Annotated in this window: 103 protein-coding genes and 2 pseudogenes (1 of these 105 cut by a window edge); 63 read left to right on the top strand and 42 right to left on the bottom strand. The window is 63.4% G+C overall.

Going from position 1 to position 108,211, the window contains the following annotated elements; translation table 11 throughout:
- The 3 genes from OIU93_RS08445 to OIU93_RS08435 form a co-directional block, all read left to right on the top strand.
- The coding region (locus OIU93_RS08445; protein ID WP_372342868.1) for an IS3 family transposase at window positions 1–80 on the top strand (80 nt) is incomplete at its 5' end.
- A 133-nt stretch (window positions 81–213) separates the two neighbouring features.
- Entirely contained in the window at window positions 214–1,410 is a 1,197-nt protein-coding gene (locus tag OIU93_RS08440; RefSeq protein ID WP_264269652.1) for a pyridoxal phosphate-dependent aminotransferase, read from the top strand.
- A 144-nt stretch (window positions 1,411–1,554) separates the two neighbouring features.
- Complete coding sequence (locus OIU93_RS08435) at window positions 1,555–1,965, top strand: DUF2695 domain-containing protein (protein WP_264269645.1); 411 nt, start codon at window positions 1,555–1,557, stop codon at window positions 1,963–1,965.
- Between the two features lie 74 nt (window positions 1,966–2,039).
- Here OIU93_RS08435 and OIU93_RS08430 read toward each other — a convergent pair whose 3' ends face one another.
- Window positions 2,040–2,477 carry an acyl-CoA thioesterase gene (locus OIU93_RS08430; protein WP_264269644.1) on the bottom strand — a complete coding sequence of 146 codons (438 nt, stop codon included), beginning with the start codon at window positions 2,475–2,477 and terminating at the stop codon, window positions 2,040–2,042.
- A gap of 98 nt (window positions 2,478–2,575) precedes the next feature.
- Window positions 2,576–3,091, bottom strand: coding sequence for a MarR family winged helix-turn-helix transcriptional regulator (locus tag OIU93_RS08425; RefSeq protein ID WP_264269643.1), 516 nt, complete (start codon window positions 3,089–3,091; stop codon window positions 2,576–2,578).
- A gap of 91 nt (window positions 3,092–3,182) precedes the next feature.
- Here OIU93_RS08425 and OIU93_RS08420 point away from each other — a divergent pair, with 91 nt between their 5' ends.
- The 3 genes from OIU93_RS08420 to OIU93_RS08410 are packed head-to-tail and all read left to right on the top strand — an operon-like array spanning window position 3,183 to window position 4,936.
- Window positions 3,183–3,854, top strand: a complete 672-nt coding sequence (locus tag OIU93_RS08420) for an NADPH-dependent F420 reductase (protein WP_264269642.1) — start codon at window positions 3,183–3,185, stop codon at window positions 3,852–3,854.
- Window positions 3,855–3,891: 37 nt separating this feature from the next.
- A complete protein-coding gene (locus OIU93_RS08415) occupies window positions 3,892–4,686 on the top strand; it encodes an LLM class flavin-dependent oxidoreductase (protein WP_264269641.1) in 795 nt (264 codons plus the stop codon).
- Complete coding sequence (locus OIU93_RS08410; RefSeq protein WP_264269640.1) at window positions 4,673–4,936, top strand: hypothetical protein; 264 nt, start codon at window positions 4,673–4,675, stop codon at window positions 4,934–4,936. Before OIU93_RS08415 ends, OIU93_RS08410 begins: the two co-directional genes overlap by 14 nt.
- 453 nt (window positions 4,937–5,389) lie before the next feature.
- Here the strand turns inward: OIU93_RS08410 and OIU93_RS08405 are convergent, their stop codons facing one another.
- Together OIU93_RS08405 and OIU93_RS08400 are read right to left on the bottom strand one after the other, a co-directional pair.
- Window positions 5,390–6,286: a hypothetical protein gene (locus tag OIU93_RS08405; RefSeq protein WP_264269639.1), complete on the bottom strand. Its 897-nt coding sequence runs from the start codon at window positions 6,284–6,286 to the stop codon at window positions 5,390–5,392.
- A gap of 215 nt (window positions 6,287–6,501) precedes the next feature.
- Entirely contained in the window at window positions 6,502–7,047 is a 546-nt protein-coding gene (locus tag OIU93_RS08400; protein WP_264269638.1) for a YceI family protein, read from the bottom strand.
- A gap of 490 nt (window positions 7,048–7,537) precedes the next feature.
- Here OIU93_RS08400 and OIU93_RS08395 point away from each other — a divergent pair, with 490 nt between their 5' ends.
- Together OIU93_RS08395 and OIU93_RS08390 are read left to right on the top strand one after the other, a co-directional pair.
- Window positions 7,538–7,813: a hypothetical protein gene (locus OIU93_RS08395; protein WP_264269637.1), complete on the top strand. Its 276-nt coding sequence runs from the start codon at window positions 7,538–7,540 to the stop codon at window positions 7,811–7,813.
- Between the two features lie 165 nt (window positions 7,814–7,978).
- Window positions 7,979–9,076 carry an alanine--glyoxylate aminotransferase family protein gene (locus tag OIU93_RS08390; protein WP_264269636.1) on the top strand — a complete coding sequence of 366 codons (1,098 nt, stop codon included), beginning with the start codon at window positions 7,979–7,981 and terminating at the stop codon, window positions 9,074–9,076.
- A 428-nt stretch (window positions 9,077–9,504) separates the two neighbouring features.
- On the opposite strand, the gene OIU93_RS08385 is transcribed toward OIU93_RS08390, so the two are convergent.
- The 6 genes from OIU93_RS08385 to OIU93_RS08360 all read right to left on the bottom strand — a co-directional run bounded on the left by OIU93_RS08385 (window position 9,505) and on the right by OIU93_RS08360 (window position 15,211).
- Window positions 9,505–9,666, bottom strand: a complete 162-nt coding sequence (locus OIU93_RS08385; RefSeq protein WP_264269635.1) for a winged helix-turn-helix transcriptional regulator — start codon at window positions 9,664–9,666, stop codon at window positions 9,505–9,507.
- Between the two features lie 516 nt (window positions 9,667–10,182).
- Window positions 10,183–10,476 (bottom strand): MoaD/ThiS family protein, encoded by a 294-nt coding sequence (locus OIU93_RS08380; protein ID WP_264269634.1) that lies wholly within the window; start codon window positions 10,474–10,476, stop codon window positions 10,183–10,185.
- Window positions 10,477–11,535: a GTP 3',8-cyclase MoaA gene (moaA, locus tag OIU93_RS08375; protein ID WP_264269651.1), complete on the bottom strand. Its 1,059-nt coding sequence runs from the start codon at window positions 11,533–11,535 to the stop codon at window positions 10,477–10,479.
- A 202-nt stretch (window positions 11,536–11,737) separates the two neighbouring features.
- Window positions 11,738–12,880, bottom strand: a complete 1,143-nt coding sequence (locus tag OIU93_RS08370; RefSeq protein WP_264269633.1) for an alcohol dehydrogenase catalytic domain-containing protein — start codon at window positions 12,878–12,880, stop codon at window positions 11,738–11,740.
- 35 nt (window positions 12,881–12,915) lie between these two features.
- Window positions 12,916–14,448, bottom strand: a complete 1,533-nt coding sequence (locus tag OIU93_RS08365) for a class I adenylate-forming enzyme family protein (RefSeq protein WP_264269650.1) — start codon at window positions 14,446–14,448, stop codon at window positions 12,916–12,918.
- Window positions 14,449–14,590: 142 nt separating this feature from the next.
- Window positions 14,591–15,211 (bottom strand): TetR/AcrR family transcriptional regulator, encoded by a 621-nt coding sequence (locus OIU93_RS08360; RefSeq protein WP_264269632.1) that lies wholly within the window; start codon window positions 15,209–15,211, stop codon window positions 14,591–14,593.
- A 153-nt stretch (window positions 15,212–15,364) separates the two neighbouring features.
- Between OIU93_RS08360 and OIU93_RS08355 the strand changes: the two genes are divergently transcribed.
- From OIU93_RS08355 to OIU93_RS08345, 3 genes are read left to right on the top strand one after another with little or no spacing between them, the layout of a single operon-like run.
- Window positions 15,365–15,724: a DUF485 domain-containing protein gene (locus tag OIU93_RS08355; RefSeq protein WP_264269631.1), complete on the top strand. Its 360-nt coding sequence runs from the start codon at window positions 15,365–15,367 to the stop codon at window positions 15,722–15,724.
- The gene (locus tag OIU93_RS08350) at window positions 15,721–17,283 is read left to right on the top strand and encodes a cation acetate symporter (protein WP_264269630.1); all 1,563 of its coding nucleotides are present in this window, start codon (window positions 15,721–15,723) and stop codon (window positions 17,281–17,283) included. Before OIU93_RS08355 ends, OIU93_RS08350 begins: the two co-directional genes overlap by 4 nt.
- 42 nt (window positions 17,284–17,325) lie before the next feature.
- On the top strand, window positions 17,326–17,958 hold the full coding sequence (locus OIU93_RS08345; RefSeq protein WP_264269629.1) for an NTP transferase domain-containing protein: 633 nt from the start codon (window positions 17,326–17,328) through the stop codon (window positions 17,956–17,958).
- Window positions 17,959–18,131: 173 nt separating this feature from the next.
- Here OIU93_RS08345 and OIU93_RS08340 read toward each other — a convergent pair whose 3' ends face one another.
- Window positions 18,132–18,575, bottom strand: coding sequence for a thioesterase family protein (locus tag OIU93_RS08340; protein ID WP_264269628.1), 444 nt, complete (start codon window positions 18,573–18,575; stop codon window positions 18,132–18,134).
- A gap of 123 nt (window positions 18,576–18,698) precedes the next feature.
- Between OIU93_RS08340 and OIU93_RS08335 the strand changes: the two genes are divergently transcribed.
- Genes OIU93_RS08335 through OIU93_RS08300 form a run of 8 tightly spaced genes read left to right on the top strand, consistent with a single transcriptional unit; the run spans window position 18,699 to window position 26,602 of the window.
- On the top strand, window positions 18,699–19,466 hold the full coding sequence (locus OIU93_RS08335) for an SRPBCC family protein (RefSeq protein ID WP_264269627.1): 768 nt from the start codon (window positions 18,699–18,701) through the stop codon (window positions 19,464–19,466).
- Complete coding sequence (locus OIU93_RS08330) at window positions 19,463–20,269, top strand: MBL fold metallo-hydrolase (protein ID WP_264269626.1); 807 nt, start codon at window positions 19,463–19,465, stop codon at window positions 20,267–20,269. Before OIU93_RS08335 ends, OIU93_RS08330 begins: the two co-directional genes overlap by 4 nt.
- A gap of 15 nt (window positions 20,270–20,284) precedes the next feature.
- Window positions 20,285–21,052: an SDR family NAD(P)-dependent oxidoreductase gene (locus OIU93_RS08325; protein WP_264269625.1), complete on the top strand. Its 768-nt coding sequence runs from the start codon at window positions 20,285–20,287 to the stop codon at window positions 21,050–21,052.
- Window positions 21,049–23,385: a xanthine dehydrogenase family protein molybdopterin-binding subunit gene (locus tag OIU93_RS08320; RefSeq protein WP_264269624.1), complete on the top strand. Its 2,337-nt coding sequence runs from the start codon at window positions 21,049–21,051 to the stop codon at window positions 23,383–23,385. The genes OIU93_RS08325 and OIU93_RS08320 overlap by 4 nt, the downstream gene beginning before the upstream one ends.
- Window positions 23,378–24,106 carry an enoyl-CoA hydratase gene (locus OIU93_RS08315; RefSeq protein WP_264269623.1) on the top strand — a complete coding sequence of 243 codons (729 nt, stop codon included), beginning with the start codon at window positions 23,378–23,380 and terminating at the stop codon, window positions 24,104–24,106. Before OIU93_RS08320 ends, OIU93_RS08315 begins: the two co-directional genes overlap by 8 nt.
- Window positions 24,107–24,116: 10 nt before the next feature.
- Window positions 24,117–24,959, top strand: coding sequence for a xanthine dehydrogenase family protein subunit M (locus OIU93_RS08310; protein ID WP_264269622.1), 843 nt, complete (start codon window positions 24,117–24,119; stop codon window positions 24,957–24,959).
- On the top strand, window positions 24,956–25,477 hold the full coding sequence (locus OIU93_RS08305) for a (2Fe-2S)-binding protein (protein ID WP_264269621.1): 522 nt from the start codon (window positions 24,956–24,958) through the stop codon (window positions 25,475–25,477). Before OIU93_RS08310 ends, OIU93_RS08305 begins: the two co-directional genes overlap by 4 nt.
- A 3-nt stretch (window positions 25,478–25,480) precedes the next feature.
- Window positions 25,481–26,602: an XdhC family protein gene (locus OIU93_RS08300; protein WP_264269620.1), complete on the top strand. Its 1,122-nt coding sequence runs from the start codon at window positions 25,481–25,483 to the stop codon at window positions 26,600–26,602.
- A gap of 468 nt (window positions 26,603–27,070) precedes the next feature.
- Here OIU93_RS08300 and OIU93_RS08295 read toward each other — a convergent pair whose 3' ends face one another.
- Window positions 27,071–28,366: a benzoate/H(+) symporter BenE family transporter gene (locus tag OIU93_RS08295; protein ID WP_264269619.1), complete on the bottom strand. Its 1,296-nt coding sequence runs from the start codon at window positions 28,364–28,366 to the stop codon at window positions 27,071–27,073.
- 165 nt (window positions 28,367–28,531) lie between these two features.
- On the opposite strand from OIU93_RS08295, the gene OIU93_RS08290 reads away from it, so the two are divergent.
- The 16 genes from OIU93_RS08290 (at window position 28,532) to OIU93_RS08215 (ending at window position 41,602) form a co-directional block, all read left to right on the top strand.
- Window positions 28,532–29,302 (top strand): SDR family oxidoreductase, encoded by a 771-nt coding sequence (locus OIU93_RS08290; RefSeq protein ID WP_264269618.1) that lies wholly within the window; start codon window positions 28,532–28,534, stop codon window positions 29,300–29,302.
- 53 nt (window positions 29,303–29,355) lie between these two features.
- Window positions 29,356–30,273: a helix-turn-helix transcriptional regulator gene (locus OIU93_RS08285; RefSeq protein ID WP_264269617.1), complete on the top strand. Its 918-nt coding sequence runs from the start codon at window positions 29,356–29,358 to the stop codon at window positions 30,271–30,273.
- Between the two features lie 190 nt (window positions 30,274–30,463).
- A complete protein-coding gene (locus OIU93_RS08280) occupies window positions 30,464–30,814 on the top strand; it encodes a helix-turn-helix transcriptional regulator (RefSeq protein ID WP_264269616.1) in 351 nt (116 codons plus the stop codon).
- Entirely contained in the window at window positions 30,811–31,308 is a 498-nt protein-coding gene (locus tag OIU93_RS08275) for an SRPBCC domain-containing protein (protein WP_264269615.1), read from the top strand. The genes OIU93_RS08280 and OIU93_RS08275 overlap by 4 nt, the downstream gene beginning before the upstream one ends.
- Before the next feature lie 159 nt (window positions 31,309–31,467).
- Entirely contained in the window at window positions 31,468–31,944 is a 477-nt protein-coding gene (locus OIU93_RS08270) for a DUF2975 domain-containing protein (RefSeq protein ID WP_264269614.1), read from the top strand.
- Window positions 31,944–32,180, top strand: a complete 237-nt coding sequence (locus OIU93_RS08265; protein ID WP_264269613.1) for a helix-turn-helix transcriptional regulator — start codon at window positions 31,944–31,946, stop codon at window positions 32,178–32,180. The genes OIU93_RS08270 and OIU93_RS08265 overlap by 1 nt, the downstream gene beginning before the upstream one ends.
- Window positions 32,181–32,276: 96 nt before the next feature.
- Window positions 32,277–33,464, top strand: coding sequence for a hypothetical protein (locus OIU93_RS08260; RefSeq protein WP_264269612.1), 1,188 nt, complete (start codon window positions 32,277–32,279; stop codon window positions 33,462–33,464).
- Window positions 33,461–34,432 carry an ATP-binding cassette domain-containing protein gene (locus OIU93_RS08255; RefSeq protein WP_372342887.1) on the top strand — a complete coding sequence of 324 codons (972 nt, stop codon included), beginning with the start codon at window positions 33,461–33,463 and terminating at the stop codon, window positions 34,430–34,432. Before OIU93_RS08260 ends, OIU93_RS08255 begins: the two co-directional genes overlap by 4 nt.
- Window positions 34,422–35,237 carry an ABC transporter permease gene (locus tag OIU93_RS08250; RefSeq protein ID WP_264269610.1) on the top strand — a complete coding sequence of 272 codons (816 nt, stop codon included), beginning with the start codon at window positions 34,422–34,424 and terminating at the stop codon, window positions 35,235–35,237. Before OIU93_RS08255 ends, OIU93_RS08250 begins: the two co-directional genes overlap by 11 nt.
- Window positions 35,238–35,275: 38 nt before the next feature.
- On the top strand, window positions 35,276–36,211 hold the full coding sequence (locus OIU93_RS08245; protein WP_264269609.1) for a hypothetical protein: 936 nt from the start codon (window positions 35,276–35,278) through the stop codon (window positions 36,209–36,211).
- 336 nt (window positions 36,212–36,547) lie between these two features.
- Window positions 36,548–37,273, top strand: a complete 726-nt coding sequence (locus OIU93_RS08240) for an excalibur calcium-binding domain-containing protein (RefSeq protein ID WP_264269608.1) — start codon at window positions 36,548–36,550, stop codon at window positions 37,271–37,273.
- 88 nt (window positions 37,274–37,361) lie between these two features.
- Entirely contained in the window at window positions 37,362–38,213 is an 852-nt protein-coding gene (locus OIU93_RS08235; RefSeq protein ID WP_264269607.1) for an HNH endonuclease family protein, read from the top strand.
- A gap of 373 nt (window positions 38,214–38,586) precedes the next feature.
- Window positions 38,587–39,618, top strand: coding sequence for an iron-containing redox enzyme family protein (locus OIU93_RS08230; protein WP_264269606.1), 1,032 nt, complete (start codon window positions 38,587–38,589; stop codon window positions 39,616–39,618).
- Window positions 39,615–40,058, top strand: coding sequence for a CDGSH iron-sulfur domain-containing protein (locus tag OIU93_RS08225; RefSeq protein WP_264269605.1), 444 nt, complete (start codon window positions 39,615–39,617; stop codon window positions 40,056–40,058). Before OIU93_RS08230 ends, OIU93_RS08225 begins: the two co-directional genes overlap by 4 nt.
- Window positions 40,059–40,262: 204 nt before the next feature.
- Entirely contained in the window at window positions 40,263–41,345 is a 1,083-nt protein-coding gene (locus OIU93_RS08220) for a glutamate--cysteine ligase (protein WP_264269604.1), read from the top strand.
- Window positions 41,346–41,434: 89 nt separating this feature from the next.
- Window positions 41,435–41,602 (top strand): hypothetical protein, encoded by a 168-nt coding sequence (locus OIU93_RS08215; protein WP_264269603.1) that lies wholly within the window; start codon window positions 41,435–41,437, stop codon window positions 41,600–41,602.
- A gap of 233 nt (window positions 41,603–41,835) precedes the next feature.
- Here OIU93_RS08215 and OIU93_RS08210 read toward each other — a convergent pair whose 3' ends face one another.
- The 4 genes from OIU93_RS08210 to OIU93_RS08195 all read right to left on the bottom strand — a co-directional run bounded on the left by OIU93_RS08210 (window position 41,836) and on the right by OIU93_RS08195 (window position 47,107).
- Window positions 41,836–43,389, bottom strand: a complete 1,554-nt coding sequence (locus OIU93_RS08210; protein ID WP_264269602.1) for a GMC family oxidoreductase — start codon at window positions 43,387–43,389, stop codon at window positions 41,836–41,838.
- Between the two features lie 18 nt (window positions 43,390–43,407).
- Window positions 43,408–44,835 carry an aldehyde dehydrogenase family protein gene (locus OIU93_RS08205; protein WP_264269601.1) on the bottom strand — a complete coding sequence of 476 codons (1,428 nt, stop codon included), beginning with the start codon at window positions 44,833–44,835 and terminating at the stop codon, window positions 43,408–43,410.
- 94 nt (window positions 44,836–44,929) lie between these two features.
- Window positions 44,930–45,871, bottom strand: coding sequence for a helix-turn-helix domain-containing protein (locus OIU93_RS08200; RefSeq protein ID WP_264269649.1), 942 nt, complete (start codon window positions 45,869–45,871; stop codon window positions 44,930–44,932).
- 93 nt (window positions 45,872–45,964) lie between these two features.
- Window positions 45,965–47,107, bottom strand: a complete 1,143-nt coding sequence (locus OIU93_RS08195; protein ID WP_264269600.1) for an ROK family transcriptional regulator — start codon at window positions 47,105–47,107, stop codon at window positions 45,965–45,967.
- Between the two features lie 207 nt (window positions 47,108–47,314).
- Between OIU93_RS08195 and OIU93_RS08190 the strand changes: the two genes are divergently transcribed.
- Complete coding sequence (locus tag OIU93_RS08190; protein ID WP_264269599.1) at window positions 47,315–48,745, top strand: sugar porter family MFS transporter; 1,431 nt, start codon at window positions 47,315–47,317, stop codon at window positions 48,743–48,745.
- 123 nt (window positions 48,746–48,868) lie between these two features.
- On the opposite strand, the gene OIU93_RS08185 is transcribed toward OIU93_RS08190, so the two are convergent.
- The 3 genes from OIU93_RS08185 to OIU93_RS08175 are packed head-to-tail and all read right to left on the bottom strand — an operon-like array spanning window position 48,869 to window position 51,968.
- Window positions 48,869–49,882, bottom strand: coding sequence for a TAXI family TRAP transporter solute-binding subunit (locus OIU93_RS08185; RefSeq protein WP_264269598.1), 1,014 nt, complete (start codon window positions 49,880–49,882; stop codon window positions 48,869–48,871).
- The gene (locus OIU93_RS08180) at window positions 49,879–51,303 is read right to left on the bottom strand and encodes a HAMP domain-containing sensor histidine kinase (RefSeq protein WP_264269597.1); all 1,425 of its coding nucleotides are present in this window, start codon (window positions 51,301–51,303) and stop codon (window positions 49,879–49,881) included. The genes OIU93_RS08185 and OIU93_RS08180 overlap by 4 nt, the downstream gene beginning before the upstream one ends.
- The gene (locus OIU93_RS08175; protein ID WP_264269596.1) at window positions 51,300–51,968 is read right to left on the bottom strand and encodes a response regulator transcription factor; all 669 of its coding nucleotides are present in this window, start codon (window positions 51,966–51,968) and stop codon (window positions 51,300–51,302) included. The genes OIU93_RS08180 and OIU93_RS08175 overlap by 4 nt, the downstream gene beginning before the upstream one ends.
- 262 nt (window positions 51,969–52,230) lie before the next feature.
- On the opposite strand from OIU93_RS08175, the pseudogene OIU93_RS08170 reads away from it, so the two are divergent.
- A pseudogene (locus tag OIU93_RS08170) lies at window positions 52,231–53,700 on the top strand (MFS transporter).
- Between the two features lie 96 nt (window positions 53,701–53,796).
- Here OIU93_RS08170 and OIU93_RS08165 read toward each other — a convergent pair.
- The 3 genes from OIU93_RS08165 to OIU93_RS08155 all read right to left on the bottom strand — a co-directional run bounded on the left by OIU93_RS08165 (window position 53,797) and on the right by OIU93_RS08155 (window position 56,275).
- Complete coding sequence (locus OIU93_RS08165) at window positions 53,797–54,102, bottom strand: hypothetical protein (protein WP_264269595.1); 306 nt, start codon at window positions 54,100–54,102, stop codon at window positions 53,797–53,799.
- Window positions 54,103–54,184: 82 nt separating this feature from the next.
- Entirely contained in the window at window positions 54,185–55,024 is an 840-nt protein-coding gene (locus OIU93_RS08160) for an aldo/keto reductase (RefSeq protein ID WP_264269594.1), read from the bottom strand.
- A 57-nt stretch (window positions 55,025–55,081) separates the two neighbouring features.
- A complete protein-coding gene (locus OIU93_RS08155) occupies window positions 55,082–56,275 on the bottom strand; it encodes an MFS transporter (protein WP_264269593.1) in 1,194 nt (397 codons plus the stop codon).
- Between the two features lie 158 nt (window positions 56,276–56,433).
- On the opposite strand from OIU93_RS08155, the gene OIU93_RS08150 reads away from it, so the two are divergent.
- Entirely contained in the window at window positions 56,434–56,880 is a 447-nt protein-coding gene (locus tag OIU93_RS08150) for a MarR family winged helix-turn-helix transcriptional regulator (RefSeq protein ID WP_264269648.1), read from the top strand.
- A gap of 97 nt (window positions 56,881–56,977) precedes the next feature.
- Here the strand turns inward: OIU93_RS08150 and OIU93_RS08145 are convergent, their stop codons facing one another.
- Window positions 56,978–58,234, bottom strand: coding sequence for a hypothetical protein (locus OIU93_RS08145; RefSeq protein ID WP_264269592.1), 1,257 nt, complete (start codon window positions 58,232–58,234; stop codon window positions 56,978–56,980).
- 154 nt (window positions 58,235–58,388) lie between these two features.
- Here OIU93_RS08145 and OIU93_RS08140 point away from each other — a divergent pair, with 154 nt between their 5' ends.
- The 3 genes from OIU93_RS08140 to OIU93_RS08130 all read left to right on the top strand — a co-directional run bounded on the left by OIU93_RS08140 (window position 58,389) and on the right by OIU93_RS08130 (window position 61,884).
- Window positions 58,389–59,300 (top strand): VOC family protein, encoded by a 912-nt coding sequence (locus OIU93_RS08140; protein WP_264269591.1) that lies wholly within the window; start codon window positions 58,389–58,391, stop codon window positions 59,298–59,300.
- A gap of 85 nt (window positions 59,301–59,385) precedes the next feature.
- The gene (locus OIU93_RS08135) at window positions 59,386–60,237 is read left to right on the top strand and encodes a fumarylacetoacetate hydrolase family protein (RefSeq protein WP_264269590.1); all 852 of its coding nucleotides are present in this window, start codon (window positions 59,386–59,388) and stop codon (window positions 60,235–60,237) included.
- Window positions 60,238–60,270: 33 nt separating this feature from the next.
- Window positions 60,271–61,884: an FAD-dependent monooxygenase gene (locus OIU93_RS08130; RefSeq protein WP_264269589.1), complete on the top strand. Its 1,614-nt coding sequence runs from the start codon at window positions 60,271–60,273 to the stop codon at window positions 61,882–61,884.
- A gap of 295 nt (window positions 61,885–62,179) precedes the next feature.
- Here OIU93_RS08130 and OIU93_RS08125 read toward each other — a convergent pair whose 3' ends face one another.
- Window positions 62,180–63,688, bottom strand: coding sequence for an aldehyde dehydrogenase (locus tag OIU93_RS08125; protein ID WP_264269588.1), 1,509 nt, complete (start codon window positions 63,686–63,688; stop codon window positions 62,180–62,182).
- Window positions 63,689–63,906: 218 nt separating this feature from the next.
- On the opposite strand from OIU93_RS08125, the gene OIU93_RS08120 reads away from it, so the two are divergent.
- From OIU93_RS08120 to OIU93_RS08100, 5 genes are all read left to right on the top strand, one after another.
- On the top strand, window positions 63,907–64,932 hold the full coding sequence (locus OIU93_RS08120; protein ID WP_264269587.1) for an ABC transporter substrate-binding protein: 1,026 nt from the start codon (window positions 63,907–63,909) through the stop codon (window positions 64,930–64,932).
- Between the two features lie 79 nt (window positions 64,933–65,011).
- A complete protein-coding gene (locus OIU93_RS08115; protein WP_264269586.1) occupies window positions 65,012–65,788 on the top strand; it encodes an ABC transporter permease in 777 nt (258 codons plus the stop codon).
- Window positions 65,781–66,602 (top strand): ABC transporter permease, encoded by an 822-nt coding sequence (locus OIU93_RS08110; protein ID WP_264269585.1) that lies wholly within the window; start codon window positions 65,781–65,783, stop codon window positions 66,600–66,602. Before OIU93_RS08115 ends, OIU93_RS08110 begins: the two co-directional genes overlap by 8 nt.
- A gap of 47 nt (window positions 66,603–66,649) precedes the next feature.
- A complete protein-coding gene (locus OIU93_RS08105) occupies window positions 66,650–67,456 on the top strand; it encodes an ABC transporter ATP-binding protein (RefSeq protein ID WP_264269584.1) in 807 nt (268 codons plus the stop codon).
- Between the two features lie 3 nt (window positions 67,457–67,459).
- The gene (locus OIU93_RS08100) at window positions 67,460–68,572 is read left to right on the top strand and encodes a zinc-binding dehydrogenase (protein ID WP_264269583.1); all 1,113 of its coding nucleotides are present in this window, start codon (window positions 67,460–67,462) and stop codon (window positions 68,570–68,572) included.
- A gap of 399 nt (window positions 68,573–68,971) precedes the next feature.
- Here the strand turns inward: OIU93_RS08100 and OIU93_RS08095 are convergent, their stop codons facing one another.
- The 3 genes from OIU93_RS08095 to OIU93_RS08085 form a co-directional block, all read right to left on the bottom strand.
- Window positions 68,972–69,793, bottom strand: a complete 822-nt coding sequence (locus OIU93_RS08095) for a PIN-like domain-containing protein (protein WP_264269582.1) — start codon at window positions 69,791–69,793, stop codon at window positions 68,972–68,974.
- Entirely contained in the window at window positions 69,786–71,381 is a 1,596-nt protein-coding gene (locus OIU93_RS08090) for a DUF262 domain-containing protein (RefSeq protein ID WP_264269581.1), read from the bottom strand. The genes OIU93_RS08095 and OIU93_RS08090 overlap by 8 nt, the downstream gene beginning before the upstream one ends.
- A gap of 326 nt (window positions 71,382–71,707) precedes the next feature.
- Complete coding sequence (locus OIU93_RS08085; RefSeq protein WP_264269580.1) at window positions 71,708–72,799, bottom strand: Zn-dependent alcohol dehydrogenase; 1,092 nt, start codon at window positions 72,797–72,799, stop codon at window positions 71,708–71,710.
- A gap of 111 nt (window positions 72,800–72,910) precedes the next feature.
- Here OIU93_RS08085 and OIU93_RS08080 point away from each other — a divergent pair, with 111 nt between their 5' ends.
- Window positions 72,911–73,993, top strand: coding sequence for a Zn-dependent alcohol dehydrogenase (locus tag OIU93_RS08080; RefSeq protein ID WP_264269579.1), 1,083 nt, complete (start codon window positions 72,911–72,913; stop codon window positions 73,991–73,993).
- A gap of 208 nt (window positions 73,994–74,201) precedes the next feature.
- Here OIU93_RS08080 and OIU93_RS08075 read toward each other — a convergent pair whose 3' ends face one another.
- Genes OIU93_RS08075 through OIU93_RS08065 form a run of 3 tightly spaced genes read right to left on the bottom strand, consistent with a single transcriptional unit; the run spans window position 74,202 to window position 78,291 of the window.
- The gene (locus OIU93_RS08075) at window positions 74,202–75,350 is read right to left on the bottom strand and encodes a flavin reductase (RefSeq protein WP_264269578.1); all 1,149 of its coding nucleotides are present in this window, start codon (window positions 75,348–75,350) and stop codon (window positions 74,202–74,204) included.
- Window positions 75,351–75,361: 11 nt separating this feature from the next.
- A complete protein-coding gene (locus OIU93_RS08070; RefSeq protein WP_264269577.1) occupies window positions 75,362–76,777 on the bottom strand; it encodes an MmgE/PrpD family protein in 1,416 nt (471 codons plus the stop codon).
- Window positions 76,778–76,788: 11 nt separating this feature from the next.
- Window positions 76,789–78,291: a 4-hydroxyphenylacetate 3-hydroxylase N-terminal domain-containing protein gene (locus OIU93_RS08065; RefSeq protein ID WP_264269576.1), complete on the bottom strand. Its 1,503-nt coding sequence runs from the start codon at window positions 78,289–78,291 to the stop codon at window positions 76,789–76,791.
- Window positions 78,292–78,616: 325 nt separating this feature from the next.
- On the opposite strand from OIU93_RS08065, the gene OIU93_RS08060 reads away from it, so the two are divergent.
- Both OIU93_RS08060 and OIU93_RS08055 read left to right on the top strand, forming a co-directional pair.
- On the top strand, window positions 78,617–79,906 hold the full coding sequence (locus OIU93_RS08060) for an MFS transporter (protein WP_264269575.1): 1,290 nt from the start codon (window positions 78,617–78,619) through the stop codon (window positions 79,904–79,906).
- Between the two features lie 215 nt (window positions 79,907–80,121).
- On the top strand, window positions 80,122–81,456 hold the full coding sequence (locus tag OIU93_RS08055) for an LLM class flavin-dependent oxidoreductase (protein ID WP_264269574.1): 1,335 nt from the start codon (window positions 80,122–80,124) through the stop codon (window positions 81,454–81,456).
- Here OIU93_RS08055 and OIU93_RS08050 read toward each other — a convergent pair.
- Complete coding sequence (locus OIU93_RS08050) at window positions 81,453–82,394, bottom strand: LysR family transcriptional regulator (protein ID WP_264269573.1); 942 nt, start codon at window positions 82,392–82,394, stop codon at window positions 81,453–81,455. The genes OIU93_RS08055 and OIU93_RS08050 overlap by 4 nt on opposite strands.
- 98 nt (window positions 82,395–82,492) lie before the next feature.
- On the opposite strand from OIU93_RS08050, the gene OIU93_RS08045 reads away from it, so the two are divergent.
- The gene (locus tag OIU93_RS08045) at window positions 82,493–84,073 is read left to right on the top strand and encodes an FAD-binding oxidoreductase (protein WP_264269572.1); all 1,581 of its coding nucleotides are present in this window, start codon (window positions 82,493–82,495) and stop codon (window positions 84,071–84,073) included.
- Window positions 84,074–84,205: 132 nt separating this feature from the next.
- Here the strand turns inward: OIU93_RS08045 and OIU93_RS08040 are convergent, their stop codons facing one another.
- Window positions 84,206–84,910 (bottom strand): GntR family transcriptional regulator, encoded by a 705-nt coding sequence (locus OIU93_RS08040; RefSeq protein ID WP_264269571.1) that lies wholly within the window; start codon window positions 84,908–84,910, stop codon window positions 84,206–84,208.
- Between the two features lie 133 nt (window positions 84,911–85,043).
- Here OIU93_RS08040 and OIU93_RS08035 point away from each other — a divergent pair, with 133 nt between their 5' ends.
- From OIU93_RS08035 to OIU93_RS08015, 5 genes are all read left to right on the top strand, one after another.
- Window positions 85,044–87,023 (top strand): NAD(P)/FAD-dependent oxidoreductase, encoded by a 1,980-nt coding sequence (locus tag OIU93_RS08035; protein WP_264269570.1) that lies wholly within the window; start codon window positions 85,044–85,046, stop codon window positions 87,021–87,023.
- Window positions 87,020–88,429, top strand: a complete 1,410-nt coding sequence (locus OIU93_RS08030; RefSeq protein ID WP_264269569.1) for a carboxylesterase family protein — start codon at window positions 87,020–87,022, stop codon at window positions 88,427–88,429. Before OIU93_RS08035 ends, OIU93_RS08030 begins: the two co-directional genes overlap by 4 nt.
- Window positions 88,335–88,817 carry a nuclear transport factor 2 family protein gene (locus OIU93_RS08025; RefSeq protein ID WP_372342886.1) on the top strand — a complete coding sequence of 161 codons (483 nt, stop codon included), beginning with the start codon at window positions 88,335–88,337 and terminating at the stop codon, window positions 88,815–88,817. Before OIU93_RS08030 ends, OIU93_RS08025 begins: the two co-directional genes overlap by 95 nt.
- 244 nt (window positions 88,818–89,061) lie before the next feature.
- The gene (locus OIU93_RS08020) at window positions 89,062–90,108 is read left to right on the top strand and encodes an MBL fold metallo-hydrolase (protein WP_264269567.1); all 1,047 of its coding nucleotides are present in this window, start codon (window positions 89,062–89,064) and stop codon (window positions 90,106–90,108) included.
- Window positions 90,105–91,445: an MFS transporter gene (locus OIU93_RS08015; protein WP_264269566.1), complete on the top strand. Its 1,341-nt coding sequence runs from the start codon at window positions 90,105–90,107 to the stop codon at window positions 91,443–91,445. The genes OIU93_RS08020 and OIU93_RS08015 overlap by 4 nt, the downstream gene beginning before the upstream one ends.
- A gap of 40 nt (window positions 91,446–91,485) precedes the next feature.
- On the opposite strand, the gene OIU93_RS08010 is transcribed toward OIU93_RS08015, so the two are convergent.
- The gene (locus tag OIU93_RS08010) at window positions 91,486–92,409 is read right to left on the bottom strand and encodes a LysR substrate-binding domain-containing protein (protein ID WP_264269565.1); all 924 of its coding nucleotides are present in this window, start codon (window positions 92,407–92,409) and stop codon (window positions 91,486–91,488) included.
- 82 nt (window positions 92,410–92,491) lie between these two features.
- On the opposite strand from OIU93_RS08010, the gene OIU93_RS08005 reads away from it, so the two are divergent.
- The gene (locus OIU93_RS08005) at window positions 92,492–93,250 is read left to right on the top strand and encodes an IclR family transcriptional regulator (protein ID WP_264269564.1); all 759 of its coding nucleotides are present in this window, start codon (window positions 92,492–92,494) and stop codon (window positions 93,248–93,250) included.
- A 78-nt stretch (window positions 93,251–93,328) separates the two neighbouring features.
- Here the strand turns inward: OIU93_RS08005 and OIU93_RS08000 are convergent, their stop codons facing one another.
- The 3 genes from OIU93_RS08000 to OIU93_RS07990 all read right to left on the bottom strand — a co-directional run bounded on the left by OIU93_RS08000 (window position 93,329) and on the right by OIU93_RS07990 (window position 97,654).
- Window positions 93,329–95,323: an acetoacetate--CoA ligase gene (locus OIU93_RS08000; protein ID WP_264269563.1), complete on the bottom strand. Its 1,995-nt coding sequence runs from the start codon at window positions 95,321–95,323 to the stop codon at window positions 93,329–93,331.
- A 62-nt stretch (window positions 95,324–95,385) separates the two neighbouring features.
- Window positions 95,386–96,276: an amidohydrolase family protein gene (locus OIU93_RS07995; RefSeq protein WP_264269562.1), complete on the bottom strand. Its 891-nt coding sequence runs from the start codon at window positions 96,274–96,276 to the stop codon at window positions 95,386–95,388.
- Window positions 96,277–96,349: 73 nt separating this feature from the next.
- Window positions 96,350–97,654: an MFS transporter gene (locus tag OIU93_RS07990; RefSeq protein WP_264269561.1), complete on the bottom strand. Its 1,305-nt coding sequence runs from the start codon at window positions 97,652–97,654 to the stop codon at window positions 96,350–96,352.
- Between OIU93_RS07990 and OIU93_RS07985 the strand changes: the two genes are divergently transcribed.
- From OIU93_RS07985 to OIU93_RS07965, 5 genes are all read left to right on the top strand, one after another.
- Window positions 97,653–97,853 (top strand): hypothetical protein, encoded by a 201-nt coding sequence (locus OIU93_RS07985; protein ID WP_264269560.1) that lies wholly within the window; start codon window positions 97,653–97,655, stop codon window positions 97,851–97,853. The two genes, OIU93_RS07990 and OIU93_RS07985, sit on opposite strands and share 2 nt — an antisense overlap.
- Window positions 97,854–98,025: 172 nt before the next feature.
- Window positions 98,026–98,862 (top strand): IclR family transcriptional regulator, encoded by an 837-nt coding sequence (locus OIU93_RS07980; RefSeq protein ID WP_264269559.1) that lies wholly within the window; start codon window positions 98,026–98,028, stop codon window positions 98,860–98,862.
- 403 nt (window positions 98,863–99,265) lie between these two features.
- On the top strand, window positions 99,266–100,024 hold the full coding sequence (locus tag OIU93_RS07975) for an SDR family oxidoreductase (protein WP_264269558.1): 759 nt from the start codon (window positions 99,266–99,268) through the stop codon (window positions 100,022–100,024).
- 36 nt (window positions 100,025–100,060) lie between these two features.
- Window positions 100,061–101,356: an MFS transporter gene (locus OIU93_RS07970; RefSeq protein ID WP_264269557.1), complete on the top strand. Its 1,296-nt coding sequence runs from the start codon at window positions 100,061–100,063 to the stop codon at window positions 101,354–101,356.
- Between the two features lie 222 nt (window positions 101,357–101,578).
- Window positions 101,579–102,253, top strand: a complete 675-nt coding sequence (locus OIU93_RS07965; protein ID WP_264269556.1) for a metal-dependent transcriptional regulator — start codon at window positions 101,579–101,581, stop codon at window positions 102,251–102,253.
- Window positions 102,254–102,712: 459 nt separating this feature from the next.
- On the opposite strand, the gene OIU93_RS07960 is transcribed toward OIU93_RS07965, so the two are convergent.
- The 3 genes and pseudogenes from OIU93_RS07960 to OIU93_RS07950 all read right to left on the bottom strand — a co-directional run bounded on the left by OIU93_RS07960 (window position 102,713) and on the right by OIU93_RS07950 (window position 104,473).
- On the bottom strand, window positions 102,713–103,021 hold the full coding sequence (locus OIU93_RS07960; RefSeq protein ID WP_372342890.1) for a glycosyltransferase: 309 nt from the start codon (window positions 103,019–103,021) through the stop codon (window positions 102,713–102,715).
- Between the two features lie 575 nt (window positions 103,022–103,596).
- Window positions 103,597–103,977: pseudogene (locus OIU93_RS07955) on the bottom strand (glycosyltransferase); the annotation flags it as partial.
- Window positions 103,978–104,164: 187 nt separating this feature from the next.
- Window positions 104,165–104,473: a hypothetical protein gene (locus tag OIU93_RS07950; protein WP_264269554.1), complete on the bottom strand. Its 309-nt coding sequence runs from the start codon at window positions 104,471–104,473 to the stop codon at window positions 104,165–104,167.
- 133 nt (window positions 104,474–104,606) lie between these two features.
- Between OIU93_RS07950 and OIU93_RS07945 the strand changes: the two genes are divergently transcribed.
- Both OIU93_RS07945 and OIU93_RS07940 read left to right on the top strand, forming a co-directional pair.
- Entirely contained in the window at window positions 104,607–104,804 is a 198-nt protein-coding gene (locus OIU93_RS07945; RefSeq protein WP_264269553.1) for a hypothetical protein, read from the top strand.
- Between the two features lie 155 nt (window positions 104,805–104,959).
- On the top strand, window positions 104,960–106,243 hold the full coding sequence (locus tag OIU93_RS07940; RefSeq protein ID WP_264269552.1) for a dicarboxylate/amino acid:cation symporter: 1,284 nt from the start codon (window positions 104,960–104,962) through the stop codon (window positions 106,241–106,243).
- A gap of 145 nt (window positions 106,244–106,388) precedes the next feature.
- Here OIU93_RS07940 and OIU93_RS07935 read toward each other — a convergent pair whose 3' ends face one another.
- The 3 genes in view from OIU93_RS07935 to OIU93_RS07925 are tightly spaced (each overlapping or abutting the next) and all read right to left on the bottom strand, a layout consistent with a single transcriptional unit that may run on beyond the window.
- A complete protein-coding gene (locus OIU93_RS07935) occupies window positions 106,389–107,258 on the bottom strand; it encodes a metal ABC transporter permease (protein WP_264269551.1) in 870 nt (289 codons plus the stop codon).
- Window positions 107,255–107,998 carry a metal ABC transporter ATP-binding protein gene (locus tag OIU93_RS07930; RefSeq protein WP_264269550.1) on the bottom strand — a complete coding sequence of 248 codons (744 nt, stop codon included), beginning with the start codon at window positions 107,996–107,998 and terminating at the stop codon, window positions 107,255–107,257. The genes OIU93_RS07935 and OIU93_RS07930 overlap by 4 nt, the downstream gene beginning before the upstream one ends.
- On the bottom strand, window positions 107,995–108,211 hold the final stretch of the coding sequence (locus OIU93_RS07925) for a metal ABC transporter substrate-binding protein (protein WP_264269549.1). It continues 743 nt past the right edge of the window; the window shows 217 of its 960 coding nt (coding positions 744–960); its start codon lies off the right edge, out of view; its stop codon occupies window positions 107,995–107,997. Before OIU93_RS07925 ends, OIU93_RS07930 begins: the two co-directional genes overlap by 4 nt.

Raw genomic sequence — 108,211 nt, 5'->3', positions numbered from 1 at the left:
GGTACAACTATGACCGCATCTCGTTAACGCTCGAGTGCCTGAGCCCGATGAAATACCGGGCCCAGGCACTGGCTGCGTAGACTTTTACTTACCGAGTCCAACTTTCGGGGACCAGTTCAACCGGTGGGGCCTTCGCGCGTCTGCCCACCGGCATGTGACAGGCTTGGTGAAGTCGTCAATGCGGCACAAGGTACCGGAGGAAAAGTGCAGAGCATGTTAAAGGTCGCGGACCGGGCGAAGGTTCCGGCGTTTGAGGTCATGAACATCCTGGATCGGGTCGCCCAGTTGCGTGCCACGGGCCGGAATGTCATTTCCCTGTGCGCGGGCGAGCCCAGCGACGGTGCCCCCTCCGAGGTTTCACGGCGGGCGGCCGAGATCCATGCCGCGGGCACGCCGTTTACCTACACGCCCGCGCTGGGCATCCGGGAACTGCGGGAAGCCATCGCTGGACACTACAAGCGTTGGTACAACATGGAGGTTTCGGCGGACAACGTCGCTGTAACCACCGGGAGTTCCGGCGCGTTCATGCTGACCTTCCTAACCGCCTTCAATGCCGGAGACAAGGTGGCATTGGCGCGGCCCGGATATCCGGCCTACGCCAATATCCTGCGCACTCTGGGAATCGATGTTATTGAGCTGGATGCCGGACAGGAATCCCGCTACCAGCCCACCGTGCAGCTGCTGGAAGCAGCCTGGCGGGAACACGGACGGCTCGACGGACTGATGCTGGCCTCCCCGGCAAACCCCACCGGCACCATGGTCTCCGGCAGTGAGCTCGAGGAGCTCGCAGGGTGGTGCAAGGAACGCGGCGTCAGGCTGATCAGCGACGAGATCTACCACGGCATCGACTACCCGGAACCGGGGTCGGAAGTCCGCCGTTCGGTCAGTGCCTGGGAATTGGACACCGACACCGTGGTGATCTCCAGCTTCTCCAAATACTGGGGCATGACCGGCTGGCGCTTGGGTTGGGCACTGGTTCCCGACGACATGCTGTCCACCGTGGACGCGCTGGCCGGCAACGTGGCGCTGTGCCCGCCGGCCCCAGCGCAATATGCCGCGCTGGCCGCATTCACCGAGGACTCCTACGCCGAGGCCGAAGCGCGGGTTGCCGAATTCGCGCGGACCCGCGCCGCGGTGCTGGGCTCCATGGGTCGCCTTGGCTGGGGCGAGAGCGCGCCTGCCGACGGCGCCTTCTACTTGTATGCGGATCTGGGCGACCAGCTCGGCCCCCATGTAAATGCCGCCGCCTACTGTGCCGCACTACTCGAAGCTGAGGGCGTGGCCATTGTTCCCGGCAACGACTTCGACCACGTCAACGGACAGCACCATGTTCGCCTCAGTTTTGCCGCCGGATTCGATGCGGTGACCGAGGCCATCGAACGGATCGTGCGGTTCCAGGGCAACATCTGATTTCCCGCACGGGAAGAAAGCCTCCCCACACAGCTACGAGCGCCGGGCGGTTAACTTTACCTGCCCACAGTCCCGACGCCTTGAAGGGCCGGACGTCGGGTATTGATCGCATGCTGAAGACTCCACCGATTCAAGGAGTTCGCCATGGACCAATACACCGTCTCGGAACTTGAGGATGCGCTCAAGGTCGTTAAGTTGCTGCTGCCGCCACGCTACGAATGCTTGGCTTGTTACGTCAACCGGATGCTCGAGCATGGGTGTAGCGGGTTGAAGTGGTGCACCACCTACCGTGATCTGCGTGCACCGCGGGCAACCTCGTTGGAGCGGAAATTCCCCGAACTCGGAGGCTATTGCGATTGCGAGGTCATGGCCAACGTGTTCAGGATCAACGACGAGCTCTGGACTCGCGGCGAAGACGGAGAACTCGACGAAAGCTATGTTCCGCCATGCCACAAGGTCCGGCTGGGAACCATTCGGCCATGTGAATTGTGGCTGATGCGCAGCGGTGTCCAGTGGGGCGGGGGAGTCTTTCGCCCCGTGAAGGATGCGTCGTAACCGGGAATTCAGGTGGGTTCCGCAAAACCCGCCGGAGCACGCCCGATTTCGGGGCAATCAACCGGACGCTGCGGCTACAGCTCCTCGGGCTGTTTGATCTTCAGGTGCTCGCCGGGAATGCGGTCGCGGTCGTAGGTGATCTCCGAGTAGCCGTGCGGGGCTGGGATACCGTCCGGGCCCATGTTCACGAACACGATCTTCTCTATGGTCAAGATGGACTGCCGGGTGATCATGTTGCGGACCTCGGCGCGCATGGTCAGTGAGGTGCGGCCGAAGTGGGTGGCGGTCAGGCCCATCTCGATGAGGTCGCCCTGTTGCGCCGAGGAAACGAAATTGATCTCCGACATGTACTTCGTAACGGCGAATCCGTTTCCGAGCTGGACGATCGCGTAGATCGCGGCTTCCTCGTCGATCCAGCGCAGCAGGCTTCCTCCAAAGAGCGTGCCATTGGCGTTGAGGTCTTCGGGGCGGACCCATTTGCGGGTGTGGAAGGTGATGTCGCCAGTATTCATGTCACGAGTCTATGGTGTTGGCGACTGTTGGATCACAGTTGGTGACCGGAACCGTTCGCCCGGGGCAGGTCGGAGGTCCGTGCCCGCCGGCTCGGTGGCTAGCCCAGGTGGTCCATGGCCTCGCAGGGATTGGCGCCGGGCTGCGCTCGATGGATCGCCATGGAGAGCTTGGAAACCAGGTGCGCGAGCTGCTCGCTTTCACCGGCGTCAAGTTCGGTGAGCAGGGTCTGTTCGGCAGCGGCTACGCGTGCCTCCATCCTTTTCAGCAATGCCTCGCCCTGGTTCGTGGCAACGATCTTCCGCGCTCGTCGATCCGTGGGAGCAGGCACGCGTTCAACCAGGCCGGCAGTCACGAGGTCGTCGATGAGGTAGGTCAACACCGTGCGGTCGATGCCCAGGTGAGCACCCAAAGCCTGCTGGTTTGCGGGGTCATGGTGAACCACGGTGGAAAGCATCTGGAAGCCGCGCACCGAACATGGCATCTCCGCGACAGCCTCTGCGAAGTGCGTTTGGTGTCCGCGCAGGATCATTCCCAGGTGCCAAGCGAGATCGCCGGGAAGGAATCCCGGCAACGACTTGTCGAAGACGAGGGGCGGGTGCGAAGTGGAAGCCATGACATCCATCATACCGGAGATTGCGGTGTTGCGCAGATGATCTGTTCGGAATATAGTCTGTATTACAACATAAATTTTCGGAAGGCAGGACATGGATATCGGCGCACAAGAAAACGTGGCTTCCCGGGGGACGATCGGCATCCTGGGTGCCGGGCGCGTAGGTACGGCTATTGCCCGGTTGGCGGTTGCCGCCGGTTACCGCGTCAAGGTCGCGACTTCGAAGCCAGCAGCCGACAACGCGCTGATCATCGAAATCGTCACCCCTGGCGCGGTGGCCGTCGACGCGGCCGAGGCCGCGGCCTCGGACCTCGTGGTGGTCGCCATCCCGCTACACAAGTACAAGTCCCTGAATGCGGAAGCCCTTGGCGGCAGGATCGTCATCGATGCCATGAACTACTGGGCTGCCACCGACGGCGACATTGCCGATTTCGAGAACACACACCTGTCCTCCAGCGAGGTCGTGTCCGCATACCTGGCCGGGTCTCGGGTAGTGAAGACCTTCAACCACATCGGTTACCACGAGATGGAACCGGATGCCGCCGCGCCGGGGACGCAGAACCGCCGCGCACTGGTGGTCGCCGGGGACGACGAGAGCGCCAAGGCACTGGTGTCCACGTTCGTCGACACCCTGGGCTTCGACTCCCTTGATGCCGGCGAACTCTCGGCGGGCAGATCCTTTGAACCCGGCACCGAGATCTTCAACGGCCGCTTCAACGCCGCCGAACTGGCGCAGGAGCTGCAGCGTAGCCTTGCCGCCGCCTGAACCGCCACACGCTTACCAACAAATGAGGATTGACCACATGGAAATCGGTGCCTACAGCTTCGGTGACACCCAGCGCAATGCCGACGGATCACTGCGATCAACCGGAGAATCCATCCAAAACCTGTTCGCGGCGATCAAGCACGCGGATGAGGCAGGCCTGGACTACTTCGGCGTGGGTGAACACCACACCACCAGCATGCCTGCGTCCTCGCCCGGCACCCTGATCGCCGCCGCGGCGGCCACCACGGACCGGATCAAACTGGGAAGTGCAGCGAGCATCATCAGCACCGACGACCCTGTGCGCGTCTTCCAGCAATTCGCCACGGCCGATGCCATCTCCGGGGGAGGGCGCATCGAAATCACCGCCGGACGCGGCTCCTCCGTGGAGACGTTCCCGCTCTTTGGCTACGACCTGGGCGAGTATGACGAGCTCTACGCCGAAAAACTGGACCTGCTCATGGCAATCAACAACGCCGACACCCAGAACGTCACCTGGTCCGGCACGAAGCGACCGGCGATTGCGGACCTGGCAGTGGTGCCTCGTCCGCTCGGTGGCAGGCTCCCGGTATGGGTGGCCACCGGCGGCAATGCAAGTTCCTCCGCCAGGGCCGGGCAAATGGGCCTGCCGGTGTCCTACGGCATCATTGGCGGGGAGCCACACCGCTTCGCCCCGCTGGCCGAGCTTGTACCGGCGCGCCGGGGCCCAGGCCGGGCATTCGGAGGACTCGCTCAAGGTCTCGGTGGCGGCGCTGGGTCTGGTGGCCCCGACCAAGAAGGAAGCGCTCGAGCGCTTCTACCCGGGTTGGTACAACCTCAACGTGGAAATGGGTGAACTGCGTGGCTGGCCGGCGCCGGACAAGCGCGCCTACGACGCGCAGGCCGAGGCCCCGGGCGCCTACTACGTTGGTTCGCCTGACGAGGTGGCCGAGCGCATCGTCCATCTGCATGGCTACATGGGACATATGCGCCACTTCCTCCAAATGGATATCGGAGGCCTCCCGCAGGAACACCTGCTGGAGTCGATCACGTTGCTGGCCACCGAGGTTAAGCCGCGCGTGCAGCGACTGCTGGCCCAAAAGTAGCTTCACAGCAACCTGTCCAGGCGTGGTTTCACGGTTGGGACCCAGCTGGGTGGACCCAGTCAGGTCGACCCAAGTGAGGGTAGAGCCGGGGAACCACTCTTTGTTTGGATAAGTCCTGTGGTTGTGAACCAAACGGGTATATCGGCTTTGAAAGCGTGGGGTGAAATTTGGGGGAAAGCCGAACTGCTGATGGTGAAGCGGTTCTTCCCGACGCCTTCAAGCGTTTGCATACTTGTTGGGTTCCGTACCACCTGCGTTTTTGGCGGGGGGATCGGGGCGCATCGAACACTTCGGCACCAGTACTCTGGGCCGGACCTTTCAGGGTAGGACCTGGGCGGATGTCGATGCGGACCGTTGCCGATAACGACCAATGTCGCAGCTGGAGTGGGGGCGCCGGGCTGCTTGGGGCAGCCGGCCTCCGCTCCTAAATCTCCCGGTCGGGCAAATCCGAACCTACGGCTTTCGCCTCTGGCCCATGGCGGTCTCCGCTGCTTGTTCGATGGTAAGCCCATCGCCGGGATCGACCAATGCCAGAAAGAGCGAAAGTGCTGCGGTTCCCAGCAGCGAAGTCCGCTTCTCATGATCGAGCAGTCGTTCTCCCACCCCGGAAATCAAGCGCAGCCCAAGACCCTCCGCCATGGCCTGCAGCAAGATGTTGAAGTCTTCCATGGTCACGCCTGGCCTGAACGTGAGCCCATAGTGTTCAAATACATTGGTGTAGAGCGTGATCCACACCTGTGAAAGATTCGTATACATGCGAGCCAGGGCTTGCGCGGATGCGGTATCCGCCTGTGCCGTGGCCACTGCCAAAAGTTGGAACCGGAAGGCCGGCAGCTCCAGCACGAGCTTGAGGTCTTCATAGGCGACTCGATGGACCGCACTCGGGAAATTATCATCCGAGGTCAGAAGGTCCTTGGCGTGTTGCGAGAGCGCGACCTGAAGGCTCCAGTGCTTGTCGGCCAGGGCATAGGAAACGAAGTCGGCCAGAAAATCTCCGTGCGTGCTCCAGCGGTGGCGCATCATGTTCTCACTGAGGGGGTAGTCGTCGCCGCAATTCTGCCTGGCCTTGGCCAGGACTTTGCGGCGGGACAGATACGACATGACCGGACGAGCGTCCTCCTCGTCGGTATCAAGTAGCTGTTCGGAGAGCGCTGGGCTGAACAGTTCGGTGGTGAGGTCCAGCGCAGCATCAAGAAAGGCTCGGGTCTCGCGGCCGTTGGCCAGGCGTTTGCGGGTCATCGCGGTGCGGCCGGAAATGTTCGTGACGATCTTGGATTCGTAGAGATCCTGATCGGAACCCGGGTGTACCTCGGCGAGTGGATGCAGCTCGTCCTTCTTTGGTGTCACCATTAGTTGCGTCCCCTATGCGAGTTTAGTGAAATGCAGATCCCCCGTTTCCAAGGTACCGTACTGCTCCCGTGTAGAGGAGGGCTGGTGAGGTGCGCATTCAGCGCGGGCGGGCTTAATGCGCAGGCGAATCGCAGGCAAGACCCGGATGCCGTTATTAACGGGCTCGGGGTGCCCTCCACCACGGTGGACGGCACCCCGACTGGGGCCGAAAGGGCCTAGTTCTGTCCCGCGAGCACGAATGCGGAGTCGATGTTGATGGTGACCTTGTCGCCAACCAGTACGCCGCCGGCTTCGAGGGCAGCATTCCAGGTAATGCCAAACTCCTTGCGGGAGATCTGGGTGGTGGCCGAGAATCCGGCGCGGGTGGCACCGAACGGATCAACCGCAACGCCGCCAAATTCAACCTTGAAGGTCACCGGCTTGGTGGTGTCCTTGATCGTCAATTCACCCAGGAGTTCGAACTCTTCCGGGGAGCCTGCAACGCCGGTGGACACGAAGGTCATTTCCGGGAACTGCTCAACGTTGAAGAAATCCGCGCCCTTGACGTGGGCATCGCGGTTGTTGTCGTTCGAGTCGAAGGACTCGGTCTTGACGATGGCCTCGACCTTCGAGGAGGAAACCGATTCGCCTACGGTCAGGGTGCCGGTGACATCGGTGAATGCGCCGCGGACCTTGGAGATACCCGCGTGGCGGACGGTGAAGCCAACTTCGCTGTGCGAGGTGTCGAGGGTCCAGGTGCCGGGGGTGATTTCAATGCTCATGGGAGAACTCCTTCGTGTTGGAAGCCGGTCGGGTCAACCGGTTTGCATGCTTATGCATATAAATATGCCACAACTATGTTGACGTGTCAACCACTTTTATTTGAGCTGCAACACTTCTTAACCTGCCATCGTTTTCCCCCGGCTTTGCGGAGTTGCCATTAATGCCGGATGAACGTTTGGCGGGGGCAATGACTGCGGGCGGCCAGTGCGTGACGGCGGAAGGCAGGTCGGCGGGCCGGGGCCATCCGCCGGGACCCCGTGAAGCGACGCCCGAATAGCGCGGGATTTTCCTCGGTGGCCACGGCCGATTCGACCTCCCGCCCCGGACTTTCGTATCGCGGACATGGCGCTCGCCCATGTTGCGCGGGGTTTCGCGCCTGAGTTTCGCGATTCTGCTTCGCCCTCATATGGAGGCTAGGCTGGCCATGAGAAGAAAGTGGTGATACGCGTCACGAAGATGTGGGGGCGGAGACCAAATGGAAGGCAGGATATGAACGACGTTATCGCAGAGGCACTGAACGTACTCAGTATTACGGATCCCGAAGACGCGAGCCCAGAGGCCCGCGGACGCCGGGCACATGCCCGGGTCCTGGCCATGATCGAGGTGGCACGTGAGAGCAGCAAGAGCCGCAGGGAACAGCGGATCGCGAACTTGTTGCTATTGGCGCAGCTGGACAAGAAGGACGCATCCGAGGCATTGCGGGAAGCCCGTCGGTTGATGTCGCTTGACGACGTTTCGACAGACAGGGCACTAAAGGCAGCGTAATTGCGGGGACTTGGGTGCGTTTTCCCTGCGGCACTGGTGCCCGAGCAGAAGCGGAGCATCGTGAACTCGCCTCCGTGCCGGGTACCGGACATGACTTCATGAAACTGCGCGAGGAATAGGCTGGCTCTGCGCACGCCAGAGTTTGCCATGAGAAAGAGAGACCACATGACACATATCGTTCCGGTTCGCCACCTCTTCGGCCCCGGCCCATGCAACCCGTACCCCGAAGCCACCGCCGCACTTGGACTGCCGCTGTTGGGTCATCTTGATCCGTTGTTCATTGCCCGGATGGATCGCACGGCCGAGGGGCTGCGCACCCTGTGGGGAACCAAGAACACGCGCACGCTGCCATTGAGCGCGACCGGTTCGGCGGGCATGGAAGCCGCCTTCGTCAATACGGTGAAAGCCGGGGACGTGGCGGTCGTCGCGGTCAACGGCCTCTTTGGCGAACGCATGTGCGAGGTCGCCTCGCGCGCCGGGGCCGAAGTGGTGCGCGTGGACCACGAATACGGAACCCCGGTCGACGCCCAGCGCGTGGCCGACGCGCACCCGAACCCCACGGTCATTGCCGCAGTGCACGCCGAAACCAGCACCGGCGTCGTTTCCGACATCGCGGCACTCGGGGCCATCAAGAAGGACGCGTTGCTGATCGTTGATGCCGTCACCTCGATCGGCGGCATGCCGGTGCTCGCCGATGAATGGGGGATCGATGTCGGTTACGCCGGAACGCAAAAGTGCATCGGTGTGGCCCCAGGTCTCGCACCGTTCACGATCTCTGACCGTGCCTTCGATCGCCGCGTTGAAAAGCCGCAATCCTGGTACCTGGATCTTGGTCTGCTTGGCGGATACACCACCGGGGGCTCCGGTGGCGGACGCACCTACCACCACACCGCGCCGGTGGGAATGGTGGCATCGCTGGAGGCGGGCATCGACCGCATCCTGGCCGAAGGGCTGGACGCTGTCACCGTGCGCCACCAGGCTGCCGGAAAGGCGCTGCAGGACGGTCTGGAGGAGATGGGCCTGAAGCTGTTCGCCGCAGAAGGACACCGCCTGCCCCAGCTGACCACGGTGTACGTTCCCGAGGGAGTGGATTCGGCCAAGGTCCGCGCTTACCTGCTGGAACGCTTCAACATCGAGATCGGCGGGGGCGTGGGCAAGTACGCCAGCACCGTGTGGCGCATTGGCCTGATGGGCCCGAACGCCAATCCGAGCTCGGTGGCGCTGATCTTGTCGGCGCTGAAGGAAACGATCGCGCAGGCGTAGTGACCCACCTGATTGCCAACGGCCCGTCCCAAGGATGGAACGGGCCGTTGGCTAGGGTTAATACTGTCGGTGCCGCAACCGACGGCAACGATCGACCACCTTGTTCGCGTCGGACGAGTGTAGCGAATCCAGCGAAGAAATTTCGTGCCCGAGAATCAGACCGATTCTGTGCAGTGATTCGGCCGTGTCGTTGCTTCCCATGATCCGAAGCTCACGCAACATCGAAAATTTCTCCGTCCCCGTTGCCAGGTGCGTCGGTCTCCGCGACGGTCTGCACTCATCAATGATTTCGTATTGGTCAAACATTCCCCGTCGCCTTTCCCGCCCCGAGGCGGTAGTGCTGCGGCCGAGCGGCCTTCGTGATAGTAGAGCACGGAGCACCGACACTTTGACGATGTGTTACCTGGCCTTGTGCGGGAGGGTTCGCTTCACTGTTTGGTTTCTTGCTTGTTGTCCAACCTTGAGCGGGCTTCACTGATAGCTGGCTGTTGTTCGGACGCCCAGCTGGCAAGGTTCGTGGCGGATCCAATCAGAGTGCGACCCACCTCTGTCAACTCATAGTCGACCCGCGGCGGGACCTCGGTGAACATTGCGCAGGCCCCGGCTCTCGATCTCCACGGCGCGCAGCGGCGCTGGGACGCTAGGCTGTGCTGCGTCAGAGTCAACATGCGCTGGGACAATCCCAGAAGCCGTGTTGCCTGCCATATAACAAGCAGGTTCCGGATTCATCTTGCTCACCGTGGGCAGCGGATCAATCAACCCGACTCCTTCGTTTGGAGCCCTCGATACCACCAATGCTGCAACTCGCACTGGACCCTCATGGAAAACTGGCCTGGACGGGCGCCCATGTCGCACATATCGCGATCGGTGAGGGCCTTGGGGATAAACGCCCCTGCGCCGGGCTACCCGTTCAAGACCCCTGCGGAAACTACGGAGAACGACTGACAGCTGTACACCAAGCGCTCCACCGCAGAGCTTGTCACTTCCCGGCCACCAAGTGCTCTCCCACAGAGAAGGGTGTCATCTCGATTTACGTCGAGTGGTGGACCATTTTCGGCGAGAGTAGGCTGCACATCAATGCCGACATTCGCAGGTCCATTACCCTGTTAGCCGCCGGCGAAGGGCGGCAGCACGTCCAGTTCGTCGCCGGGGCGCAGTACGCGGGAGTGGTCCTGTTCGCTCACGCCGTTGACCAGGAAGCTGCAGCGGTCCAGCACCGTGGCCAGCGAGGTGGTGCGGCGCAGCAGCGGCCTATCGGGGACCGGGGCAGCTGCCGGGGCGTTGGCTACCAGGTGTTCGAGCACCGTGCCCAGGGTCGCTCCGGGCAGTTGGAGCAGGTCGAGGCGTTCCTCGGTCTTGCCCGCGGCGTGGGCCGCGGCGGCGAAGTATCGAATGCGCAATTATCCTCCGATGGCGCTCATGGAGCGGTCCGATTGTACAAAGTCCTTGGATCCCAGCCCGGTGTGGTCCATGCCGTGGGCCCGGGGCTTGCCCCACATGGCCGCCCGCCAGCGTTCGGCAATGGCCCGATCGTCCGCGCCGTCTCGCAGCAGCGCGGACAGGTCGGTTTCCTCCCGGGAGAACAGGCAGCTCATGGCCTTGCCCTCGGCGGTGATGCGGGTGCGCTTGCAGTCGGCGCAGAACGGCTCGGAGACCGAGGCGATGATGCCCACCGCGCCCAGGATGGTGTCGGGGTCCTGCGGGGTGGAGACCAGGAAGCGTTCGGCCGGTGCGCCGTCGCGCGGACGTGTGTCGGGGGAGAGGCTGAAGCGGGTCTCCAGGTAGGCGCGTAAATCCGCGGCGGTGACCATGTTGTCCTTGCGCCACACATGGTCGGCATCCAGTGGCATCTGCTCGATGAAGCGCAGTTCCAGGCCGCGCTCCAGCGCCCAGGCCAGCAGCTCGGGTGCCTGCTCGTCGTTGATTCCGCGCATCAACACCGCGTTGATCTTCACCGGCGCCAGGTTGGCAGCCAGGGCAGCGTCGATCCCGGCAAACACCGAGTCGATGTGGTCGCGCCGGGTGAGCTTGGCGAAGGTCTCGGCATGCAGCGTGTCGAGGGAGACGTTGATGCGGGTCAGCCCGGCCTCCTTGAGCGCCGCTGCCTTCTTGGCCAGTCCCACCCCGTTGGTGGTCAGGGAGATGGGAAGGTCCGGGTGTTCGGTCCGCACCGCGGCGATGATCTGGGGCAGGTCCACGCGCACCAGGGGTTCGCCGCCGGTGAGGCGCAGTTCGCGCACTCCCAGGTCGCGCACGCCGATGCGAACGATCCGGGATATTTCCTCCAGAGTCAGCAGCTTGGACTTGGGCAGCCAGGCCAGCCCGTCGGCGGGCATGCAGTAGGTGCAGCGCAGGTTGCATTTGTCGATCAGGGAGATGCGCAGGTCGGTGGCCTGTCGGCCGAACTTGTCGCTGAGTCCGGGGGCGTCCGCGGGTGCCGGTGTCAGGATAGTGGGCATGGGCAGGCTGACGGTGCTGCGCGGTGTTTCTGTGTTCGTCGCCATATATCGAGGGTCATCCACCGCCTGTGACATTGCCTCGAGTGGCACGCTGTCGTTCGCGGACAGCGTGCCACCGGATGTCTGCCAGCGTGAAGAGGGCTGCCGGTCGGAGCTTGCACCAGCCTGCCGGGGCAGGCTGGTGTGCGAGCTGCGGGTCACTTTACTGTGTCCGACTCTGCCCCAGGCCCGGCTCGGCGTCGGGGAAGACCACGACCTGCCGTACTGCCTGTCCGTTAGCGAGGTTGTCCATGGCTTCGTTGATCTCCTCTACGTCAATCAATGCCGAGATCAGGCGTTCAACCGGGAGCTTTCCGTCGCGCCAAAGCTTGACGAATATGGGGATGTCCCGGCTTGGGACGGCCGAACCGAGGTAACTTCCAATGATTGTGCGTGCCTCGGCAACCAAGCCCAGCGGAGAGATTTCCGATTTGGACGTTGGCGCGGGAAGTCCCACGGTCACGGTCTTGCCACCTGGTGCCGTTAGCTGCACCGCGGTTTCGAAGGCGCGGGCGTTCCCTGCGCACTCAATGACGGAGTGGGCTTTGAGTCCTGCCTCAATGGCTTGCGCGGGAGTCATGACCGAGGAAGCCCCCAGTCCGAGTGCCAACTCGAGTTTATCCGGGACGGTGTCGACTCCAATGACCTCAACGCCAGGGCAGGACAGGGCAGTGAGCAGGGCTGCCATGCCGACCCCGCCCAGACCAACCACGATCAGTCGTTGGCCCGGAAGAGGCCGGGCCGTGTTAATGACGGCTCCGCCGCCGGTCAGTACCGCGCAGCCCAGAACAGCGGCAACTTCGGGCGGGACATCGTCATCGACAGGGACCAAGGACCTTCTGTCGACCACCGCATGCGTTGCAAATGCGGAGACACCCAAATGGTGGTGGACCTGCTGGTCGTCACGTTGCAACCTGGAACCGCCAGAAAGTAGCGTGCCAGCGTTGTTGGATACGGTTCCCGGCACGCATGGCATCAGGCCATCCGTCTTGCACCCGTCGCAGTCGCCGCAACGTGGCAGGAAAGCCAGAACAACGCGCTGGCCGACATGTAGGTCGTCCACGCCATCGCCCAGTTCCACAACCTGACCGGCGGCTTCATGGCCAAGCAACATCGGAACGGGGCGGACTCTGTTGCCGTCGACGACGGATAGGTCCGAATGGCACACGCCGGCTGCCTCGATGCGAATCAGGACTTCTCCACTCAGTGGTGGAGCAAGCTCAAGGTCCGAAATGGAGATGGGACGTGAATCGGCGTAGGGGCGTAGGGCCCCGATTTCTTCAAGTACCGCGCCGCGGATTTTCATGGGTTCCCTTTCAAAGAGATCGGAAGGCGTTGTTCTCAAGCCGAGAGTGGTGTGGGCTTGGACAGCTTGTAACGCTGGATCTTGCCTGACCCGGTGCGGGGGATCCCGCTGACTTGAATGATCTCGGAGGGAACCTTGTAGGCCGAAAGTCGTTCCCGGCATGCTGCGATGATCTGCTCTGAGTCCAAGGGGCCGGATTCGGAGGCGACGATGAAGGCAACGGGCACCTCACCGAGTGCCTCATGGGCTACCCCGACGACGGCAGCATCGGCCACGCCTTCGCATTCAAAGAGAACCGCTTCGATTTCGGCGGGGTAGATGTTCTCCCCGCCTCTAATAATCATTTCCTTGATGCGCCCGGTGATGTAGACAAACCCCTCCGAATCGCGTCGGGCCAGATCCCCAGTCCTGTACCAGCCATCTCGCAGGACCTGGGCATCTGCCTCTGGACGATTGTGGTAGCCAAGCATGACATTCGGTCCGCGGACCCAGAGTTCGCCTGAGCCGCCCTCGGGGCTGTCTTCTTCAGTGGCCGGATCAACAATGCGGAGCTCAACCCCGTTGATGGGTGTTCCACACGAACCCGGCATCCGCTTGGTGTGGGGTGAATTCAGGGTCACCATGGTGGAGGTCTCCGTGATCCCGTAGCCATCCAACAGCGGAACGCCAGCGAATGTCTCGAATTCCTGGTTGAGGGCGGGAATCATGGATGCCCCCGCCGAAACGCACAGTCGCAGGTTCGGTGCTTTGAGCCGAGGAGTCTCGGCACCCTTCAACAGGTAGTGGAACATCGTTGGCACGCCCGGGAAGAATGTGACCACCCCGTCGCCAAGCAGATCGCTGACCTCAGCGCGGGAGAACTTCGGACGGATAATGCAATTGGCGCCTGAGGCTATGGTCGAGATGACACACAAAACCAATGCATATGAATGGAAAAGGGGCAGTGCGCAAAGCATGGAATCTGCGGGGCCAAGCTCGGTCACCGGGATCCAACAGGATGCGGCAACCCACAGGCAACCTCGTTGGGTGAGCCGCACTCCCTTGGGTTTGCCTGTGGTCCCGGAGGTATAGAGCATCCAGCACCAGTCGTCCGGGGCGGCCGGCGTGAGCTCGCGTTCCGCCGGTTCCTGCTCCATCCAGGCGTCGTATGAAACGAATCGCACGCCGGGAACATCGGGCATTGCGGCCTCGATCTGGGCCCCTGCAAGGATCACCAGGGAGATCGTTGGCGTTTGTCCGAGAATCGGGAGCAACTGGGGAAGGTGGTTGGTATCGGTCAATATGACCCGGGGGGAGCAGTCTTTTACGATGTAGGCGATTTCCGGATCGGAGGACTGCGGGTTGGCGCAGACCGTCACGAACCCGCCGATGGGCGCCGCGAGGTAGGCCTCAACCACTTCCACAGCGTTGTCCAAGAACATGAGTATGCGGTCTTGGCGATCGAGCCCGGATGCGGCCAGATGGCCGGCTAGTCGACGTGTCCTGGTTTCCACTTCACGATAGGTAGTGGACCGTCGGGTGTCACTGAAGGCTGGGCTCTCCCCGCGCGCCGAGGTTTGTCGAGCCAAAAGGTCGGCAATGAGGGTGTCTGCATTGTTTTCCAGCAACTTCGCTCCTGAACATCAAAGGTAACTAACGATTGATAGTTAGTGTATTGGTGAAGGGACGGTTTGGCGAGACTTTTTGGGAAATGGTTTGGATTTCCGCCGATCATCGGAGGTCGCTGGACGCTCCGACAAGGTTCAAGGCGAGAATTCCGTATTCGGTCGCCACTTGATCCGCGCTCAGTTCGCCCTCGTCGTTGAACCAGCGTGCAATGCTGACGCACATTTCAAGGATGGCAAAGGACGCGAGTCTGGGGTGTTCGACGTGGAACTCGCCGCTTTTCTTGCCGTCTTCGATGATCTGCCGAAAGGTACGCTCGTGTCGCCTCTGAAGCTCTTGCGCCCTGGCGAGGTCGGCGCCGTCCAGATTGGCGGTGTCCTGATTGACGACCAATGCCTCCCTGCGGTGGACCGCATGGCGATGGGCGTATGCCTCGACGCAGTTGCGGAGCCGGACCCTTGGGGTTGCGGCAAGGTCGTTGGAAGCCGCGAGGTCGATGTCTATTTGATCGAGCGTGCCAAAGACAATCCGCTGTAACAGCGACGCCTTGGAGTCCATGTGGTTATAGAGGCTCGGCGTTCGGATGTGCAGGCGGTCGGCGACCTGCTTGAGCGAAGTTCCGTGGTAGCCCCGTTCGGCAAAGAGGGTGAGTGCGGCATCCAGCACATCGGAGCTGCTGACCGACGGCCCTGGTGCAGACCTTCTGTCTATATGTACTTCAGCCACTGTGGCATGGCTCCAATCGGTTGCTTGGTGGAAATTGTCATGGCATTACTACCCTAAGCCCTTGACCTGAAACGTTACGTGCATCACACTAATGAGTATTAGTTAGTCAACTGGGGTTGTATTCGGCAACGGATGGCCCGGAACGGGAACGACATGACTCAACCATTCAACCATTCATACCAGCGAAGTCTCGATACCGAGATAATTGCCTCATCGAAGGCATTCGCAGAACTGATCCGCAGAAGGAAGATATTGGTTTCCACGCTGCTGTTCCTTGCCGCGTCGTGGTTCGTGGCCTTCATCCTGCTTTCGGCGTTTGCCCATGACCTCATGGCGACCATGCTGTGGCCGGGAATGAGCTTGGCATACGTCCTCGGACTGTCGCAGTTCATATCGGTTTGGATTGTCACCGCCATTTATCTTCGCGCTTCAACGCGAACCTTTGTCCCGTTGCAAGATGAAGCTCTTTCCCACATCTTGCCGACAACAAGTTCCTCGGGAGCAGCTTTATGAACTTCACACGCTTGTTTTTCTTCGCGGCCATCATCGCAGTCACCGTAGGCGTTACCTACTGGGCGTCTCGTCGAACCAGTACGCAGACGGAGTTCTTTGCGGCAGGGCGAAGCATTACAGCCAGGCAGAATGGCATTGCCATCGCTGGCGATCTCATGTCGGCCGCGACATTCCTGGGGTTTACGGGCCTGATCTTCCTCAGCGGATTTGATGGCTGGATACTGGCCACGGCCGCCTGCTTTTCGTTCCTCTTGATTCTCATGCTGTTCGCAGAACGCATGCGCAATGCGGGTCAATACACGATCGCTGACGTGCTTTCGTTCCGATTCAACAAACGACCCGTGCGTGCGGCGGCTGCGTCCGCGACGCTCATCATCTGCGTGTTCTATTTGATCGCGCAGCTTGTGGGCGCAGGGGTCCTCATTCGTGCGCTTACCGGTATGCGGTTCGAGGTAGCTGTTGTGTTGACCGGCATTGCGATGCTTTTCTATGTTGTTTTCGGCGGGATGCTGGCAACCACTTGGGTCCAGATCGTCAAGGCAGTGTTGTTGACGATCATTGGAGGCGTGCTGACGGTGATGGTTCTGTGGAAATTCAATTTCAACCCTGCTGAGCTCTTCTCGGCCGCGGCGGCGAAACACCCCATGGGTGAGCGCTACCTCGGTCCGGGCGGATCGGGGAACCATCCGCTGAATACGCTGTCGTCTGGATTGGCCTATGCGGTCGGCACCGCTGCACTGCCACACGTCTTGATTCGCTTCTTCACCGTGCCCGACGCCAAGGCCGCCCGCAATTCGGTGGGTTGGGCAGTTGGCATTGTCGGAGCCTTCTTCGTCATGACCTCTGTCATCGGCTACGGGGCCAGGGCGTTGCTGCCCGCAGGCATGGAGAGCAAGACCGCCGGAGGTAACCTAGCGGCGCCGCTGTTGGCCGAACATCTGGGTGGAGGTGCAGGTACCTTCGGCGGCGATATGTTCATTGCCCTGGTCAGTGCCGTTGCCTTTGCAACGATCCTTGCAGTGGTGGCGGGCCTGCTCCTATCCGCCTCGGGAGCCATGTCGCATGACCTTTGGTTCAACGTGGTCAAGCAGCGTGAACCGCGCACCGAGCGTGAGGGGACTATTGTCGCCAGGATTTCGGCGGCCAGTGTCGGAACTGTGGCGATTGTCTTGACGATTGCCATTGGGGACGGAATCAACGTAGCTCTGCTGGTGGGTCTGGCGCTATCCATTGCCGCCAGTGCTAATTTCCCTGCCTTGGCACTGTCCTTGAGCTGGTCGAAGTTGAACACCGTTGGCACGATAACTGGCATCTATACGGGACTGGCGGTGTCAGTGGTTCTTATTGCACTGGGCCCCTATGGCTGGCCCGGTGGGCCTGCCGAAGCACCCTTCCCGTTGACATTCCCTGTGCTGGTGTCGATCCCGGCAGGGTTCCTCGGATGCTTCATCGGAAATCTCTTCGGTCGTGGCAGGAAAGATGACGGGAGCGCCTTCAAGGAACTACACGTTCGTGCGAACGTCGGTTTCGGCGCCGAGTCGGGCGGGTCCTCGCACTAGGGGAGCCCGAATTCCAATTATCGAAGGATCTAGGAAGAGCGTATGTCGACACAACGATCACCGCAGGATGAGGCCGTCACAGGCCTCATCCTGGCGGCGGGCGCCGGAACGAGGCTGGGGTGCGGTCCCAAGGCCCTGCTGCCATTCATGGGGCGGACCCTGGTGGAAACCTTGGCGGACGAATTGCTCGCTGGTGGCTGTTCTGAAGTAATCATCGTGCTGGGTGCCCAAGCAGGTAGGGTTCTAGCGACTTCCGACCTCTCTGCCTCCCATGTCCTCATTAATCCCCGATGGGCGGACGGGATGGGATCCTCATTCCAAGCCGGAGTGGGGGCGTTGCCCGTCGGTCGCGCCGTACTCGTGACTCTCGTTGATCAGCCCGGTGTCGGTCGGGAGGTCGTTTCCAGGCTGATGGCGGCGCGACGTCCCGGGCGAGTCACGGCTGCCGCCTACGCCGTCCACGGTGGGCCTCTCCGCCGCGGGCACCCGATCCTGTTCAGCTCGGAGGAGGCGAAGGCGGCCGCCGAGGTGGCCGAGGGCGATTCTGCTGCCAAGACGTGGCTTGCAGCGAATCGAGAGAAGGTGGATCTGGTCGATTGCTCGGACTTGGGCGATGGTGCCGATGTTGACCGCCAGGAAGATCTGTATCTGCTTGGTTGCGGTGGGTCTGAATAGCTTCCTGCCGCATGAGTGATAGCCGGGCGTCGCGACTGGCCGGGCAGGTTGAACCCTGAATTCTTAGGTTGCGGAACGATCGGTAATTGGAGTCAACGTCTATGGACACAAAAAAATAGGTATTTGTCCCGAGCCAGCCAGGCTTCGGGACAAATACCTATTTTCGTTTCGGATCAGAGCAAGGGGGCGAGGAGGTCCCTCACGGCATCAGGAATGGGTGCTGTGCGTCGGGAAGCTCGGTCCAGGTAGACGTGCACCCAGCGCCCCAGAGCAGCGACCTCTTCGACGCGCTGGCCGTCGGCGTCGGCCGCGAAAAGTCCGAGCTCGTAGACAACCGAACTCGTGCCGAGACGATGGACGCGGAGACCGATCTCCAACAACCCCGGAAACGAGACTTCACGGAAGAATTTGCAGCTCGACTCGGCGACCACGGGGATACATGTTGAATCCATGGGGTTGGAGCCCGTGGATTCGATGGTCCATCCGTTGATGGCGGAGTCGAATAGTTGGTAGTACACCGCGTTGTTCAGGTGGCCAAACATGTCATTGTCGGCCCACCTGGTGGCCGTCACGCAGATCATGTGGAAGTCATTGCGGGTGAGACTTTTTTCGGTCACTGCGGTTTCTTGCGTCAAAGGAGCCCCTCGGAATGATACTAATGATTGATAGTTAGATACTACTTGACGATAGTGACGGAGGCCACTAGGCTACAAACTAACGTTAATTAGTTAGGTGGTCTCATGGAACTCATCAATACGTTTACCGTAAACCTTCCGGTTGCGGAAACTTGGAAAGTGCTTCTTGATCTCAAGCGTGTGGCGCGATGCATCCCGGGTGCAGCGATCGTCAAGGTTGAAGACGATCAATATCACGGTGCGGTCAAGATTAAGGTTGGCCCCGTCACCACTCAGTACCAGGGCATTGCGAGCTACCTTGACACTGACGCTACGGCCTACCGCGCCGTGATCAAGGCGGCCGGCAGCGACACCGGAGGGCAAGGCAACGTCGACGCGCGGATCACCGTGGCGCTCACGGAACAAGGTGCATCCACCAAGGTCGTGATGACCACGGAGCTGGCACTGTCCGGCCGCGTCGCACAATTCGGCCGCGGCGTAGTTGCCGATGTGGCAAACAAGATCCTTGGACAATTCGTCAAAAACCTTGAAGCCGACATGGCCGCCGGATCCCCTACCAAGGCCGTGTCCGGAACGGTATCGGAGGACGCACCCGTTTCCATGGACGACGTTGAACCATTGGACGCTCTTGGCAGCATGGGCGGGATCATCGCGAAGTACGCACTTCCTGCAGTCGGGGCTCTCGTCGCTGTCATTGGTCTCATCGCAGCGCTGCGCCCACGCAAGGCCGGACTCCCGCCGGCATCCAACCATTCCGCTCTTTCGTTGCCGGGAGCCGTCCATTTGGTGGTGCAGATTTTGATGCCCGCGGAGTTGGCCGGCAACAATGCCGCCAAGCCCTCGGTGAAAGACCTCTCCCTGGAGCAGCTGTGAGCGGGTGGAACATTGGTCGGCATTCGATCGTTCCGCTCCTGGACGGCCATGGGCATGAACCGGCGCGGGAAGTCCTCGAGCGCGTCGGATATGAGGGCGACCCATGGGCCTGCCACAGTCACCTGCTTGACGGACACGGCAACCTCGCCATGGAAGTTGGCGGCTACCTGATTCGAAGCGGCGACCGCACCGTCGTGGTTGACGCCGGAGTGGGCCGCATCGACAACGGCAAATACCGCGGAGGCCAGTTTCTGGAGAGCCTCCGGGAACAGGGGCTCGAACCGCAGGACGTCACCGATGTCGTGTTCACCCATCTCCACTTCGACCACGTCGGATGGGCGACCCGTTCGGGACAAGTGGTCTTTCCCAAGGCAACATACCGAGTGCACAAAGCGGACTGGGAACACTTCGTTGAAAGTGACACCGCCGATCCCGGTGCGGTGCGCAAACTTTCTCCGCTCCGGGAACAACTTGAGACGTTCAGCGGCGAACACACCATCGCACCCGGAATCGATGCGCTTCCGGTGGTGGGCCACACGCCCGGATCGTCGGCGATAGTTCTTTCGGACCAGGGCAGCACCGGTGTCCTTATTGGAGACCTGGCCCACGCCTACATCGAGCTGACGGAACCGGGCTGGGAATACGTCCACGATGTCTTGCCCGAGCAAGCAATTCAAGCGCGGACGGGATTCGTGGAGAACTTCGCGGACACCGGAACAGCGATCTTCGGAGCACATTTTCCCGGGATGCGCCCGGGAACTATCGAATCACAGGCCGGCGTCCGGACCTGGAAACAACTTTAGATAAGGGATACAGTCATGGATCTTCAACTGCGCGGTAAGAACGTATTGGTATCAGGGGCAGGCAAGGGGCTCGGTCGAGCCATCGGCATGGCCTTTGCCGCGGAAGGCGCCAACGTGGCCTTTCACTACGCAAGCTCATCAGAGGGTGCGGAAGCCGCTGCAGCGGGGGCCAAAGCCCAGGGAGTCAAATCCATCGCCGTCGGCGCAGACCTGCGCGACGGCCAGGCAGTCAACGACGCCGTGGCACGCGTCGGGAATGAACTCGGTCCGATCGACATCTTGGTCAACAACGCAGCAGTGACCCAGAGCAAGCCTTTTCTAGACTCGACCGAACTTGACTGGGCCCCGCAGGTGGACGTCACAGTCACCGGTACCCTGCGCATGACCCAGGCCGTTGCCAAGCAAATGGTCGATGCCGGTGTGCAGGGGGCGATTGTGAACCTCATGGGAGATTCCGGTCGTGTGGGCGAATCCCGGCTGCTCGTCACCGCGACCACCCGCGCCACGACTGTCGGTTTGACCAAGTCGCTGGCCAAGGAATTTGCGCGCCACAAGATCCGGGCCAACGCAGTGTCCATTGCCTTGGTCCAGACAGGTTCGCTGGCAGAACACACCGGAAACGCCGATGATGAGAAAATGAAGCGCATCCTCTCGGCATACCCGCTGCGTCGCTTCGGCACTCCGGAGGATGTAACCCCGACGGTCCTGCTCCTGGCCTCGCCAGTTTCGTCGTGGACCACCGGACAGATCTTGTCCGTCAACGGCGGGTACTCGATGTCATGAGTGCCACCATCGCAACCCCAGAGGGTGCCGTCGGGCGCTCGATCCCCAGGATTGAGGATCAGCGGCTTCTGACAGGAAACGGCTCCTACGTTTCCGATCTCGTACTTCCACGCATGCAACATGTTGCCTTCCTGCGCAGCCCCCATGGTCACGCAAAGATCACGGGCATCGACCACTCGCGTGTCAACGTCCGTGAGCACACTGTGTTCACCGGTGAGATGCCGATGTTCGCCGGTATGGGGCTGCGGGCCCAGTCGGCGCTTCCGTCGTACGTGGAGACTATTCAACCTCCACTGGCCAAGGACAAGGTACGCTTCGCTGGGGAACCGGTGGCCGCGGTGGTTTCACGTAATCGCTACACCGCCGAGGACGCGGTGGAATCCATCGCCGTTGGCTACGAGGTGTTGCCGGCGACCGTGACCGCCTGGATTCCGCCGGTGGTCCCCGTCCATGACCAGGCTCCGGACAATGTTCTGCTCGAACGGGTATTTGATGCCGGGGACGTGGGCGCGGCGTTCGCGCGCTCCGAGGTGGTCGTTGAACGCGAGTTCATCACCAACCGCCACGCGGGCAACCCCATGGAATGCCGGGCAGGGGTCGCCCTTTGGGATGCTGCCGTGGAAAAACTGACATTCTGGTCCGGCACACAGGTGCCCCATCTGGTCCGAAACATGCTCGCCGAGCTGCTGGGGCTTTCCGAATCCAACGTCCGGGTCATTGCTCCGGACGTGGGCGGAGGCTTCGGCGTGAAATCCATTCTGTATCCGGAGGATCTTGCGCTTTGCCTCATGGCCCGCGAGCTGAGGGGCATCCCGCTTAAATGGGTCGAGGATCGCAGTGAACACCTTCAGGCCGCCGCGCACGCCCGTGACCACCGCTATCTGGCGAAGGCAGGGTTTGCCGCCGACGGTACCCTCTTGGCGCTCGAAGCCGACGTCACGTGCAACATCGGTGCATACTCGGTGTACCCCTGGACAGCAGGCATCGAACCACTCATGGCCGGCGGCCTGCTGTCGGGCCCCTACCAGTTGGAGAACTACCGGTGCACCACCAGAGGAGTCACGACCAACACCGCGTATGCCGGTCCGTATCGTGGTGTCGCACGCCCCTCCACCGTCTTCGTGATGGAGAGCCTGCTCAACCTGGCCGGCAAGCAACTGGGCATCACCGACTTGGACATGCGCCGGAAAAACCTCATCACCCCGGACATGATTCCCTACCGGATGCCATCAAGACTCATTGACGATTCGGGTTGGTATGGCGAGTGCCTCGAAAATTGTGTAGACGAGATCGGTTACGAGGCATTCCTCGCGGAACAGACTCGCCGTCGAGAATCGGGGGAGAACCCCATTGGCATCGGGTTCGCGTGCTACAACGAGCTGACCGGACTGGGCCGGGCCGCCTCGGCCGGGCCGCGGATGCCATTTCGAACAGGACATGACGCTTGTACTACTCGCATGGAAGCCGATGGAACGGTGACGGTCCTTAGCGGTGTGACCGACCAAGGCCAGGGCCTGAGCACGACGATGGCGCAGATAGTCGCCGACGCAGTCGGCGTGGATTTCGAGGAAGTCACCGTCCGAATCGGGGACACCAACGAGGCCCTGTGGGGCTTTGGTGCGTTCTCTTCCCGCCAAGCGGTCATCGGCGGCGGCGCTGCCCACCGCAGCGGGGAAGCGCTGCGCGAGAAGGTCTTGAACCTGGCCGCAGCCCTCTTTGACAAGGAGGTGGCGGCCCTGACCATTACCCAAGGGAAGATCATCGATTCAAACACCCAGGAACCGGTGACCACGGTGGCCGATGTTGCCAGGGTTGCATATCTGGAATCCAACAGGCTGCCCGAGGGATTCGAACCCGGTTTGCAGGCAACAAGCTTTTACGACCCGATTCGCGGCGCATTTGCGGCCGGAGCCCAGGCAGCGGTCATTGAGGTTGATCGTGACAGCGGGGCGCTGAAGATCCTGAAGTGGGTGTGTTCGGAAGACGCAGGCAGGGCTATCAACCCAAAGATTGTCGACGGACAGATCCTTGGTGCCATTGCTCAGGGCATCGGCGGGACCATGTACGAGCACCTCATCTACGACGAGGCCGGGAACCTCACCACTGGAACGCTCATGGATTACCTCATGCCCACCACCCACGAGATTCCGGACATGACGATTATTCACGTGGAACACCCGGCGAACAATCCGGTCGGTGTCCGCGGAGTCGGCGAGGGCGGAACCCTTGGACCGAACGCTGTCATCACGGGTGCAATCCACAATGCTCTCGGGCTGGAACTTACGAGTCTGCCCGTAACACCTGCGGCTGTATGGGGAGGACTCAATGCTTGAAACGACAATGCATGGCGACGTCGGCCTGATAGTGCTCGACCGCCCGGAAAAACGAAACGCCCTGTCGGGCGACCTGTTGCAGGCACTCCGGGACTCCGTCTTGGAAATGGGTATTGGAAAAGCACGCTGCATCGTCATTACCGGCAAGGGAAGTGCGTTTTCCGGGGGTGCCGATCTCGATGGCGTATACAACGACGAGTTCCGGTCACAGCTCTATGGTGCACTGGAGGCGATCCGCGCGGTGCAGGTTCCCGTCATTGCAGCGGTGAACGGACCAGCCATCGGTGCGGGCACGCAGATGGCCTTGGCCTGCGACCTGCGTGTCGCCACGGACTCCGCGGTCTTCGCCGTTCCCACCGCCCGCAACGGGCTAGCGGTCGACCCTTGGACCGTTCGCCGGCTGTCCCTTCTTGCCGGGGGAGGGGCGGCACGTGAACTCTTGCTGGGAAGCGGCGTGTTGGATGTCTTCCGGGCCCATTCCCGCGGTCTCGTTGACAGGATCGGTGACCTGAGCGACGCGCTCTCCTGGGCAGGAGAAATCGCAACCCTTGCGCCGCTGACCCTGGCGTATTCGAAGCTGGCCCTCGAAACGTTGTTCGAGCCTGCAGCGGACGATCCCGACCTGGAGCGGCTCTTCGAAGCGTGCTGGGACAGCGATGACGTCCAAGAGGGCATCCGCGCCCGCGTTGAGAAGCGTTTGCCACAGTTCACCGGAAGATGAGTGAGAATCCATGAAACCCGCGCCCTTTGAATTCACGGCCGCCACGTCCCTCGCCGAAGCACTGGAAGTACTGCACCAAAGCGAAGGGGATGGCAAGGTCATTTCCGGCGGCCAGAGCCTGATGCCTGTGCTGGCCATGCGACTGAGCCGACCGAGCCTCTTGGTTGACATCAACCGAGTCCCCGGTCTCGACTACTTCAACTGCGAGGACGGCATCCTGCACATCGGCGGGCTGGTGCGCCACTGTGAGCTGGTCGAACAGCAAAAGGTGCCTCTGCTTGCGGAGGCCGCCAAATGGATCGGGCACGCGGCGATACGCTCCCGAGGCACCTTCGGCGGCAGCATCGCCCACGCCGACTCCTCGGCGGAGCTGCCCGTGGTGGCGACGGCGCTCGAAGCTACCCTGGTCATTGCCGGCCCCGGCGGTGAACGTGAAGTCCCCGCGGCCGAATTCTTCGTGGGGGCGCTGGACACCTGCTTGGAAGCCGACGAAATCCTGATTGGTGCACGCATGCCCGTGCCTGGCAATTGGGGATTCGCCGAGTTGTCGCGCCGTCATGGTGATTTCGGCATGGTGTCGGTAGTCGTGGCCGAGGTCCAGGGACAGTGGCGCATTGCCGTGGGCGGCGTTTCCGGGACCGCCCATCGGCCACAGGAGGCCGAAGCCGTGTTGAACGGCGGAGAGTTAAGCGCCGCACGGTTGGACGAAGCATCGCGCGCGGTCACGGCGGGCCTGGAGTTTTCAACGGACATCCATGCCTCCGCGGAATATCGCAGCGCGATGACCCAGGAATTTACCCGCAGGGCGCTGGCCATTGCCAGCAAGCCCTCGCTGATTGGAGCAATCTCGTGAAAGTCAACCTGAACATCAACGGACGGCACGAGCAGGTCGACGTCGAACCACGACGCACCCTTGTGGACGCAATCCGCGAAGACGTCGGGCTCACCGGAACCCACGTGGGCTGCGAACAGGGAGTCTGCGGAGCCTGCACCGTCTTGGTCGATGGCCGGCCGGTTCGTTCCTGCCTGGTCCTCGCCGTGCAATCGGAGGGCGCCTCCATCACCACCATTGAGGGCCTGGCCGGGGATGACGGCACCATGCACCCGGTACAGCGCGCCTTCAGGGACAAGCACGGGCTCCAGTGCGGATTTTGCACACCGGGAATGCTGATGTCCGCTCTGGATCTGCTCCACCGGGAAGTTGAACCCTCCCGCGAACGGATTCGTGAGGAAATGTCAGGGAACATCTGCCGCTGCACCGGCTACGTCGGCATCGTCGATGCCGTTGAACAGGCCGGGCGTGAAATGAACGGTGGCTGCTGCGGCCGGGATGAAAACGGCTCCTGCCCGGGCAGCGAAGCCCAGGTATAGGCCATGAGTCTGTTTTGGTCGCAGCTGCAGCCCGTCTTGGATCGCGGGGAGTCGTTTGTCTTGGCCACCGTGGTCCAGACATCCTCAAGCGCGCCTAGGGAAACCGGCACCTGTATGGCCATTATGGGTGATGGTAGCGTCATCGGGAGCGTCTCGGGTGGCTGCGTGGAATCCGACATCTACATCCGCGCCGAGGAAGTGCTTGCCACAGGGGAGCCAGTTCTGCAGAAATATGGCTTTACCGATGATGAGGCCTTCACGGTGGGGCTGACCTGTGGAGGAACGATCCACGTCTATATCGAGCGTGTCAGGCAACAGGAGCTTGACCACTTACAGGCTGTGGCCGCGGCCATCCTGCGCGGGGAGCAGGTCGCCTCGGTCACCGTGCTTCGGGGGGCTACGGAGTCGTCTCACATGCTGGTTTTCACGGACCGGCATGAGGGGAACATCGGCAGCGAAGACAGTGTGCAGGGGACTCTCGCCACGGTGCGGCAGATGCTGGCCCGAGGCGTCTGCGGAATGGTGCACCTGGATGCCGACGACAAGGACGGAGAAACGGGTGAAATGATTTTCATCAATTCCTTCGTGCCGCCCCCGCGCATGATTGTTTTCGGAACTAACGATTTTGCTGTCGCCTTGGTGAGGATGGGCAAGGTCCTGGGCCACCACGTCACGATCTGCGACGCCCGCGGGGTCTTCACCACCGCGGAACGCTTCCCCGATGCCGACGAAATCGTCGTGAGCTGGCCCAACAAATACCTTGAAGAGACGCATATCGATGACCGCACCATTTTGTGCGTGCTGACACATGACGAGAAGTTCGACGATCCGTTGCTTGAGGTGGCGCTTCGTTCTCCGGCAGCCTATGTCGGGGCCATGGGTTCACGGTCCACCACCGATCGCAGGCGCGAACGGTTGGTTGCTCGAGGCCTGAATGAAAGCGAGCTACTGCGGCTCAACGCACCCATCGGACTTGACCTTGGCGCTCGGACACCTGAAGAGACAGCCATATCCATATTGGCTGAGGTTATTTCTCAGCGTGAAAACGCGTCGTGCAGGCAGCTCAATCGGGAAGCCGGTCCGATCCACGCCACCCCGTTGGAGCAGTTGGTTTGTAACATCTGAATGCGACATATTCCCGCGCGCAGTGGGGCGAGCCGAAAAATAGTTGAAGTTCCGATGAACATAGTCTTCGGAACCCAACGGGCGCCTGACTTTACCCGCTGCGCCAGTCTGGCTGGTACATCGCACGGGCATGGGATGCGCAGGAGTAAAATCAGGTCGGGGCTCGTGAAATAAGAAGTTCAGCACCTGCCAGCAAGCTTCATGCTCGGATTTGGTGGTGGAACGGGCCGGCATGCGGCCAACAGGAGACCGATCGGGCTACAGCAGGAAATGCCAATTGGATCGCCGGTACTGCTTCAGCACCCACCTGCTGGCGCATGATTCCCTCGCCGTCGATTTACCGCTCGGAGAGCAAACAGTCACCCGTCTTCCGGTTTCCCGTTGCGTGCATCGTTTGGAAGATCCGGCATTCACTGATGCTGTCGCTCTCGGCAACAGAGTCGAAGCGTTCAGCATGACGGTTTACCGTTATGGCGCCTGAGGGGAGGAAGCGTGGTCATGCCGCTCCATCAGGCGGGAGAGGATGTAGCCGAAGAGTATGCCCCAGAACGCGGCATGGATGTTAAGCAGGTTCATGTCCGAAATCGTCACCACGAAGGTCACCAGCGCTCCGATCGTGAAACTTGTGGAGAAGGCCGCGACAAAAGCCTGTTGGAGGGCCTTGAACATGGCTAGCCCACCCAGGGCCAAGATAAAGGCTTCGGGTGTGGCAAGCATGTATTGGGTCAGCGTGGGAGCCAACAGCGCGCAAACCAGAGACAACATTCCGTAGACCACCGCGCCGGTGTATTGGCGGTGTTTATCACCGGAGGACGTAAGTAGTGCATTGGTTGGACCTGACACGCAGGCGGAGACGGCGCCGAACGCGGCGTTGACGATCGAAAACGAGCCGGAGATAATGGCAAAGACATTGACCGGGGGCTTGTGTTCGGCAGCGCGCAGCACCACCACCCCCTGACCGTTCTGGACGATCAGCACGGTGATGGCCAGCGGCACCACGAGTTCAAGCTGCGCGGCCCAGGTGAACTCGGGTGCGGTGAACACCGGTGTGGCGAAGATCGGTCCAGGGCTGGAATCCAGTGCGAATTGCCCGCTTGCCACCACAGCGATGATGCCAGTCGCCAGGGTGCCCAACACCGGGGGGAGGTACTTCCCCAGTACGGGTACCGCGGACAGGACAACGAACGCCAGTACCATCGGCCCTGCGATGACAGGGTTGGCCTGGGAGGAAGTGACGATGTCTGTGCCGAAGCGCAGGAACACGGCCGCGACCATGGCCATAACGATGGGCATGGGGATGGCTGCCATGAACCGTCGCACCACACCTGTGGCCCCCAAAGCCAGGATGAGCAGGCCGGAGACAAAGAACGTCCCCACCACTTCCGGGAATGAGAGGTGTTGTAGGGAAGGGCCCAGCAACACGGTCCCGGGGATTGACCATGCGAACCCGAGCGGCTGGCGGTAGAGCAGCGACATTACCAGGGTGGCGAGGCCTGCGGAGAGGAAGATACCGAAAACCCAGGAGGCCAGCTCGGCCTGGCTCAAGCCACCTGCCGCTCCGACGGCCAGGGTCACCGCGATCGGTCCGGACGCGGAGAAAATCAGGCCGATCACCCCATTGGCGACGTATTGCGGAGCAACGTCCCGGAACAAGTCGCGTAGTCCGGCCGGGCGGACCTCGGGGCGCTCAAGCAGGCGCGAACGGGAGGGTGCCGCGGCTACGAGGGGTCCCCGGGTGGACTGCTCAGAGGTATGGCTAGGCATGCAGGCTCCTGCTCGAGGGGAAAAGTGACTACTACTAGTCCACCATTGAAACAGGCTGCGCAACACCAAGGGCGGTGCCCAGCTGTGCCGGGGTATGCCATACCCCGGCACAGCTGGGCACGGTTGGTGCCACCAAGGCAGGAACGCAAGTGGTGAACTTGAAACATGACAAAAACGAACGAATCCACAACTTCCCCACGACTTTTGCGAGCCGTGGTGACAGGTGCGAGCACCGGTATCGGTGCCGCCACCGTCCGCCAAATGGTCGCCGCCGGTTGGTCGGTGCTTGCGGTTGCGCGCCGCGCCGACCGCCTCGAGGCGCTGGCCGCCGAGATCGGCTGCGACGTGTTGGTCGCCGACATCACCTCGGATGCCGACGTTGCCCGGATCGTTGAGGCGGCGGGCGAAGTCCATGCCCTGATCAACAATGCCGGAGGCGCCCGCGGCACCGAGACGGTCGCCGACGCGGACCTGGAAAAGTGGGCCTGGATGTACGACGTCAATGTGTTGGGCACGGTCCGGCTAACCAAGGCCCTGCTGCCGTCCCTGCGGGCCTCCGGTCGCGGGGACATCGTGGTGGTTTCCTCGGTGGCCGGCCAGGGCACCTACGAGGGCGGTGGCGGCTACGCTGCGGCCAAGCACGCCGAGCGCATAGTCGCCGAGACCCTGCGCCTGGAACTCAACGGTGAACCGATCCGCGTGATCGAGATCGTCCCGGGACTGGTTCATACCGAGGAATTCTCCCTGCGCCGGCTCGGCGGCGACCAGGCCTCCGCCGATGCCGTGTACGCCGGAGTGCCCAACCCGCTGGCGGCCGACGACGTCGCCGAAGCCATCACCTGGACCCTGTCGCGCCCGCACCACGTGAACATCGACCAACTGGTGATCAAGCCGTTGGCCCAGGCCGCAATCCACAAGATGCACCGCACCTCCTGATGCCATTCGGCCGTAAGCTGGGATTCCGTCCCGTGCTGGAAGGAGCGTCGGAAATGATTCCCGGTACCGAACTCGGTGAGTTCCTCAAAGCCCGCCGTGCGCTGGTCCTGCCCGCCGGAGACGGCGGTCCACGCCGGCGCGTGCCGGGAATGCGACGCGAAGAGGTCGCGGCCCTGGCCAAGGTGAGCACCGACTACTACACGCGGCTGGAGCAGGGCCGGCACAAACGACCCTCCGAGGCCGTGCTGGGAGCTCTGGCCGACGCCCTGCAACTTGACGAACCGACCACGCGGCACCTGTTCGACCTCGCCCGCTCCGTGGCTGCCCCGCGCAGAGACGGGCCGGTGAGCCAAGTCCAGCACGTGCGCCCGTCGATCATCCAGTTGCTGTCCTCCTTCACCGAGCATCCCGCGTTCGTGAGGGGCCGGCGCACCGAGGTGCTGGCCATGAACCCGCTGGCCGCGTTCCTGCTCGCCGATTTTCCTTCCAAGCCGGTGCGCGAGCGCAGCCTGGTCCGCTGGACCTTCCTGGAGGAAGAGGCCCGCGAAAGATATGTGGACTGGGAAAAGACCGCCTCGTCGATGGTCGGCACCCTGCGCCTGGACGCCGGTCGGCATCCCGATGACCCGCTGCTGGCCCAACTTATCGGCGAACTCTCTGTCCACAGCAAGGAGTTCCGCACCTGGTGGGCGGATCACCGCGTGGTCGAGCGCCGCGACGGGATCAAGCGGTTCAACCACCCGCTAGTGGGCCGCTTCGACATCCGCTACGAGGCGCTTGCCGTCACCGGGGAACAAGACCAGACGCTTTTCATCTACACCACCGAGCCCGGCTCCGAATCCGAATCCAAGCTGCGCACCCTGGCCGCATGGGTCAACGAAGAGGCCCCGGACCGGGAACATCCCGGTGTGTCCGCGGGGACCCCGGCTTCGTCTCCTTCCAAGCCCAACCAGGATCCGTCGGGCCGTTAGGATCTCCCGGGGCGCCGGGACCGGTCCGCCGCCCTGAAGTTGTTTGCACCGTCGGGTGATTCGGGATTGTTGGTGTGGGGACTGCAACGCTGGGTGCCCACGGCGGGGCGTTGCGCCCAGACGCCGTGAATCCAAAACGATCCCGCGTAGGTCTTGCGTCAGTCTTTTCGGCAAGCTAACCTACAACCAAATGGTTGTACATGTATTGAGTGAACTCGAGATCGACCGCATCTTCCAGGCCATGGCGGATGCAACCCGGCGCGACATCATCAAGCAGGCGATGCTCCGGGAGCAGTCGGTTTCCGATTTGGCGAAGCGCTATGACATGAGCTTCGCAGCCGTGCAAAAGCACGTGGCGGTGCTCGAAAAAGCATCGCTGATCACCAAGGAGCGACGCGGAAGGGAGCAGATTGTGCACGGGAACCTGGAATCCTTGCGCCGTGCCGCCCGGCTGCTGGAAGCCTACGAGGGCATTTGGCGGCAACGCGTCGGCATGATCGGAGACATTCTCTCCGGCGAACATGAAGGAGCAAAACCATGAGCGTCATCAGCGTTCAAACCGACCCGGAAAACCTCACCCTCACGCTCGTTGCCGAATTCGAGGCAAAGAAGGAACGCGTCTGGCAGGTCTGGGAAGATCCCCGGCAGCTCGAGCGGTGGTGGGGTCCGCCGATGTGGCCCGCAACTTTCGTTCGGCACGAGTTTTCCGAAGGCGGGGAATGCAGGTACTACATGAGTGGACCGGACGGCGAAAAGGCCCGTGGCTGGTGGAAGATCTTGTCGGTGGATGCGCCGAACGGCTTTGAATTCCAGGACGGATTCGCCGGGGACGACGGCGAGCCAAGCGGCTTTCTCGGCACCACGCGTTGCGTGGTCAGCCTGGAGGAACAAGACGGGAAAACCCGGATGACCTCGGTGTCCTCATTTGAAAGTGCCGAGCAGCTCGAAGAAATGACCAAGATGGGCATGGACGAGGGCATGCGCGAGGCAGCAGGACAGATCGACGCAATCCTTGCCGAGAGTCCTGTCAGGTAGTCGTTTCCGCGTGGAAGTGCAGGGGATGAAGGAGGGCTGACCGCTTTGGTTCGCCCTCCTTTTCATGCCCGATGAGGTCCTCTGCGCGCTGTATCAGGATTGCTCTACTTATCGTTTAACGATAGATTAGAATCGTTAAACGATATTAGGAGCCCCTCGATGGGAAAAATTACTGTCCTCGCGTTGCGCATTGTCCTTGCGCTGGGCCTTGCCGGATCGTTGTTCGTGCAGGCGGTGATGGTTCCGTTGCTGGCCATCGACCTGAATGAGGCGGGCCCCGACGTCATTGCCGTGCGGACCCCCATGATCGTGATCGTGTTGCTGGGTATCGTCACCGTCCAGGTTTCCATGGTCTGCGTGTGGCGGTTGTTGAGCATGGTGCGCAGGGGAACGGTTTTCTCCCGCGGTGCCTTCCGCTACGTGGACATCGTGATTGGTGCCGTCGCCGCGGCAGCCTTGCTCACCTTCGCCATGGCCGTGGTGCTGGCGCCAGGTGAGGCAGTCGCCCCGGGAATTGTCCTGCTGCTCTGCGGCGGGGCACTGCTGGTCGGCGGCGTGGCGCTCATCGTCATTATGCTGCGCATGCTGCTGGCCCAGGCGCTGGGGATGCGCGCCGAACTCGACAAGGTTATTTGATGCCGATCATCGTGGATATCGATATCATGCTTGCCAGGCGTAAGATGCAGGTTGGAGTGCTCGCCGAACGCATCGGAATCACGCCGGCCAACCTGGCCGTTCTCAAGAACGGACGGGCCAAGGCAGTTCGCTTCGCGACGCTCGAGGCATTGTGCGACGTGCTCGAATGCCAACCCGGGGACCTGTTGCGGTGGGAACCCGGACCGACGGCCGATGCAGGCGCCTCGGAAGCCTGACGGTTCCTGCCGGCCGTCCGGGAGCCCCCCGCTTGGCATCGCCAACGCCGCCGCACCGGCGTACGGTGGAGATACCAAGATGCTTGATGGGGACTGATGGCCGTGAAATCCGCTGTACTCAAGAAATGGATACCCGCCGCGCTGGCGCCCGCCGTCATTGCCGCCTTCGCGGTGGGTGCCTCGATCTCCGCGAACGCCCAGGTGCAGCTCGAACCCAAGACGCCGCAACAGGTCCTGCAGATGATCGCGGGATCCCATGTCACCGACTTCTCCGGCACCGCCCGCACGACACTCGACCTGGGGATCCCGCAGCTGCCGGATGCGGGAAGCGCCGGCATGGCGCGGCCGGGGCCCTCGGAGGCAGGGGTCGATTCGGATGATCCCGAATCCGCCGGCGCCGACATGCTGGGCTTGCTCTCGTCGCTCTCGGGAACCCACGAGGCAAGAGTTTACGTGGACGGACCGGACAAGGCGCGGATCCAGGTCATGGAAGAGATGAACGAGCAGAACATCATCCTAAATGGTTCCTCGCTGTGGCACTACGACTCGGCCGAGAACACCGCGGTCCATGTGACGCTTCCCGAATCCCACCACCAAGCCGGCCCGCCACGGCACACGATGCAGCCGCCAACTCCCGCGGGGGTTGCCGACCACTTCCTCGATGCAATGGGGCCAAACACCGACATTAGCGTGCAGGACGACACTCGCGTGGCCGGCCGGGACGCCTACATCCTTGAATTGGACCCGCGCAGCGAGGACTCCCTGATAGCAAAGGTGAGCATCGGCGTCGACGCCGTCACCGGGGCACCACTGGAGGTCGTCGTGGATGCGGTCGAGCAGGAAGATCCGGCCATAGCCATCGGATTCACCACGTTCACCCCGGAGACACCTGCGGCCGATCGCTTCGAATTCACTCCACCGCCGGGGGCTGAGGTGAGTGAACGGCAAATCCCGAAGGATCACCTTGGCCACAAGGACTCCGAGCGGTTCCCGGACCACAAACCCGGTGCCAAGGACGAAACCGTCGAACCAGATTCCAAGGACATCGCCGATCCCTCCGGCGCGATCAACGGCACCGGCTGGGACACCGTCGTGGTGGTTCCCGCCAGCCAGGTCCCCGAGGACCTGGCTGCGAACGAACTGCTCAACCAGCTGGCCACCCCGGTCGAAGGCGGAAGACTGCTGCACACCTCGCTGCTCAATGTCTTGGTCACCGATGACGGGCGCATGGTCTTCGGCGCCGTGACGGTGGCGAGGCTTCAGGCCGCGGCCAACGACCAGTGACTGCGGTGCAGGAACCCGAGGACCTGGCCATCCGCACGACGGGGCTGGGCAAGAGCTTTGGGAAACGCCGCGCGGTCAATGACCTGGACCTTGCCGTACCGCGCGGTTCGATCTTCGGATTCCTGGGACCGAACGGCTCGGGCAAGACCACCACCATCCGGATGCTGTTGGGCCTGGCAACCCCCGACGCCGGCAGCATCTCGCTACTCGCCGAACCCATGCCCGCCTCGGCAGCCCGGGTGCTGCCGCGGGTGGGCTCCCTGATCGAAGGTCCCGCGTTCTACCCGTTCCTTTCCGGTCGGGCCAACCTCGTTCGGCTTGATTCCGCTGACCGCACCTCCGACGCGTCCACCCGCCATCGCCGCGTGGACGCAGCCCTGGATAAGGTCGGGTTGGGCAAGGCCGCACGGCTGGCAGTGCACGCCTACTCGCTGGGCATGAAGCAGCGCCTGGGAATTGCCCATGCGCTGATGGCCGAACGCGAGTTGCTGGTGCTCGACGAACCGACCAACGGGCTGGACCCGCAGGGAACCCGCGAGGTCAGACACCTGATACGGGTGCTCGCCACGGAGGGGACCACGGTCTTTGTTTCCAGCCACCTGCTCAGTGAGATCGAACAGACGTGCAGCCACGTGGCGGTGATGAGCAACGGAAACCTGGTGGCCCAGGGCACGCTGGAGGAATTGCGGGCCGATGGGAGGCCCATGGTCTCCCTGCGCACCCCGGACACCGGCGTTGCCCTGGCGGTGCTGGAACGGCTGGGCCTCGACGCGCGTGTCGACCCGGTGCCCGCCGGCGACGACGGGGTCCTTGATGCGGTGCTCGGCTCCGAGGCGCCCGAGCCCGAAAGGCTGGTGGAGGAACTCGTCGCCGCAGGCGTGCGCGTGCGGGGCTTCACCGTTCAGGCGGCCAGCCTCGAAGAGAGATTCGTGGCACTGACGGGGGAGGGGTTCGACCTTGTCCAGTAGCGGCTTGCTGGCCAACGAGGTGGCGCTGCTTTTTCGGCGCCGCCGCACCTGGGCGATGCTCCTGGCGCTGGGCGCGGTGCCGGTGCTCATTGCCGTCGCGGTGCGCCTGACGTCGGGCCCGCCCAGCGGGCGGGGGCCGGCGTTCCTTGACCGCGTGGCGGGAAACGGCTTGTTTGTCGCAATCACCGGTTTGCTGGTGTGCATCCCGCTGTTCCTGCCGCTGACTGTCGCCGTGGTTTCCGGGGACACCATCGCCGGCGAGGCAGGGACCGGGACGCTGCGCTACCTGCTCACCGCACCTGCCTCCCGCCCGCGCCTGCTGCTGGTCAAGTTCATCGTGGCGGCGCTCTTCTGCCTGGCCGCGGCGGCCATGGTGGCGGTATGCGGACTGGGCATCGGGGCGCTGCTGTTCCCCACCGGGCCGGTGACTCTGCTGTCGGGAACCACCATTTCCGCACCCGCGGCAGTGTTGCGGGTGGGCTTGGTGGCGCTTTACGTGGCGGTGTCGCTGCTGGGGCTCACCATGCTGGGCCTGTTCATCTCCACGCTCACCGACGTCCCCGTTGGCGCCATGGCCGCCATCGCCGTACTGGCCGTGACCGCGCAGATCCTTGGCCAGCTACCGCAGCTGGATTGGCTGCATCCATGGCTGTTCACCCATCATTGGCTGGGCTTCGCCGATCTGCTGCGAGACCCCATCCGCTGGAGCGAATTCGGGCAGAACGCGCTGTTGCAGGGAGGGTACCTGCTGGTGTTTGGCGCCCTGGCCTATGGCCGGTTCGCCAGCAAGGATGTTCTTTCCTGACCCTGGAACCATGCCCCGCGGAGGGCAACAATGGGGGGATGGACACTGTGGCTTGGTTGCTCGACTCCGACCCCTCGCTCCGCTGGCAGGTGCTGCGCGATCTGCTCGACGCCCCCGAAACCGAGGTGGCCAAGGAACGATCCCGTGTAACCGTTGAGGGTTTCGGGGCCCAGCTGCTGGCGCTGCAGGATGCCCGCGGATACTGGAATAACGACGAATGCGGCGAGGACCAGAGCCGGAAGTCCGTGTTCTGGTCGCTGGCGCTGCTGCGCCGGCTCGGTGCCGACCCGAAGGATCCGCCCGTGCGCGCGGCGGTGGGCAGGGTGCGCGATTCGGTGACCTGGAAGTACTGGGAGAACCTGCCCTACTTCCATGGAGAGGTCGAACCCTGCATCAATGGCGGTGTCCTTTCCCAAGGTGCCTACTTCGGACAGCTCGGCGAGGGCAGCGAGCGGATCATCTCGCGGCTGCTCACCGAACAACTGCCCGACGGCGGCTGGAACTGCGAGGCCCCCGATTCATCCAAGGCCTCGTCCTTCGACACCACCCTCGGAGTACTCGAGGGACTGCTCGAACTCGAGCGCGCCGTGGGGGAGGCACCGGCGGCGCTCGCCGACGCCCGGTCCCGCGGCGAGGAATACCTGCTGAAGCGCTCGGGGTTCAAGCGGCTGAGCACCGGGGAAGTGGCCGAAGGCCGCTACCTGAACTTCTCCTTCCCGCCGTATTGGTTTTACGACGTGCTGCGTTCCTTGGACTACTTCCGTGCGGCGCGAAGCTCGTTTGATCCGCGGTTGGACCCGGCGGTTGAGGCGCTGATCGACAAACGCCGCGGGGACGGCCGCTGGTCTTCCGGGGTTACCTGGCCCGGGGAGACCTATCTGGACGTCGATGCAGCGGAGGGTGAGCCGAGCCGCTGGAACACCCTGCGCGCGCTGCGGGTGCTGCGCTGGGCCGGGGTGGGGTCGGCCGCCTGACTTCCCGGGGGACCCCACCCCCCCAGTAGGATCCGACAAGGAATGCGTTGCTTGCCGGACGACTCGACTTAAGGGGTCACATTCGATTTCCGCATGTGCGCATACTTCGCTGTCATCCCGAGTTTTCATGTTCGCCGTTGCCATGCAACTAAGTAAGAAATGTCTAGTCGTCGCGGTTTTGGCTATGGTTTGATCCGTTGATCGAAATATTTGAAGACTTGGGGAATTATGGGCACGGACAAGGGTTTCTTTTGCATGCGGCGGCGCGTCATGGGTTTGGACGGGCAGTCGAGTGGGGTCGCGGCTCGTGATGCCGGGGACGGCAACGGCAAACGAATGTCGAGGGGCATCGTTGGAAAGAGCATCGCCGGTGTCGTGCTTGCCCTGACGCTGGTCGGTTGCTCGATGGCCACGGCCGACCCCGGAAACGGGGATACGCTGCTCGAGGAAGCCGCGGTGGCCGAGACCCTTCCGACTGATCTCGCGAGCCACGTCGGCCAGTCCTGCGAATTCGATTATCAGGTCATGACCCAGGGCGCCGCGAACAACTACTGCGACGCGGATTCAACGGGTGCGCTGGTCTGGGTCGACCAGGATGCCCACGATCGGGCCGAGGCCGATCTGGCATCGGCCCGCGAAGCCGAGGCCCAGAAGGTTGCCGAAGCGAAGAAGAAAGCGAACGAAGCCGCTGCAGCCACAGCGAAGGCAGCGGCCGACGCCAAGAAGAAGAAAGCGGCAGCCGCTGAGAAGGCAGCAGCCGACGCCAAGAAGAAGGCAGCGGCGGCGAAGGCGGAGGCAACGGCCAAGGCAAAAGCCACCCCGAAGGCAGCGGATGCGCAAGCGGCCAAGGTCCGTGAACAAGAAGCGAAATCCGCCCTTGCCGCAGAAAAGGCTCGCGAGAAGAAAGAGTCTGCCAAGCCCAAGGCGCCAAAGGTCACCGCCAACACCTATTACAAGAACTGCACAGCGGTAAGAAACGCCGGAGCAGACCCGATCTACAAGGGCGATCCCGGCTACAGCAGAAAACTTGATAGGGACGGCGACGGTGTCGCCTGTGAGTGACGGCGATCGTGCGGGCTCGGGTGGAGTTCGGGCGCGGAAGAGAACCAATCCCGGAAAGAGCCTAGGCACTGCAGGGCCGCTTTCTGCCATGGTGCTTGTTCTCGGACTGGTCCTGACATCCTGCGCTGGTTCCGACGCGTCGGCCGTTGCCGCTCCCGTCATCTGGTCGGAAGCTCCTGTCGATGAACCCCTGGTGATTTGGTCGGAGGCACCGGCGCCAGCGCCAACAGTTTCCGAACACGTGCCCGAACCCGAGGTGGCGGCAACGCCCGCTCCGACCGTACCGTCGAATTCTGCGGCAGCCAGATCGAAGGCAGCTTCCGCGCCCTCGATCACGGAAAACGCCTCGAAGGCCAAGGCAGGCACAACGCTGCATCAGCTTGCCGGCATCCCCATCAAGGGCAGGGCTCCGAAGACGGGCTACGAACGTAGCCTCTTCGGCAGCGGCTGGAAGGACCCGGACCGAAACGGCTGCGATGCCCGCAACGACATGCTGCGTCGGGACCTGACCGGCGTCGCGGCGAAGCCCGGAACCAACGGATGCGTCGTCACCAGCGGAGTGCTCTCCGATCCGTTCACCGGAAAACGCATCGATTTTGTGCGCGGCCAAGGGACCAGCACCAAGGTCCAGATCGACCACGTCGTCGCGCTGTCCGACGCCTGGCAAAAGGGTGCGCAAAAGATGACCGAGGAACAGCGAGTTAAATTTGCCAACGATCCGCTGAACCTCCTGGCCGTGGACGGTCCATCGAATGCTTCCAAGGGCGATGCCGATGCTTCCAGTTGGCTGCCATCGAACAAGTCGTTCCGCTGCTCCTACGTGGCACGCCAGACCGCGGTCAAGACCAAGCATGGACTGTGGATGACCAAGGCCGAACATGCCGGCATCAAGCGGATCATCACCAGCCAGTGTCCTCAGCAGCAGGTTCCCGAGGGTTAGCGGACAGGAGGTATCACTCGGTTCGCGTGATCGCCGACTCACTGCGAGAGCCCTCGCCACGGTGTGAATGGCAAGTGTCTGACCGTCGCACGGTGCAGTGGAAGAACGCTTCAAGGGCGTTCTGCGAATGCTCGGCGAGGCGGGCGGGTGTTCCTTGGTGATCCGGCGGAACGGATGGCCGCCCTCTTGATTTCCGTCCGGCACCAAACCTGATTGTCCGCTATCAGCTGAGGCGGGTGTCAAAATTCTTGTCGTTCCAGTGAAGGCAACTTACGGTAATTCCAAGATCAATTTCGGATTCCAGGAAGCTCCATGACGACACATGGGTGTTCTTGGAGCCGCCCCCGGGGTTCCCCTTCACGAACGGAGCATCATGCGAGACCTCCCTACTGGACGTGGGCCGCTCAGTTCCGCACTTGTCGCGGCTCTGGTGCGCAATGACATGCCAGATGACCTGGACCAACTCGGGGAAACGGCAGCAGAAGCCTTCCGCGTCGATACAGATATCCTCTTCAACGAGGATCTGCAGCTCACCTTGTTTGTCCTCTATGAACTCCACTACTCGGGCTTCGACTCCATCGACGATGGCTGGGAATGGCATCCGCCGCTGTTGGCCCTGCGCAAACGGCTCGAGGAGCGGTTCGAGAACCGCTTGAACGACACCATAGGAGAACTTCCGCAACCGGCCCCGACCGCGCAATCAGTGGCCGAGGCACTCTTCGACATGACCAAAGCAGCGACCGGGCCATCGGTATCCTCCTTTGTTGCGCGCAATGCGACCCTGGAACAGGCCCGTGAATTCCTGGTCCACAAGTCCATTTACCAGTTGAAGGAAGCCGATCCCCACACCTGGGCGATTCCGCGACTCACCGGCCGTGCCAAATCGGCGCTGGTGGAGATCCAAGCCGACGAATACGGCGGTGGGGTTCCCGGCCAAACGCACGCCGAACTATTTGCCCGGACCATGCAGGGGCTGGGGCTCGAGAACGACTTCGGGAGCTACATCGATGCCATCCCTGCCATCACCCTGGCTTCAGTGAATGTCATTTCACTCTTCGGCCTGCACCGCAGGCACCGGGGCGCTGCCTGCGGCCACTTGGCGATCTACGAGATGACCTCATCCATACCGAATGCGAAGTATGCCCGGGGATTCCGACGACTCGGATTTAGCTCGCCGGTCACTGACTATTTCGATGAACACGTGGAGGCCGACGCCGTTCATGAACAGATTGCCGGACGGGACCTTGCCGGCGGACTCATTGAGGCAGACCCCCGATTGTTGAACGACGTGTTCTTCGGTGCTGCGACTGTCATCCTGCTCGACACGCTGGCCGGCCAATGGCAGATGAACGCCTGGCAATCCGACCGCAGCTCGTTGCGCGCCGAACTCCGGGCTGCAGCATGAGCAACTCCGGGCCCGCCAGCATCACCGTTTGTCCCCGTGGTCCGCTGATCGTCAGGGGCAGCTTCGACATCGTGGACGGCGACAACCAGCCGGTCGATCCGAGGCGCGGAACCGTGGCGCTTTGCCGGTGCGGCGGGTCGAAGATCAAGCCGTTTTGCGATGGCACCCATAAATTGCTTCGTTTTGATGAGCCGCAGTTGCAGAACGCCAATGAGGACGACAATCCTCCCCTGAATTTTTCCCACAAAAATACAAAGGAGAAGAACACCATGAATGAATCCCAGGAATCCACCACGGACGCTGCCGAGAAGAAAGAGCAGGCCAAGCGGGAGGACCACGTATCGGATCCTGCGCTGTCCACCGAGACGGGCCATGACTGGACGGACGAGGGCGGGGCCATCAAGAGCGGCCCGGCGACCAGTAACGACAACAGCGAGTAGGGCTTCGGCTCCGAGTCGTTGCTTCGTGGTCCCTGACGTCGAAAGACGTCAGGGACCACGTTGGGAGTTGGCACCCTTCCCCGGGAGGGTAGATGTTGGCATTCACCTGCCGATGCGAATGGAGTGAAATTCCAAGTCGCCACGGACGATCCCCTTGTCCACGCATTCTTGCCTCGTCTTAGCATCTCTAACGGAAGGATCCCCATGAGCACCTTCGGCATCGAGGAAGAGTTCTTCCTGCTTCACCCGGAAACCGGTTTGCCTGCCGACCCGGATGCTGCCACGTCGGCCATCATCATGGGCATCAAGGCAGGGGGGAATTCCACTCAGACCGAACTCTTGGCCTGCCAGGTAGAGACCGCCACGCCGATCTGCAGTGACGGAACCACTGCGCTGGCGTCGCTGCGCGAGTACCGCAAGGAACTCGCTCGCACCGTTCAGGGCCTGAATCTACTGCCCGTGGGTCTGGGTGCGGCACCGTTGGTTCGCGCCGGCGCCGCCGCTATCGCCTACGATGACCGTTACCGCGCAATGCACGAGTTTCTGCCCGGAATCAGTGGGGAGCAGTATGTCTCAGGGCTTCACGTCCATGTCTCGATACCTGACGCGGATGCCGGGGTGGTGGCCTTGAATGCCCTGCGGCCTTGGTTGCCGCTGGTGCTGGCGATTGGTTCGAATTCCCCGTTTTGGCGCGGTGCGGATTCAGGGTTCGCTTCATGGCGCAGCATCCACTACCGCCGGTGGTCGATACAGGGCATCCAGCCGCATTTTGCCGACGCACGGGAATATCGGACCCGGATGGACACGCTTCTGGCATCCGACGTCGTATTGGACCAGGGCCATATTGGCTGGGCAGCGCGCCTATCGAACCGGTATCCCACCATCGAGGTCAGGATCGCGGACGCCCAGCTACGCGCCGAGGACTCGGTGTTGCTGGCGCTCATTGTGCGCGCACTGGTAGACACCAGCCTGCGTGCCCCGGCCGCGACCGAACCGCTGTTGTCCGAAGTCCTGGACCTCGCCTTCTGGCAAGCAGCCAAGCACGGCTTAACGGGGAACCAGGTGGATCCTGTCACCGGGCGGGCAATCAGCACCAAGCAGCTACTGGTTGCGTTGCTGCAGCTCATCGGCGAGGCCCTGGCCGTGAACGGCGACACCGATTTCGTCCAGACGGGTCTGGAACGACTGGCCAGGGACGGAAACGGCGCCCAACGCCAGCGCGCCAGCCTCCGCCGCGGAGGTCTCGGACAGGTCATCAGTGATGCCGGCGAGGAGCTGACGGCCTGAGCCCTCGGCCGCCGCTCAACGACTGTTGCCAAGAACCGGAAGCAGTGCCACGGTTGAGGTATCCACACCCTTTTTGCGGGAGGCAGGCCATGGGCAACAACCATCACGAGGACGAGCGCTACAAGAAGTTTTACGACCGCCCGCCGCACGGCGAGGTGCCCAAGGATCCACGGGTCAAGGAAGCCAAGGAAGGTGGATCCGAGCCGGTCGAGGACGGCTCGGTGCCCGTCCAGGATCCCGGCCCGCCCCGGGACTAGCCGGATCCCGGGCACTGAGCCAAGGCTGCGGCGCTTCACTGTGGTGTTGGTCAGGCGAACCACTCGACATTGACGCAAGCAAGAATCGTCCCGGCACCCAGTATCGGGGTGCCGGGACGATTCGTCTGGAAGCTGGAAGCTGGAAGCTGGAAGCTGGAAGCTGGAAGCTGTCGGCCCTCGTTCACCTAGGCAAAGTCCCTACGGTGCGGTGGGCCGAGGATTCCAAGGGTCCGCTAGCCGGCGACAGATTCCCGGGCCAAGGGGGCTCGCTCGGAGATGAGCATCGCCGCAGCTCGCTCGCCGATCATCACCGAGGGTGCATTGGTATTGCCGGTGGGCACCAGCGGCATGATCGAGGCATCGGCAATGCGCAAACCGTCCAGGCCGTGGACCTTCAGCGATGCGGGGTCCACGACGGCCAGTTCGTCCACGCCCATCTTGCAGGTGCCGACCTGGTGGTGATAGGTGACCACCGAGTCGCGCACATACTGCTCCAGGTCCTCGTCCTTGATCCCCGGGCCCGGGTGGATCTCCGTCGGTTCCCATCCTGCCAGCGCCTGGCTGCGCCCGATCTCCCGGCATTGGCGCACCGAGGCCACCAGCGCGTCGACATCCGCCTGTTCGCGCAGGGCGCCGAGGTCGATCAGGAGCGGGTCGTCCTCGCCGGGGCCGGAGAGCGTGAGTTCCCCGCGGCTTTGCGGGCGAACCAGGCCACCGAGCATGGAGACGCCGTTTTCCGGTCCGGTCATCTCCCCGGGGGCGTAGTCCTGTGAGTACATCGGCACGGAGAAGAACAGCGGCTGGGTGTCCGCCACGGGAAGGTCGGGCCGGCTCTTGGCGAAGAAGTGGACCTCGGCCGGGGCAACTGCCCCCTGGGGCACCGGACGGGTCCCGGTGGTGAGGATGACGGGGGAGAGCAGGTGGTCCTGCAGGTTCTTGCCGACCCCGGGGAGGTCGTGCACCGGTTCGATGCCGAGGGCGCGCAGTTCGTCGGCCGGGCCGATGCCCGAGCGCAGCAGGATCTCCGGGGAATTCAGCGCACCTGCGGCCAGCACGGTCTCGGTGGCGCGCAGGGACTTGCGCTCGCCCTCGTGGTCGAACTCCAGGCCCGCCACGCGCCCGTCCTCGACGACCAACCGGCGCACATGCGCACCAGTGAGCAGCGTGAGGTTCGGGTTCTCCGCCACGGGCTTGAGGTACGCGTGCCAGGTATTGAACCGCTTTCCATCGCGCACCGTGAGCTGCATGCGCGAGACGCCCTCGACGTCTCCGGAATTGTAGTCATCATTGAACGGGATGCCCGTTTCCACGGCTCCCGCGAGCATGTCTTCCTGGATCGGGTTGCGCTCGAAGTCCCCCACGACGTCCAGCGGCCCGGAGTCGCCGCGGGTTTCCGAGGCGCCGCCGTCAAAGTTCTCGATGGCTTGGTAGACGGGAAGGACGTCGTCCCAGCCCCAGCCGGCGCAGCCTTCCTTCTCCCAGGTGTCGTAGTCCCACCTGTCCCCGCGCACCCAGATGGCGGCGTTCAGGGCGTGGGACCCGCCCATGACCTTGCCGCGCGGAAGGTGCAGGCGCCGATTGGAGGCACCTTTCTGCTCGGTGGTGTAGTAGTCCCAGTCCTGCTCGCTGTGCCACAGGTGGCCCAGGGTGTTGAGCGTGGCGATATTCGGGTTGGTGTCGAAATCGCCGGCCTCGAGCAGGGCTACGCGCTTGCCGGCATCGAGCAGCCGGCGGGCGATGACGTTGCCGGCCGAGCCGGCGCCGACGATGATGTAGTCGAGTTCCATGGTGGTCTCTTCCGTCCCCTAGTAGCTGATGACCTGTGGCTGGCCCAGGTGCTTGAGGCCCGCGACGCCGAATTCCAGGCCGTAGCCGGAGGCCTTGGCCCCGCCGAAGGGTACCCGCGGGTCCACCGCACCGTGCTTGTTGATCCACACCGTGCCGGCCTGGATGCGGGCCGCAACCTCGCGGGCAGCCTCCTTGTCGGAAGACCAGACCGAGGCGCCCAGGCCCACGTCCAGCCCATTGGCCATCGCCACGGCCTCGTCGACGGACGAGTACTTGATGATCGGCAGCGCCGGGCCGAACTGCTCCTCGGCGACCAACGGGTTGTCGTTGTCGATGTCGGCGATCAGCGTGGTCGGATAGAAGTAGCCCGGCTGGCCGGCTTCGGGGTTGGCGCCGGCGAGCACCCGGGCCCCGGAGTCGGTGGCGGCCTTGACCAGGTCCGCGACGATGTCGAACTGGGCCTTGTTCTGCAGCGGGCCCAGCACATTGGCCTCGTCCAACCCCACGCCCATGGGCATCTGGGCGGCGACGTCGGTGAGCGCGGTGCAGACCTCTTCGTAGATGTCCTCGTGCACGTAGAGGCGCTTGAGCGCGGCGCAGGTCTGGCCGGTGTTGATGAAGGCGCCCCAGAACAGGTCCGCGGCGATCGCCTTTGGATCGGCGTCGGGCAGTACGATGCCGGCGTCGTTTCCGCCCAGTTCCATGGTCAGGCGCTTCACGGTGTCGGCGGAGGAGCGGATGATGGCCTTGCCGGTGGCGGTGGAGCCGGTGAACATGAGCTTGTCGACGTCGCGGTGCGCGGAGAGCGCCTCGCCTACCTCGCGCCCGCCGGAAACCACGTGGAGCACGTCGGCAGGGAGCACCCCATTGATGACCTCGGCCAGGGCCAGGACCGAGAGCGGGGTGTACTCGGAAGGCTTGAGCACCACGGTGTTGCCCATGCGCAGCGCCGGGGCCAGCTGCCAGACGCTGATCATCATCGGCCAGTTCCATGGCCCGATGGCGCCCACCACGCCCAGCGGGCGGTAGTGCATTTCCGCGCGGCCGCCCTCGTCGTCGACCAGCACCTCGGGCTCGAGCTCGAACCCGGCGGTGGCGCGCAGCCAGGCGGCACAGGCGCCGACCTCGAAGCGGGCGTTGGGCCCGTTCAGCGGCTTGCCCTGCTCGCGGGAGAGCAGCACCGCCAGCGCCTCGGCGTTGGCCTCAACGGCATCGGCGGCGCTGTTCAGTGCGGCACTGCGTTCGGCGTGGGTCAGTGCCGCCCAGGCCGGCTGCGCCGCGCGAGCGGCGGAAACCGCACGTTCAAGGTCGGCAACAGTGTGCTCGGGTGCCCTGCCCACGAGCTCGCCGGTGGCGGGGTCGTGGATGTCCCGGCCGCCGGAGGACGGCTGGATCGCGGCCAACAGGTCGGTGTCGGTGGCAAAGCTTGTGGTGGCGGTGGGCATGTTGCACTCCTAGGTACGCGGGAATCACTTCTGTACCCAGTGTGTCCCGCGACACACGCCCCATGCTTGGCTTTGCCCGTACGCTTCTTGTTCCCTAGCGCACGGGCGCCGGGTTGGAGCGGTATTGGCTGGGGGATTGGCCGAAGGAGGCGCGGAAGATGCGGCTGAAGTGCGCGGCATCGACCAGCCCCCAGCGGGCGCCGATCTCGCCAATGGGAACGTGCGCGCAGAGCGGGTCGGCCAGGTCGCGTCTGCAGGACTCTAGCCTGCGCACGCGGATCCACCCGGCAACCGTCAGGGAGGAGGCGGAGAAGATCTTGTGCAGCGTGCGCGTGGCAATGTGGTGGGCGGCGGCGATCGCCTCGGGCCCCAGCGTCGGATCCGCCAGGTTCGCCTCGATGTGGTGCTGGATGCGCCGCAGCACCTTGGCATGGTTGTCGGTGCTGGACTCGGGGCGCGAATAGATCTCGTCGGCCAACAGCGTGGAAAGCAAGTCGACGATATTCATCGCCAGCCGGTGCCCGATGGGGCTCTTGAGTTCCGGCAGCTGGGAGGCGATGGACGCCACGAACGGGGCAACTGCCTCGGCCAGTCGGTTGCCCTTGCCCATGGAAACCGCGGTGAGTTCTGCGACGTCGTCGGCGGCAAGCCCCAGCAGATGCTGCGGGAACATGAGCACCAGGGTCTGAAAGGAGTCATCGAAGTTCAGTGTGTAGGGGCGCTGGGTGTCATAAATGGCCACATCCCCGGGGGAGAGTAGCGCTTCCCGGCCGTCCTGCAGCAGCAGTCCGTGGCCGGAGAGCTGCAGGCTCAACTTGTAGTGGCCGATGCCGCCGCGGGAAATCAGGGCCGGCGAACGAAACACCGTCTGCGCGTCGGCATCAAGGCGCATGATCCCGACGTCGTGTAACTGGCGCCCGCCGATGCGTCCGGTGAACGGGCCGGGGCGTACCTGTTCCGCCTCGAGCGGCACGAAGGTCGAGGAGATCAACCGCCGCCAGGCGGCAAAGGAATCCGCTTCCTCGATCTGGTACATGGACACGCCCCTCCCCGATAATTTCCCTGGGTGTAGCCTACGCCACGTCCTTGGCGAGCCGGGCGGCGGAGTCGGTGGGACGGGTTTCGGGTATCAGGAGCGGTAGCTGCTCCAGAATTGGGCTTCGGCCATGTCCCGTGCGGCCAGGCTGGCCCCGATCAGGGGGGCATCCTCGCCCAGGGCGCTGGCCAACACCTCGAGGTCTGCATCAAGCAGCAGTGGCTGCAGGGCCTCGGCGAACATTTGTGTGAAGGTGGAGCCTTCGGCGATCGGGCCGCTAAGCACCAGTGCCTGTGGATCGGTGATGGCCGCAATGTTGCCGATTTGCTGGGCAATGGCCTCGACAAAAAGCCGGGCGTTATCCGCGGCCGGGGTAATTGCAAAAAGCGACAAGCATGCGGGGACGTCGAGCCGGTCGCTTCCGGGAGCCGCACGTGAGTGTTCCAGCAGCTGGCTGATCAGCGTTCGTCCGCCCGAGCGCAGGTAACTCAGTTCGCCGACCATGCCGTGCCGGCCGCGCTGGACGGTTCCTGACATGACCAGTCCGGCGCCGATGCCGGGTCCCAGGTAAACCAGGAGTAGCTCATCGATCCCGCGGGCGACACCTATGCGCTGTTCGGCCAGGGTTGCCCAGTTGACGTCGTTGTCCAGGCGCACCGGTCCACTGCACACCTCGCGAAGGAGCGCGCTCACGTCAACGCGCCCTTCCGGGAATGCGGAAGCCGGCAGGACCACCGGACGCTGGGTGGCCGGGTCCACGGGGTTGCCCTGTGACGCGGTTGCCGCCAGGCAGGGGGAACCGGTGGCATCGACCGCGGCGGTGACAAGGTCGCGCAGGGTCCTCTCCAGCTCGCCCCGGGTCATGGAAGCGGGCAGGTCCAGCGCGGCGTCATGCAGCAATGTGCCACGAAGGTCGTGGGTTTGAGCCCGGGTCCGCCCTGCTGCCGCTGTGAGCGAGAGTGTGTGCCCGTAGGCGGGATCCAGGTCGTAGATCTCCGGTATCCGACCTCGCTTCTTGGCCGGGGGAGTCTCGATGGTTCTCAGTAGACCGGTCTCCGACAAGCGCGTGGCGGCCTCCGAGGCGGTGGGTCGCGAGAGTCCGGTGGAAGCGGCGATGGCAGTGCGTGAGCTGGGGCCATGCTCGAGCAGGTGCTGCAGGAAGCGTCGGTCGGTGGCGGTTGCCAGCGTCTGCGGCAGGGGCCTGGCGGAGGTTCCGGAGGCGGCTGCTGTGATCATGGAATCGATCCTTTGGTTAGGCAGTCTTTCCAAATCCTACCGCAGTGCCTTATGCTGGACATCACAATCTTTAGGCTCCTTTACTAATTGAGTCTTACCAATTAATCAAGGGAGATTACATCGTGGACCGAAGCCATGGGCTGCCACAGGTCAAGCACGGCCTGCCGGGTGACTTCAAGACCGGGCGCTCTGCGAAGGCCGGACTCGATGTCTGAGGCAAAGCGGGTTATCACTCCGAACAGGAATGACGGGCGAGTCACGACCAGGCTCGTCGCCATGGCCGCGGTTGCCGCCTTGGGTGGCTTCCTCTTTGGCTACGACAGCGCGATCATCAACGGAACCGTTGATGCGGTGCGCGAGCAGTTCGGACTCGGCTCCGGCCTGCTGGGCTTCACCGTGTCCTGCGCCCTGCTGGGCGCGGCACTGGGTGCCTGGTATGCAGGAGTTTGCTCGCAACGCTTTGGCCGGATCCGCACGATGCTCGTTGCCAGTGCGTTGCTTTCGATCAGCGCACTGGGCTGCGGGTTCGCCTTTGGCGTGTGGGACTTGATCTGGTGGCGCTTCGTCGGCGGCATCGGCGTGGGCTTTGCCTCGGTGATCGCCCCGGCGTACATTGCCGAAATTGCACCCTCGAAGGCGCGTGGCCGACTGGCCACGCTGCAGCAGCTCTCGCTGGTCAGCGGCATCTTCCTGGCGTTTCTGCTCTCGGCCATGATCGCGTGGCTGGCCGGGGGCGCCGCCCAGAGCGCGTGGCTGGGCCTGGAGGCCTGGCGCTGGATGTTCCTCACCCTGCTGGTGCCGGCCCTCGTCTACGGGATCCTTGCCTCGCGGTTGCCCGAGTCTCCGCGCTACCTCGTGGAAAAAGGCGACGACGAGGGCGCTCGAAAGGTGCTCATCGACGTGGTGGGCATGGAAGCCGGAGAGGCGACGGAGAACAAGATCGCCGAGATCAAGGCGACCGTGAACGTGGAACGACGCCAACGCTTCGCGGACCTGTTTGGCGGCAAGTTCGGGTTCAAGACACTGGTCTGGATCGGCATCCTGCTTTCGGTCTTCCAGCAGCTCGTGGGAATCAACGTGATCTTCTACTACTCGACCACGATGTGGAGGTCCGTCGGGTTCCAGGAATCCGACTCGTTCATGATCTCCGTGATCACCTCGGTCACCAACATCGTGGCAACCATCGTGGCGATCTCGCTGGTGGATGTGGTGGGACGCAAGCTGTTGCTGCTGGTCGGCTCGGCCATGATGACCCTGTCGCTGGGCACCATGGCCGTGGCCTTCGCCCAGGCTGTCACCGTCAACGGGGAGCTCAGCCTCCCGGGTTCCTGGGGCATGATCGCGCTGGTGGCAGCAAACCTGTTCGTCGTGGGCTTCGGCGCCAGCTGGGGACCGGTGGTGTGGGTGCTGCTGGGGGAGATGTTCCCCAACAACATCCGCGCACTGGCCCTGGGACTTGGTGCCGCCGCCCAATGGATCGCGAACTTCGTGGTCAGCACGACCTTCCCGACCCTCGCGGAGGCGGGCCTGCAGCTTGCCTACGGCATCTATGCAGGCTTCGCGCTGCTCTCGTTCCTCTTTGTCTGGCGCCTGGTGCGCGAGACCAACGGGCGCCAGCTCGAACACATGACGCTCTGATCCCCAGACGCGTCGCGGGAAAGCAAAACATCCGCTCATCGCTCCGCGCACGTTTGCCCCCACCGGGGCAGGCCTGCACGGAGCGATTTCGCTTTCCGGACGGAAGCTGCCGGCCGTGCAGTGCTACCCGTGGAGCTTCCGGTAGGCCTGGGCGGCTGCAGGGTGCAGCGGCACGTCGGCGGTGTTGATCAGCGAATCGGGGCTCAGGAACTGCACCCCGACGCTCGAGCGCGGAATCAGCTCATCGGCATGCCCCACCAGCAGGTCCACGGTTTGCCGCACCGTCTCGGCGTCCAGGTCCGTGCGGCAGAGCAGCAGGTTGGCCACCCCGATGGTCCACACCGCGTCGATGCCCGGATAGCTGTCGCCGGGGATCAGCACCTTGTCGTAGAAGGCCCCATACCTCTCCCGCAGTCCGGGGAGCAGGGAGGAGAGGTCAAGCAGGGCGAACGCGGATTCGGTGTGGGCCTGGGCGATGGCGGCGGTGGGCACCCCGCCGGACCAGAAGAGCGCGTCGACCTCTCCGGCGGCCAGGGCGGCGACCCCGTCGTTGAGTCCCAGGGCCTTCACGATGACGTCCCGGCCCGCGGCCGGTGTCCCGGCGGGGGCGGATTTCAGGCCGGCGACCTCGAAGAGGCGCGGGGTGATCAAGGAGGTGCCGGAGCCCGGCATGCCCACCGCCACGGTGCGCCCGGCCAGGTCATCGAGCGAGGTGATGGAACCGTCCTTGCGCACCACGGCGTGGACGTAGTTCTGGTAGACCTTGCCCAGCGCCGCGATCTGCCCGGGGTGCTTGCCTTGCGGGCCACCCTCGAGCGAGGCGGCGTCGGCCAGCGCGACGGCCAGGGTCGCCTCGCCGGAGAGCAGCTGCGCGACGTTGTCCAGGCTGCCGCCGGTGGGGTTGACCGTGGCGGTGCGGGCCACCTGGTGCCGTTGCAGGGAGGCCGCCAGCAGCGTGGCGAATTCCAGGTAGAAGCCGCCGGGTTCCCCGCCGGCGACGACGATGGTTTCGCGGCGTGGTCCGGAGACGCAGGAGGCGAGTGCCGCGGCCAGCAGGGAGATCGTCCCGGCCGCGAAGGCCGCGCGCAGCACGCTGCGCCGCGACGGGTGGAGGCCGCTAGCGGGGTTTGCGTTCATGAGGCTTCCCCCTGCACGGGGACGGTGGGTGGCGCGTCGAATTCGATGCGGGCGCGCAGGCCGCTCGGTTCGTTGGGCCCCAGCACCAGGCGACCGCCGTTTGCGGTGGCCAGCCTGTCAACGATGGTCATGCCCATGCCGGTGCCGCGGATCGAGGAGTGTTCGGGGGCGCGCCAGAAGCGGGTGGTGGCGGCGGCCAGCTGTTCGGGCTCCAGGCCCGGGCCCGTATCGGCGATCTCGATCAGCGTGGCCGAACCCCGGGTCCGCACCGAGGCGGTGATCTGCGCCCCAGGCGCGTACTTGATGGCGTTGTTCAGCAGCTCGCCGAGCATCTGCGCCAGTTCGATCCGGCTGCAGGCGAGCTCCGCGCCGGGATCGCTCGCCGTGGCCAGGACCAGCTCGGATCCGGCCGCCAGGGCGGCGGGCCGGGCGCGGTCCACTTCTTCGGCCAGCACCACGAAGGCGTTGACGCTCCCGGAGCCGGGGCCCTCGGAGACCTCGGGGGAGGCGCCGGCCGAATCCTCGATCACCCGGTGTTCGGCCACCGCCAGCCTGAGCACCGAATCCAGGATTTCCTCGACCCGTTCGAGCTCCGCCAGCACCCCGGCCCCGGCGGCACGCTCCTTCTCATTCCGCAATTCCAGCAACAGCAAGTCCACGCGCAGGCGCAGCGCCCCGATCGGGTTGCGCAGGTGGTGGGAGGTGTCGGCAATGAGTTGGCGCTGGGAGGTGATGAGCTCACCCAGTGTCGTGGCCATGTCGGTGAAGGACCGGGAGAGCTCGCGCAGCTCCGGGGGGCCGGCCTCCGGCAGTGGCGGCGTGTGGCCGGTGTCCTTGAATTCACGCACCGCGGCGCCGAGGCGCTGCACGGGGCGCAACACCCAGCCGGTGACCCTGCCCGCCAGCAGCAGCAACACCGCTGCCAGCGCGATGGCGGCAATGGCGGTGACCAGCCAGCGGTAGCGCAGCTTATCCCGGGCGGCATCGAGGTTGACCTCCATGACGACCTCGCCCAGGACCTGGCTGGCGCTGCCGAAGGACCGGGAGATCACCTCGTTGCCGGTGCCGAAGGGCCTGACGGGGTCCAGCGTGGTGTCGGCGAGGTTCAGCGAGGCCCGCCCCAGGGCATCGCGCACGTCCGGGCGCTCGGGGTCCAGCCCTCCGGAGGCCAGCGTGCCGGTTTGCAGGCGCACCACCAGGCCCTCGGAGTAGAGGCCGGAGTAGGTTTCCATGTCCCGCCGCAGCACCGTGGTGTCCCCGTCGTTGGCCGCGTCGTAGGCGAGCTGGGCGATCCGGTTCAGCGAGGCGGCGCGGTTGATTTGCAGCTGCTGGGTCACCTCGCGTCCCGCGGAGGAGAGGATCACGTTGGACACGAGCAGCACCAACAGCAGCACCAGCACGCTCAGGACGCGCAGCTTCACTGCGGGTCGGCCTCGATCCGGTAGCCGACGCCGCGGACGTTGACGATGAATCCGGGTAGCGAAAGCTTGGAGCGCAGCCCGGTCAGGTGCACATCCAGCGAGCGTGAGGAAGCCAGGAAGGCATCTCCCCACAGGGAGTCGAGGATCTGTTCGCGGGTGACCACCGAACCGGCATTGCGGGCCAACAGGGACAGCAAGTCGAATTCGGTGGGCGTCAGGGACAGCTCGGTTCCGGCAACCTCGGCCACGCGGCGGTCGAGGTCGATGGCCAGCTCCCCAATCTGGATGCTGGGGTTCCTGCGTCCGCCGGCGGGCATGGTGCGCCGGGTGACTGCCTCGATGCGGGCGAGCAGTTCCGCGAGCTTGACTGGTTTGATCAGGTAGTCGTCAGCGCCAGAGCGCAACCCGAGCACCACCGAGCGTTCGTCGTCGCGGGCCGTGAGGATCAGGATGGGGGACTGGGTGACCTGACGCAGCTTGCGCAGCACCTCGAGACCGTCCATGTCCGGCAACCCCAGATCCAGCAGGATCACGTCGAAATCGCGGTGCTTGAGCAACGCGTCGGTGCCGCGGGAGACCCTCGTGGCACCGTGGCCAGTGGACTTCACCGCGGCGGTGAGTGCCGCGCCCATGGAGTCGTCATCCTCTACGATGAGTACGTCCATGGAAGGGTCCCTTGATTCGTGGATTGTGTCGTAAGAAATCGTGGTTCACGGCCCGCTAATGCATCTTGCGCCCGTCTTGGAGAGTATCATTTCTTCGCGTTTCCCGTCCCGCCCGCTTCCCCATCGTGGCCGCTCCGGAACCCCTGACGGACTCCTAAGGAAGTGTTAGGAATCCGCTCTCACGTTGGTTGTAACGTGTCTCACGAATGCCTCGGTTGAGGCCCGCGGTGATTTGCGGGGCCTCAATGCAAGAGGAGGAACCATGGGACAACCTGCCGTGGACAGCAAGAACAAGGCACCGAGACCCGGTGCCGGCACCAAAGATGCAAACGAGGCGGCGGCAACCCGTAGGGCTGTCAGCAACATCCTCAAGGGCTCGGCCGGAAACCTCGGGGAGCGGTTTGACCTCTACGTCTACACGGTGTTTGCCGTGTACTTCCAGTCGCACTTCTTCAACGCCACCAACGAGCTGCAGGCCGGCCTGGAAGCCATGGCCGTCTTCGCGACCTCGTTCCTGATGCGCCCGGTGGGCGCGTGGTTCTCCGGCCGCTACGCCGACCGCCACGGACGCAAGGCGGCACTGACGCTGTCGGTGACCATGATGTCCGCCGGCTTCTTCGCCATCGCGCTGCTGCCGACGCAGCAAGCCATCGGCATGTGGGCCATGGTCCTGCTGGTCCTCGTGCGCCTGGTCCAGGGCTTCTCCGTGGGCGGCGAGTACGGCACCAGCGCCACCTACATGTCCGAGGCCGCGACCTCCAAGCGCCGCGGGTTCTTCTCTTCCTTCCAGTACGTGACCCTGATCGGCGGCCAGATGCTGGCCCTGCCGGTGCTGGTCATCCTGCAGAACACCATGAGCAATGAAACGCTCACCGAGTGGGGCTGGTGCATTCCATTCGCCATCGGCGGCGTCGCGGTCCTCGTGGTCCTGTGGCTGCGCCGCACCATGGAGGAAACCGTCTCCGCCGAGCAGGTGGCCGCGGCCAACAAGCCGGGCGTTGCCGGCGAGGCCCAGCCGGGCACCATGAAGCTGCTGTTCACCAAGTAGTGGAAGCCGCTGCTCATCTGCATCGGCATTACCCTGGGCGGCATCGTTGCCTTCTACACGTGCACCAACTTCATCCTGAAGTTCATGAACGATACCTCGGGCATCGAGAAGACGCAGACCTCGGTCATCAACTTCTGGGCCCTGTTCATCTTCATGCTGTTGCAGCCGGTCTACGGCATGATCTCCGACAAGGTCGGACGCAAGCCGCTGCTGCTCTGGTTCGGCATCACCGGCGTGCTGTTCACCTGGCCGCTGCTCTCGGTGCTGTCGAAGACCCAGAACCCGGTCTTCGCCTTCCTGCTGATGCCCGGCGGCCTGCTGATTGTCGGCGGCTACACCTCGATCAACGCCCTGGTGAAGGCCGAGCTGTTCCCGGCCTCCATCCGCGCCTTGGGCGTGGGCCTGGGCTACGCGATCGCGAACTCGCTCTTCGGCGGAACCGTCCCGCTGATCGGTGCCGCGCTGCAGAAGGCCGAGCGCGTTGACCTGTTCTTCACCTACGTCACCGTGGCCATCGGGATCTCGCTGCTGGTGTACATCTTCGCGCTGAAGAACAAGGAGACCACGCACCTGGACCACGAGCAGGGCCACGCCTGGAACGGCAAGGCCCCGCAGGCCGAGGATGCCAAGAGCACGAATTCCAAGGAAGCGGACGACGACAAGAAGGATCTGGTCGACGCCTAGCTCGATCGGTTCGCCGGTGTCGTTCCCGGCACGGAAGCCACCCGTATTCACGCGTCCCAACGTGAATGCGGGTGGCTTCGGTGCGTCCTGGGTGAATCAGGAGCGAGTGGCCCGAATGGCCTGACGCAGGGCGTCCAGGGTCGGCTGGCCCGCGAACCCGTCCGGGGTGCCGTAGACACGGCAGGCCACCGCGGGTTCGGCGTCGGATTCAAAGAGGTCGGTACCGTTGAAGCTGAAGCTCGGCGAACCGTGGAAATCATGCAGGGCGGCCTCGTCCTCGGTGCTGATTTCCCGCACGCGCACAGTGTGCTCGATGCCCTCGAGCCTGAGCGCGGTATCAAAGAGTTCCTTGGCGGTGGCGGAATTCGGGCATCCGGGGATCACGAGCAGGACGGGTTCCATGTCTTCCAGTATCTCGCGTTTCAGCGGGGCAGGAGTCGGGGGCCGCCACGGGCCACATGTTGTTGGTCGGTTGCGCAGAAACCTAGCCGTTGAAGGTGCCCGGGAAGGGCCCGGTGCGCCCGTCGCGATCCAGCGCATCGAGCGCCGCGATGCTGTCGGCGTCCAGGTCGAACCCGAACACGTCCAGGTTCGAGGCCATGCGCGAGGCGGTGACCGACTTCGGGATCACCACGTTGCCGGCCTGCAGATGCCAGCGCAGGACCACCTGTGCAGGGGTCACCCCGTGGACGGCCGCTGCGGCCAGCACTGCCGGGTCATCCAGCACGGCACCCTGGGCCAGCGGGCTCCAGGCCTCGGTCGCGATGCCGTGCGCGCGGTTCACCGCGGCGGTTTCGCGGTTTTGCAGGAAGGGGTGGAGCTCCACCTGGTTGACGGCGGGCACCGTGCCTCCGAGTTCGATGATGTGGTCAAGCTGTCCGGGCAGGAAGTTGGAGACACCGATGGACCGGGTCAGCCCCTCGGAACGCAGTTCCTCCAGTGCCTGCCAGGACTCGAGGTAAGCGGCGGTGTCGGTGCCGGGCCAGTGGATCAGGTAGAGGTCCACATGGTCCAGGCCGAGCTTCTCCAGGCTCGTGGCCAGGGCGTCGCGGGCGGAGGCCCGGCCCAGGTCGGCCAGCCAGAGCTTGGTGGTCACGAAGAGTTCCTCGCGCGGCAGGCCCGATTCGTCCAGGGCGCGGCCAACTCCGGACTCGTTGCCGTAGATGGCGGCGGTGTCGATGCTGCGGTATCCGGTTTCCAATGCCGTGGCCACTGCCGCGGTGGTCTGGTCATCCGGGATCTGGAAGACGCCGTAGCCCAGCTGCGGCATGGTGGTTCCGTCGTTGAGGGCGATGGTTGGGATGGTGTTTGTTGAGGTGCTCATGGGGGTGCTCCTTGGATTGCAGGTAACGGGGATGTTGGGGGTGGGGAGTTTGTGGCCCTAGCCGACGGATACGGGTTCCGAGGCGGTGGCCCGGGACGTGGAGTATTCACCGCCCCGGACGCGGGTCGCGATAAGCATGACGGCGAGTCCGGCAACGGTGATCCCCGCGCCGGCCCACAGGGGAGAGGTGTAGCCAAGGCCCGCGGCGATCGTCAGCCCACCGACCCAGGCACCCAGCGCGTTGCCCACGTTGAAGGCGGCAATGTTGGCGCCCGAGGCGAGGGTGGGTGCGTGGGCGGCATGGTTCATGATGCGCATCTGGAGTCCCGGAACGGTGGCGAAGCCGATGCCGCCCATGAGCACCAGGGCAATGATGGTGGCGATCTGGTTGCCGGCGGTGAGCGCGAAGGCCACCAGGACGACGGTGAGGACCGAGAGCACGGTGATCAGCGTGACCGCCAGGTTTCGGTCCGCGGCGCGGCCCCCGAGGATGTTGCCCACGAAGAGCCCGACCCCGAAGAGCACCAGCAGCCAAGGAACGGAACTGGCGGCGAAGCCGCTGACACCGGTGAGGGTGAATGCAATATAGGTGAAGGCGCCGAACATGCCGCCGTATCCCAAGATGGTCACGAACATGGACAGCCAGACCTGCGGGCTGCGGAAGATGTTGAATTCGCCGAAGATTCCCTGGTTGCCCGACCGGGCCAGGTTGCCCGGCACCAGAACCAAGATGCCAACGAAGGCGACGACGCCGATGGCCGTGATGGCCCAGAACGTCGAACGCCATCCCGCGGCTTGGCCCAACAGCGTGCCGAAGGGTACGCCCAGGACATTGGCGATGGTCAGCCCGGCAAACATGAACGAAATGGCGCCGGCACGCTTGTTCGCGGGCACCAGGTCGGCGGCCACGACGGAACCGATTCCGAAGAACGCTCCGTGGCACAGGGCGGCGACAATGCGGCCGACCATGACCAGTTCGTAAGTCGGGCCCGTGGCGCTCAGGAGGTTTCCGATGATGAAGAGCAGCATCAGGAACAGCAATGACTTCTTGCGGTCCAGCCGGCTGAAGACCGCGGTGAGGATGATGGCGCCGATGGCCACGGCGAGGGCATAACCGGAGATGAGATAGCCGGCGGCGGTTTCGGTGACCCCGAAATCCACGGCAATTTCCGGCAGGAGACCCATGATGACGAATTCGGTCAAGCCTATTCCAAAGCCGCCCAGGGCGAGGGCGTATAGAGCTGCGGGCATGGTGAACCTTCGGTGTGTGATGGTTGAAATGAGATGCGAAGGATTTCCCCGCATCAATAGTTGCGTGTGCAACTAAGTGCTAACGCAATGATTGCACACGCGTTATATGGGCGCAAGGTGATATGCTGGAGCGGACGATTGAACGAGGAGGGGTCTCCATGGGGATCAAGGACGATGCCGTACAGGTCCGCGCGCAGGGCTGGCGCACGCTCGCCGCATTGCACAACCTCATCGAGGGCGAGCTTGAGCGCGCACTGCAGGCCAAGCACGGCCTCTCCGTTGTCGAATTCACGGTGCTCGATGCCCTGAGTCGGCAGGACGGTTGGCATATGCGCATGGCCCAGCTTGCCCGCGCCGCCGCACTGTCGAGCAGCGCCACGACCCGGCTGGTGACGCGGCTCGAGGACCGCGCCCTGTTGACACGCATCCTATGCACGGATGACCGCCGGGGAATCTACACCGAGCTCACTGCCGCTGGAAAGAAGCTCCTGGCTGAGGCCCACCCGACGCACGACGCGGTGCTCCACTCGGCGCTGGAATCCGCGGCGCGGGTTCCAGAGCTTCAGGAGTTGGTCACGGCAGTGGCTCCCGAGGGCGCAAACTAGCCGGTCGACCCACCTCGCCATGGTCGCGCCGGTATTGCGGTGGCCCGAGTGAAGACAGTGTCCCGTCCACAGACGCCCGGCGTCCGCACGGATGGAATCAGTCGCCGGCACCCAGATAGCTGAGGTCATCCGCGTCCATGTGGTCCGCATAGTTGACTTCAAGGCCCGCCGGTTCGGCGATGGCGTAGGCAATCATTTTCTTGAGCACCGGCGGAATCCGATAGCTCGTATCGCGCAGCACCAGGCCCTCGCCGCACAATAAATCCAAGGCCAGTTGGGCGACCATGAAGTCGACTTGGTCGTCGCCGGTGGTTGACTCAAGGGCCACTTCAAGGTGCGCCACCGAATATCCCTCCTCGATCCCCGCATCCAGGAGCAGCGAAGTCATGAGGATGCCTGCAACGTCTTCGTCCGTCAGATCCTCATCGAAGGCGTCCTCATTTTCGTGTTCTTCATCGACGGCCGTAAAACGGAGATAGAGGCAGAGTGCGAGATCGCGAGTGATATGCATCAGCAAGTCTTCGCGATCCGACCCGGTGGTTGCCGCCAAAGGGTTGTGCAGCGTCGCCCGGCGTGCGCCCAGCTCGATGATCCCGATTTGGACCAAGGCTTCCCAGTACAGGTCCAGGCGGGGAACGTCCTGTGCCGTGGTGACGCGCAGCGGTTCGCCGTCTCCGGGGGTGAACATGGTCGGAGCAGTGGGCACCCCCACCGCTGCTACATCAAGGGCCGCTGCTGCGCCTTGGATGTCCTTGCGCGTCAAAACACCTTTTGAGGAGACATCGCGTTTATCGCCAAACCATTCCATGAATGCTTGGAGACGTCTTGAAAGCGGCAATTCGAGAAGTCCAGCGAGAGTTTGCTTGCGGCTTAGCGCGGGTACCTCGAAGACCCTGTCATCGAATGCGGCATCGGATCGTTCGTCGATGATTTCCAGAATTGCCGACTGGGCCGCTTCGAACTGCGCTTCGCTGCCGCTCCAGAGGTCCGAGTCGTCCGGGAACAACAGGTATCCCATGACGACGTGCAAGACGAACTCGAGATCGTTTTCCTGGTCTTCGGTGAGATACCAGGCCAAGGCGGCTGCGATGGGGGAGGCCTCCAGGGACGTGGTGTCGGGACCACCGCCAAATCGCCGGTAGTGCTCGAGGAATCCATGGAGAATCGGCAACGGATCACCAATTGCCGTCAGGGACGTGTTCGCGCGGACCCATTTCATGAAGCGTGCCGACGCATCGTCGCCGGTGCTTCGGGCGCGGAATTCGTCAATGCTGACGATCTGCCCGGCTGCCGCAGAACGTGCGGGATGTCCCTGCTTGGTCTTGGAGGAGGACGACGGCTTCTTCTTGGACACTTGATCTCGCAATCGGTAAGGCGCGGCCGGGCAACTCCCACTCACAGTACAGCAGTTGCTTGTCCGGGGCTGGTGGGTTGATGCGTCGAGAGAGCCCCTTCCGTTTCGTTGCATTTGTCTCTAGATAATCTATTCTTTGCATGATAATGTTTTCTTGACATTCATTGCGGAGAGGTGGGCCATGGCCTGGGGATTGATTAGAGAGATGGGCCATGTGTCCATTCAGACCAATGACATCGAGGGGTCCATCTTTGACGCCACGCAACTTTTGGGATTGCGCGTCACCGAACGCACCGAGAACGAGGTCTACCTGGCAGCCAACGCTGTTCACCACGAGCTGGTGTACGTGGAGTCGGAAGTCAACGGCATCCAGTCCATTGGCCTGATCGCGCGCAACGGCGATGCGCTGCGGGAGATCCGTCGCCGCGTCGAGAATGAAAACCTCACGTTTGTTTCGGACACCGCCGTGAGCGCCGGCGTTCAGGACGGCTTCAGTTTCATCGGCCCTGAAGGCTGGATCTTCGAGATCTACACCGGCATGCAGGTCAGCGACCCAGGACTGCAGGGGTTTGGCCCGGACCGCTACGGACACATCAACTTCCATCCGCGGGACCCCCGCGGCATGATGGAGTTCCTGCGCCGTATTTTCGACTTCCGTCTTTCCGATGTCATTGGCGACGACTATGCCTACTTCATGCGCTGCAATGCCGACCACCACGGCATTGCCCTGATTGGCGGCCGTGGCACCTTCCATCACCACGCCTGGCAGGTCCAGTCCATCGCCGATTTGGCCAAGTTGGGCGACCGCCTGGGGCGCGCGGGGCGCGAATTGATCTGGGGTCCGGTCCGCCACGGCGCCGGCCACAATATCGCCGCCTACTACGTGGAAACCTCCGGTGCGGTCGTCGAGCTCTACACCGACCTCGAGCAGATTTACGACGACGAGCGCGAACCGGTGATCTGGGCAGAGGATGAGAACTGGTGGAACATGTGGTCCAACCGCCGCACCGACGACTTCCGCACGTTCGGGATCCCCTCGGTCACCGAGTTGAAGACTTTCCGCTAAGCCCACGGAGGATCGACGTCCAGGCAACTGGCACACGGCCTCCCCAAAAACCTTGAAACAACACTGAGCTGAAAGGCCGAAATCCATGCAATATGCATCCTTCCTTGCCACCGACGGTTCCGAGACTTGGGGTCTGGTCATCGACGAGACCACCTACGATCTGGGCCCCACCGGCCTGAACCTTGCCGCAACGATGCGCGAATCGATTGAAACGGGCATCTTCGGTACCGACCTTGACATCGACGGGGCACCCGCACGTCCCGAATCCGAGGTCACCTTCCTGCCTTCGCTGACCAACCCCGGCAAGATCATCTGCATCGGCGTGAACTACCGCGCCCACCAGGAAGAATCGGGCAAGACCGGGCAGACCGCCCCGACGGTGTTCACGCGCTTCGCGGACACCCAGATGGGCCACCTCGTCGACGCGGTCAAGCCCACCAGCACCACCAAGTTCGACTACGAGGGCGAAATGGCCTTGGTCATCGGCAAGGAGGCCTGGCACGTTTCCGAGGAGGACTCCTGGAACCACATTGCCGGGTACGCGTGCTACAACGACTTCTCCGTGCGCGATTGGCAGAAGGCCGCCAGCCAGTGGATCCCCGGTAAGAACTTCCCGTCCACCGGCGGGTTCGGCCCATACCTGGTTCCCGCGGCCGACCTGGGGGATGTCAACAACCTGACCCTTGAAACCCGCGTCAACGGCGAGACCCGGCAGAAGGCCTCGGTTGCGGACCTGTACTTCACCATCCCGCAGCTGATGGCATATGTCACCGGCTTCACCAAGTTGAACCCGGGCGACGTCATCGTCACCGGCACCCCCGGCGGCGTGGGCCTCTTCTGGGGCGAGGGTGGCCTGCTCAACGCCGGCGACGTGGTCGAGGTCGAAATCACCGGCCTTGGCACCTTGCGCAACACGGTCGTCGACGAAGCCAACTAGGCACCGGAACCATCCGGGCATAAGGAGCAAAGCATGGCAGAGCGCATCGATGTCGACGCATTGGTCATCGGGGCGGGCCCGACCGGCCTGACCGCGGCGAACCTCCTGGCGGATCAGGGATTGTCCGTGGCGTTGATCGAGAAGCACTGGGGGTCCGGCGATGAGCCGCGGGCCATCAGTGCCACCGATGAGACGCTGCGGGTGATGCAGCAAATCGGCATCATGCCTCGTCTTGCCCCGGAAATGCTCATGGACACCGGGGCGAGGTACTACGGGCGCGGCGGCAAGATCCTTGCGGACGTGCGCCCGGGCAACCCACGTCTGGGCCAGCCCGGCAAGTCCCAGTTCGACCAGCCCGTGATGGAAGGCCTGCTGTTCGAGGCGGCCTCCGAACGCGCCGGAATCGAACTGCACTTCAACACCGAGGCCACCTCGATCGCCCAACACCCCGACGGTGTCACGGTGACCGCGGTGCGCCGCGGCCACCGGAACCGCGGTGTCTCCGGCGTCGTTGCCGGAGACACCGGAACCGACCACGCTCCGGCCGCCGACGCCCCTCAAACAGAACTGGTCATCAACGCCTCGTGGGTCATGGCCTGCGACGGGGGCCGAAGTTTTGCCCGACGCGAATTGGGCATCGGGCTGGGGGGATCCACCCAGGTGGAAAAATGGATCGTCGTGGACCTGCTTGACGTGCCCGGGGACCCCGAGCCCTTCGCGTCCTTCCATTGCAACGGCACCCGCCCCACCGTCGTCGTGCCCGGCGTGCGCGGTCGGAGACGCTACGAATTCATGCTCTTCGAGGGCGAGGACGAGTCCGAGATGACCACGACGTCCTCGATCGCCGAACTGGTGTCCCCCTATCAAGACGTCTCCAGGGTCACGGTGCGCCGGGCCACCGTCTACACCGCCCACCAGCGCATCGCCGAAAAATATCGTGTCGGGCGGGTCCTGCTGGCCGGAGACGCCGCACACCTGATGCCGCCCTTCGCCGGACAAGGCCTCAATGCCGGAATTCGCGATGCCGCATCCGCCGTCTGGCGCGTGGCGGCCCACGTCAAGGGCGAAGGAACGGACGCGCTCCTCGAGGACTACGCCACCGAGCGCCGACCCCACGCCGCAGAGATGGTCAAACTCTCCAAGCGCATCGGCTGGGTCGTGATGAACACCAACCCGGTCATCACGCGCATCCGAGACGTCGTGGTCATCGGCACCCGCGCCATCCCCCCGTTGAACGCCTGGCTCACCCGGATGAAATTCCTCAAGCAACCGCACTACGTGGAGGGGACCGTAGCCGCTCCCGCCCCTGATGTGCCTGCCAAGGCTGCCACCCTCATCGGACGTTCTCTGCCCCAACCCATGGTGCTGGACGCCGATCACAAGCAAGTCCCGCTCGATGACATGCTCTCCAACGGGTGGAGCCTGATCGAAGTCGGCCCAGGCGACCAGCTCACTATCGAAGACGGCAGGGGGGCCAGCTCGATCGCGACGGACATCTCCGGCATCTTCAGCGACGCAAAAGACATGATCCTGCTCGTGCGGCCCGACCGCTACGTCGCCGGCATCGCACCCTTCGGCCAACGCGCGAAACTGCTCTCCTCGCTCTCGTCCAAGGCCACGGGATTGTCGGCAATGGTTGGCGCCTAGCGCCCAGCAATAGCGCCCCGGTGTCGGTCCGAATAATCGTGTGGACGCCGGGGCACACTGCTGTGCCGTGGCCTTTCCCGCATAGCGATGCAGTCTGCACGCCTCGAAACTCGGGGACCGATGCGCATGAGCGCTGGTTGCGGGTAGGTTTCTGCCACGAAATCCGGCCTTGAAACAAGACTGGACAGGATCCGGGAGCAAATTGCCCGTTTCATGGCCTGCAGGAAGATGCGACTACCCGGGTTCGCCTCGATTTGAGGGGAACCCGGGTAGTCGTTGTGCGTGGGCGTGAATGCTAGTCCAGTTTGACGGTGACCGACTTGATCGAGGTGTAGGCCTCGATACCCTCGCGGCCGTTTTCATGGCCCCATCCAGATTGCTTGAAGCCGCCGAAGGGCATGTTGGCGTCCATTCCGGAACCGGTGTTGACCCGGACGTTGCCGGCCTGGATGCGCTTGGCAAAGAGCAACGCGCGCGAGATGTCTTGGGTGAAAATGATCGAGTTCAGCCCGTAATCGCTGTCATTGGCGCGGCGTAACACCTCGGCCAGGGAGTCCTCGTCGCCAAAGGTGCTCACCGAGAGAACCGGGCCGAAGATTTCCTCGCGCACGATTGACATGTCGGCACCCACATTGCGCAGCACCGTCGGTGCGACGAAGAAGCCCTCTCCCTCCGCCATGGTGCCGCCAGTGACCAGTTCGGCGCCGGCAGCGACGCCGGCGGCAATGTAGCCCATGACGCGCTCACGTTGCTGCTCGGAGATCAATGGACCAAGTTGGGTGGCCGGATCCAGACCGGAACCGACGGTCAGCGACTCGGCGAACCGGGCGATCCCCGCGATTACCTCTTCGGCGACATCCTCGTGAACGTAGAGCCGGGAGCCGGCCGCACAGACCTGGCCCGAATTGGCGAAGATGCTCATGGCGGCGCCCGGAATGGCCTTGCCCAGATCCGCATCGGCGTAGATGACCACCGGGGACTTGCCACCGAGTTCCAGACTCAGGCGTTTGAGGTTGCCCGCGGCAGAGGCGAGAAGCCGCTTCCCCACCGTTGTCGAACCGGTGAAGGACACCTTGTCCACATCCGGGTGGTCAGCAAGTGCCTGTCCTGCAACCGGACCCAGGCCCTGGACCACGTTGAGCACGCCCGCCGGGATTCCGGCCTCAAGGGCAATCTGCGCGACCCTCACCGCAGTAAGCGGGGTCAGTTCGGCGGGCTTGAGCACCACCGTGCAGCCCGAGGCCAGCGCAGGGGCGATCTTGGACAACGCGATGGTGAACGGCACGTTCCAAGGCACGATCAGGCCGGCCACGCCCAATGGCTGGCGCAGCGTGTAGGCATGCCATGCTCCCGGCAGCGAGACGTCGCGAGTTTCCCCGTTGAGCTTGGTCGCCCAGCCTGCGTGGTAGCGCAGGATGTCGATTCCTTGCGGCAATTCAAAGTTGCGGGCCACCGCATAGGGCTTGCCACAGTTCAACGACTCGAGCATCGCCAGTTCGTCGAGGTTCTCTTCCAGGGCGTCGGCGAACTTGTGCAGCAGGTGCTGGCGCCGGCTGGGCGACAGCTCGGCCCATGGACCCGATTCAAAGGCCGCGCGGGCGGCGCCCACTGCCTCATTGACATCAGCGGCCGTGGCCGAGGCGGTCATGGCCAGTTGCCGGCCGGTGGATGGGTCCGTAACGACCAACGGCTCTCCCCGCCCCGTGACGGACTTCCCGCCAATGGTGAGCGGAAGCGTCTCGGCAAGAAGCCGCGTGCGCAATTCGCTGGCCAAGTCGTGCGTGCTGGTGTCGGTGGTGGTCATCGTGGGATTCCTAGCGTCGTCGGTCCAAGTGTCGGGCAGGTCGGGAAAAGTGCCTCCGGTGTGAAGCTTGCCACATAATCATACTAAAGATATATTGTCTCAAACGGAATGCATTCTAAATTTCGTCGACTTGGGATCCCATCCCACCGCCCCACCGAATGACGGGGCACTACAACTCGCTGGCCGCAGGGCCAGGAATCTCGCTGAGGAGACATACCGTGGGCAACACTCGACACACATTTTTGGCCAGGGCCGCATCCGGCCTTGCCGTGGCAACTTTGGCCGTCGCAGGCCTCACCGCTTGCGGTGGTGACACCGACACCGCCGCAGGCGCCACCGGTGCGGCGGGGGAGACGTCGCTGCGCGTCGCGGTGGCTCCGATTCAGTTCGAAACGGCATACCTCGCCGAGGAACAGGGCATGTTCGAGAAGCACGGACTCGACGTCGAGATCGTCAGCGGCGCGGACCCGGCCGCATTGCTTGCCCAGGTTGTATCCGGCGACGTGGACATCGCCATCGGTTCATGGATCAACGTGGCGACCTCGGCGGCCAAGGGCGTGCCGGTCAGTGTCATCGGCGGCAACGGCCTGGTCGATGACAAGGCCGAGAACTCGGGCGTATTGGTGGACAAGGATTCCGGCATCACCGCCCTTGAACAGCTGGCGGGCAAGACCATCGGCGTGGTCGGGGTGAAGTCCGGTGGCGACATTCCCGTGCTGCAGGCACTTGAGGGCGCGGGCATCGACGTAAATTCCGTGAAGGAAGTCGCCATCCCGTACGCCGGCATGCAGGCGGCCCTTGAACAGGGCACCGTTGACGCAGTGGTCCCGGCAGACTCCTTCTACCACCAGATGGTAGATGCGGGCTTCGTATCGATCTCCAACCCGGTGCGCGAGTACCAGGGCAACATGCCGGTGACCGTCTGGACCGCCAAGAAGGATTGGTTGGCAGGCGAGGGAGCCGAGCCCGCCAAGAAGTTCACCGCGGCGATGACCGAGGCCGTGGACTTCTACTCCGACCCTGCCAACCTGGCAGCGGTGCAGAAAGTCAACGCCACCGTCAACCAGATCGACGTCGCCAAGGCTCCGAAGGCCTTCGTTCCCGCGGACGTGACTTTCAACGTGGCCGAGGCCCAGGCCGGCATCGATGCGATGGTGCACTTCGGCCTGCTGGAAAAGTCCATTGCCGTTGACGACGTGCTGTGGGCCGAGGCCCCGCGCCGCGACTCGGCCGACGCCAAGTAACCACCGAACGAGCAGCCGGCGTTCCGGTACCCCCGGAACGCCGGCGACCCGCCGTCCCACCACCATTCTGAGGTAGACCATGAAAGAGACCCTGACCACGCCGGGTAAGCTGCTGGTCCAGCGACTAGCGGCGATCGCGATCCTGTTGGGCATCTGGTGGCTAGTTATCGCCAGCGGAACCATGCCTTCGATGCTCCCCGGAGTCGGCCAGATCCTGGAAGCCATTGCGGAGGCCTTTGTCAGCCCGGCCTTCTGGGCCTCGCTGGGCAGGACGTTGACTGCGGCATTGGCCGGCTGGGCCATAGCCTCCGTCATCGGTGTCCTTTTCGGCCTGCTCATTGGATCCATTGGTTTCCTTGACCGGTCGACCAGCATCCTGATCGACTTCGGCCGCTCCTTCCCGGTGCTGGCCCTGATGCCGGTTGTCATCATGCTGCTGGGCTCCAACATCCGCATGGAAATCGTCATCGTGGCGCTGAGCTGCCTGTGGCCGGTCATGGTCCAGACCATCTACGGCGCCCGACGCCAGGATGCGGCGGTTGCCGATACCGTCGCCGTCTACCGCATCCCGCCGATGCTCCGCTTCCGCCGCGTCCTGTTGCCTTCGGCGCTGCCGTTCATTGCAACTGGCGTGCGGATTTCAGCCTCGATTTCGCTGCTGGTTGCCGTCGGCGTCGAGGTCATCAGCCAGGCTCCCGGCGTCGGACGCCAGATCACGCTGATGCAGCAGGCCCAACGCTGGGACCTGGCATTCGCCTACCTGTTCTTCACGGGACTTGTCGGCTGGGCACTGGCCGCGATCCTCCAGCGCTGCGAGAATCGCCTACTGATTTGGAAGAGGCAAGAAAATGACTAACGCGACCTTGAACGCCGTCGAACCGCGCGCCAAGCGCAAGGTGCGCACCACCGGCGCACCGGGAAAGAAGATCCTGCAGGCCACCTGGTTGATCGTGGTCCTGATGGTGCTGTGGTGGGTGCTCTCGGCCGGAAGCACCAACTTCTTCATCCCGTCCCTGGAACAAATCCTGACCGTGCTGGTCCGGGACCTGGGCAACGGGGTGATCCTCGCAGGGGCGATCTATTCGCTGACCAATCTCTTCGTCGGCCTGTTCATTGCGGCGGTGCTGGGCATTGGAATCGGCCTGCTGCTGGGCGAGGTCGGATGGCTGCGACGGATCGTGGATCCGATCATCAACTTCTTCCGCTCGGTGCCCCAGGCAGCGCTGGTGCCGATGATCATCGGTGTGTTCGGCATGGGGCAGGGACCCAAGATGGGAACCATTGCCTTCGCCTGCATGTGGCCGATCCTGCTGAACACCATCGACGGCGTGCTGGGCGTGGAGCCCACCATCCGCAAGTTCTCCAAGGTCTACCGCATCCCCCCGATGCTGCACTTCCGTCGGGTGGTCCTTCCCTCGGCGTTGCCGCAGATCGTGGCGGGCATCCGCGTGGCGATGCCCATCGGGATCACCGTGATGGTGGTTTCCGAAATGTTTGCCTCGATCGAGGGGTTGGGCTTCTACATCCTGAATTCCTCGGCAACCTTCCAAGTTCCCGAAACCTGGGCCGGCGCCCTGCTGGTCGGCGTGATCGGCTACATCATCTCGATGTTGTTCATCCTGGTTGAACGTCGCGTGCTGCGCTGGTACCACGCCTCCGGATCCCAGTGACCCGGGCAATGCCCCCACTCGTATTACACAAAGACCAAGGAGACGCCATGACAGCCCAGGTACAGGCCAACGTCCAACACGGCCAGGACACCAAATTGATGAAGGTCCGCGGCATGTCCATGAGCTATGGCTCGGGTGCCGCGGAGAACAAGATCCTTGAGGACCTCAACCTCGATGTGAACACCGGCGAGTTCATTTCCATTGTCGGACCCTCAGGCGTCGGCAAGACCACGCTGTTGCGCTGCCTCTCGGGTTTGCTGCGCCCCAAGGCCGGCACCATCGAAGTCGGAGGCACCCTAATCACCGGTCCCCACCCCGACCTTGCCGTGGTTTTCCAGGACTACAGCCGCTCGCTGATGCCGTGGATGACCACCCGCGACAACGTGGCCTTCCCGCTGCAGGGCAGGGGCATGAACAAGGTCGACCGGATGCGCGTCGCCGATGAGAACCTTGCCGCCGTCGGCTTGGCGGGTCAGGGAGACAAGTACCCGTGGGAAATGTCCGGAGGGATGCAGCAGCGCGTGGCCATCGCCCGCGCCCTGGCGTACAACGCCAAGGTGCTGCTGATGGACGAGCCCTTCGCGTCCGTCGACGCGCAGACCCGCTTCGACCTTGAAGATCTGGTGATCAAGCTCAAGCAGGACCTGGGCGTGACGATCCTGCTGGTGACCCACGACATCGACGAAGCGCTCTACCTGGCCGACAAGGTCGTGGTGATCGCCGAGAAGCCGGCAACGGTGGTCGATGAGATCGTGACGGGCTTCGGCGAGGCGCGCGACCAAGTCGACACCAAGGCCGATCCGCGCTTCGCGGAAGCGCGCGCCCGAATCCTGCACCGCTTGCGCAAGAACTAGGGCGTGGGCGGCTACATCTCGCGCGCCGCGGTGGTTCGCGACTTCGATGGCACCTTCGCCATCGAGGGCATCGAGGTCTCTTCCCCGCACGGGGCCGAGGTGCTCATCGAGGTCCGAGCCGCCGGTCTCTGCCACTCCGACCTGCATCTGGCCTCCACCAATCTTGGCATCCCGGCGCCCGCGGTGTTGGGCCACGAGATCGCAGGGGTCGTGCGCGAAATTGGCGACAGGGTTTCCGGCATTGCCGTGGGTGACCACGTGGTGGCCACGCTGATCCAGTATTGCGGGCGCTGCGCCGACTGCCTCTCCGGGGACGGGCATCGCTGTCTTAATCGGTCGCACACCCTGCGGCAGCCGACCGAGTCCCCGCGGCTGGAACAGGACGGGTCGCCGGTGACCCAGGTCTTCGGACTTGGCGGATTTGCCGAGCTGGCTCTGGTCCACGAAAACCAAGTGGTCCCGATCCCGGAATCCTTCCCCTTCGCCCAGGCCGCGGTCATTGCCTGTTCCACGTTGACCGGCGCCGGCGCCGTCTTCAACTGCGCCAGGCTGGAACCGGGGCAGGGCGTCGTGGTGATCGGTGCAGGCGGTGTGGGGCTCAATGCCATCAACGCCGCGCGCATTGCCGGCGCCGGGCGGATCATCGCGGTGGATCTTGCTGCCGACAAGCTTGAGTTGGCCCTCTCCTTCGGAGCCACCGACATCATCAATGCCACCGCGACCGATCCAGTTGCGGCGGTCCTTGAACTGACCGGTGGGGGAGTGGACCACGCCTTCGAGATGATTGGCCTGCCGACAACCAGCCTCCAAGCGCTTCGGATGACGCGCACCGGCGGCGATGCCTACCTGATCGGACTGCACCGGCCCGGCAGCACGCTCCAGATCGACGCGATGGCGGACATCATTGCCCCGCAGCGCTCGCTGCATGGCCTGTACATGGGATCCTCTGCCCCGCGCCGGGACGTGCCGCGCTACGTGGCCCAATACCTGGCGGGGCAACTGGACCTCGATGCCCTGGTTGCCCGGGAATTCTCGCTCGACGAAATCAACGTCGGGTTCGACCTGCTGCGCACTGGAGGTGGGGTCGCCCGCGGCGTCATCACGTCGTTCGGCTGAGTCCTGGGGCAGCCGCGAAACGGGCGGTCGGAAGCGTATGCTGAGCATACAATATTCGGCCTATTTGCCAGCTTTGGCTAACTTGCAAGTGTGCCGCGAGGGATAGGGGGCTATTTTAGGAGAATTCGCCGGGTTGATTGACTGAAAAAACAAGCGGCGAAAAGTCCGTAACAAGGCCGCGTCCTTAAACCCGAGCGCGGTTTAACACATGGAGCCGCGACAGCTGAGACAAGAGATGGATCATCTGAGGAACTAGAATATTGTCGATGTCGATGTCGATGTCGATACGTCGCAAGTGAGATGACGGTATCCAGTTATTCAAATGCTGATAAATAAATGAAATAAGTTCCGACGAATTGTTTTACTATCTTCAAAAGTCTCAGGTATAAAATCTTCGCGCTAGCCAGCCACGATATTCTGCAACTGTTCCATTCGTAGAATTAGCAGGGGGCGTCCCGTGAGGAGGAAAACCTCACCAAGCAATGTAGGGTGAGGAATCTGCGATGTCATCCAATCTTCTTTTGCGTCATCCGTAACGAAAACCACAGTGGATTTTATTTTATCGTCGACGTTCAGGTTTAAGTTTTTTAACCCCAATAAGAAATCCGACCAAACATAAAAATCACCAAGTCTATTCGCTTTCTTCGAATCGTCGGCAAAACCGGGGGCAATGCCGGAAGCGAACCGACTTTCCCCAATGGCAAATATTTTTTCTCGAGGGACGTGGGAGACGATAGCGTCCGGCAGAAGTGAATTCCAAAGATCCACGGATTCCTTCAATAAATGCGGATTTTGAGAGTCAGCCACATCGTCGGCCAGAGATGCTACTTGGGCAGCCATTGTTTCAAGCTTGGATCTTGAGGCTGAATTCGTGGTCAGTTTACCGTAACGGACCGCAAGTTTTTTCGTATCATTCTCGAGATTTTGGACGTCCTTGGTGAATATTCCATGATTATTCCAGTATTCCTGAATCGCTTGTGCGGGGAGAATCATCGGAACGGTTTTACTCTGAAGATATGTCAGAATTGAAGTTCTTTTGTCCGAAGGGAATCGGCGAAGCTGCTTGAGTGCGTTTGTGTCAAACCCAATTGCTGACCACTCTTTAGGAATCTTATTCTCCGTGTGCAGCCTAACTGGATCAATCCAATTAAGCTCACCAATATTCCGTGAGACGCAATCTATCACTGTATCCAAGTTTGGGTTCACCGCAGATTCACTCATACCAAACCTCGGCCGCTAGACGTGAGATATCGGCATTTTGGTTGCGCACATCATCCACCGACCATCCCTTGGATGTCCTCAATGAGGGATCTTCATACGACATTGCCATTGGCAGCAATTTTTCGATTACACCCTCTTCCGAGTTTGACCCCCGTGGCCTGCGATCGAGTTGCGCGATGAAGCTATTGCCTATGGTTGAGCCGAGTACTCTGTAGTCTTCGTCAGTGAAGTCTGGCCAGTCTTCTATTTTTCTGGGCCGAATCTGGTGTAAATACCCGTCAATTACTGGCAGCGGCGTATCCTGGAAGACAGAAGCCCGAATTACGTGTTGGACGCCCTTATTTAGCGGTCGAGACTGGAGGCGTTCGGTAAACTCATTCTTGGTTGGAATAAGCTCGTTTAGACCTTGGATACCAGCTTGCCAATCTCCATCGTTGAAAATTGTCTTTGCCGCATCCGAAAATTTACGTTCGATACTGCCTGTGCCAAAAGTTCCAGTCACGATACGGGGAACAATTACACGAAGCAGTGCCTCGAATCCTTTGTCCCGATTTGCAGCTTTTGCGATGGCTAGGAAGATGGGTCGTATTGTCCGCAAGCCCAACGCGTCTAAAACTAGGAATGCTTTAAGCTGATCGTCGGCGGTATCAAATACTGGATTGACCATCTGGAGATACAGATCAATTTGGGCCTCAAGCTCGGTCAATAGCTTACTTGTACCGGAACTGTCCTTGTAGTTCTCGTTTATTGCCTGGTAGAGATCCCGCGGTTCTACATATCCGTGACGCAATGTCACAACATTCCGGATAAACTGAGTAAACTGAGAATCTGCACCAATTTCCAGGAACGGTTCTTCGAGCGCCGTCCATCGGTCGTATGAAGTTTTTTGATTTTCAGGACCAGCGGATCCTATGACATAACTCTTAATCAGTTGCGCAGGAGTGAGATCTTTGCCGCGCATATTGACCACTTCAAATACTTTGTACGCTGCGTTTCGGTCTGGATGTTCGAATACAGCGAATGTTAAACCGTTTGAAAGAAAATGCGCCCATTTGCCTAAACGTGCTGATTCGTCGCCTGAATCAAGATCAGATTCAAGTTGATTATCTAAAAAGATTTGGGCGTCGATAAGTCGCTGATTTAAATTATTTGTGTTTGATCGTGTACTTTCGCGATTCAACAACTTTTCCAGAGTTGAGTGATCGCGTTTCGATGCGAAGTCAACTCGTGGTGACCTAGAGTCGGTTTCATAATTTATTGCGAATAAAAAAACATCTCGCATGCTGTCTGCGACAAGAATTTTGTTACGCGCCATTGCTGCTTTTCTTATGGCATTTGCCAGTAGCGTGAGGGTAACAATTCTTTGCTGTCCATCGACTACCGTTTTTACATTCTCTTCGTCTGTGAGTATTAGAAGGCCTAAGAAGTATGGAGGGTTATCTATTCCTTTGGAGAAATCATTCCAGAAGTCCGAAACTTCCGCGTCTACGGTCCAGCTGTAGTCTCGCTGAAAGTCAGGAATGTGAAAATCGGCAGTTGAGAACAGCTGGCCTGCCTTGATTGTTGAAGCTTCGACCTGTGTGCCCAATTTGTGTCGATCCTTTGTGCTCGTGGATGTCCTACTGCAGTACACGTTACCCCAGGTGCGGGAGCATTTGGCGACCGCCCAGAGGGGGCAACTGGCATAGCAGCCGTGACCGGCATAGTGGCTGGCGGCAATTGTCGTTGCCTTCCCGGCGTTGATTTTTCGTCGAACAAAAGAACTCCCCGGGTGCCGTATCTTGATTTGGCAGGTAATGCTTGGCAGAGTTCCCTGCTCGAGGGTTTGGTTTCTGCAGTTGAATGTTGAAACCCATCTGGGTTGGACCGAACGTGAGAATCCACACTGGGAGTATGGACCCGCGCCGATTACTCCTAAAACCTGGTGATCACACTTCGGGCCACCGCGCCCGAACGCAGGGACTGGTAACCCTGCTCGATCCCGTCCAGGCCGATGTGGGAGGACACCAGCTCGTCGAGCTTGAAGCGGCCCTGGAGATACAGGTTTGCGTACATGGGAATATCGATGGCGATATTGCTCGAACCCATCGCCACACCGCGAATTCCCTTCTGCTTGCCCATGAGGTCGCCGAACGGGGTGATGTCGATGGTGGAACCCGGCTGGTGGACGCCGATCAGGTAGGCGGTGCCGCCCACCTCCAGCATGGCCACCGCCTGTTCGGTGGTCCGCTTCAGTCCGATGACCTCGAAGGCGTGCGTGACGCCGCCGCCGGTGAGCCGCAGCACCTCCGCCACGGCGTCGGAGTCGCCGCCGTTGATGACATCGGTGGCGCCGAATACGGTCGCCAGCTCCAGCTTGGCCGGCTGCAGGTCGACGGCGATGATGCGTGAGGCGCCGGCCAGCCGTGCACCCTGGATGACGTTCAGTCCCACGCCTCCAGCACCGATCACCACCACGGTGTCGCCTGGGCGGATGCGGGCGGTGTTGATTGCGGCCCCTGCACCGGTCACCACGCCGCAGCCGAGCAGTGCGGCCTTGTCAAAGGGGATCTCGCGGGGGACGGGCACCACGGTGTTTTGGTGGACCAGTACCTGCTCGGCGAATCCGCCGACGCCGATGAACTGGGTCAGGGCGCGGCCATCGAGGCTCAGCCGCGGGGCTGTACCCGGCGCCCTGTTGGTGTGCGAGGGAACCCGGCACTGGTAGGGCCGGCCGGCCCGGCACGAGGAGCAGGCTCCGCAGGAGTGCACCGGGGACGTCACCACGTGGTCTCCCACCGCCAAGCCCGTGACCGCGGAACCGAGCGCCGCCACGACGCCAGAGATTTCGTGTCCCAGCACGGCGGGCATCGGGAAGCCCACGTCGTTGCTTGCCACGTGCAGGTCGGAGTGGCAGAGTCCGCTAGCCCGCACGTCGATCAACACTTCCTGCGGCGCCGGATTGTCGATGGCTATCTCGAGTACCTCAAAGGCACCCTTCACTTCGGAGACCACTGCAGCTTTCATGGAGTTCCCTTCAAGAAATAATCGGTCGAGTTGGTGACACGGACCACATATGAAAATATACTAGTGGAAACTATGCATTATAAGTAGAGTTCTGCAAACTTAGGGAGTGCCATGCGTGCAGCAGTCATTAACGCCATTGGAGCGGGATTCGAGATTGAGGACCTGGACATCGACGAACCTCGCGGTGCGGAGGTCTTGGTCCGCGTCGAGGCCGCGGGCCTGTGCCACTCGGACATGATCGTTGCCACGATGGATCGGGGAAGGCCACTGCCCATGGTTGTGGGCCACGAAATGGCGGGCGTCGTAGTCAAGCTGGGTCCCGAGGCCACCGATTTTGAGGTTGGCGACCACGTCATCGGCAGCGAAATCAGCTTCTGCGGCGTCTGCGAGGAATGCGTAGCCGGCGCCACCTACCGCTGCCTGAATCCGGGCGCGGTCATGCGCAGCCCGCAGGACCCGGCACGCCTGAGCCGAGACGGACAGCGAGTGGAGGCCTTCGGCGTTGCCGGCTTTGCCCAGTTCACCGTGCTGCACCAGAACAAGCTGGTGAGGATCCCCGCCGAGATCCCGTTCGCCCAGGCCGCCGTGCTCGGCTGCGCGACGGCCACCGGCGTGGGCGCCGTGTTGAACTCGGCCAAGGTGGCGCCCGGGCAGAGCGTGGCGGTGGTCGGCCTGGGCGGAATCGGCCTGAACCTGGTCGCCGGAGCCCGCCTGGCCGGGGCCCGCACCATCATTGGCATCGACCTGCAACCCGAAAAGCTGGAGCTGGCACGCAAGTTCGGTGCCACCCATGTGATCAACGGCGCCGAGGAAGATGTTGTCGCCCGCGTGCAGCAAATCACCGGCCGCGGCGTGCACCACGCCTTTGAAGCCATCGGCCTGGGTGCCACCCAGCGCCAGGCCATCGAAGTGACCCGCACCGGAGGCGACGTGCACTTCATCGGCATCCCGCAGGGCAAGCCGTTGGAGCTGAGCGTCATGATGGACCTGCTGGTGAAGCAGCGCTCACTGCACGGGATCTACATGGGTTCCTCGAACATCCGCAAGGACATCCCCTACTACGCGGAGCTCTACCTGCAGGGCCGGCTGAACCTCGATGACCTGATTGCCCAGGAGATCGGGCTGGAGCAGATCAACGAGGCATATGAGCGCCAGGAAACCGGGGCGATCGCCCGGAGCATCATCCGCTTCTAGCTGCACAGCGCAGCCGCAATTGGGGAAGACCGACGGCGATGCGAAGAAAAGGTCGGGCCGCCTTGGGAAAGGACGCCCGACCTTTGTCGTACCCCCGCCACGGAGCCGGTCGCGGGAGTCGTTCCCTCGAACGGGTCCAAGGACAATGGCTTAGGCCGGTCCATTTCCCGAGGGGAACGGACCGGCCTAAGCTGCCTGCTTGCGTTATCTAGACGGTTCCGCCGTGGCGGGCAACAACCTCGCGGGCCAGGGCCTTGCCGAAGGCGGTGTGCGCGGCCAGGGCATCCTGGGCGGCATCGGCATCGTGGGCGGCCAGGGCATCGGTCATCTCTACGACGTGGGTGTGGTCCATGTGGCGGGACCACTCTGCCGGTGTCAGAGCCTGACGCCACACGGTCCCCACACCGAGCCGGCGGAAGGAATCGGTCAGCTGGGACGAACCTGCCACCGCGACCAAGGTGTCGTGGTAGGCGACGTTCAGGGCCAGGAAATCATCCAAATCCGACGCCGATTCCCGACGGAGCCTGCCCAGTTCGTCGGTGATGCGGCGCAGCTCGGCGATGACCTCATCGGAGAGCTTGTCCAGGTGCGAGGCGATGATGCCTGATTCGATGGTGGCCCGCGAGTCGTAGGCCGAATCCGTAAATTCAGCGGTAATGGGGCGGGGCTGGAAGGTTCCCGCCTCCGTGCGGAAGACCAGGTGCTCGCTTTCCAGCTTCACGAGGGCGTTGCCCACGTGGGCGGCCTCGGAGCGGGTGGATTCGGCGATCTGCTCGATATCCAGGTCGCTTCCGAGGGCACTCTTGCGCTGCAACACCCAATCGCGGGTGGCCTTGTAGGCGCTCAGTTCCTTGACAGGTTCCAGCCGACCCATGGTGCCACGGTAGTAGGCCAGTGGTTGGCGGTCGTGGGCCTCGGCGCTGGTGGCCAGGCCAAGGAAGACCGTGTGGGTGCCGCCGGTTGCCGTCTCATCCACCTTGCACACGATGGTGGCCAGCGCGCCGTCGATCAGCGGGATGCCTTCGGGGGAGATGGTGTGCGGGACAGAGGCGAACTTGTCCTCGCCCTTCCGTCCGAAGTGGAACGCCAAGTCGCTCTGGTCATCGGCCAGGATGTTGATGCCGAAGTATCCGGCCGAGACTACGCGGTCGTGCGTTGATGAGGAGCGGTTGAGGCAGGCGAGCATCATTGGCGGTTCCATCGACAGCGAAGAAACTGCCGACGCGGTGGTGCCGTAGAGGACCCCGTCCACGACGGTGGTGATGACCGTGACGCCCGAGGCGAAGTGGCCCACCACGTTGCGGAAGATCCCGGCCTCGACGACAGCGGTCTGGTCGGCGGTGTTTTGGGTATTCATCGTAACTTCTCCTAGCGGATCGGGGTTGAAACAGTGCAGGTGGGGTTGAGGGCTGCCATGAGGTCCCCAACGGTGTCGGCCGTTTCCAGGACTTGGACGGCGTCGATGACCTGGGGCGCGCGATCGGCCATGCTCGGCAGGCCGAAGCCGAGGTTCAGGGTGAACTTCTCCAGCAGTCGTGGCCGGCTCAGCGGTGTTGATGCATGGTCGCCGGCGGGATTCTCGACGCGTACATGCCGGGTGCTCCCGTCTCGCAAGGTGGCAGTGGCCTCGGCGGTGAGGCGCTGGTCATTGGAGAGCGAGCCGACTAGCTCAATGCGTCCAAGCAACTCAGCGATGCGTGGATCGCCCATGGCCTCGGGGGTGAGATGCTCGGGCCGCACGGTGCCGTGCAGCAAGGCAGCGGCGGCCGTGAAGTGGATCGAGAACAGCCCTGCCACCGGGCGGCGCTCGGCCGGGTCGAAGCGGGCGCCGACAAAACCGCCAAGCGTCCGTGCCGTCACGTGGATTTCGACCTTGTCTATGTCCTCGATCGCCACGCCTTCCTCGGTGACCAAGCGGATGCAGGCTTCCAGGGACGGATGTGCCGCCCGGCAGCTTGACCACGGTTTGATGGTCGTGTCCCCGAAGTAGTGCTCGCCGAGTTCGGCACCGGCCAGTTCGGGATTGGGGTCGGTGCAGTACATCTGGAAGAACCCGTGTTTTCCCTGAAGCGGATCAATAGGTCCGGTGAGACCGGCCGCCGCCAACTGGGCGGAGGCGATGGCCGTGCGCGCCGCGAAGGCGATCGGCAGCTTGAAGGCACTCGCCGCGTCGAAGATGTTGGCAACGGTGCCGCCGAGTTGGTTGGCGGCGATGCCCAGGGCGTGCTTGGCAGCTGCCGCGTCCAGCCCCAGCATCCGGGCTGCCATGAGCGTTGCCCCCAGGGTGTTGACGGTTCCGGTGTTGTCCTGTCCGGAGTACACGTCGAAGCCACTGGCGACGGCCAGGCGTGCCGTCACGTCGTCGCCGACCGCCAGTGCAGTCAGCAACGCTTCGCCACTCGCGCCGGTGAGTTCGGCCAGGGCCAACGCGACCGGAACGGTTGTCCCGGAGATGTGGGCGGCAACACGGGTTCCGTCCGGCCCGTCGGCCTCGACCGGTTCGAAGTCGAAGGACCGGGCCAACACGGCATTGGCGAATGCGGCCGAGGCAGCGGGCAACCGCAACGAGGTTCCGGGAACCGAGGCCTCGTCGCCGGTGCCCCACGCGGCGGCCAACCGCAGAATGGCTGCCGAGTCGGGCTCGCCGTGGCCCGCGGCCATCGCACCGAGGGCGTCCAGCAGCCGGGTCTTCACCCTGTCCACGGTCACCGGATCGAGATCGCCGAAAGTTGTCCCGAGCGCATGGGCGACGAGCCGGTCCACCAGGGCAGGTGCGGTTTCCATTGCCGTTCTTCCTAGGCCCGGGTTGCCAAGGTGGCCGCGTCGAGACCCAGGTCCTCGGTCTCGGTCAGTACCGGAAAAATGCCCAGTTCGGCAAACATCGCATCGAAGGATCCGGTCTCACCCTTGGCCTGTGCCTTCTTGTGGTCCAGGGCGCGGGCGCGGTTGACCGAGCCGAGGTAGAAACGCTCGTACAGTTCGTTGCGGCTGCCCAGCGCGGAGCCGGCGAAGTCCCAGGCGGTGCGGAAGATCTTGGCGCGCTCCTCGGGGGAGATGCCACCGGCTCCCGGCAGGTACTTGCGCAGCAATGGGCCGAGGCGCGGATCGTCGAAGGATGCAGCTGTCGGTGTGGCCAGGAGGTTGTGCGAGCCCATGGACTTGATGATGTCGTTTACCCGTGCCATCCACAGCGGCATCATGGTGCGCAGCGCGGAGATGTCGTCGTGGCAGAAGAAGGCCCCGCCGCCCCATTCCGAGGCATTCATCTCCGCGGAGTGGATGACGGCGCGCGCGATGCGCAGGTAGGAATAGATCTCGCCGAGCATTGAGGCGGTGTCGGGCTTGGCATCGGTGCCGGTGACCTTGGCCATCTGGGTGCACAAGTCGTAGGCAAACTCCAGCTTGACCGAGGCGCGGATGGCCGTCTGCTGCTGGGTGTTGCCGGTGGCGGTGCCGCCGTTCAATGCGTTGTAGACATCCAGCTGCCCGTCGATGAAGACGCGGTCCCAGGGAACCAGGACATCGTCGAAGATGATGACGGCGTCCTGCTCGTCAAAGCGCGAGGAGAACGGCTTGTCGACGACTTCCTGGTCCACGCCGTAGTGGTCGCGGCACACCGAGACGACGCCGGGGGTTGCCACCGGGATGGCGAAGGAGAGTGCGTACTCTTCGTAGCCCTTCTGTATGGGGACGGCCGGGTAGACGTAAAGTTCGTCGGCGATCGGGCCGAGCGTGGCGAGCATCTTGGCGCCGCGGACGACCAGTCCTTCGTCGGTGCGGTCAACGACGCGCAGGGTGAGTTCCTCGTTGATGCCCTGCAGTTCTCCGACCGACTTGTCGATGGCGGCGTGCACGATGGTGTGGGTCAGGGCCAGGTCGTGCTTCTGCACATGCCTCCAGTAGGCCTCGAGGCGCTCGAAGTACACCGGGTCGCCGGAGCGGTCGAAGATGTCCTTGCGGGAGGCGTGGCCGGCGAGCACCACGTTGACATAGTCGGGAGTGCGACCGAGCATGCCGTTGGAGTAGCGGGCCAGGCGGTCAAAGGCGCGGTGGCGGCGGGCAATGTCCTCGGCATTGCGTGGACGCAGCAGCGAGACGTTGTGCTCTTCTCCCGATTCCTGATCCGTCATGAGGCAGTCGGCGGCGTATTTGTGCTGGTAGTCGAAGTATGCGGCCATGCCGTTGATCGAACCGCTAAAGGTGGGGTGCTCGGTGATGTCGATGCGTTCGTTGCCCAGCCATACCTCGCGGGAGTCTTTTAGGCCCGCCTTGTACTGTGCTCCTGTGCGTGCGCTCACTTGCTTCTCCTTAGGGTAGCTATCTCACCCCGATGAAGTGAGAATATATTCTGGCTATCAGTTTATATACCTTTGGTCGGATCGCGCAATGGGAACTTTGTCTATTTTCCGCTTTTTCGGCAGCGAGGCATGGGGCCGTCGACGGATCAAGAAAATATTCTGACGTAAAAAATGCGTAAACTTTGCAGTTTGGTGTGATGTGCGCCATTATGTACTAAGTCACACTTTTTGTAGTAAAGGAAGCCTTCCAGTGCCGATCAAAAAACTCCCCCTAACGCCGGATCCGCCGGCGTCCGACACACTTAATACCAAGGACCTGCGTCGCGTGCTTGGTTCCAGTCTCTTGGGCAGCATCATCGAGTACTACGACTTCATCCTTTATGCGACGGCCGCTGCGCTGATCTTTGACAAGGTCTTCTTTGGCAATCTGGCCCCCGGCCTCGCTCTTTTCGCTTCCTTCGGAACCCTGGCTGTTGGGTACGTTGCCCGGCCCCTCGGCGGCATCATCTTTGGTCACTTCGGTGACTTGGTGGGGCGCAAGAAGATGCTCGTGCTCTCAATGATGATGATGGGCTTCGCGACAATCGCCATTGGCCTCCTTCCAACCACCGCATCCATTGGAGTGGCAGCCCCCGTCGCCCTGGTGTTGTTGCGCATGGTCCAAGGCATCTCCGTGGGTGGCGAATGGGGTGGTGCGACACTGATGGCACTCGAGCATGCCCCGGCATCCAAGCGCGGATTCGCCGCAGCGTTCGCAAACGCCGGAGGTCCTGCCGGAGGCCTGCTGGCCACCTTCGTGGTGTCCGGGGTTTCGGCCCTCACCGGGGACCAGTTCCTCGTGTGGGGTTGGCGCATCCCCTTCCTGTTCTCGGCAGTCCTGATCGTTGTCGGCATGGTGATTCGCCTGAAGGTTGCCGAGTCGCCGGTGTTCAAGGAGCTAGACGCCAAGGCCGAAAGCATGGAGAAGGAGCGTCGGTCGCCGATCATGCGCGTTTTGCGCAACCACCCCCGCATCGTCGTCATCACTCTGGTTGCCTCGCTTGGCTTCTACACCTGCCAAGGCATTCTGACCTCGTGGGGAGTGTCGGTGGCTGTCGCCGAGGGCGTCGATCGCTCGACAGTCCTGAACATCAAGGGCCTGGCCGCCGTTATCACCATTGTCGTTTGCTTCTGGGCTGCGCGACTTTCGGATCGCATTGGACGCCGAGCTGTGCTGACCTTCGGCGGCGTCCTCGGTGTCCTGTGGGCCTTTCCTGCGCTCGTTCTGATGCACAATGGCACGGCCTGGGGCTTCATGGTTGCGGTACTTGTCGGCAACGGTGTTGTCCAGGGCATTCTGGCCGGACCCATTGGCGCGTACATCTCGGAGCTATTCCCGGCCAACGTCCGATACTCCGGAGCCTCGCTGTCCTACCAAGGTGCGGCAACCCTCGGGGCGGGCTTCACACCCATGATCGCCACGGCGCTCACGCTGGCCGGAGGCTTTGTCTGGGTCGGCGTCTTCTGGGTGGCCATCTTGGTCCTGGGAATCATCGCCGTGCGCGTTGGCCCCGAAGGTGCCGACTCCATGCAACTCAAGAAGCACGCACGGGGCAAGCAGCTGCAAACCCACTGATTGGCTCCGCGTGGAGATCGACGGGGCTCGATACCCACGGGTATCGTCCTCCGTTGATCCGCGGGACTTGAATCATCAGCAAAACTGATCTTATTGAATAGAAACTTCTGTATTTACGAACTTTGGATCTCTTGGAACGATTGAGCTAAAGCCCCCAAACATCAGTATCGTCTCGTCGCCCACTGCGATGAACGCCTGCGAAAGGAACAGCCACAATGGCACCGAAGAACCCCAAGCACATGGTGTTGACGACCTTCATGCTGCCAGCCGGCTACCACAAGGATTCCTGGCGCATGGAAGGAAGCCGCTCCGAGGAACTGGCCAATCTGGAATTCGTCTACGATCTGACCAAGATGGCCGAAGACGCAAAACTCGACGCAATCTTCTTTGGCGACATCGTCCACGCCAACACCGTGATGCGCGGCGACATCAAGATGAACGGCTTCTACGAGCCTATGACGGTGCTCGCCGCACTCGCCGCTCGCACCAAGAACATCGGTCTGATCGGCACCGTGTCCACGTCGTTCTCCGAGCCCTACAACGTGGCCCGCCAGATGGCTGGTCTCGACCACATGTCAGGCGGCCGTGCAGGCTGGAACATCGTTACCTCCTCGGACGGGTACCAAAACTTCGGCATCACCGAGGCCCCTGACCCGGCCACCCGCTACCGCCGCGCCACCGAGTTCGTGGACGTCGTCCAGAAGCTCTGGGACTCTTGGGAAGATGACGCGGTAACCAACAACAAGGAATCCGGCTGGTACGTCGACACCGCCAAGATCCACCCGATCAACCACCGGGGCGAGTTCTTCAACGTTGAGGGCGCCATCAACATGCCACGTTCTCCGCAGGGTCGCCCCGTGCTGGTTCAGGCCGGCTCCTCGGGACCCGGAATGGAACTGGGATCCTCGATTGCCGACAGTATCTACACGGCGCAGCCCATGAAGGAGCCATCGATCGAGTTCTACGCCAAGTTCAAGGCCATGGTGGAGGCCAAGGGGCGTCGTTCCCGGGACGTGCAGATCATTCCGGGCATCCTGCCGATCCTTGGCGACACCCAGAAGGAAGCCGACGAACTCGCCGAGCACCTGGCCAACCACATCCACATGGACAACGGCCGCGTCCAGGTCGGAAGCGACTTGCGGATGGATCTGTCGGGCTTGGACTTCAGCGAATCGATCCCGGCAGAATGGTTCTCCGACGACCCGGCCCTCGGCTCGCGCTACCAAATCTACCGCCGCAAGTCGGTGGAACAGGGCATGAGCCTGCGCGAACTGATCGTGGACCTGGCCCGTTCGACCGGCCACCAGTGGATGGCCGGCACCCCGGGTGCCGTGGCCGACCGAATGATCGACTGGTTCGAGTCCAAGGCCTGTGATGGCTTCAACCTGAACTCCCCGTTCAACCCGGGCGGCTTCAAGCTGATCTGCGACAAGCTCGTGCCTGAACTGCAGGAGCGCGGCTACTTCCGGTCGGAGTATGAGGGAACCACGCTGCGGGAAAACCTCGGCTTGTCACGTCCCTCCTCGATCCGCACCAACGTCCTGGCCTAGGCAGGCGGTGCGGCGTGTTCGAAGAGCTCGGTGGCAACTTCGATCCAGGCTTGGGCGCGTACACTCAACCGGGTGCTGCGCGGCCAAGCCACGGAGACGGGAACCGGCTCGCCGTTTCCCCCTCGCGGAGTGCGCAAGGGCTTAAGCACCACGCGAAGTTCCTGATAGGGCGCATCGAGCGCCGGTTGTTGGAACAGCACCGCCACTCCGCGCCCGGAACCGACAAGCGAACGAACCGTCGCATAGCTTCTGGATCTGTGGCGGATCACCGGGGCTATTCCTGCTTGCTCGTACAGGCCCAGGATCCTGCGGGACACCGGCTCCGCATCGAAGAGCACCAGAGGCTCCTCGGCAATATCGGCCAGGGTGATCGAGTCCTGTGTGCCGAGTCGGTGGTTGGAATCGACCAGCACATAGGGTTCCGCGACGGCGACCGGGGCGCTGAGCAGGGACGGGGAAATCTCTGCGCCGTAGAGGAACGCCACATCGATCGATCCGTCGAGCAGCGCCTGCTGCATTTCGTCGTGGTAGCCCTCGACGAAGTCGACTTCCACCTCCGGGCATTGCTCGGCAAAGGCGGTGAGCATCGTGGGAATGATCGTGGGTCCCAGGGTCATGAAGCATCCCACCGTGAGCGGGCCACGCAACGAGGCGCGGGTTCCCTGTCCCAGGGACTCGAGCTCATAGACGAGGGCAAGCAGCGTGCGGGCCTGGTGCAGCACGGTCCTGCCGGTGGCGGTAAGTGTCAGCCCCTTGGCTCGGCGCTTGATGGCCAAATCCGAGCCAATGATTCGCTCGAGTTCCGCTATGGACATGGAAATGGCCGAGGGGGCCATGTGCAGCCGGCGGGCTGCCTCGGCCATCGTTCCGGTCTCGGCGGCAACCACAAAATGCCACAGTTGGCGCAAGGTCAGCTGAGGATGCGACACAAGATTCATACTTATCAATCTAATTGATGCCAAATGGAATGTAGTACACAATCTTTGACTTAGCAGGATCGGCACGCGGCAATGCCCGGGCCACGAAAGGATGAGCAATGGATCGTCGTCAGGAATTTCTGCGCCGGGCGGAAGAAATCGTCGGTGCCGAGAACGTGGTGGCACTGGAGAATCCCGAGGGGTATATCGATCCCTACCCGCTGAACCCCGGACGGGTCCCTTGGCCGGGCGTGCGTCCGGCCAATACCGCCGAGGTGCAGTCGATCGTGTGTCTGGCCACGGAACTTGAGGTGCCATTGTGGACGTTCTCGTGCGGAAAGAACCTTGGCTATGGAGGCCCAGAGCCGCGAGACGCCGGCATGGTCGCGTTGGACCTGAGTCGTATGAACAGAATCCTCAAGGTCGACGATCGACTCTGCTACGCCGTCGTGGAACCGGGGGTCACCTTCTTTGATCTCTTTGAATACATCAAGGAACACGGACTGAGGGTCTGGATGAGCGTCCCGGCACTGGGCTGGGGATCGGTGCTGGGAAACATGCTCGACCGCGGCTACGGCATGACGCCGCACGGGGACCACGTGAAGTCCCTCTGTGGCATGGAAGTCGTGCTGCCGGACGGAGACCTTGTGCGCACCGGCATGGGTGCCATGGAGGGCACCGACCTCGGTCCGATCTTCCAGGGTGGTTTCGGCCCCACGCTTGACGGATTGTTCACCCAGTCCAACCTCGGTGTCGTCACCCAGGTGGGGCTTTGGCTGCAGCCGGCGCCCCACACCTACGTCAATGGAGACATCGCGGTGGAGCGGGAGGAGGACCTTCCGGAATTGATCGACATCCTCACCACGCTGCGCCGCGAGGAGATCATCCAGAACAATGCCTTGTGCGGCAACGTGGTCCGTGCCGCCACGATGCGCGGAAACCGCGCCAAGTTCTGGGACGGCGAGGGGTCGATCCCTGATTGGCGGCTCGAGGAAATGCGCCAGGAATTCGGATTGGGGCAGTGGAACGGAAAGTTTGCCCTCTATGGCGACCTGGGGCTGTGTGAGCGCCGTCTGGAAATCATCAAGGAGCGCGTTTCAGTGATCCCCGGTGCCCGCGTGGATGCCCGGTTCTATTCGGGGGGCGAGGGTATGGCACTGCAGCACGAAGACATTGCTGACTTGGATCGTACCCAGATGGCCGGGGTGCCAACGCTCAAGCCGCTATCTACTGTCGGATGGGCAGCGGAAAACGGAGGTCACATCGACGCGGCGCCGATCATCCCGGCGCGCGGCGAGGAGGTGTACGCCTTCTATCAGGAGGCCAAGCGCCTCTATACCAAGTACGGATTCGACCTGTACATCGGCTACCACTTGTACCCACGGCACATGGTCCACGTGACGATGATCTTCTTCGAGCGCGGCAACGAGGAAATGCTGACTCGGGCCCGCGCCCTGTACTCGGAGCTGCTGGAGGTCGCACGTTCTCGCGGATATGCACCCTACCGAAGCCACGTCGACTACATGGACCAGATCGCCGACGGCTTTGATTTCAACAACCATGCCGTTAGGCGCCTGCAGGAGAAGCTCAAGGACGCCCTTGACCCGGCCGGAGTCATCGCTCCGGGGAAGCAGGGGGTATGGCCGGCCCGCTACCGCGAAGCTCGTTCATCCCTAGAAGCAGTGGCCGGGGTCCGCTAGCCAAGTCGTAGGAGTTCCGTGGTGTCCCGTCAGTGTGACGGGACACCACGGCTTTCGTCGTGGCTCCGATGCCGGAAAATGCGTCCGGTGCCGGAGATGAGAGCCTATAGATCGAAGGGAGCCGAACGCAGGCTAGGACACCTTCAATGCGGTGCTTGCCAAGCCGACTTCGCCGGCGCGATGCACGGCGGAGAGCGTGGTTTCATAGTGATGGCGCAACAGGGAACCGGTCGTTTTTGCATCGCGATCCAGCGCAGCGCTAAGGATATTGCGGTGTTCCTTCGCGAGGTCGCGCTTGACATCGCGCGTTGCAACACCGGCCCACCGCCCATACAGCTGGGACAGGTCGGAAAGGGTGCAGGTTAAGTCGATGAGCACAGGGACACCGCAGGCCTCGACGAGCTTGGCGTGGAACGCCTGGTGGGCGTGGTTCCATTCCTCGGTGTGCACATTTGGGTTCTCCGGGTCGCGGCGAACCGTACGTTCCAAGGTGTGGTGGGCCGCGATTAGTTCGCTTTCCCATTCAATCGAGCCACGTTCTATGGCCATGGATACGGCCAGTGCTTCATTGACGCAACGCATCTCGGTGATGTCGGTCAGCTCGGCCAGTGAAAGCTCCGGGACGAAGAAGCCGCGATTGGGGCGCAGCTTCACGAGCCGGTCGCCAACGAGCCGGGTCAGTGCCTCGCGGATCACCGTGCTCGAGGTTTCGTAATGCTCGGAAAGTTCGGTCAATTGCAGCCGCGCGCCCGGTGACCACCGGCCCTCGAGAATATCGTTGCGCATCGTGTCCCTGATGTGTTTGGACAGGGTCACCGAGTCGGTCATCTTCGCCATGGGAAAATCATACCAAACGATGAGAAGAATGCATTGTGTGTTGACTTATGCATAACTGGGGGGTGAGACTTGATACAAGTCACCATGCGGCCCCGTTGTCGGGCCGGGCAACCCCACAGCACGAGGAGCGGACATGACCGAATCCCTGATCCAGGACAGAACGCAAACCCAGATCGATGACCTGTACTGGCGCGAGGAATACGCACGCATCACGGAGGATGACTCCTTTTTGCGCCGCATAGTGGAAACCGCGGACCTGCCGGCGCTGATGATTGCCCTGGCCGCAGTCACCGGGGACTACTCGATGTTGCGCGATGACCTTCGTCCCCCGCAGCCGCCGGTGGACACCGTGGGTTTGCCGCACGGAGGCATGTCCGAGACGCAACGCGAGGCCGCGCGCGAGTTGGCCTTCGAGGCCCTGCGCGCCGTCCGCGACCAGTCGCTCAACCGCGCCAAGGTGCTCAATGACGAGCAAGCCGCGAAGATCCTGGACTGGCTGACCAACGGGGCAGACCCGGCCTACCATCCGATGCTCATGCACGACATGGCCTTGGTACCCCAACACAACGGCGCGCCTCGCTGGGACGCCCGGAATGTGGCTCCGGGGCGCGAATTCACCGTGGCGATCATCGGTTCCGGAGTGGCCGGCATGGCAGCCGCCTACCGCATGCGCCAAGCGGGGATTACCTACACGGTGTTCGAAAAGGGCAATGAAGTCGGCGGCACGTGGTGGAAGAACACCTACCCGGGCGTCCGCCTCGACACCCCCAACTATGCCTATTCCTTTTCCTTTGCCCAGCGCGACGACTGGCCCCAGCAGTTCTCCGAGGGCCGGGAGATCCTCGAGTACACACGCACCGTCGCCCAGCGCGGCGGCATCAGCGAAAACATCCAGATGAACACCGAGGTGCTGGGTGCTTCCTGGAACGCCGAGGATTCGTTGTGGGAACTGGATACCGTGCGTGGGGGAGTGCGGGAGGTTCGTCGCTTCAGTTCCGTGCTCACCGCCGTGGGCCAGCTGGACCGGCCGAAGTTCCCCGAAACCCCAGGTCGCGAGTCCTTCGCCGGCGTGCAGGTGCACTCGGCCGAATGGGACCCGGCCATCGACCTGCGCGGCAAACGCGTGGCGGTCATTGGTTCGGGCGCAAGCGCTTACCAGATCGTCCCCGCAATCGTTGACGAGGTCGCCGAGCTCAAGGTCTTCCAGCGCAGCTCGCCCTGGATGCTGCCCACCCCGTTCTACTACGAGGACATGCCTGTCACCGTGAAGTGGCTCGCCGAGCACCTTCCGCAGTACGGCCAGTGGCTTCGGTTCTGGCAGCATTGGCTCGGTGTCGAAGGCCGCCAGCACACCACGTCGGCCGACCCCTCGTGGAACACCCCTGGTTCGGTCTCGGCCATCAACGAGCGGGTGCGCCAGCAGCTCGTCGAAATGCTCAAGGTGCAGTACGCCGACCGCCCGGACCTTCTGGCGAAGGTCACGCCTGACTACATCGTCGGCGGCAAGCGCATGCTCCGCGACAACGGCGTTTGGTCTGCGAGCCTGAAGAAGCCGCAGACGTCCCTGATCACCGCCGGTCTCTCAAGCATGCAGGCCGACGGCATCGTCGACGGAGAAGGCACGCTGCACGAACTCGACGTGATCATCTACGCCACAGGGTTCACCGCCTCGGAGTTCCTCGAGCCGCTGAAGATCACCGGCCTCGGCGGCCGTGACCTGCACGAGTACTGGGCCGGCAACGCCACCGCCTATGCCGGCATCACCGTGCCGGGCTTCCCCAACCTGTTCATCGTCTCCGGGCCAAACACCGGGCACGTGGTCAACGGTTCGCTGTTCTCCATGATCGAGTACGGGCTGACATACATCCTTGACGCCATGCATACGGTCCTGTCCACCGGTGTCACCGCCCTTGACCTCAAGCAGGAGGCGTTGGATACCTTCGTCGAAGCCATTGACGCGGCCAACGCCCGAAAGGCCTGGGGGCACCCGGACGTAAAGACCTGGTACAAGAACAAGTTCGGCCGCGTCTCGCAGATCTGGCCGCTGCCGATGCTCGAGTACTGGAACGTGACACGCGCCGTAAACCTCGAGGATTACGAGATCATCGCGTGAGCCCACGCGCGGTGCAGGTCCACCGAGGAGTGGTCTACGGGCAACTGGCCGATCCACGCGACCGCTTCTCCGCCCTGGTCGACCCAGTCGCCGGCGCCTCCGGGCAACCTGCAGCCTTCCCGCAGCGTCCTGGCGCGCTGGACTGGTTATTGGGTCCGGCACTCGCCGAACTCCCGCAGCGGGAAGACGCCTTCCAACTGAACATCTGGGCACCAAATGGCGCCTCGGGCCTGCCGGTCCTCTTCTACATCCCGGGAGGAGCCTTCATTTCCGGCGCGGGCACCGTGCGCTGGTACGACGGTACCCGTCTCGCTGAGGAGGGGCAGTGCGTGGTGGTCAGCGTCAACTACCGCCTCGGAATCCTCTCCCACGCCGGTGGAATCGGTGGCGGAAACCTTGGTGTCGGCGACCTGGTGCAGGCGTTGCGCTGGGTTGGCAAAAACATTGCCGGCTACGGCGGAGGCGCGGAGAACCTGACCATGGTCGGTCAGTCCGCCGGTGCCTTCTACGCGTTTTTGCTCAGTCAGCTGGAGCAGACGCGCGGGATGATTGCCCGCACGGCGTTGCTCTCCTTGGCGTTCCAGCCGCCGCTGGGAACCTCTGAGGCCGCGGAGCGTCGGCGAATCATCGCCGAAGAGCTGGGCCGCTCGACCGCCGTGGACGCCACCGGGGAGGAACTGCTGGATGCCCAGCAATGCGTTTCCCGCGCCTACGCGGGCAAGGGACTGGGCATCATGCCCACCGCCGACGACATGGTGCCCGCCGATCTTTTCGACGTTCGGGCGGCGGCGCAACGCCTGCATGTGGGAGATCTATTGTTGACCCATACTGCGCAAGAGGCGTCGGCCTTTCTGGGTCAGGCACCCGAGGCGGCCTTCGGGCCGGGGGCAGTGGCGGGATTCATTGGTGCGCACTTCGAGGATGTGCCGGAGGTGGCTGAGCATCTTGCCGCCGAGCACCCGGGCTCGCCCAAATCGCAGCTGATCGGCGCGATGACCCTGCACCAGTTCGAGTCCTACGCCGCGGAGCTTGTCCTTGCAGTCGGCAAGGCGGGGAAGCAGGTTTCTTCGGTGCGTTTCGACTACGCGGCCAAGGACTCGCGGATGGGATCGGCCCACGGATTCGACGTCCCGTTCCTATTCGGGAACCGGTTGGATTGGTCCGATGCGCCCATGCTGGAGGGGACCTCGGACGAGGACTTCGAACAGGTTGGGGGTCACCTGCGCTCGCTGATATTGGGATTCGTTGCCTCGGGTTGGGCAGGCACTCCGATGCCAACGGCACCCAAGCCGCAGGACGGCGGTGTGGCGCATGGTTATGCCCTTGACGCTCACGGGCTTCGCAGCATTCCCCTCGAGACCCGGTTCGGGGCCAAACGCCCCGTGCAAAAGGTTTCCGGTGGATAGAGATGTGACCGGCGGCCCTCGCCGAGCCGTCCTCGGCGCAGAGGCCGCACGACTGGATGCCATGATCACCGCCGACCTCGTCGTCCTTGACGGATTGCTCGATGAATCCCTGAGCTACGTCCATTCCACCGGGCGTTGCGACAGCAAGGAAACGTTGTTCACGTTCATTTCGGAGGGCGCTGTCCGCTATCTCGAGATTGAGCACGAATTGGATGCGGTGCGGGAAACGGTGCCCGGCCTGGCCGCCGTGACAGGCACCATGCGGATGCGCCTGGTCAGTGGAGGGTTTGAGAAATCGATCTCCACCCGGACTACCAACCTCTGGGTGACCGGAAGCTCCGGCTGGAGCATGGTGGCGTTTCAAGCCACCATGCTTCCTGGCTTATAGGTACGTGGAATCTGGAATCCCTGCAGTGAGAGGCAAGACCCGCACTGCAAGAGAACGCAGGCTGGGAATTCGTATCGAGCAGGCATGAACCTAAATCTTCAAGTGTTTCCGGCGTGGACCCGTCATAGGTGAACATAGGCAAAACCAATGAATTGATTCGATAAAAACAGTTTTACGTATGCTTGGCGAGGCATCATCCTTGTGTGAAGGACATCTCATTCTTCCCGCATAAGGAGCAGTTCACGTGCACAGCACTTCCCTGAAACCCCATGTAGTCACCTTGGGAACTGCGGGCGGTCCCCGTTGGTGGACCGGTGAAAACGCCGGCAAGCGTGCGGGCATCGCCACCGCCGTGGTCGTCGGCGAGGCCGTGTACCTGGTTGACGCCGGAACCGGCGTGGGCAACCAGCTCATGAAGGCCGGATTCAGCACCGCGAACCTGCGCGGGATCTTCCTGACCCACCTGCACTCCGACCACACCATCGACCTGGCGTCGCTGGCGATCTTCGGGCTCTTCACCATCACCCCCGGCCAGGCTCCGGTCCGCATCATCGGCCCCGGCGACCGTGGCGTCCTGCCGCCGGCCTCGCCGCGCGCCCAGGTCCCGCCGACCCCGCTCTACCCGAAGAACCCGACCCCGGGCACCGCGGACATGTTCAGCCACCTCATGCAGGCCTACGGAACCGACTTGAATGACCGGGTGATCGACGCCCTGCGTCCCTCCCCGCTGGACCACTTCATCGCCGCGGACATCCAGATCCCCGCCGGAAGCGGCTACCACCCCAATGCGAACCCGACCCCCGAGGGCTTCGAGCCGTTCGAGATCTACCGGGACGAGCTGGTCACCGTGACCGCCACCCTGGTCAAGCACCCGCCGATCGCCCCGGCCTTCGCCTTCCGCTTCGACACCGCCGAGGGTTCCGTGACGATCTCCGGGGACACCGCGCCGTGCGAGAACCTCGTGCGGCTGGCCCGCGACACCGACCTGCTGCTGCACGAGGCCATTGACTTCGACTGGGTCCAGCGCAGCTACGGGAGCATCGGCACCGAGGCCGCTGCCGCCTCGATGGACCACCACCGCCTCTCGCACACCTCGGCCGCCCAGGCCATCGAGCTGGCCGAACGTGCCGGGGCACGCACCCTGGCCCTGCACCACCTGGTGCCCGGGACGACGCCATTGTCCACGTGGCTCTCCCACGCCAAGGATTTCTCCGGAACCTTCCTGGTTCCCGAGGATCTCGATACCATTTCCTTTAACCGCATTGATGCAGAAATGATGGTTGCACGATGAGCCACACCCAAACGCCCGCCGGGAACTCCGCCGACGTTGTCGTCCCGTCGCTGAACTCACCACACATGCGCAGGATCCTGGCCTCCAGCTTCATCGGCAGCGCCATCGAGTTCTATGACTTCATCCTCTACGCCACCGCCGCGTCGCTGGTGTTCAACAAGGTCTTCTTCGTCAACCAGTCGCCCGCGGTGGCGCTCTTCGCCTCCTTCGCCACGCTCGCCGTTGGCTACCTGGCCCGCCCGCTGGGCGGCATCATCTTCGGGCACTACGGGGACAAGCTCGGGCGCAAGGGCGTGCTGATCACCTCCATGGTGATGATGGGCGTCGCCTCGACCATCATCGGCCTGCTCCCGCCGACCGCACAGGTCGGTGTCATTGCCCCGATCGCGCTGATCACCCTGCGCATCATCCAGGGCTTGGCCGTGGGAGGGGAATGGGGCGGGGCCATGCTGATGGCCCTGGAACACGCACCCAAGGAACGCCGCGGCTTCGCCGCCAGCTTCGCAAACATGGGCGGCCCGGCCGGCGCGGTACTGGCTACCCTTGCGGTCTCCGCCGTTTCCACGCTGCCCACCGAGCAGTTCCTGGCCTGGGGCTGGCGCATCCCGTTCATCGCCAGCCTCGGCCTGGTCGCCATCGGCCTGGTCATCCGCCTGAAGGTCACCGAGTCCCCGCTCTTCCTGGCGCTCGAGGACAAGGCCGAGGAGCGCAAGATCCCGCTGCTGCAGGTACTGACCAAGTACCCGAAATCCGTGCTCATGGGCACGCTGGTGGGCATGAGCTCCTACACCGTGCAGGGCCTGATGACGGTCTGGGCCATCTCCTACGTCGTGGAGGAAGCCGGCATGGACCGCACCGCGGTGCTCAACATCAAGGCCGTGGGCGCCACCCTGACTATCGTGGCGGTGTGGTTTGCCGCTCGCTACTCCGACCGACTGGGCCGCCGCCCGGTCATGATGTTCGGCATCCTGGCCGGCGCGGTGCTGGCCCTGCCGATGATGTGGATGCTGCAACTGGGCGAGCTCTGGCTCTTCGCGATCGCGCTGTTCCTGGCCAACGGCGTGGTCCAGGGCACCATCTTCGGGCCGTTCGGCGCCTTCACCGCAGAGCTGTTCCCCACCCGGATCCGCTACACCGGGGCCTCGCTGGTCTACCAGCTCTCCTCCACGCTCGGTGCCGGCTTCACCCCGATGATTGTCACCGGCCTGGTGCTGCTCGGTGGCGGCTCGCTGTGGATTGCCGGGGCCGTGTGGGCAGGGGTCTTCCTTATCGCCGCGCTGGCCATGCGCAGCATCAAGGAAGGCAAGGACGCCGACCTGGGCGCCGAGCACATGTAGCCGGGCAACGCCTCCGCGGCCAGGGGCCGGACCCGTCCATTCAGGACGGATCCGGTCCCTGCTCGCGTTCGGCACCGATGCCTTCACAGAACTCGATGAAGGCCCGCAGTCGCAGACTTGGCCTCTCCGATGCCGTGTAGGCGACGCAGATGTCGCTATGGCCAACCGGCCCCTCGATTTCCAGGACGGACAGGGGTAAACCGTCATAGCTCAGGCTCACCGGGGGACGCTGCACCAGCACCGTGTAGCCCAGGCCGCGGGCCACCATGCCGCGCACAGCCTCGAAGTTCGAACTGCTCCAGGCGATCTTCGGGTCCAGGCCGGACATGCGTAGGTTCACCAACTGGTTGTCACGCACCGTGGGGATGTCCAGGGACACGAAGTCCTCGTCAGCGAGTTCGCTAAGCCGAACGGTTCCGCCGCCGGCAAGCCGGTGTCCGGCCGCAAGCAGCACGTAGGGGCGCCCGCTCATGACCGTGGTGTGCTTGACGCCGGGCAATAGGTGGCGGGTGTGGGTGATCACCACATCGAGGTAGCCCTCCAACAATCGCTCCTGCAGCTCGGCGCCGTCGCCCTCGATGATGCGCACCTCCAGGCCCGGGTTGGGCTTGGTGAACTGTTCGCAGACCACCGGCAGCCAAAATGCGGAGAGCCCGGAATACATCCCGATGTTCAGCGGCCCGACCAGGCCGCTCTGGCGCTCGCCGATCAGGCCCTGGACCTCTTCGGCGTGCCTGACCAGCTCCTTGGCATCGCGCAGGAAGTGGGTTCCCACGGCGGTCAGCACCACGCCGCGGGCCCGGTGGCGCACCAGCAGCTGGGAGCCGACGATGCGCTCGAGTTCCCCGATGGACTGGGACATCGCCGCCTGCGAGATGTGGCAGGCCGTTGCGGCACCGGAGATCGTGCCGGCATCGGCCACGGCGATGAAGTACTGCAATTGCTTGAAGGTGTAGTTGACCACTTCTCCAGCGTAGGTGATGTGCGCCTGGCCATGATGCAGCGGCGGTTGGGTTGCGGTTCGCAGGCTGTGCCATGATTTCACCATGGAGAACAAGTCATCGCCCGTCGAGTCGGTAGACCGCGCACTGCTGTTGCTCATGCGCATGCGCGACCAAGGTCCGCTGTCGGTGAAGGCCGCCGCCGAGCAGCTCGATGTGGCGCCCTCGACGGCGCACCGGCTGCTGACGGCGCTGACCTTCCGGGGCTTCGCGGCCCAGAGCCACGACCGGACCTACCGCCCGGGCCCCGAAATCTCCGGGCACCCCCAGCCGTTTCTCTCCACCCAGACGCTGGGCGAGCACTCGCAGGCTGCCCTGGTCCGGCTACAGGGCACGGTAGGGGAGACGGTGCAGGTCATGGTCCTGAACGGCGGCAACATCCAATTCGTCGACGGGGTCGAGTCGGCGCGGAACCTGCGCGTGGCCAGGCGCATCGGGGACATGATGCCGGCCTTCGTGTCCTCGGGCGGCAAGGCGATGTTGGCGCAGCTGCCCAACGCCGAGCTGGAGGAGATCTACCGCTCAGGCCTGCAGTCCTGGCCCACCGGCAAGATCACCACCCTGGCCTCGCTTAGGCGCAGCATGACCAAGATCCGCCGGGACGGCTTCGGCACCAGCTTCGAGGAAACCGAGCAGGGGGTGGTGGGCCTGGGCGTGAGCATCAACGACGCCGATGGGCGCCCGGTGGCAGCGGTGACCACCGCGACGCCGAGCATCCGCTTCGACCGCTCCGCGATGCCGCTGCATGTCGAGGCGCTGCAGCTGGCCGCCGCCGAGATCATGGAGAAACTGCGCGGAGTCTGAGGTTCCCACGGTGAATAGGGCTTCACTCACGGTGCCGCCGGTGCCTCCCCTCGGGGAGACGCCGGCGGCACCTGTCGCTTAGGCTCCGGCCAGGATGCGGGAGACGGACTGCACCGTCTCGTCCAGGTCCTGCGGGTTCACCAGCACGCCGGTGTCAAGCACGCCGCCGGAACCGCCCTGCACCAGGCGCTTGAGCGGGATTTCCATGCGCTTGCCGGTGCGCGTGCGCGGGATGCTGCGCACGAACAACACGTGGTCCGGGACGTGGCGCGGGGAAAGCTGGGTGCGCAGCGCCGTGCGGATCGAGCGCTCCAGCCCCACGGTGTCCGCATCATCGGCGGCCTCCACCAGCAGCACCAGCTGGCCCATTGCGCCGCCTTGCTCGAAGTGCATCACCATGGCGTCGTTGACGCCGGGGTGGCCATCGAGCAGTGCATAGAACTCCGCGGTGCCCAGGCGCACGCCTCCGCGGTTCAGCGTGGCGTCCGAGCGCCCGGTGATGACCCAGCTGTCGCGCTCGGTGCGCACCAGCCAGTCGCCGTGGCGCCAGATGCCCTCAAAGACGTCGAAGTAGCTGGAGTTGTAACGCTCATTGTCCGGATCGTTCCAGAAGAACACCGGCATCGAGGGCATCGGCAGGGTGGCAACCAGTTCGCCGGGTTCCCCGCGCAGGGAGTTGCGTTCGTGGTCCCAGGAATCCACTGCTACACCCAGCGGGCGGCAGGCCATTTCCCCGGCGTGGACCGGGGACAGGGGACTGGCGCCCAGGAACGCCGCGCAGATGTCGGTGCCACCGGAGGTCGGCGCCATCACGATGTCGGGGTTGATCGAGTCGTACGCCCAGCCTGCGACGTCGGCGGCCAGCGGGGATCCGGAACACTGGATCTCGCGCAGCCGGGAGAGATCCCATTTCTTGCCCGGCTCGACACCCGCGTGGGCGCAGGCGGCCAGGTAGGCGGCGCCGGTGCCCATGTAGGTGGATTCGGTTTCGGCCATGACCGACCACTGCGACCACTGCCCGTCAAGGGTCGGCCAATTGGGATCCCCGTCCTGCAGGACCACACAGGCACCCACCAGCAGAGAAGAAGCACCCATGTTCCAGACCATCCACCCGGTGGTGGAGAACCAGTAGGCGGTGTCGGCCTCGGAGATGTCGAAGTGCAGGCCCATGGCCTTGTAGTGCTCCAGCAGCAGGCCGCCGTGGGAGTGCACGATGGCCTTGGGGGTTCCGGTGGTGCCGGAGGAGAAGAGCACCGTCATGGGGTGGTTGAACGGAACCGGTTCGATGATCGCCGGTGCGTGGTCCGCGGTGAAATCCGCCCATGATTCTGCACCCGGTGCGGCTGCCGCAACGTCCAGCTCTTCATCCAGGTAGGGCAGCACCACCGTGGGGATGTCGCCGAGCTCGGCCCGGACGGCAGCCAGGTCGCCGAGCTTGGAAATGTCCTTTGCTCCCCAGCGGTAACCATCGATGGAGATCAACAACGTGGGATCCAGCTGGCCGATGCGCCCCAGCACGCCCTTGACACCCATTTCCGGCGGCACGCAGCACCAGATGGCGCCCAGGCCGATGACGGCGAAGTAGGTGGCCAGGGTTTGCGGGATGTTGGGCAGGTAGCCTGCAACCCTGTCCCCGGACTTGATGCCGTGGCGGATCAGGCCCTGCTGGATGCGCTCGATCTCCTCGGTGAACCGGGCGCCGGTCCAGTCGATGGAACCGTTGGTCTGGCTGCGGGACTTGACCATGGTGTCCTGGGGGCGGCGGGCCAGGGAACGCAGGACGTGCTCGGTGAAGTTGATCCGGGCTCCGGTGAACCATTGCGCCCCGGGCATGGTGCGCTCGGTGAGCACCGAGGTGTAGGGGGCGTGGCTGATGATCTCGAAGTGGTCCCAGACCTCGCCCCAGAACTCCTCAAGGTTTTCAACCGACCAGGCCCAGGCATCCTCGTAGTCGGTGAAGTGCCGGCCGGTCTTGGCCTCGATCTTTTCCAGGAAGCGGCCCATTTGGCTGCTTGACCAGTCCTCGCGGGCGGGTGCGGGCCGCAGCAGTGCGCCGGGTTCGGTGTTCTTCATGGTGCTTTCCTTTAATGGTCTTCGTGTCGTCCAGGGATCCCGGAGGCGGGCGTGGCGGTGCGTTAGGAGGAGGTGGTGCCGGAATCGAGTCCGAGCAGCCTCACGGCGTTGTCCTTGATGATTTTTTGGCGCGGTCCCTCGCGCAGCTCCAGCTTCGCGAAGTCGGCCATCCAGCGATCCGGCGGCAACAGCGGGAAGTCGGAGCCGAAGAGGACCTTGTCCTGGAGCATGGTGTTGGCGTACTGCACCAGGTTGGCCGGGAAGTACTTGGGCGACCAGCCGGAGAGATCGATGTACACGTGGTTGTGGCGCACCGCCACCGCCAGGGCCTCGTCCTGCCAGGGGAAGGAGGGGTGCGCCATGATGATGCGCAGTTCGGGGAAGTCCACCGCCACGTCGTCCAGGGCCATCGGGTTGGAGTACTTCAAACGGATCCCGCCGGATCCGGGCATTCCGGCGCCGATGCCGCTCTGGCCGGTGTGGAAGAGTGCGGGGACGCCCAGTGACTGGATTTCCTCGTAGAGCGGGTAGGCGGTGCGGTCGTTCGGGAAGAAGGACTGCAGGTTCGGGTGGAACTTGAATCCCTTAATCCCGTAGTCCTGCACCAGGATGCGGGCCTCGGTGATGGCCGCCTTGCCGCGCGCCGGGTCGATGCTGGCGAAGGGGATGAGCACGTCGGCGTGCTTGGCCGCCTCCTCGGCGATGTAGCGGTTGGAGATCGGCGGGTGGCCGGTGGTGGCCTCGTGGTCGACGGTGAACACGACGGCTGCCATGTTCCGTTCGCGGTAGTGGGCCGCGACGGCCTCGATCCCCAGCGGGTCGTGGGCCGCGCCGAAGTGCGCCTGCGCGGCCTCGCGGAAATCGTCAGGCATGTCGGTGTGGCCGTGGTCGTCGGATTCGATGTGGACGTGCATGTCGATCGCGACCAGGTCGGCGACGTTGATCTTGCTCATGGTGGCGTTTATTCCTAGCCGGTGGCGGACGGGGCCGCCACCGATCGCTGGTTTGTCGGAAGGGGAAAGCAGGTCAGGAAAGAGTTGCGGCAACCGGTTCCGTCGAGCGGGTTTGGCGCTTGAGCGAGAAGGCCAACGCCACGATGCACAGGGCGGAAGCGGCCAGCGGGGCGGCGAAGAGCACGAAGATGTTCTCCGGCTTCCAGCCGCCGGCCAGCAGATAGCCGACCAGGATCGGGGCGACGATGGAAACCAGGCGGCCGAGGCCGATCATCCAGCCGACACCGGTTGCCCGGGCCCGGGCGCTGTAGATCTCGGGGGAGACCGTGTAGAAGCCGGCGATGCCCGCGGTGGTGAGCATGCCCAAGAAGAGCGCAAGCACCATGGCCAGGGTGATCTGGGTGAAGAGCATGGAGAAGACAACGTAGGCGGCGGCCGATCCGAGCAGCGCGATGACCAGCAGCGGGCGTGCTCGGTAGCGCACGGCCAAGGCGCTGAAGACGAAGCAGCCCAGGATGCCGCCGGCGTTGGCGATGGTGCCTGTGGTGACGCCGATCGAGTTGTCGCCGGTGACGCCGGCAATGATCTTCGGGGTCCAGGTGTTGGCGAAGTAGTATGCGGCCACGAGGCAGCCATAGCCCGCCCAGAGCATGAAGGTGCGGAAACGGATCGGGGTGGTCAGGATTTCGCCGATCGCCGACTGCTCCTTGCCGGTGGCCGTGATGGCCGGCAGTGCGTCCAGTGCCGGGCGCCCGATCTTGGCGAGGATGTTGTTCACGCGCTTGAGGGCGCCGGCGGGCCGGCGGGTGAACAGGTAGTCAAGGGATTCGGGAAGCCAGATCCACGAGACGACGAGCATGATGATGGTCAAGACCGCACCGACGGCGAAGAGGGAGTGCCAGCCGAAGTTCGGGATCAACGGTCCGGCCACGAGGCCGCCGATGGTGGCGCCGATCGGGTAGCCGGCGGTGTAGATGCCCATGATTGAACCGCGACGCTTGTTCGAGGAGTATTCGGACACCAGGACGTTCAGGTTGGCCATCATGCCGCCGACGCCCAGGCCGGTCACGATCCGGAAGACCAGGAGTTGGGTGGCATCGCCGGCGAAGACCGAAGCGACCATGCCGATGCTGATGACGACGAGGGAGATCAGGGTGAGGCGGCGGCGCCCGATCTTGTCGGCGAGCGGAGTGAGGAAGATGGAACCTGCAGCCATGCCGAAGAGGCTTGCGCTCAGCAGGAATCCGAGGGCGGCGGGCTGGATGCCCCACTCGCGAGAGAGCACCGGCGCGGCGTAGGCCATGGCGGCCACATCGAAACCGTCAATGAGGATCAGGGTCAGGGCGATGACGACCGCCATTACCTGGAACCGGCTCATGGCCGAACTACGTATTTCCGCGAGAGTTTCCATGGGAGCTTCCTGGTTTGGTAAAGGTGCAACGGGCGGAACGCCGCCCGTCAATGTGAGTTTAGTCATGGATGTGACGGAGGAACCATATTTTGTGCGCAAATTCCGTTATACAGAATTGTTGATGATGATTTCATCGCGATTCACCCTTTGGCTTTGGGGTCTGTAGGGAATCCGCGGGGTACGTGCCCGGCTCTCGATCGTCAGACTCATTCCGTATGAAGGAATTCATGATGGTTGGGAGGAGGGCGCGCAGAGTGTGTCCCCCGGGAGCGGCATGGGCGGTGCCGCACCCGTCAGCGGAGCCCGGGTGCCGGGCGGCAACATGGGATGCTTGTGCCATGACCAACTCCACGCCGGATGCAGCTGCGAGCGATTCCAAATCTTGGACCGACGGCGCAACGCAGCCGCCCATCGAATCGGTTGACCGCGCGTTGCAATTGGCTCTCATGCTCCGCTTCGGTGGCACCTTGACCGTCACCGAGGCGGCCGCGCGGCTCGGCGTGGCGGTCTCCACGGCGCACCGCCTGCTGGCCGCCCTTTCCTACCGGGGATTTGCCGGCCAGGACCGAGAACGGCGCTATGTGGCGGGACCTGTTCTTGCCGCCCACGCGGTCGGGGCCATAGCCCGAAGTTCATTGCGCGACCTGGCCCGCCCGGCACTTGAACGGCTCCATGCCAGGCTCCATGAAACCGTGGGCTTCATGGTGTTGGAAATGGGCTCGGTTCGTTTCCTCGACGGCATAGATGAAATGGAGCAGAACCTGAGGGTGGTGATTCGTGTCGGGGACAAGTTGCCGGCGCTCGAGTCGGCCGGCGGCAAGGCCATGCTGGCGCAACTGCGAAATGACGACCTTGCCGCAGTTACATCCGCATCGGGGGTCCCGGCGCCGCTGGACGAGCGGGCCGGGTCGGAAGGTGGATCGCTTGCAACGCTGAAGCGGCATCTGGCTGTGGTTCGCCGCAATGGCTATGGGGTGAATTTGGAGGAAACCTCACCGGGCATCTGTGGAGTGGGCGTTGCGATCCCCACGACAGGACAGCCGCTCGGGGCCTTTACGACCGTTCTGCCCACGGCACGCTTCCATCGGGATGAGCTCAAGGGCTACGTTGAGGCCCTTGCTCAGGCGGCGGACGAGACCGGCCGTCGCATCGCGGATCTGACGCGCGCGCTCTGAGGTCGGATAGTTCCCTGCCGGGCAATAATCCCCGCTTCGTGTGACCAAGGAAATGTTGCGTTCGACTTTCCTCTGGACGGAAAAGTTGACGAGATTTCCTGGACAGAACCCCTACTTGTATGTAATTGCATGTAATTTCTACGAGGGTGAGAACTTGACATTCCGGCAGCGGGAAAACCGGAATTGCGGTGTGATCGGCGCCGTTGACGCCGGATTCGGGCAGGCCTACTGTATGGAATGCATCAACACCGGGAGCGGAATTCCTTTCCGCACCGTGAGACGCATACAAGCACGGACCGTCACCCGCCGGACCACCTGGCCCGAGAGTCCCGGCCCTCGCCGTACATAAGAATGCGAACCGAAGTCGTGGGATCCACGGCATCGCGTAGAAGGAGTCGAAATCATGTCACAGCGTGTACTCATCACCGCCGGAGCCGGCGGAATCGGACTGGCCATCGCCAAGGCTTTCGTTGCCAACGGCGCCCGCGTCCACATCGCCGACGTCAACGCCGAGGCCGTCGCGGCGATCGTCGCGGAAAACGAGAACATCACCGGTTCGGTCGGCGACATCAGCAAGGCCGAGGACCTCGAGGTGCTCTTCAAGGACATCGAGGAACAGCTTGGCGGCCTGGATGTGCTCGTCAACAACGCCGGCATCGCCGGAGCCACCGCCCCGGCCAACGACTACCCGATCGACACCTGGGCCGCCGTCGTGAACATCAACCTCACCGGCACCCTCATGGTCACCCAGCGCGCCATCCCGCTGCTCAAGGAATCCGACGCGGGCTCCATCCTGGTGATGTCCTCGCTGGCCGGCCGCTTCGGCTACCCGAACCGCATCGCCTACGCCACGACCAAGTGGGGACTGGTCGGCTTTGCCAAGACGCTCGCCCTGGAACTGGGCGATTTCGGCATCACCGCCAACACCATCCACCCCGGAGCCGTCGAGGGCCCGCGCATGGGCAGCGTATTGGCAGGCCGCGCCGAGGCCAACGGCACCACGGTGGAGGAAGAAACCAACAAGGCGCTGGACAACCAGTCGATCCGCAAGTTCATCGACCCCAACGACATCGCCCAGCTGGCCCTCTTCCTGGCCGGCCCGCACGCCCGCACGATCTCGGGACAGATGTTCCCGATCGACGGCGACTCGAAGCACTCCTAGGCAATCTGAACCACTAGCTGAATCGCAGAACCGGACATGTCCACCACAAGTAACACTTTCGGCGAAAACCTTGCACAGGCCGCAGGCGCGGGCAACCCCCGCCCCGGGCTGTGGAAGGGCCGCATCATCATCATCGTTGGGCTGCTGCTGCTGGGCATCGGCCTGCGCTACGCGGTCACCGGGCTCTCGCCACTGCTGACCACCGTCACCGGCGAACTGGGCATCGGCACCGCCGGGGCCACCTTCATCGGCATGCTGCCCACGCTGAGCTTCGGCATCGGCGGCTTCCTGGCCCCGGTCATTGTGCGCAAGATCGGGCTGGAGGCAACCGCCCTGATCGCCGTGATCCTGGCCGCCGTCGGCACCATGGTGCGTCCCTTCAGCGACAGCCCCGCGATCTTCATGGCCCTGACGTTCGTGGCCCTGCTGGGCATGGGCTTCGGCAACGTGGCTGGCGCCCCGCTGGTCAAGAAGCACTTCCCCGACCGCCAGGCCTCCATGGTCACCGTCTTCGCCCTGCTGATGCAGGCCGGGGCAACGCTGCCGGCCATGACGGCGCTCCCGCTGGCCAATGCCGGTGGCTGGCAGTTCTCGCTCGCCTCGTGGGGCGTGCTCTCACTGGTCGCCGTCCTGCCCTGGACGCTGGTGCTTCTGAAGGAACGCCGCAGCGGTGCCCCCACCGCGGCGCAGAGTGCCACGGCCGGTGCGGCGGCCGGAACGGGTCTGGGCCTGGGCCGCTTGGTCGCCAGCCCCGTCGCCGTCGGAACCGCACTGTTCTACGCCATGGCCTCGCTGAACATCTATGCCATGCTGGCCTGGCTGCCCACGATCATGCAGCAGGGCTTCGGGCTGGACAAGGGATCGGCCGCCACGGCGTTTTCCGTCTACACGTTCATGACCCTCCCGATGGCGGTGATCACCCCGCTGATCGCCAACAAGATGCGCAACCCGGCGATCCTCGCGGTGATCCTGTCGGCGGCCGGCCCGCTGGGCTACCTGCTGATGCTGACCGGAATCGGCCCGCTGTGGCTCGCCGCCCTGGTGGCAGGTCTCGCCGGAGGAGCCTTCCCGCTGGCGATCGCGATGTTCAACCTGCGCAGCCGCACCACCGCGGGGTCCGCGGCCATGGCAGGATTCGCGATGGGCGTCGGCTACCTCTTCGGCACCCTTGGCCCGCTGCTGGGTGGTTGGCTCTTCTCCACCACCGGTGGCTGGACCGTCCCGCTGTGGGTGTACGTGGCAACCTTCATCCCGATGTCTCTGGGCGGCATCATGATGGCCCGTACCGGCCGATACGTCGAGGACAAGGCCGGGGTCGCCGGCCAGGCGTAACCGCGCGGTACACGGCGACCCGGACCCCGGTCCATGTACGCGAACGGCCCGGTCAAGCGACCGGGCCGTTCGCATGGGCGGGAGCCTCCGGGCACGCGCAAGCGCCAAGCCCCCTGTACGGCATTTTGAACTTCCGCGACCGCCTCGAGCGGGGCCGGATCCAGGCGATGTCACACCCGGGCCGGAAACCGGTGTGCGGGTGCGCTCTGTAGACTCGTACACATGTCGGTTTCGGATCTTTCCATCAGCACGCAAAACTATTTGAAGGTCATTTGGGGGCTCTCCGAATGGTCGGACGATCCCGTCACCGCAACAGACATCGCACAGAAATCCGGGCTGAAGGTCTCCTCGGTCTCCGATGCGGTGCGCAAGCTGACCGCGCAGGGCCTGGTCAGCCACGCCCGCTACGGTGCCGTCGAGCTGACCGAAGTGGGCAGAAAGTACGCACTGGACATGGTGCGCCGGCACCGGCTGCTGGAAACCTTCCTGGTCCAGACCCTGGCCTACAACTGGGACCAGGTCCACGACGAAGCCGAAAACCTCGAGCACGCCATGAGCGACTTCATGGTCGAACGCCTTGATGCCTTCCTGGGCCACCCCGACCGCGATCCGCACGGGGACCCGATCCCCAGTGCCGACGGGGTGCTGACCAGGCCTGACGCCGTATTGCTGAGCACCGTGGAGCCCGGCGTCCGGGTCACCGTGGAGCGGATCAATGACGAGGACCCGGCGTTGCTGCAGTACCTCAGCGCGCAGGGTGTTGTGCCCGGGGTGGACCTGGTCATCACCGAGGCAGCCCCGTTCTCCGATGCGGTGCTGCTGCAGGTCGCCGACGGAACCGGCACCATCAGCCTGGGACGCCAGGCCACCGAGGCGCTGCACGTCTCGCGCGGCTAGAAGGGCAGCGGCACCACGCGCTGCCAGGGTCCTGGCTTCGCCGTCGATGTCGCTCCGGGGCGGCTTACCTGGCGGCCTGCAATTGTCGGGCTTGATCTTGATGGTGTATGGCAAGGAATGGTCGCCGGTGATTGATGTTCGCATCTCCAAAGCGATAGGAATCGCGGCAAATCAGGGTTCATGGCGTTGCCTTACTGAATCAAGATGGCGATCGCCCGGTCGAGGAGGACCGTATTCCACGGGAGGGTGGCGCCCGTGAGAAGATTCAGCACTGAAGTCCGGTAGCGCTTCTGCCGGGTGTGTGTCGAATGGTGGAACGAATACGAGTTGGGCAGCTGGCCAGATGTTATGCGTGCCTTGCTCGATTTCCAAGACGAAGCAGACACGCTCCATGGGTACTGCACCTCCGGGGAAGACCGGCTGTGGTCGCGACCACCCGGGTGATCGCCGTGGGATGGCCTATTGGCCGACGGCTGTCACTCCCGTGATCTGTTCCAGGACGTGCACGCCGACGACGAGACCGTTTTCAGCGCGGATGGCGGCACCCATCTCATCGGCGCGGGAGGTATAGGAGTCGGTGTGGACGAGGGCGCCGAGACTGCTGGCCAGGCTCGTGCCCAGGTCCCTGGCCGGGAGCGGGGCGGGGCCGACGCCGAGCGCATGGACCCGCGTTCCCCAGAATGGCTGGTCCCCAGGGAACGGCACGACCAGCGTCGGGCGACCCGCCCGCAGTCCGGCCGCGGTCGAGCCCGCGCCGCCGTGGTGCACGACTCCGCGACTCGCGGGAAGAGCCACGCGTGGGGCGCGCCCTCGATGACCAGCACGTCCTCGGTCCCGGCCTCGCCGGGAGTGATGCCTCCCCAGCCGGTCGCGATGATCCCGCGCAGGCCGTGGACCCGCAGTGCGGCCAGGATGGTGTCTCGGCGCTCGTTCGCTCCCTTGCCGAAGCCCATGGAGCCGAACCCGACATAGACCGGAGGCTCACCTGCCGCGAGGAAGTCCGCCAGGTGCGCCGGCGGCTCCCAGGCGGCGCCGTCGACGTCATCCAGGAACCAGTACCCAGTGACGTGGGCCGAAGGCGGGTAGTCCGCGGGGACCGGCAGAACGTGCCTGCTGTACGGGTACATGACGTGGACCGAGCTGCCGTCCGAATTCCTGAGCGGGTCCGCGAGGTGGCCGATGCGACCCAGACCGACCTCGCGCCGGAAGTCGTTGACCATGCCGCCATACATGACACCGGCCATCCGCCTGAACCCGTAGGTCGCGCGATTTCCCCACGCACCGAAGGAGGCGCCGCCGAAGAACGGCATCGCGTGCGCACGCGTTGGGGTGAAAAACGGCAGCGGGAGCGACAGCACGCCGGGCACGCCCAGCGCCTCGGCGATGTGCTGCCCGGCAAGACACTTGGGGTGGTACACGACAACGTCCGGGTGCGCCGCCTGCGCGGCAGCCCAACACTCCGCGTTCAGCTCGCGCATCGCGGTGCTCATGATCCCCAGCGTTCGCCACGCATCCAGGGGTCCACTCAGATCCGGCATGACTTCCTGGAGTAGGCGCAGCATCGTGGAGCCGGCGGGCTGGTGCGTGATGGTCCCGGGACCGCTGTGCGGGATCAGATCCGCGAACCCCTCGGGGACGGCGAGGGTGACGTCGTGCCCGGCGCGGGCGAGCGCGCCGGCGAGGGCGGCGTAGGGCTGGATGTCGCCGCGGGTCCCGAACGACATGATCAAGACATGCATGGCAGGTTCCTCCGGACGGGATCCTTGACCGCCCAGCGGGGCTGCCGCATCGCCGAATAGACTTCCCGGTCCCTTTCAACGACATCTTGACTACGCTTAGCCATTTTGTGGGCGGTATCCCTGAAAGTTCCAGGCGGCGTATAAAAGGACCGGAACTGGCGCGAAGGTAGAACTAGGATTCCTTGCGGTGTCCGCCAAAGATCATCGAGGCCAGCGCTGCGACCCCGGTGACGGTGAATACTGCCGGCCAGGCACCGATCTTTTTGGCCAGTGGGTGGGACGCAACGAATGCCGCGATGTACGTGCAAGTGAGGGCGGCCGCCCGTGCCGTGCCGGCGTCGTTTTTCCAGACGGTGAAGGCGGCCAGGCCGCATGCCGCCAAAACGGCACCACCTGCCTGACGGTTGCCCGTATCGCGGGCGACTTTGTAGCCGAGCAGGAGGCCGGTCTTGGCCATTCCGGTCGAAATGATGCGCGACATCCGAGATCTCCTTCGGCGGTACGGACAAGCGTCAACTTAAGCATAGGTCCGGTGCCGGTGAACACGCAGGAAAAATCACTGTCGGTCTCATACCACGGCGCTATCGAGCCGCCGGAAAGGCGCCTGCGATAAGGTGCGCACGGCGTACCAGCGGCTGCTGGAGCACGAGGCCATAAGCCAGTTCCATACCGAGGCGCTCGCGGCTATCCAACGGTTCCTGAACCCGACGGTCATCACCCGCAGCCTCAAGACCAACCGGAACCAGCTCATTAACCGGGCCAAGACGCGGGCCCAGGGCGTTGACGTTCCATTTGGCGAGCAAATTAACTGAGGCACGCAAGGATTCTTGCGAGCACTAATCTTGAGTCAAAGCGACTGATTTCGAGGAATGGCTCACAGCGTCTAATATGGCTGAGGCGTGGGCTGCGCCACAAACCAGCTTGCGCATCGCCGTGCGACCCGACCCCGTCGACTTAAGGACCCCCCATGAAGCTGCTCAAATCGATTCCCCTGCTTGGCTGGATTCTCCTGGCCATTGTCCTGGGCATACTGACTGGGCCGATCATGCCGGCTTGGCTCGGTGGGGCATTCCTGACCTACAACTCGATTTTCTCGGGTTTCCTCGGCTTCATCGTGCCGCTGATCATCCTGGGCCTGGTCGCACCGGCAATCGCCGAACTCGGCAAGGGTGCCGGCAAATGGCTCGGGATCACCGCCGCCATCGCCTACGGCTCCACGATCCTCGCCGGACTGCTCGCCTACTTCGTGAGCCGCTGGCTGTTCACTCCGTCCTTGTCGGGCGGCGGCCTCGAGGCCTTGGGCGAAGAATCCGATTCGGGCTTCACCCCCTACATCACGCTGGTGGCCAGTGCCGGCGACTCGGCCACCGAGATCGTGCTTGAGCCGGTCATCGGCGTGATGAGCGCACTCGTGCTCGCCTTCGTGATCGGCGTGGGCCTGACCGCGTTCCATTCCAAGGTGCTCTTCCGCGGAGCCGTCGAATTCCGCACGATCATCGAATCCGTGATCCGCCGCATCATCGTCCCCGCATTGCCGCTGTTCATCTTCGGAATCTTCATGGACCTCTCGGCCAGCGGTGCCGCCGTCGCCGTGGTCACCAAGTTCCTGCTCGTGGCCCTCGTATCCTTTGCCCTGACGTTTGTCGTGCTGCTGGTGCAGTACTCCGTGGCCGGATCGATGACGGGGCAAAACCCGCTCAAGGCACTGTGGCGCATGCGCGATGCCTACTTCACCGCGCTGGGCACCTCCTCCTCGGCCGCGACGATTCCGGTCACGCTGGCCTCAACCAAGAAGAACGGCGTCTCCGACTCGGTGGCCGGTTTCGTGATCCCGCTGTGCGCCACGATCCACCTCTCCGGCTCGATGGTCAAGATCACCTGCTTCTCGATCGCGGTGCTGCTGCTCACCGGCGGTGACGTCACCTTTGGCGCGTACCTCCCGTTCATCCTGATGCTCGGTGTCATGATGATCGCCGCCCCGGGCGTTCCCGGCGGCGCGATCGCCGCCGCGGCCGGCCTGCTGGCCCAGATGCTCGGCTTCGGCGAGGTCGAGGTTGGCCTGATGTTCGCCGCATACATCGCGCTGGACAGCTTCGGCACGGCAACCAACGTGACCGGCGACGGCGCCATCGCACTGATCATGAACAAGCTCACCCGCGGCCACCTCGGTGCGCAGGCACAGGATCCGTCCGACGAAAAGGTGGAGACGATCGAGCGCAGCGCGACCGAATCGCACACGCTGGCCGAGTAACACCCCCCGTCTCCGCACCCACAGCAAACACAAAAGAAGCCGATGTTGCAGCGCAACATCGGCTTCTTTTGTACCTGGTGGAAATCCTGTCGGGACGGGCGACGCCCCAAACGGCCTGGTGTCCGCCGCTTCGGGTGGACGGGTATTACTTGGGGGTGCGCAGGCGGCGCGCCGATCTGGAGATGCGGCGTCCAAGCAGCCCTTGGGTGGGGCTGAAGAGGTAGACCAGCGCGAACACCGCTCCCTGGGTCAGCACGATCATGCCGCCCGAGGCCGTGTCCAGGTAGTAGCTGATGTACAGCCCGATGACCGCACAGGCGACTGAGACCGCCGGGGCGATGACCAGCATTCGTCCGAACCTGTCGGTGAGCAGATGCGCCGTGGCGCCGGGGATGATCAGCATGGCGACCACCAGGATGACGCCCACCGCCTGGAGCGCCACCACCGAGGTCAGTGCCAGCAGGCCCAGCAGCGCAGCACCCAGCAGGCGCGGATTCAGGCCGATGGCGTGGGCGTGGGTCGCATCGAAGGCAAAGAGCGTGAAGTCCCGGCGCTTGAGCAGCAACGCACCCAGGGCCAGCACGCCCAGGATGACGATCTGGATGAGCTCGGGCTTGGAAACCCCCAGAAGGTTTCCGAAGATGATGTGGCCCAGGTCGGTCTGCGAGGGGGTGACGGAGATCAGCACCAGGCCCAGGGCAAAGAGCGTGGAGAAGACAATGCCGATGGCCGCGTCCTCCTTGATGCGGCTGGTGTCGCGCACCGCCCCGATCAGTGCCACGGCAAGGAAACCGAAGAGCAGCGCGCCGATCGCGAAGGGCACCGAGAACACGTAGGCCAGCACGACGCCCGGGAGCACCGCGTGGGAGACGGCATCGCCCATCAGCGACCAGCCGATGAGCACCAGCCAGCAGGAGAGCACCGCGCAGACGGCAGCGGCGGTCACCGCCGTGGCCAGGGCGTTGATCATGAAGCCGTAGCCCAGCGGCTCGAGGAGCAAGTCGAGGAGGTTCATGCTGCGTCCCCCCGTCCCAGCACGTCAAGCCCGAAGGCCAGGGCAAGGTTTTCGGGCCGCAGGACCGTCTTGGGATCCCCGTGCATGAGCACCCGCTGCATCAACAGCACCGCCTCGTCGGCCAGTTCGGGCAGGGCGTGCAAGTCATGGGTGGAGATCAGGATCGCCGCCCCTGCCCGTGCCTGCTCGCGCAGCAGCCGGGTGATCGTGGCCTCGGAGCGCTTGTCGACCCCGGCGAACGGTTCATCCAGCAGCAGGATCGTGGCGTCCTGGGCGATGCCGCGGGCCACGAAGGCGCGCTTTTTCTGCCCGCCGGAGAGCTGCCCAATCTGCCTTTGGGCGTAATCGGTGAGTTCCACGCGTTCAAGGGCCTCGTCGACCGCCAGCTTGTCGGCCTTGGAGGGGCGGCGGGTGAAACCCATGTGCCCGTAGCGGCCCATCATGACCACGTCGTGCACCGAGACCGGGAAGGCCCAGTCGACGTCTTCGCTTTGCGGCACGTAGCCGATGGCCGCCGACTTGCGGGCCTGGGCGGGAGTGCCGCCGTTGACGCGCACCGTCCCGGAGTCCGGCTTGACCAGGCCCATGATGGCCTTGAACAGCGTCGATTTTCCCGAACCGTTCATGCCCACCAGGCCACAGATACGCGAGTTCTTCAATTCCAGGCTGGCATCCTTCAGAGCCAGGACGTCCCCGTAGCGCACGGTGAGGTCCTGGACGGTGACGGCCGGGGCGCTCATGGCTTTTCCCCGGTCAGGGCCTGAAGGATCACGTCGGTGTCGTGCCGGATGAGATCGAGGTAGGTGGGCACCGGGCCATCGGCCTCGGAGAGCGAGTCGACGAACAGGGTGCCGCCAAAGGTGCTTCCCGAGCCCTGCACGACCTGTTGCATCGGGGCATCGGAGACGGTGGATTCGCAGAACACCGCGGGCACCTCATTGTCCTTGACGAAC

The organism is Paeniglutamicibacter sp. ZC-3, assembly GCF_025847175.2.
GTDB classification, from domain to species: Bacteria; Actinomycetota; Actinomycetes; order Actinomycetales; family Micrococcaceae; genus Paeniglutamicibacter; species Paeniglutamicibacter sulfureus.
This window is presented reverse-complemented; position numbering and strand designations above follow the sequence as displayed.

What these genes read in the sequence shown, in the direction of transcription:
- OIU93_RS08440 (WP_264269652.1), top strand. Translation starts at nt 214, where the DNA reads ATGTTAAAGGTCGCGGACCGGGCGAAGGTTCCGGCGTTTGAGGTCATG.
- OIU93_RS08435 (WP_264269645.1), top strand. Translation starts at nt 1,555, where the DNA reads ATGGACCAATACACCGTCTCGGAACTTGAGGATGCGCTCAAGGTCGTT.
- OIU93_RS08430 (WP_264269644.1), bottom strand. Translation starts at nt 2,477, where the DNA reads ATGAATACTGGCGACATCACCTTCCACACCCGCAAATGGGTCCGCCCC.
- OIU93_RS08425 (WP_264269643.1), bottom strand. Translation starts at nt 3,091, where the DNA reads ATGGCTTCCACTTCGCACCCGCCCCTCGTCTTCGACAAGTCGTTGCCG.
- OIU93_RS08420 (WP_264269642.1), top strand. Translation starts at nt 3,183, where the DNA reads ATGGATATCGGCGCACAAGAAAACGTGGCTTCCCGGGGGACGATCGGC.
- OIU93_RS08415 (WP_264269641.1), top strand. Translation starts at nt 3,892, where the DNA reads ATGGAAATCGGTGCCTACAGCTTCGGTGACACCCAGCGCAATGCCGAC.
- OIU93_RS08405 (WP_264269639.1), bottom strand. Translation starts at nt 6,286, where the DNA reads ATGGTGACACCAAAGAAGGACGAGCTGCATCCACTCGCCGAGGTACAC.
- OIU93_RS08400 (WP_264269638.1), bottom strand. Translation starts at nt 7,047, where the DNA reads ATGAGCATTGAAATCACCCCCGGCACCTGGACCCTCGACACCTCGCAC.
- OIU93_RS08395 (WP_264269637.1), top strand. Translation starts at nt 7,538, where the DNA reads ATGAACGACGTTATCGCAGAGGCACTGAACGTACTCAGTATTACGGAT.
- OIU93_RS08390 (WP_264269636.1), top strand. Translation starts at nt 7,979, where the DNA reads ATGACACATATCGTTCCGGTTCGCCACCTCTTCGGCCCCGGCCCATGC.
- OIU93_RS08385 (WP_264269635.1), bottom strand. Translation starts at nt 9,666, where the DNA reads ATGTTCACCGAGGTCCCGCCGCGGGTCGACTATGAGTTGACAGAGGTG.
- moaA (WP_264269651.1), bottom strand. Translation starts at nt 11,535, where the DNA reads ATGCCCACTATCCTGACACCGGCACCCGCGGACGCCCCCGGACTCAGC.
- OIU93_RS08370 (WP_264269633.1), bottom strand. Translation starts at nt 12,880, where the DNA reads ATGAAAATCCGCGGCGCGGTACTTGAAGAAATCGGGGCCCTACGCCCC.
- OIU93_RS08355 (WP_264269631.1), top strand. Translation starts at nt 15,365, where the DNA reads ATGACTCAACCATTCAACCATTCATACCAGCGAAGTCTCGATACCGAG.
- OIU93_RS08350 (WP_264269630.1), top strand. Translation starts at nt 15,721, where the DNA reads ATGAACTTCACACGCTTGTTTTTCTTCGCGGCCATCATCGCAGTCACC.
- OIU93_RS08345 (WP_264269629.1), top strand. Translation starts at nt 17,326, where the DNA reads ATGTCGACACAACGATCACCGCAGGATGAGGCCGTCACAGGCCTCATC.
- OIU93_RS08335 (WP_264269627.1), top strand. Translation starts at nt 18,699, where the DNA reads ATGGAACTCATCAATACGTTTACCGTAAACCTTCCGGTTGCGGAAACT.
- OIU93_RS08325 (WP_264269625.1), top strand. Translation starts at nt 20,285, where the DNA reads ATGGATCTTCAACTGCGCGGTAAGAACGTATTGGTATCAGGGGCAGGC.
- OIU93_RS08320 (WP_264269624.1), top strand. Translation starts at nt 21,049, where the DNA reads ATGAGTGCCACCATCGCAACCCCAGAGGGTGCCGTCGGGCGCTCGATC.
- OIU93_RS08315 (WP_264269623.1), top strand. Translation starts at nt 23,378, where the DNA reads ATGCTTGAAACGACAATGCATGGCGACGTCGGCCTGATAGTGCTCGAC.
- OIU93_RS08310 (WP_264269622.1), top strand. Translation starts at nt 24,117, where the DNA reads ATGAAACCCGCGCCCTTTGAATTCACGGCCGCCACGTCCCTCGCCGAA.
- OIU93_RS08300 (WP_264269620.1), top strand. Translation starts at nt 25,481, where the DNA reads ATGAGTCTGTTTTGGTCGCAGCTGCAGCCCGTCTTGGATCGCGGGGAG.
- OIU93_RS08295 (WP_264269619.1), bottom strand. Translation starts at nt 28,366, where the DNA reads ATGCCTAGCCATACCTCTGAGCAGTCCACCCGGGGACCCCTCGTAGCC.
- OIU93_RS08290 (WP_264269618.1), top strand. Translation starts at nt 28,532, where the DNA reads ATGACAAAAACGAACGAATCCACAACTTCCCCACGACTTTTGCGAGCC.
- OIU93_RS08285 (WP_264269617.1), top strand. Translation starts at nt 29,356, where the DNA reads ATGATTCCCGGTACCGAACTCGGTGAGTTCCTCAAAGCCCGCCGTGCG.
- OIU93_RS08280 (WP_264269616.1), top strand. Translation starts at nt 30,464, where the DNA reads ATGGTTGTACATGTATTGAGTGAACTCGAGATCGACCGCATCTTCCAG.
- OIU93_RS08275 (WP_264269615.1), top strand. Translation starts at nt 30,811, where the DNA reads ATGAGCGTCATCAGCGTTCAAACCGACCCGGAAAACCTCACCCTCACG.
- OIU93_RS08270 (WP_264269614.1), top strand. Translation starts at nt 31,468, where the DNA reads ATGGGAAAAATTACTGTCCTCGCGTTGCGCATTGTCCTTGCGCTGGGC.
- OIU93_RS08265 (WP_264269613.1), top strand. Translation starts at nt 31,944, where the DNA reads ATGCCGATCATCGTGGATATCGATATCATGCTTGCCAGGCGTAAGATG.
- OIU93_RS08260 (WP_264269612.1), top strand. Translation starts at nt 32,277, where the DNA reads ATGGCCGTGAAATCCGCTGTACTCAAGAAATGGATACCCGCCGCGCTG.
- OIU93_RS08245 (WP_264269609.1), top strand. Translation starts at nt 35,276, where the DNA reads ATGGACACTGTGGCTTGGTTGCTCGACTCCGACCCCTCGCTCCGCTGG.
- OIU93_RS08240 (WP_264269608.1), top strand. Translation starts at nt 36,548, where the DNA reads ATGTCGAGGGGCATCGTTGGAAAGAGCATCGCCGGTGTCGTGCTTGCC.
- OIU93_RS08235 (WP_264269607.1), top strand. Translation starts at nt 37,362, where the DNA reads ATGGTGCTTGTTCTCGGACTGGTCCTGACATCCTGCGCTGGTTCCGAC.
- OIU93_RS08230 (WP_264269606.1), top strand. Translation starts at nt 38,587, where the DNA reads ATGCGAGACCTCCCTACTGGACGTGGGCCGCTCAGTTCCGCACTTGTC.
- OIU93_RS08225 (WP_264269605.1), top strand. Translation starts at nt 39,615, where the DNA reads ATGAGCAACTCCGGGCCCGCCAGCATCACCGTTTGTCCCCGTGGTCCG.
- OIU93_RS08220 (WP_264269604.1), top strand. Translation starts at nt 40,263, where the DNA reads ATGAGCACCTTCGGCATCGAGGAAGAGTTCTTCCTGCTTCACCCGGAA.
- OIU93_RS08215 (WP_264269603.1), top strand. Translation starts at nt 41,435, where the DNA reads ATGGGCAACAACCATCACGAGGACGAGCGCTACAAGAAGTTTTACGAC.
- OIU93_RS08210 (WP_264269602.1), bottom strand. Translation starts at nt 43,389, where the DNA reads ATGGAACTCGACTACATCATCGTCGGCGCCGGCTCGGCCGGCAACGTC.
- OIU93_RS08205 (WP_264269601.1), bottom strand. Translation starts at nt 44,835, where the DNA reads ATGCCCACCGCCACCACAAGCTTTGCCACCGACACCGACCTGTTGGCC.
- OIU93_RS08200 (WP_264269649.1), bottom strand. Translation starts at nt 45,871, where the DNA reads ATGTACCAGATCGAGGAAGCGGATTCCTTTGCCGCCTGGCGGCGGTTG.
- OIU93_RS08195 (WP_264269600.1), bottom strand. Translation starts at nt 47,107, where the DNA reads ATGATCACAGCAGCCGCCTCCGGAACCTCCGCCAGGCCCCTGCCGCAG.
- OIU93_RS08190 (WP_264269599.1), top strand. Translation starts at nt 47,315, where the DNA reads ATGTCTGAGGCAAAGCGGGTTATCACTCCGAACAGGAATGACGGGCGA.
- OIU93_RS08185 (WP_264269598.1), bottom strand. Translation starts at nt 49,882, where the DNA reads ATGAACGCAAACCCCGCTAGCGGCCTCCACCCGTCGCGGCGCAGCGTG.
- OIU93_RS08175 (WP_264269596.1), bottom strand. Translation starts at nt 51,968, where the DNA reads ATGGACGTACTCATCGTAGAGGATGACGACTCCATGGGCGCGGCACTC.
- OIU93_RS08165 (WP_264269595.1), bottom strand. Translation starts at nt 54,102, where the DNA reads ATGGAACCCGTCCTGCTCGTGATCCCCGGATGCCCGAATTCCGCCACC.
- OIU93_RS08160 (WP_264269594.1), bottom strand. Translation starts at nt 55,024, where the DNA reads ATGAGCACCTCAACAAACACCATCCCAACCATCGCCCTCAACGACGGA.
- OIU93_RS08155 (WP_264269593.1), bottom strand. Translation starts at nt 56,275, where the DNA reads ATGCCCGCAGCTCTATACGCCCTCGCCCTGGGCGGCTTTGGAATAGGC.
- OIU93_RS08150 (WP_264269648.1), top strand. Translation starts at nt 56,434, where the DNA reads ATGGGGATCAAGGACGATGCCGTACAGGTCCGCGCGCAGGGCTGGCGC.
- OIU93_RS08135 (WP_264269590.1), top strand. Translation starts at nt 59,386, where the DNA reads ATGCAATATGCATCCTTCCTTGCCACCGACGGTTCCGAGACTTGGGGT.
- OIU93_RS08130 (WP_264269589.1), top strand. Translation starts at nt 60,271, where the DNA reads ATGGCAGAGCGCATCGATGTCGACGCATTGGTCATCGGGGCGGGCCCG.
- OIU93_RS08125 (WP_264269588.1), bottom strand. Translation starts at nt 63,688, where the DNA reads ATGACCACCACCGACACCAGCACGCACGACTTGGCCAGCGAATTGCGC.
- OIU93_RS08115 (WP_264269586.1), top strand. Translation starts at nt 65,012, where the DNA reads ATGAAAGAGACCCTGACCACGCCGGGTAAGCTGCTGGTCCAGCGACTA.
- OIU93_RS08110 (WP_264269585.1), top strand. Translation starts at nt 65,781, where the DNA reads ATGACTAACGCGACCTTGAACGCCGTCGAACCGCGCGCCAAGCGCAAG.
- OIU93_RS08105 (WP_264269584.1), top strand. Translation starts at nt 66,650, where the DNA reads ATGACAGCCCAGGTACAGGCCAACGTCCAACACGGCCAGGACACCAAA.
- OIU93_RS08095 (WP_264269582.1), bottom strand. Translation starts at nt 69,793, where the DNA reads ATGAGTGAATCTGCGGTGAACCCAAACTTGGATACAGTGATAGATTGC.
- OIU93_RS08085 (WP_264269580.1), bottom strand. Translation starts at nt 72,799, where the DNA reads ATGAAAGCTGCAGTGGTCTCCGAAGTGAAGGGTGCCTTTGAGGTACTC.
- OIU93_RS08080 (WP_264269579.1), top strand. Translation starts at nt 72,911, where the DNA reads ATGCGTGCAGCAGTCATTAACGCCATTGGAGCGGGATTCGAGATTGAG.
- OIU93_RS08075 (WP_264269578.1), bottom strand. Translation starts at nt 75,350, where the DNA reads ATGAATACCCAAAACACCGCCGACCAGACCGCTGTCGTCGAGGCCGGG.
- OIU93_RS08070 (WP_264269577.1), bottom strand. Translation starts at nt 76,777, where the DNA reads ATGGAAACCGCACCTGCCCTGGTGGACCGGCTCGTCGCCCATGCGCTC.
- OIU93_RS08055 (WP_264269574.1), top strand. Translation starts at nt 80,122, where the DNA reads ATGGCACCGAAGAACCCCAAGCACATGGTGTTGACGACCTTCATGCTG.
- OIU93_RS08050 (WP_264269573.1), bottom strand. Translation starts at nt 82,394, where the DNA reads ATGAATCTTGTGTCGCATCCTCAGCTGACCTTGCGCCAACTGTGGCAT.
- OIU93_RS08045 (WP_264269572.1), top strand. Translation starts at nt 82,493, where the DNA reads ATGGATCGTCGTCAGGAATTTCTGCGCCGGGCGGAAGAAATCGTCGGT.
- OIU93_RS08040 (WP_264269571.1), bottom strand. Translation starts at nt 84,910, where the DNA reads ATGGCGAAGATGACCGACTCGGTGACCCTGTCCAAACACATCAGGGAC.
- OIU93_RS08035 (WP_264269570.1), top strand. Translation starts at nt 85,044, where the DNA reads ATGACCGAATCCCTGATCCAGGACAGAACGCAAACCCAGATCGATGAC.
- OIU93_RS08025 (WP_372342886.1), top strand. Translation starts at nt 88,335, where the DNA reads ATGGTTATGCCCTTGACGCTCACGGGCTTCGCAGCATTCCCCTCGAGA.
- OIU93_RS08015 (WP_264269566.1), top strand. Translation starts at nt 90,105, where the DNA reads ATGAGCCACACCCAAACGCCCGCCGGGAACTCCGCCGACGTTGTCGTC.
- OIU93_RS08005 (WP_264269564.1), top strand. Translation starts at nt 92,492, where the DNA reads ATGGAGAACAAGTCATCGCCCGTCGAGTCGGTAGACCGCGCACTGCTG.
- OIU93_RS08000 (WP_264269563.1), bottom strand. Translation starts at nt 95,323, where the DNA reads ATGAAGAACACCGAACCCGGCGCACTGCTGCGGCCCGCACCCGCCCGC.
- OIU93_RS07995 (WP_264269562.1), bottom strand. Translation starts at nt 96,276, where the DNA reads ATGAGCAAGATCAACGTCGCCGACCTGGTCGCGATCGACATGCACGTC.
- OIU93_RS07985 (WP_264269560.1), top strand. Translation starts at nt 97,653, where the DNA reads ATGGCCGAACTACGTATTTCCGCGAGAGTTTCCATGGGAGCTTCCTGG.
- OIU93_RS07990 (WP_264269561.1), bottom strand. Translation starts at nt 97,654, where the DNA reads ATGAGCCGGTTCCAGGTAATGGCGGTCGTCATCGCCCTGACCCTGATC.
- OIU93_RS07980 (WP_264269559.1), top strand. Translation starts at nt 98,026, where the DNA reads ATGACCAACTCCACGCCGGATGCAGCTGCGAGCGATTCCAAATCTTGG.
- OIU93_RS07975 (WP_264269558.1), top strand. Translation starts at nt 99,266, where the DNA reads ATGTCACAGCGTGTACTCATCACCGCCGGAGCCGGCGGAATCGGACTG.
- OIU93_RS07970 (WP_264269557.1), top strand. Translation starts at nt 100,061, where the DNA reads ATGTCCACCACAAGTAACACTTTCGGCGAAAACCTTGCACAGGCCGCA.
- OIU93_RS07965 (WP_264269556.1), top strand. Translation starts at nt 101,579, where the DNA reads ATGTCGGTTTCGGATCTTTCCATCAGCACGCAAAACTATTTGAAGGTC.
- OIU93_RS07950 (WP_264269554.1), bottom strand. Translation starts at nt 104,473, where the DNA reads ATGTCGCGCATCATTTCGACCGGAATGGCCAAGACCGGCCTCCTGCTC.
- OIU93_RS07940 (WP_264269552.1), top strand. Translation starts at nt 104,960, where the DNA reads ATGAAGCTGCTCAAATCGATTCCCCTGCTTGGCTGGATTCTCCTGGCC.
- OIU93_RS07935 (WP_264269551.1), bottom strand. Translation starts at nt 107,258, where the DNA reads ATGAACCTCCTCGACTTGCTCCTCGAGCCGCTGGGCTACGGCTTCATG.
- OIU93_RS07930 (WP_264269550.1), bottom strand. Translation starts at nt 107,998, where the DNA reads ATGAGCGCCCCGGCCGTCACCGTCCAGGACCTCACCGTGCGCTACGGG.